The sequence below is a fragment of the Pseudomonas sp. NPDC098740 genome, assembly GCF_044760065.1.
GTDB lineage: Bacteria > Pseudomonadota > Gammaproteobacteria > Pseudomonadales > Pseudomonadaceae > Aquipseudomonas > Aquipseudomonas rossensis.
Genome location: NZ_JBIWAM010000011.1, coordinates 115,344 through 197,468, shown reverse-complemented (window position 1 = coordinate 197,468; position 82,125 = coordinate 115,344). Strand labels below are relative to the sequence as shown.

The 82,125-nt window shown below is 60.3% G+C and carries 77 protein-coding genes and 1 pseudogene (1 of these 78 cut by a window edge); 48 read left to right on the top strand and 30 right to left on the bottom strand.

Annotated elements, in window-relative coordinates; translation table 11 throughout:
• Positions 1 to 279: 279 nt before the first annotated feature.
• Entirely contained in the window at positions 280 to 1,773 is a 1,494-nt protein-coding gene (locus ACIQU2_RS16130) for a CoA-acylating methylmalonate-semialdehyde dehydrogenase (protein ID WP_095127264.1), read from the bottom strand.
• A 64-nt stretch (positions 1,774 to 1,837) separates the two neighbouring features.
• Positions 1,838 to 3,187, bottom strand: coding sequence for an aspartate aminotransferase family protein (locus ACIQU2_RS16125; protein WP_403142463.1), 1,350 nt, complete (start codon positions 3,185 to 3,187; stop codon positions 1,838 to 1,840).
• A 124-nt stretch (positions 3,188 to 3,311) separates the two neighbouring features.
• Here ACIQU2_RS16125 and ACIQU2_RS16120 point away from each other — a divergent pair, with 124 nt between their 5' ends.
• The 3 genes from ACIQU2_RS16120 (at position 3,312) to ACIQU2_RS16110 (ending at position 5,557) form a co-directional block, all read left to right on the top strand.
• Positions 3,312 to 4,232 (top strand): LysR family transcriptional regulator, encoded by a 921-nt coding sequence (locus ACIQU2_RS16120; protein ID WP_046044702.1) that lies wholly within the window; start codon positions 3,312 to 3,314, stop codon positions 4,230 to 4,232.
• 85 nt (positions 4,233 to 4,317) lie between these two features.
• Positions 4,318 to 4,968, top strand: coding sequence for a TetR/AcrR family transcriptional regulator (locus tag ACIQU2_RS16115; protein ID WP_046044703.1), 651 nt, complete (start codon positions 4,318 to 4,320; stop codon positions 4,966 to 4,968).
• Between the two features lie 7 nt (positions 4,969 to 4,975).
• Positions 4,976 to 5,557, top strand: coding sequence for an IMPACT family protein (locus tag ACIQU2_RS16110; protein ID WP_403142460.1), 582 nt, complete (start codon positions 4,976 to 4,978; stop codon positions 5,555 to 5,557).
• A gap of 324 nt (positions 5,558 to 5,881) precedes the next feature.
• Here the strand turns inward: ACIQU2_RS16110 and ACIQU2_RS16105 are convergent, their stop codons facing one another.
• Complete coding sequence (locus tag ACIQU2_RS16105) at positions 5,882 to 6,058, bottom strand: hypothetical protein (protein ID WP_347805420.1); 177 nt, start codon at positions 6,056 to 6,058, stop codon at positions 5,882 to 5,884.
• Positions 6,059 to 6,088: 30 nt separating this feature from the next.
• On the opposite strand from ACIQU2_RS16105, the gene ACIQU2_RS16100 reads away from it, so the two are divergent.
• The 3 genes from ACIQU2_RS16100 to ACIQU2_RS16090 are packed head-to-tail and all read left to right on the top strand — an operon-like array spanning position 6,089 to position 9,695.
• Entirely contained in the window at positions 6,089 to 7,648 is a 1,560-nt protein-coding gene (locus ACIQU2_RS16100; RefSeq protein ID WP_403142458.1) for an ABC transporter ATP-binding protein, read from the top strand.
• Positions 7,649 to 7,659: 11 nt separating this feature from the next.
• Complete coding sequence (locus ACIQU2_RS16095; RefSeq protein WP_403142457.1) at positions 7,660 to 8,769, top strand: ABC transporter permease; 1,110 nt, start codon at positions 7,660 to 7,662, stop codon at positions 8,767 to 8,769.
• Positions 8,769 to 9,695 carry an ABC transporter permease gene (locus ACIQU2_RS16090; protein WP_403142454.1) on the top strand — a complete coding sequence of 309 codons (927 nt, stop codon included), beginning with the start codon at positions 8,769 to 8,771 and terminating at the stop codon, positions 9,693 to 9,695. Before ACIQU2_RS16095 ends, ACIQU2_RS16090 begins: the two co-directional genes overlap by 1 nt.
• Before the next feature lie 84 nt (positions 9,696 to 9,779).
• Here ACIQU2_RS16090 and ACIQU2_RS16085 read toward each other — a convergent pair whose 3' ends face one another.
• Entirely contained in the window at positions 9,780 to 10,202 is a 423-nt protein-coding gene (locus tag ACIQU2_RS16085) for a hypothetical protein (RefSeq protein ID WP_403142452.1), read from the bottom strand.
• Between the two features lie 82 nt (positions 10,203 to 10,284).
• On the opposite strand from ACIQU2_RS16085, the gene ACIQU2_RS16080 reads away from it, so the two are divergent.
• The 3 genes from ACIQU2_RS16080 to ACIQU2_RS16070 all read left to right on the top strand — a co-directional run bounded on the left by ACIQU2_RS16080 (position 10,285) and on the right by ACIQU2_RS16070 (position 12,961).
• Positions 10,285 to 10,635, top strand: a complete 351-nt coding sequence (locus tag ACIQU2_RS16080) for a MerR family transcriptional regulator (RefSeq protein ID WP_347805431.1) — start codon at positions 10,285 to 10,287, stop codon at positions 10,633 to 10,635.
• Between the two features lie 25 nt (positions 10,636 to 10,660).
• The gene (locus ACIQU2_RS16075; protein ID WP_403142450.1) at positions 10,661 to 11,347 is read left to right on the top strand and encodes an SDR family oxidoreductase; all 687 of its coding nucleotides are present in this window, start codon (positions 10,661 to 10,663) and stop codon (positions 11,345 to 11,347) included.
• Between the two features lie 255 nt (positions 11,348 to 11,602).
• The gene (locus ACIQU2_RS16070; RefSeq protein WP_140683265.1) at positions 11,603 to 12,961 is read left to right on the top strand and encodes an 8-oxoguanine deaminase; all 1,359 of its coding nucleotides are present in this window, start codon (positions 11,603 to 11,605) and stop codon (positions 12,959 to 12,961) included.
• Positions 12,962 to 13,113: 152 nt separating this feature from the next.
• Here the strand turns inward: ACIQU2_RS16070 and ACIQU2_RS16065 are convergent, their stop codons facing one another.
• Positions 13,114 to 14,202, bottom strand: coding sequence for a calcium:proton antiporter (locus tag ACIQU2_RS16065; protein ID WP_403142447.1), 1,089 nt, complete (start codon positions 14,200 to 14,202; stop codon positions 13,114 to 13,116).
• Positions 14,203 to 14,499: 297 nt separating this feature from the next.
• On the opposite strand from ACIQU2_RS16065, the gene ACIQU2_RS16060 reads away from it, so the two are divergent.
• From ACIQU2_RS16060 to ACIQU2_RS16050, 3 genes are all read left to right on the top strand, one after another.
• Positions 14,500 to 15,582 carry a BMP family ABC transporter substrate-binding protein gene (locus tag ACIQU2_RS16060; protein ID WP_403142444.1) on the top strand — a complete coding sequence of 361 codons (1,083 nt, stop codon included), beginning with the start codon at positions 14,500 to 14,502 and terminating at the stop codon, positions 15,580 to 15,582.
• Between the two features lie 143 nt (positions 15,583 to 15,725).
• Positions 15,726 to 16,691 (top strand): 2-oxoglutarate and iron-dependent oxygenase domain-containing protein, encoded by a 966-nt coding sequence (locus tag ACIQU2_RS16055; protein WP_403142442.1) that lies wholly within the window; start codon positions 15,726 to 15,728, stop codon positions 16,689 to 16,691.
• Positions 16,692 to 16,773: 82 nt separating this feature from the next.
• Positions 16,774 to 17,727 (top strand): adenosine deaminase, encoded by a 954-nt coding sequence (locus tag ACIQU2_RS16050; protein WP_111449145.1) that lies wholly within the window; start codon positions 16,774 to 16,776, stop codon positions 17,725 to 17,727.
• Between the two features lie 117 nt (positions 17,728 to 17,844).
• Here ACIQU2_RS16050 and ACIQU2_RS16045 read toward each other — a convergent pair whose 3' ends face one another.
• The 3 genes from ACIQU2_RS16045 to ACIQU2_RS16035 all read right to left on the bottom strand — a co-directional run bounded on the left by ACIQU2_RS16045 (position 17,845) and on the right by ACIQU2_RS16035 (position 21,336).
• Complete coding sequence (locus ACIQU2_RS16045; protein WP_403142438.1) at positions 17,845 to 19,227, bottom strand: MFS transporter; 1,383 nt, start codon at positions 19,225 to 19,227, stop codon at positions 17,845 to 17,847.
• 127 nt (positions 19,228 to 19,354) lie between these two features.
• Positions 19,355 to 20,089: an ArsR/SmtB family transcription factor gene (locus ACIQU2_RS16040; protein ID WP_403142435.1), complete on the bottom strand. Its 735-nt coding sequence runs from the start codon at positions 20,087 to 20,089 to the stop codon at positions 19,355 to 19,357.
• Positions 20,090 to 20,406: 317 nt separating this feature from the next.
• On the bottom strand, positions 20,407 to 21,336 hold the full coding sequence (locus ACIQU2_RS16035; RefSeq protein ID WP_403142433.1) for a LysR family transcriptional regulator: 930 nt from the start codon (positions 21,334 to 21,336) through the stop codon (positions 20,407 to 20,409).
• A 119-nt stretch (positions 21,337 to 21,455) separates the two neighbouring features.
• Here ACIQU2_RS16035 and ACIQU2_RS16030 point away from each other — a divergent pair, with 119 nt between their 5' ends.
• The 3 genes from ACIQU2_RS16030 (at position 21,456) to ACIQU2_RS16020 (ending at position 23,104) form a co-directional block, all read left to right on the top strand.
• Positions 21,456 to 21,749, top strand: coding sequence for a putative quinol monooxygenase (locus tag ACIQU2_RS16030; RefSeq protein ID WP_095127279.1), 294 nt, complete (start codon positions 21,456 to 21,458; stop codon positions 21,747 to 21,749).
• A gap of 34 nt (positions 21,750 to 21,783) precedes the next feature.
• The gene (locus tag ACIQU2_RS16025; protein ID WP_403142429.1) at positions 21,784 to 22,797 is read left to right on the top strand and encodes a zinc-binding alcohol dehydrogenase family protein; all 1,014 of its coding nucleotides are present in this window, start codon (positions 21,784 to 21,786) and stop codon (positions 22,795 to 22,797) included.
• 136 nt (positions 22,798 to 22,933) lie between these two features.
• The gene (locus ACIQU2_RS16020) at positions 22,934 to 23,104 is read left to right on the top strand and encodes a hypothetical protein (RefSeq protein ID WP_176471512.1); all 171 of its coding nucleotides are present in this window, start codon (positions 22,934 to 22,936) and stop codon (positions 23,102 to 23,104) included.
• Between the two features lie 7 nt (positions 23,105 to 23,111).
• Here the strand turns inward: ACIQU2_RS16020 and ACIQU2_RS16015 are convergent, their stop codons facing one another.
• Together ACIQU2_RS16015 and ACIQU2_RS16010 are read right to left on the bottom strand one after the other, a co-directional pair.
• Positions 23,112 to 24,308: a multidrug effflux MFS transporter gene (locus ACIQU2_RS16015; RefSeq protein WP_403142425.1), complete on the bottom strand. Its 1,197-nt coding sequence runs from the start codon at positions 24,306 to 24,308 to the stop codon at positions 23,112 to 23,114.
• Between the two features lie 94 nt (positions 24,309 to 24,402).
• Positions 24,403 to 24,600: a heavy-metal-associated domain-containing protein gene (locus tag ACIQU2_RS16010; RefSeq protein WP_403142423.1), complete on the bottom strand. Its 198-nt coding sequence runs from the start codon at positions 24,598 to 24,600 to the stop codon at positions 24,403 to 24,405.
• Between the two features lie 147 nt (positions 24,601 to 24,747).
• Between ACIQU2_RS16010 and ACIQU2_RS16005 the strand changes: the two genes are divergently transcribed.
• The 3 genes from ACIQU2_RS16005 (at position 24,748) to cueR (ending at position 28,027) form a co-directional block, all read left to right on the top strand.
• On the top strand, positions 24,748 to 25,131 hold the full coding sequence (locus ACIQU2_RS16005) for a hypothetical protein (RefSeq protein WP_403142420.1): 384 nt from the start codon (positions 24,748 to 24,750) through the stop codon (positions 25,129 to 25,131).
• Between the two features lie 92 nt (positions 25,132 to 25,223).
• A complete protein-coding gene (locus ACIQU2_RS16000; RefSeq protein ID WP_403142417.1) occupies positions 25,224 to 27,617 on the top strand; it encodes a heavy metal translocating P-type ATPase in 2,394 nt (797 codons plus the stop codon).
• Positions 27,614 to 28,027, top strand: coding sequence for a Cu(I)-responsive transcriptional regulator (cueR, locus tag ACIQU2_RS15995; RefSeq protein ID WP_008156539.1), 414 nt, complete (start codon positions 27,614 to 27,616; stop codon positions 28,025 to 28,027). Before ACIQU2_RS16000 ends, cueR begins: the two co-directional genes overlap by 4 nt.
• Here the strand turns inward: cueR and ACIQU2_RS15990 are convergent.
• Together ACIQU2_RS15990 and ACIQU2_RS15985 are read right to left on the bottom strand one after the other, a co-directional pair.
• Positions 27,981 to 29,198, bottom strand: a complete 1,218-nt coding sequence (locus ACIQU2_RS15990; protein WP_403142409.1) for an MFS transporter — start codon at positions 29,196 to 29,198, stop codon at positions 27,981 to 27,983. The two genes, cueR and ACIQU2_RS15990, sit on opposite strands and share 47 nt — an antisense overlap.
• A gap of 156 nt (positions 29,199 to 29,354) precedes the next feature.
• Entirely contained in the window at positions 29,355 to 30,248 is an 894-nt protein-coding gene (locus tag ACIQU2_RS15985; RefSeq protein WP_129438758.1) for a PA4780 family RIO1-like protein kinase, read from the bottom strand.
• Positions 30,249 to 30,650: 402 nt separating this feature from the next.
• Here ACIQU2_RS15985 and ACIQU2_RS15980 point away from each other — a divergent pair.
• Positions 30,651 to 31,739, top strand: a pseudogene (locus tag ACIQU2_RS15980) (cache domain-containing protein); the annotation flags it as partial.
• Positions 31,740 to 31,829: 90 nt separating this feature from the next.
• A complete protein-coding gene (locus ACIQU2_RS15975; RefSeq protein WP_403142472.1) occupies positions 31,830 to 32,597 on the top strand; it encodes a methyl-accepting chemotaxis protein in 768 nt (255 codons plus the stop codon).
• 90 nt (positions 32,598 to 32,687) lie between these two features.
• Here the strand turns inward: ACIQU2_RS15975 and ACIQU2_RS15970 are convergent, their stop codons facing one another.
• Positions 32,688 to 33,479, bottom strand: coding sequence for an AraC family transcriptional regulator (locus ACIQU2_RS15970; protein WP_403142405.1), 792 nt, complete (start codon positions 33,477 to 33,479; stop codon positions 32,688 to 32,690).
• Positions 33,480 to 33,563: 84 nt separating this feature from the next.
• Here ACIQU2_RS15970 and ACIQU2_RS15965 point away from each other — a divergent pair, with 84 nt between their 5' ends.
• A complete protein-coding gene (locus ACIQU2_RS15965; RefSeq protein WP_403142402.1) occupies positions 33,564 to 34,592 on the top strand; it encodes a bile acid:sodium symporter family protein in 1,029 nt (342 codons plus the stop codon).
• Here ACIQU2_RS15965 and ACIQU2_RS15960 read toward each other — a convergent pair.
• The gene (locus ACIQU2_RS15960; protein ID WP_403142399.1) at positions 34,579 to 35,856 is read right to left on the bottom strand and encodes an acetyl-CoA C-acetyltransferase; all 1,278 of its coding nucleotides are present in this window, start codon (positions 35,854 to 35,856) and stop codon (positions 34,579 to 34,581) included. The genes ACIQU2_RS15965 and ACIQU2_RS15960 overlap by 14 nt on opposite strands.
• Before the next feature lie 217 nt (positions 35,857 to 36,073).
• On the opposite strand from ACIQU2_RS15960, the gene ACIQU2_RS15955 reads away from it, so the two are divergent.
• Both ACIQU2_RS15955 and ACIQU2_RS15950 read left to right on the top strand, forming a co-directional pair.
• On the top strand, positions 36,074 to 37,426 hold the full coding sequence (locus ACIQU2_RS15955) for a 3-oxoacyl-ACP reductase (protein WP_403142396.1): 1,353 nt from the start codon (positions 36,074 to 36,076) through the stop codon (positions 37,424 to 37,426).
• Positions 37,427 to 37,428: 2 nt separating this feature from the next.
• Positions 37,429 to 38,283, top strand: coding sequence for a MaoC/PaaZ C-terminal domain-containing protein (locus ACIQU2_RS15950; RefSeq protein WP_403142393.1), 855 nt, complete (start codon positions 37,429 to 37,431; stop codon positions 38,281 to 38,283).
• Positions 38,284 to 38,402: 119 nt separating this feature from the next.
• On the opposite strand, the gene ACIQU2_RS15945 is transcribed toward ACIQU2_RS15950, so the two are convergent.
• Both ACIQU2_RS15945 and ACIQU2_RS15940 read right to left on the bottom strand, forming a co-directional pair.
• Complete coding sequence (locus tag ACIQU2_RS15945) at positions 38,403 to 38,813, bottom strand: response regulator (RefSeq protein ID WP_403142391.1); 411 nt, start codon at positions 38,811 to 38,813, stop codon at positions 38,403 to 38,405.
• A 68-nt stretch (positions 38,814 to 38,881) separates the two neighbouring features.
• Entirely contained in the window at positions 38,882 to 39,088 is a 207-nt protein-coding gene (locus ACIQU2_RS15940; protein ID WP_403142389.1) for a Flp family type IVb pilin, read from the bottom strand.
• Between the two features lie 324 nt (positions 39,089 to 39,412).
• Here ACIQU2_RS15940 and cpaB point away from each other — a divergent pair, with 324 nt between their 5' ends.
• Genes cpaB through ACIQU2_RS15900 form a run of 8 tightly spaced genes read left to right on the top strand, consistent with a single transcriptional unit; the run spans position 39,413 to position 46,915 of the window.
• On the top strand, positions 39,413 to 40,360 hold the full coding sequence (gene cpaB / locus ACIQU2_RS15935; RefSeq protein WP_403142386.1) for a Flp pilus assembly protein CpaB: 948 nt from the start codon (positions 39,413 to 39,415) through the stop codon (positions 40,358 to 40,360).
• A 21-nt stretch (positions 40,361 to 40,381) separates the two neighbouring features.
• Complete coding sequence (locus ACIQU2_RS15930; RefSeq protein ID WP_403142383.1) at positions 40,382 to 41,653, top strand: type II and III secretion system protein family protein; 1,272 nt, start codon at positions 40,382 to 40,384, stop codon at positions 41,651 to 41,653.
• On the top strand, positions 41,650 to 42,846 hold the full coding sequence (locus tag ACIQU2_RS15925; protein WP_403142381.1) for a CpaE family protein: 1,197 nt from the start codon (positions 41,650 to 41,652) through the stop codon (positions 42,844 to 42,846). The genes ACIQU2_RS15930 and ACIQU2_RS15925 overlap by 4 nt, the downstream gene beginning before the upstream one ends.
• Positions 42,843 to 44,123 (top strand): CpaF family protein, encoded by a 1,281-nt coding sequence (locus ACIQU2_RS15920; RefSeq protein ID WP_347802885.1) that lies wholly within the window; start codon positions 42,843 to 42,845, stop codon positions 44,121 to 44,123. The genes ACIQU2_RS15925 and ACIQU2_RS15920 overlap by 4 nt, the downstream gene beginning before the upstream one ends.
• A 10-nt stretch (positions 44,124 to 44,133) precedes the next feature.
• Complete coding sequence (locus ACIQU2_RS15915) at positions 44,134 to 45,018, top strand: type II secretion system F family protein (RefSeq protein WP_403142469.1); 885 nt, start codon at positions 44,134 to 44,136, stop codon at positions 45,016 to 45,018.
• Entirely contained in the window at positions 45,015 to 45,905 is an 891-nt protein-coding gene (locus tag ACIQU2_RS15910; protein WP_403142379.1) for a type II secretion system F family protein, read from the top strand. Before ACIQU2_RS15915 ends, ACIQU2_RS15910 begins: the two co-directional genes overlap by 4 nt.
• A gap of 10 nt (positions 45,906 to 45,915) precedes the next feature.
• On the top strand, positions 45,916 to 46,626 hold the full coding sequence (locus ACIQU2_RS15905) for a hypothetical protein (protein ID WP_403142376.1): 711 nt from the start codon (positions 45,916 to 45,918) through the stop codon (positions 46,624 to 46,626).
• A 13-nt stretch (positions 46,627 to 46,639) separates the two neighbouring features.
• Positions 46,640 to 46,915, top strand: a complete 276-nt coding sequence (locus tag ACIQU2_RS15900) for a DUF3613 domain-containing protein (protein ID WP_403142373.1) — start codon at positions 46,640 to 46,642, stop codon at positions 46,913 to 46,915.
• A gap of 328 nt (positions 46,916 to 47,243) precedes the next feature.
• Here ACIQU2_RS15900 and ACIQU2_RS15895 read toward each other — a convergent pair whose 3' ends face one another.
• Together ACIQU2_RS15895 and ACIQU2_RS15890 are read right to left on the bottom strand one after the other, a co-directional pair.
• Positions 47,244 to 48,026: a response regulator transcription factor gene (locus tag ACIQU2_RS15895; protein WP_403142371.1), complete on the bottom strand. Its 783-nt coding sequence runs from the start codon at positions 48,024 to 48,026 to the stop codon at positions 47,244 to 47,246.
• Between the two features lie 111 nt (positions 48,027 to 48,137).
• Positions 48,138 to 48,608, bottom strand: coding sequence for a prepilin peptidase (locus ACIQU2_RS15890; protein WP_403142368.1), 471 nt, complete (start codon positions 48,606 to 48,608; stop codon positions 48,138 to 48,140).
• A 75-nt stretch (positions 48,609 to 48,683) separates the two neighbouring features.
• Between ACIQU2_RS15890 and ACIQU2_RS15885 the strand changes: the two genes are divergently transcribed.
• Entirely contained in the window at positions 48,684 to 49,124 is a 441-nt protein-coding gene (locus tag ACIQU2_RS15885; protein ID WP_347802879.1) for a TadE/TadG family type IV pilus assembly protein, read from the top strand.
• The gene (locus ACIQU2_RS15880) at positions 49,121 to 51,874 is read left to right on the top strand and encodes an ATP-binding protein (RefSeq protein WP_403142365.1); all 2,754 of its coding nucleotides are present in this window, start codon (positions 49,121 to 49,123) and stop codon (positions 51,872 to 51,874) included. The genes ACIQU2_RS15885 and ACIQU2_RS15880 overlap by 4 nt, the downstream gene beginning before the upstream one ends.
• On the opposite strand, the gene ACIQU2_RS15875 is transcribed toward ACIQU2_RS15880, so the two are convergent.
• The 5 genes from ACIQU2_RS15875 to ACIQU2_RS15855 form a co-directional block, all read right to left on the bottom strand.
• Positions 51,844 to 53,826, bottom strand: a complete 1,983-nt coding sequence (locus ACIQU2_RS15875; RefSeq protein ID WP_403142362.1) for a pilus assembly protein TadG-related protein — start codon at positions 53,824 to 53,826, stop codon at positions 51,844 to 51,846. The two genes, ACIQU2_RS15880 and ACIQU2_RS15875, sit on opposite strands and share 31 nt — an antisense overlap.
• A gap of 113 nt (positions 53,827 to 53,939) precedes the next feature.
• Complete coding sequence (locus ACIQU2_RS15870) at positions 53,940 to 54,500, bottom strand: DUF4136 domain-containing protein (RefSeq protein ID WP_403142360.1); 561 nt, start codon at positions 54,498 to 54,500, stop codon at positions 53,940 to 53,942.
• A gap of 54 nt (positions 54,501 to 54,554) precedes the next feature.
• Positions 54,555 to 55,169: a DUF4136 domain-containing protein gene (locus ACIQU2_RS15865; RefSeq protein ID WP_347802875.1), complete on the bottom strand. Its 615-nt coding sequence runs from the start codon at positions 55,167 to 55,169 to the stop codon at positions 54,555 to 54,557.
• A 12-nt stretch (positions 55,170 to 55,181) separates the two neighbouring features.
• The gene (locus tag ACIQU2_RS15860) at positions 55,182 to 55,931 is read right to left on the bottom strand and encodes a methyltransferase (protein ID WP_403142358.1); all 750 of its coding nucleotides are present in this window, start codon (positions 55,929 to 55,931) and stop codon (positions 55,182 to 55,184) included.
• The gene (locus ACIQU2_RS15855; RefSeq protein WP_403142355.1) at positions 55,931 to 56,233 is read right to left on the bottom strand and encodes a MazG-like family protein; all 303 of its coding nucleotides are present in this window, start codon (positions 56,231 to 56,233) and stop codon (positions 55,931 to 55,933) included. Before ACIQU2_RS15855 ends, ACIQU2_RS15860 begins: the two co-directional genes overlap by 1 nt.
• Before the next feature lie 195 nt (positions 56,234 to 56,428).
• On the opposite strand from ACIQU2_RS15855, the gene ACIQU2_RS15850 reads away from it, so the two are divergent.
• Both ACIQU2_RS15850 and ACIQU2_RS15845 read left to right on the top strand, forming a co-directional pair.
• A complete protein-coding gene (locus ACIQU2_RS15850; protein WP_347802872.1) occupies positions 56,429 to 56,722 on the top strand; it encodes a hypothetical protein in 294 nt (97 codons plus the stop codon).
• 160 nt (positions 56,723 to 56,882) lie between these two features.
• Positions 56,883 to 58,232 (top strand): MATE family efflux transporter, encoded by a 1,350-nt coding sequence (locus ACIQU2_RS15845; protein WP_403142351.1) that lies wholly within the window; start codon positions 56,883 to 56,885, stop codon positions 58,230 to 58,232.
• Here the strand turns inward: ACIQU2_RS15845 and ACIQU2_RS15840 are convergent.
• The 7 genes from ACIQU2_RS15840 to ACIQU2_RS15810 all read right to left on the bottom strand — a co-directional run bounded on the left by ACIQU2_RS15840 (position 58,226) and on the right by ACIQU2_RS15810 (position 65,853).
• Positions 58,226 to 59,101 (bottom strand): alpha/beta hydrolase, encoded by an 876-nt coding sequence (locus tag ACIQU2_RS15840; protein WP_403142350.1) that lies wholly within the window; start codon positions 59,099 to 59,101, stop codon positions 58,226 to 58,228. The genes ACIQU2_RS15845 and ACIQU2_RS15840 overlap by 7 nt on opposite strands.
• An 18-nt stretch (positions 59,102 to 59,119) precedes the next feature.
• A complete protein-coding gene (locus ACIQU2_RS15835) occupies positions 59,120 to 59,902 on the bottom strand; it encodes a DUF4123 domain-containing protein (RefSeq protein ID WP_403142347.1) in 783 nt (260 codons plus the stop codon).
• On the bottom strand, positions 59,899 to 61,227 hold the full coding sequence (locus ACIQU2_RS15830; protein WP_403142344.1) for a contractile injection system protein, VgrG/Pvc8 family: 1,329 nt from the start codon (positions 61,225 to 61,227) through the stop codon (positions 59,899 to 59,901). Before ACIQU2_RS15830 ends, ACIQU2_RS15835 begins: the two co-directional genes overlap by 4 nt.
• Before the next feature lie 233 nt (positions 61,228 to 61,460).
• Positions 61,461 to 63,374, bottom strand: coding sequence for an arginine decarboxylase (gene speA / locus ACIQU2_RS15825; RefSeq protein ID WP_283182796.1), 1,914 nt, complete (start codon positions 63,372 to 63,374; stop codon positions 61,461 to 61,463).
• 214 nt (positions 63,375 to 63,588) lie between these two features.
• The gene (locus ACIQU2_RS15820; RefSeq protein WP_007907444.1) at positions 63,589 to 63,960 is read right to left on the bottom strand and encodes a translation initiation factor Sui1; all 372 of its coding nucleotides are present in this window, start codon (positions 63,958 to 63,960) and stop codon (positions 63,589 to 63,591) included.
• Positions 63,961 to 64,224: 264 nt separating this feature from the next.
• On the bottom strand, positions 64,225 to 64,782 hold the full coding sequence (locus ACIQU2_RS15815) for an NUDIX hydrolase (protein ID WP_403142340.1): 558 nt from the start codon (positions 64,780 to 64,782) through the stop codon (positions 64,225 to 64,227).
• A gap of 3 nt (positions 64,783 to 64,785) precedes the next feature.
• Entirely contained in the window at positions 64,786 to 65,853 is a 1,068-nt protein-coding gene (locus ACIQU2_RS15810; protein ID WP_347802866.1) for a DUF2333 family protein, read from the bottom strand.
• A gap of 392 nt (positions 65,854 to 66,245) precedes the next feature.
• On the opposite strand from ACIQU2_RS15810, the gene gcbA reads away from it, so the two are divergent.
• From gcbA to ACIQU2_RS15745, 13 genes are all read left to right on the top strand, one after another.
• Positions 66,246 to 67,916, top strand: coding sequence for a diguanylate cyclase GcbA (gcbA, locus tag ACIQU2_RS15805; RefSeq protein ID WP_403142336.1), 1,671 nt, complete (start codon positions 66,246 to 66,248; stop codon positions 67,914 to 67,916).
• A gap of 52 nt (positions 67,917 to 67,968) precedes the next feature.
• Positions 67,969 to 69,915, top strand: a complete 1,947-nt coding sequence (locus ACIQU2_RS15800) for a methyl-accepting chemotaxis protein (protein ID WP_403142333.1) — start codon at positions 67,969 to 67,971, stop codon at positions 69,913 to 69,915.
• Between the two features lie 163 nt (positions 69,916 to 70,078).
• On the top strand, positions 70,079 to 71,821 hold the full coding sequence (locus ACIQU2_RS15795) for a protein-disulfide reductase DsbD (protein ID WP_403142331.1): 1,743 nt from the start codon (positions 70,079 to 70,081) through the stop codon (positions 71,819 to 71,821).
• A gap of 131 nt (positions 71,822 to 71,952) precedes the next feature.
• Positions 71,953 to 72,405, top strand: a complete 453-nt coding sequence (gene aroQ, locus ACIQU2_RS15790) for a type II 3-dehydroquinate dehydratase (RefSeq protein WP_017336343.1) — start codon at positions 71,953 to 71,955, stop codon at positions 72,403 to 72,405.
• Between the two features lie 48 nt (positions 72,406 to 72,453).
• Positions 72,454 to 72,915, top strand: a complete 462-nt coding sequence (gene accB / locus ACIQU2_RS15785; protein ID WP_347802862.1) for an acetyl-CoA carboxylase biotin carboxyl carrier protein — start codon at positions 72,454 to 72,456, stop codon at positions 72,913 to 72,915.
• Between the two features lie 17 nt (positions 72,916 to 72,932).
• Positions 72,933 to 74,291, top strand: a complete 1,359-nt coding sequence (gene accC / locus ACIQU2_RS15780; protein WP_347802861.1) for an acetyl-CoA carboxylase biotin carboxylase subunit — start codon at positions 72,933 to 72,935, stop codon at positions 74,289 to 74,291.
• 301 nt (positions 74,292 to 74,592) lie between these two features.
• The gene (prmA, locus tag ACIQU2_RS15775) at positions 74,593 to 75,471 is read left to right on the top strand and encodes a 50S ribosomal protein L11 methyltransferase (RefSeq protein ID WP_403142328.1); all 879 of its coding nucleotides are present in this window, start codon (positions 74,593 to 74,595) and stop codon (positions 75,469 to 75,471) included.
• A 30-nt stretch (positions 75,472 to 75,501) separates the two neighbouring features.
• Positions 75,502 to 76,710, top strand: a complete 1,209-nt coding sequence (locus tag ACIQU2_RS15770) for a DUF3426 domain-containing protein (RefSeq protein WP_403142325.1) — start codon at positions 75,502 to 75,504, stop codon at positions 76,708 to 76,710.
• A 185-nt stretch (positions 76,711 to 76,895) separates the two neighbouring features.
• Positions 76,896 to 77,906: a tRNA dihydrouridine synthase DusB gene (gene dusB / locus ACIQU2_RS15765; RefSeq protein WP_008153758.1), complete on the top strand. Its 1,011-nt coding sequence runs from the start codon at positions 76,896 to 76,898 to the stop codon at positions 77,904 to 77,906.
• A complete protein-coding gene (gene fis / locus ACIQU2_RS15760; RefSeq protein WP_007907419.1) occupies positions 77,903 to 78,223 on the top strand; it encodes a DNA-binding transcriptional regulator Fis in 321 nt (106 codons plus the stop codon). Before dusB ends, fis begins: the two co-directional genes overlap by 4 nt.
• Before the next feature lie 81 nt (positions 78,224 to 78,304).
• Positions 78,305 to 79,912, top strand: a complete 1,608-nt coding sequence (gene purH / locus ACIQU2_RS15755) for a bifunctional phosphoribosylaminoimidazolecarboxamide formyltransferase/IMP cyclohydrolase (protein WP_403142322.1) — start codon at positions 78,305 to 78,307, stop codon at positions 79,910 to 79,912.
• Between the two features lie 153 nt (positions 79,913 to 80,065).
• Positions 80,066 to 81,361: a phosphoribosylamine--glycine ligase gene (gene purD, locus ACIQU2_RS15750; protein ID WP_201183679.1), complete on the top strand. Its 1,296-nt coding sequence runs from the start codon at positions 80,066 to 80,068 to the stop codon at positions 81,359 to 81,361.
• A 99-nt stretch (positions 81,362 to 81,460) separates the two neighbouring features.
• A protein-coding gene (locus tag ACIQU2_RS15745; protein WP_347802856.1) for a response regulator crosses the window boundary here: on the top strand, positions 81,461 to 82,125 show its beginning. 2,110 nt of this gene lie beyond the right edge of the window; only the first 665 of its 2,775 coding nucleotides appear in the window; its start codon is at positions 81,461 to 81,463; its stop codon lies beyond the right edge, outside the window.

Here is an 82,125-nt window from a genome sequence, read left to right as displayed (position 1 = left end):
CCGCTTTCGACCGAGAAGATCGAATCGTTAAAAGAGCCAAACAACACCACTCTTTCAACTCCTTCTGGGCTTCGATGACCTGAAGCAACTCGCTGCCGAAAACTGCGTAACTCATTGTTTACTAAGGAGTTTTCCGTTTCGACTGCGCCGGAAGTGGGGCGAATTATAGACTTCCAGAATCTGCCGTCAACACCTATTTTCACAATTCTGTCATATAGGTGAAAAAAGCCCCTGAAACGCAAAGGCCGGCCCCAAGGGGCCGGCCTTCTTCCCTTCTACTTACAAGCTAGGGAATGCGAACTGCGAAGCTTCATGGCTCGCCCGTTGTGGCCAGCGCTGGGTAATGGCCTTGCGACGGGTGTAGAAACGCACGCCATCCGGACCATACGCATGCAAGTCGCCGAACAGCGAGCGCTTCCAGCCGCCAAAGCTGTGATAAGCCACCGGTACCGGCAGCGGTACGTTGACGCCGACCATACCGACTTCGATCTCGTCGCAGAACAACCGCGCCGCTTCCCCATCACGGGTAAAGATGCAGGTGCCGTTGCCATACTCGTGATCGTTGATCAGCTGCATCGCCTCTTCCAGGCTGTTAACCCGGACAACACACAGCACCGGCCCGAAGATCTCTTCTTTATAGATGCGCATTTCTGGCGTGACGTTGTCGAACAGGCAGCCACCCAGGAAGAACCCTTCCTCATGACCGGCGACGCTCAGACCACGACCATCCACCACCAAGGTCGCACCAGAAGAAACACCGTCTTCTATATAGCCACTGACTTTGTCGCGAGCCTGACCGGAAACCAGCGGCCCCATGTCCAGACCGCATGAAGTACCGGCACCGATTTTCAGCGCCTTGATTTGCGGTACCAACTTGGCCACCAGCGCATCCGCCACCTGGTCACCGACGCACACAGCCACCGAGATCGCCATGCAACGCTCACCGCAAGAACCATAAGCCGCGCCCATCAATGCGCTGACCGCGTTATCCAGATCCGCATCCGGCATCAACACCGCATGGTTCTTCGCGCCACCCAGTGCCTGAACGCGTTTGCCGCGCTTGGTGCCTTCGGCGTAAATGTATTCGGCAATCGGCGTCGAACCAACGAAGCTTAACGCTTTGACTTCCGGCGCTTCGATCAGCGCGTCCACCGCAGCCTTGTCGCCGTGCACCACACTCAGGACACCTTTAGGCAGACCGGCTTCCAACAGCAATTGAGCAATCAACAGCGTGGAGCTTGGATCACGCTCGGACGGTTTTAGGATGAAGCAGTTACCGCAGACGATTGCCAGCGGATACATCCAAAGCGGCACCATGGCCGGGAAGTTGAACGGCGTAATACCGGCCACCACGCCCAAAGGCTGGAAGTCCGACCAGGCATCAATGTTCGGGCCGACGTTACGACTGTATTCGCCCTTGAGGATTTCCGGTGCTGCGCAAGCGAACTCGACGTTCTCGATTCCGCGTTTCAGTTCACCGGCAGCATCTTCCAGGGTCTTGCCGTGCTCTTCGCTGATCAGTTGAGCGATACGCGCTTCGTTCTGCTCCAGCAATTGCTTGAAGCGGAACATCACCTGCGCACGCTTGGCCGGCGGAGTGTTACGCCAGGCCGGGAACGCAGCCTTGGCCGAGTCGATGGCTTTTTGAATGGTTTCGCGGCTGGCCAATGGCAGCTTGTGGATTGCCTGACCGGTGGACGGGTTGAACACGTCAGCTGTGCGACCGTCTTCGGTCACCAGTTCGCCATTGATCAAATGCGGGATAAGGCTCATGCGGGGCTCCAGAAAAGTTGTCCACAGGCGCCCGTCAAAGGGCGCCTCTATATAGAAGGGAAAATCAGTCGATCTTGTTCAGCACTTCGCCGACCGCATCGAACAGACGATCAAGGTCTTGCGGCTTGCTGTTGAAGGTTGGGCCGAACTGCAGGGTGTCGCCGCCGAAGCGCACGTAGAACCCGGCTTTCCACAGCGCCATGCCGGCTTCGAACGGACGCACGATGGCGTCGCCGTCACGGGGCGCGATCTGGATCGCGCCGGCCAGGCCGTAGTTACGAATATCGATGATGTTTTTCGAGCCCTTCAGACCGTGCAGCGCATTTTCGAAATGCGGTGCGACTTCAGCCACGCTCTGCACCAGGTTTTCCTTTTGCAGCAGCTCGAGTGCTGCCAGGCCAGCAGCGCAAGCCACCGGGTGCGCGGAATAGGTGTAGCCGTGCGGGAATTCCACCGCGTACTCAGGCGTCGCCTGGTTCATGAAAGTCTGGTAGATCTCGGAGCTGGCAATCACCGCGCCCATCGGAATCGCGCCGTTAGTGACTTGTTTGGCGATGCACATCAGGTCCGGGGTCACGCCGAAGCTGTCGGCGCCGAACATCGAACCGGTACGGCCGAAACCGGTGATCACTTCGTCGAACACCAGCAATATGTTGTGCTGATCGCAGATCTCGCGCAGACGCTTGAGGTAACCCTGTGGCGGAACCAGGACGCCAGCGGAACCGGCCATTGGCTCGACAAACACTGCCGCGATGTTCGAAGCGTCATGCAATTCGATCAATTTGAGCAGTTCATCCGCCAGGGCGATACCGCCCTCTTTCGGCATGCCACGGGAATAGGCATTGCTCGCCAGCAAGGTGTGCGGCAGGTGATCGACGTCCATCATCGCCTGACCGAACATTTTGCGGTTGCCGTTCACGCCACCGAGGCTGGTGCCAGCGATGTTCACGCCGTGATAACCACGGGCACGGCCGATCATCTTGGTCTTGGTCGCCTGACCTTTCAGACGCCAGTAAGCACGAACCATCTTCACCGCCGTGTCAGCGCACTCGGAGCCCGAGTCAGTGAAGAACACGTGATTCAGATTGCCCGGGGTCAGGTCGGTGATTTTCTCAGCCAGCTGGAACGACAGCGGATGGCCATACTGGAAACCTGGCGAGTAATCGAGGGTGCCTAATTGTTTGGCGACCGCTTCCTGAATTTCCTTGCGGGTATGCCCGGCGCCGCAGGTCCACAAACCAGAGAGCGAGTCGTAAACCTTGCGGCCCTTGTCATCTATCAGCCAACTGCCTTCAGCCGCCACGATCAGTCGCGGATCGCGCTGGAAATTACGGTTGGCGGTGTAAGGCATCCAGTGAGCATCGAGCTTGAGCTGGCTGGCCAGGGAAGTCGGGTTGTTTTCAGGCAAGTTCATGGGCAAAACCTCGCAGGGCAATAAGCGGCATAGAGATCAAAAGCGTTCTTGCAGCTAAATTGCCACGGGGATAAAGTCGGTGAAATCCAACTCTTCTAACGTTCAGTCAGGTCACCACTAAACTATGAGCAGCCGCCGCCCCGATCCGCTGGCGCAAGTCAGTGACTTTGATATCCGCCTGCTTCGGATCTTTCGCAGTGTGGTGGAGTGCGGCGGCTTCTCGGCAGCGGAGTCGGTGCTGGGAATCGGGCGCTCGGCCATCAGCCAGCAAATGAGCGATCTGGAACAGCGCCTGGGTTTGCGCTTGTGCCAACGCGGTCGCGCCGGGTTTTCCCTGACCGAAGAAGGTCGCGAGGTCTATCAATCGGCGTTGCAGCTATTGAGCGCGCTGGAAAGTTTTCGCACTGAGGTCAACGGTCTGCACCAACACTTGCGCGGCGAATTGACCATCGGCCTGACCGACAACCTGGTCACCCTGCCCCACATGCGCATCACCCACGCCTTGGCGCAATTGAAGGAACGCGGGCCGGACGTGCAGATCCAGATCCGCATGATCGCGCCCAATGAAGTCGAACAAGGCGTGCTCGACGGTCGTTTGCATGTCGGCGTGGTGCCGCAGGCCAGCGCGCTGTCGGGGCTGGAATATCAGCCGCTCTATAGCGAACGCTCGCTACTGTATTGCGCGGTCGGTCATCCGTTGTTTTATGTCGACGATAAACAACTGGATGACGAGCGCCTCAATAGCCAGGACGCCATCGCGCCGACTTTTCGTTTGCCCGCGGAAATCCAGGCCCACTACCAGGCGCTCAATTGCACCGCCAGTGCCTCGGACCGTGAAGGCATGGCGTTCCTGATCCTGACCGGACGCTACATCGGCTATCTGCCGGACCACTACGCCAGCCTCTGGGTACAGCAAGGCCGATTGCGTGCGCTGAAACCAAAGGTGCGTTTTTATGACCTGAGCCTCGCATCAGTCACCCGCAAGGGCCGTCGCCCGCATTTGGTGCTGGAAAGTTTTCTGGAGAGTCTGGCTGCGACACGGTAGGTTTTATCGCGTCAGGACTTGTCTGATGCCTGTGGGTGCGCTATCAACGCACTGGTTGCACCCACCCACTTGTTCGGAAGTGCCTATGACCTTTGAAGTCCCCGCTCACGGCGGCAAACCTGCCAGCCGCATTCGTCAGAAGAACGAAGAGACCATCATCAAAGCCGCCGAAGACGAGTTCGCCCGTCACGGGTTCAAAGGCACCAGCATGAACACCATCGCCCTGAATGCCGGCTTGCCCAAGGCGAACCTGCATTATTACTTCACCAACAAACTCGGTTTGTACGTGGCGGTGTTGAGCAACATCCTCCAGTTGTGGGACAGCACCTTCAACACCCTGACCGCTGAAGATGATCCGGCCGAAGCGCTGACGCGTTACATCCGCGCCAAGATGGAATTCTCCCGTCGCCAGCCGCAGGCTTCGCGGATTTTCGCGATGGAAGTGATCAGCGGTGGCGAGTGCCTGACCGAATATTTCAATCAGGACTATCGCGCCTGGTTCCAGGGCCGGGCGGGCGTGTTCCAAGCCTGGATCGACGCCGGAAAAATGGACCCGGTCGACCCGGTGAACCTGATCTTCCTGTTGTGGGGCAGCACTCAGCATTACGCGGATTTCGCCACGCAGATCTGCCGTGTCAGCGGACGCACCAAGTTGACCAAGCAAGACATGGAAGACGCCGGCAACAACCTGATCCGCATCATTCTCAAAGGCTGCGGCCTGACGCCAACGATATAAGACACTTATGCCTTTTACCCTCAGCGGTTTTTGCGAGTACCGCGAAGAGATTCGCAAAAGCCGCTTCATCACTTTCGCCGCGCCGATCAGCAGCCCTGCTGAAGCCCAGGCGTTCATCGAACAGCACAGCGATTTGAATGCCTCGCACAATTGCTGGGCCTGGAAGCTTGGCGACCAATATCGCAGCGCTGACGATGGCGAGCCCGGCGGCACCGCTGGCCGGCCGATTCTGGCGGCAATCGACGCGCAGGATTGCGATCAGGTCGCGGTGCTGGTGATTCGTTGGTATGGCGGCATTCAACTCGGCACCGGCGGCCTCGCCCGGGCGTATGGCGGCGGCGCCTACAAGTGCCTGCAAGCCGCGGTGAAGGTTGAGTTGATCAGTCGGGTGCCGGTGAGTTGTGCCTGTGCTTTTGGTGAGTTGCCACTGGTGAAGCTTCGGGTGGCGGAACTGGGTGGATTGGTTGTGGAAGAAACGTTCACGGCCAACGGCGTAGAGCTGCAATTGGCGATCAGCGAAAGCCAGATCGATACCCTGCAAACGCAGCTGGCGGATTTGAGCCGCGGGCGCATTTTGTTGCAGCACTAATCGCACCAATAACGTTCGCAGCCCTTTCGTCGAACCGGTGCATTTGCCCACATCTACTGTGCACCCGGCTGTGGATAACCTGAGCACACCCGGCTGTAACCCTTCTGTCATGCGGCTTTGCGGGCTTTGCTCACTTTTCGTCCAATCCGCCATCAAAAAAGCTAAATCCACGTAAAAACAATCAGTTAGAGCGGTTTATCACCTTTAGAAGAAATCCACGCAGTGCTTATGCCCGAGCTTCGGGCTTGCGCACAAATACTGTGGAGCAATCTGTGGATAACCCGTTCATGGCTGTCGCCGCCCCATGTCCGGTATGGCTTGCCGTCAGTTGCTCGTTTTTTGACCAAACACCCTGAGCAAAACCGGAGCCTGATCAACGGCGTTGCCCTCAAGTGGTGCCTGGTTCGGGATCGACATAGGGCGAGTCGCCGCCTTCAAAGCCTTCACCTGTAACGCTTTTGATTTTTCCTGACTCAATGGCCAGGAAATTGCTTTATCCACAGGCATCCCTTCAATCGACCCGAGCCTGTCATGCCCAACCCCGCGCCGATCTCCGATCCAACACCTCGTCTGCAACTGCGCAGAATCAGCAAGCGCTACCCCGGTTGCCTGGCCAACGACGCCATCGACTTGAGCATAGCGCCTGGCGAAATCCATGCCCTGCTTGGCGAAAACGGCGCGGGCAAAAGTACGCTGATGAAGATCATCTACGGCGTGACCCACGCGGACTCGGGAGAGATGATCTGGCAAGGGCAACCCGTGACAATGCGCAACCCGGCTCAGGCCCGGGGGCTGGGAATCGGCATGGTATTTCAGCATTTCTCGCTGTTCGAGACGCTGAGTGTGGCGCAGAACATCGCCTTGGCGATGGGTGCGGCGGCTGGTACACCGAAACAGCTTGAGCCAAAGATTCGTGAAGTCTCCCGGCGCTACGGGATGGCGCTGGAGCCGGAGCGACTTGTCCACAGCCTGTCGATCGGCGAACGCCAGCGGGTGGAAATCATTCGTTGCCTGATGCAGGACATCCGCCTGCTGATTCTCGATGAGCCGACCTCGGTGCTGACTCCGCAGGAGGCCGACGATTTGTTCGTCAGCTTGCGTCGACTCTCCGCCGAGGGCTGCAGCATTCTGTTTATCAGCCACAAACTCGGTGAGGTTCGCGCGTTGTGCCATAGCGCCACGGTGTTGCGCGGCGGTCGGGTGGCCGGGCATTGCGTGCCGGCCGAGTGTTCGGATCGGCAACTGGCGCAGTTGATGGTTGGCGAAGCCGCTGCGCTGATTACAGATTATCCGAAAGTCACTGGCGCTAATGCATTCCTGAACGTGACGGGATTGTCCTGGCACAACCCGGACCCGTTCGGCTGTTCGCTGAATGACATTGACCTGCAAGTGCGCAGCGGCGAAATCGTCGGCATCGCCGGGGTCGCGGGCAATGGTCAGGATGAGTTGCTGGCCCTGCTCAGTGGCGAAGAACCTCTAAGCCTCAACGACGGCGCAACGATCAGTTTCGGCGGGCAACCGGTGGCGCACTTGCGGCCGGATGCACGGCGCAAACTGGGCCTGGCCTTCGTCCCCGCTGAACGTCTGGGCCATGGCGCGGTGCCGGACCTGAGCCTGGCGGACAACGCCCTGCTCACTGCCTTTCAACAAGGGCTGGTCAGCAATGGCCTGATCCAGCGCGGCAAGGTCGAAGTCCTGGCCGAAGAAATCATCCGCCGCTTCGGGGTCAAGACGCCCGACACCCAGACACCGGCCCGCAGCCTGTCTGGCGGCAACTTGCAGAAATTCATCCTCGGCCGCGAGATCCTCCAGCAACCGAAACTGCTGGTGGCCGCGCACCCGACCTGGGGCGTGGACGTCGGCGCTGCCGCGACCATTCACCGGGCGCTGATTGCCTTGCGCGACGCTGGCGCGGCGATCCTGGTGATCTCCGAAGACCTCGACGAACTGTTCCAGATCAGTGACCGCCTCGGCGCTTTGTGCAGCGGTCGATTGTCACCGCTCAAGTCCACGGTCGACACGCGCCTGATCGATGTCGGCGGCTGGATGGCCGGCCAGTTCGACGCTCCTCAATCACGTGCAACGGTTTAACGGAGTTTCACATGCTGCTTTCTCTCGAACCCCGTGGCCAGCAATCGCGCCTGATGCTGTGGTGCTCGTCATTGCTGGCGGCTGTCCTGACGTTGGGCTGTGGCTCGCTACTGTTTATCGCGCTGGGCCATGATCCGCTGCTCACGCTGCACACCTTGCTGATCGCACCGGTCAGCGACTTGTATGGCGTCTCCGAACTATTGGTCAAGGCGCTGCCGATTTTGCTCTGCGCGTTGGGGCTGGCGGTGGCGTATCAAGCACGCATCTGGAACATCGGCGCCGAAGGTCAGTTGCTGCTTGGCGCGCTGGCCGGCAGTGCATTGGCGGTGAACATCATCGACCTGCAAAGTCGCTGGGCGCTGGTGCTGATTCTGTTCGTCGGCACCTTGGCCGGCGCGGCATGGGCCGGGCTGACGGCGTGGTTGCGCACGCGTTTCAACGCCAACGAAATCCTCACCAGCATCATGCTCAATTACATCGCCCTGAACCTGTTGCTGTTCTGCGTGCATGGGCCGTTGAAGGATCCGGCGGGGTTCAACTTTCCCGAGTCAGCGATGTTCGGTGATGCCAGCCGTTTGCCGCTGATGATGATGGAGGATGGTCGGGTCCACGTGGGCGTGTATTTCGCCTTGCTCGCGTTGGTAGCGGTGTGGGTGTTGCTGCAGAAAAGCTTTATCGGGTTCCAGATCAAAGTCCTCGGGCTGGACAAGCGCGCAGCGGGTTTCGTCGGCTTTCGCGAGAAGCGGCTGATCTGGCTGGCGCTGTTGATCAGCGGAGGATTGGCGGGACTGGCCGGGGTGTGTGAAGTCACCGGGCCGATCGGCCAATTGGTACCGCAAGTCTCGCCCGGTTACGGCTATGCCGCGATCACCGTGGCGTTTCTCGGGCGACTCAATCCCATCGGTATTCTGTTTTCCAGCCTGCTGATGGCGCTGCTGTACATCGGCGGCGAGAGCGCGCAGATGAGCATGAATCTGCCCCAGGCAATCACCCAATTGTTCCAGGGAATGATGCTGTTTTTCCTGCTGGCCAGTGACGTGCTGATTCTCTACCGACCGCGCTTGAACCTGCGCTGGTCCCGTCGTGCACAAGCCACCGCCGTACACGCAGGAGCGCTGTGATGGATATCGATCTGCTGAGCAATATTTTCTACGCCATGGTCCGTTGCGGTACGCCGCTGCTGTTGGTGGCACTCGGTGAATTGATCTGCGAGAAGAGCGGCGTTCTGAACCTCGGCCAGGAAGGAATGATGCTGTTTGGTGCGGTGATCGGTTTTATCGTCGCGCTGAACAGCGGCAACCTGTGGCTCGGCGTATTGCTGGCAATGCTTGCCGGGATGCTGTTGTCGTCGTTGTTTGCGTTGGTGGCGTTGGTGTTCAACGCCAATCAGGTGGCCACCGGGTTGGCGCTGACGATCTTCGGTGTGGGCCTGTCGACCTTTGTCGGCGCGGCGTGGGTCGGTAAACCGCTGGCGGGTTTCGAGCCGGTGGCGATTCCTTATTTGAGTGAAATCCCACTGATCGGGCGGATGCTGTTTGCGCAGGATCTGCTGGTGTACCTGTCGTTCACGCTGTTTGCGCTGGTGGCCTGGGTGATTGTGAAAAGTCGCGTCGGGCTGATCATTCAGGCGGTCGGCGAAAACCCGGATGCGGCCAGTGCCATGGGCTTGCCGGTGTTGGGCGTGCGCACGCTGGCGGTGCTGTTTGGTGGGGCGATGGCGGGATTGGCCGGGGCTTATTTGTCCCTGGCTTACACGCCAATGTGGGCGGAGAACATGAGCGCCGGGCGCGGCTGGATCGCCCTGGCACTGGTGGTGTTTGCCAGTTGGCGGGTGTGGCGATTGCTGCTGGGGGCGTATCTGTTCGGACTCGCCAGCATCCTGCATTTGGTGGCGCAGGGGTTGGGGCTGGCGATTCCGTCGAGTCTGCTGGCGATGCTGCCGTATGTCGCGACCATTGTGGTGTTGGTGCTGCTGTCGCGGGATGCGCTGCGTACGCGGTTGTATGCGCCGGTGTCGTTGGGAAAACCGTGGCAGGCCGGGCATTAAAGGTCGACCGGGCCGGCCTCTTCGCGGGCAAGCCCGCTCCCACAGGGTGTTGTGTCGAACGAAAAATCTTCAGTTCAACGCGATCTACTGTGGGAGCGGGCTTGCCCGCGATGGGGCCCTCACAGGCAATATTTGAACAACGCCCCACGCCAATTCAAAGAACAAGAAAATCACCAACAGCGAACTGGCGCCATGGAGCAAGGCATACAACTGCCAAGCCGAAAATAGAAACCGCCCCACCGCGTCATACCGCCCAAACACCTGCTGCGGATCACGGATCCGCAGTACCGCCCACACGCAGACAATCGACCCCAACAGATTGGCCATCAGCATGTGCATCGGCTCAAACGGCGGCAGCTCGCCAGGCAAGTTGAACGCCTGACTCACACTCAACAAAACCCCATGCAACGCCGCAAAACTCCACGGCGTTACAAACGCCACCATGACGATCAAGTCATACCAGGCGCTACCCTTCACCAACCGGCGATATTGCGTTGAAGTCCACATCCGTCTTGCTCCATCAATTCAGGGAGCAACAAGGCTAAAGCCTGGAGTATGCTCCAGGGTCAAGCCCTCTCGAGATGTCATGATGCGCATCGGTGAATTAGCCCAGGCCAGCGCCGTCAGCCGCGACACGCTGCGTTTCTACGAGCAACGCGGATTGATTGCGGCACAACGCAGCGCCAACGGTTATCGCGACTATCCGGCGGACATGGTGCAATTGGTGCAGTACATCAAGACCGCTCAGCGATTGGGCTTTACCCTCGGCGAGATCGGCAACAGCGTCGCCGCGATATGGCAGTCGCCCGATCCGGACAGCGCCGTCACGCAATTGCTGCAAGACAAACTCAATCTGATCGAAACCCGAATCGACGAACTCGGCGCGCTGCGTCAGGAGTTGCAGCAACGGCTCGGTCAACGTTGTCCATTGAATCCCTGACCCTCACTTATCAAGGAAGCCACTCATGTCTACGGCAAAAACCGCACTCATCATCGGCGCCTCCCGGGGCTTGGGCCTCGGTCTGGTGAAAACCCTGCTGGCCGACGGCTGGCAGGTCACCGCCACCGTGCGCAACCCGCAGAACGCTGAAGCCTTGCAGGCCTTGGGCAAGGTGCGGATCGAAAAACTCGACATGGATGATCAGCAAGCAGTCATCGCCCTGAGCCAACAGCTTAAGGGTGAAGTGTTCGACCTATTGTTCGTGAATGCCGGGGTCAAAGGTCCGGAAGTTCAAACGCCGGGCGGCGCGACCCTGGCCGAGGTCGGCCAACTGTTCTTCACCAATGCGGTGGCGCCGATCAATCTGGCTCAACGCTTTGTCGGGCAGATTCGTCCGGATACCGGCGTGCTGGCGTTCATGAGTTCGGTGCTGGGCAGCGTGACCATGCCGGATGCGCCGGAGCTGGCGTTGTACAAGGCCAGCAAAGCGGCGCTGAACTCGATGACCAACAGCTTCGTCACTCAGTTGGGCGAGCAGAAACTCACCGTGCTGTCGCTGCATCCGGGTTGGGTGAAGACCGACATGGGCGGTGAAGGTGCCGACATTGATGTGGAAACCAGCACGCGTGGGTTGGTTGATCAGGTGAATGCATATACCGGCAATGGCGGGCATCACTTTGTGAATTACAAGGGTGAAACCATTCCCTGGTAAACTCCATCGTCCCGTGTGGGAGCGAGCTTGCTCGCGATAGCGGACTGACATTCAACATCAATATTGACTGACATGACCTCATCGCGAGCAAGCTCGCTCCCACAGGGATTTGTGTTGCCCTGTCGGGCCGGGCTTGCCCGCGATGCTTTTTTAATTGAAACTCCGCACCTCGCCCCCGCGGCGACCCTGGATCAGCAGACAGGGTAATCACTGAGCTGGCTAACCTGAACCCCACTTTCAGAGGAGCCGGCCAACATGCCTGCGACCCGTACCTGGTTAAAAAATCCCCTCGCGATCTTCACTGCCAATGGCCTCGATGCCCGTGGCGGCCTGGTGCTGCAAGACGGTTTGATCGTCGAAGTGCTCGCCGCTGGCCAGCAACCTTCCGCGCCCTGTGGACAAGTCTTCGATGCGCGCGAGCATGTGATCCTGCCGGGACTGATCAACACCCATCACCACTTCTATCAAACCCTGACCCGCGCCTGGGCACCGGTGGTCAATCAGCCGTTGTTCCCGTGGCTGAAAACCCTCTACCCGGTCTGGGCCCGCCTCACCCCTGAAAAACTCGCCCTCGCCAGCAAAGTCGCGTTGGCCGAGTTGCTGCTGTCCGGCTGCACCACCGCGGCCGATCACCATTACCTGTTTCCGCAAGGCCTGGAGAATGCAATCGACGTGCAGGTCGAGAGCGTCCGCGAACTGGGCATGCGCGCCATGTTGACGCGCGGTTCCATGAGCCTCGGCGAGAAGGACGGCGGCCTGCCGCCGCAGCAGACCGTGCAGGAAGGCGAAGTCATCCTCGCCGACAGCCAGCGCTTGATCGCCGAGTACCATGAGCGTGGCGACGGCGCGCAAATCCAGATCGCCCTCGCGCCGTGCTCGCCGTTCTCGGTGACCCCGGAAATCATGTCGGCCAGCGCCGAACTGGCCAACAAACTCGACGTGCGCCTGCACACCCATCTGGCCGAAACCCTCGACGAAGAAGACTTCTGTCTGCAACGCTTCGGGTTGCGCACTGTGGATTACCTCGACAGCGTCGGCTGGCTCGGCCCGCGCACCTGGCTGGCTCACGGCATCCACTTCAACCCGGACGAAATCGCTCGCCTCGGCGCCGCCGGCACCGGTATTTGCCATTGCCCGAGTTCGAACATGCGCCTGGCGTCCGGCATTTGCCCGACACTGGACCTGACCGCTGCCGGCGCGTTGCTGGGCTTGGGCGTGGATGGTTCGGCGTCCAACGATGCGTCGAACATGATGCTGGAAACCCGTCAGGCGCTGTACATTCAGCGGCTGCGTTATGGCGCCGAGAAGATCACCCCGGAACTGGTTCTGGGGTGGGCGACCAAGGGTTCGGCGAGTTTGCTCGGGCGTACCGATATCGGCGAACTGGCGGTGGGCAAGCAGGCGGATCTGGCCCTGTTCAAGCTCGATGAGCTGCGGTTCTCCGGCAGTCATGATCCGGTGTCGGCGTTGCTGCTGTGCGGCGCTGATCGGGCGGATCGGGTGATGGTCGGCGGCAAATGGCGGGTGATTGATGGGCAGGTTGAAGGGCTGGATTTGAAGGGGTTGATTGCCGATCACAGCCAGGCGGCTCGGCAGTTGATTGCCGGTACCTGATACAACACAAATCAAAACTGTGGGAGCGAGCTTGGTCCGGGCGGCGTTCCGACGATGGCGGAGTGTCAGTTGGCATTAATGGTGCCTGACACACCGCTATCGTCGGAACGCCGCCCGGACCAAGCTCGCTCCCACAGGGGGTTGTCGTTGTCCTAGAGACCGAGCAGCGACAACATGATGAATGTCGCAAACAGCACAAAGTGGGTCATGCCTTCGATGGCATTGGTTTCGCCATCGTTGAGGTTGATTGCGCTGACGATCAGGGTGAGGAAGACCATCACTGTCTGCACCGGGGTCATCGCCATCTGGAACGGCTGGCCGGTGTAGAGCGCCATCGCTTCCATCACCGGCACCGTCAGGATGACCGTCGACAGCGACGCGCCCATGGCGATGTTGACCACCGACTGCATGCGGTTGGCCAGTGCCGCCCGCAACGCGGTCAGAATCTCCGGCGCCGCCGAGATTGCCGCCACCAGGATCGCCGTGATCACCGGCGGTGCGCCCGTCCCTTCCAGGCCCAGGTCGAGGGTCTTGGACATCACTTCGGCCAATGCGCCGATCACCACCACGCCGAACACCAATGTCCCAATACTCAGCCCCAGATTGATGGGCTCAGGTACTTCCTCCGGGACTTTTTTTCGACGTTTTTCCGGGTAGCTGTAGCTGAAGAAATAACTGTGCGGCCCGACCTGCATGCGCAGGAACAAGGTGTAGAGCACGACCATCGCACCAATGGTGAACGCCGAATAGAGTTTCCAGCTGGCCTCGGGAATGAACTCCGGCACCACCATGGAAACGCCCATGGCGGTGAGGATCATCGCGCTGTAACTGCGCGCCGAGTCATCGTTGTAGGACTGTTCTCCATGCTTGAGCCCGCCCATCAACGCGGCCAGGCCGAGGATGCCGTTGATGTCGAGCATCACCGCCGAATAAATCGTGTCGCGTACCAGGGTCGGCGAGGCTTCGTTGCTCATCATGATCGCCAGGATCACCACTTCCACCAGCACGGCGGCCAGGGTCAGGATCATCGTGCCGTAAGGGTCGCCGACTTTTTCGGCCAGCAGTTCGGCGTGATGGGCGACGCGCATGGAGGCAACGACGATGAATGCGATCAGCACCAGGCCGGCGGTCAACGCGATGGGCTGGCCGCTGTGCAGCATCCAGTGTTCCAGCGGATAGGCGACGGCGGCGGCAATCACGGCCAGCAGCAGAAATTTTTCTTGCTTGAGGAGTGTGAGCATTGCGGGCCTTTTTGCCGTGTGAAGCGAAACCAGGGTGATGAGCTACTGACTGTGGGGCGGCGCTAACGTTTCGTTACACCTTAGCGCACCAGTGGATAGCGTGAACTGGGCCCTATGCACTGGGTTGGTTCCAGTGGTGAGTTGAAGATCAAAAGATCGCAGCCTGCGGCAGCTCCTACAGGGGAATGCGAAACCATGTAGGAGCTGCCGCAGGCTGCGATCTTTTGATTTGTTGTCTTGTTGGTCAGCAATTTGCATTGGCCTTGCCAACCTCACAACAACATGGAGTTCGAATTCATGCACAAACGTCCGTTGAAGAAGCTGCTTTACGCCGTTGCGGCGGCCATCGGTCTGAGCGCAAGCCTGACTGCCAGTGCCACCGATCCGCTGAAAGTCGGCTTCGTCTACATCGGCCCGATTGGCGACCACGGCTGGACGTATCAGCATGAACAGGGGCGCAAGGCGCTGGCGGAAAAATTCGGCGACCAGATCACCACCAACTATGTGGAAAACGTCGCTGAAGGCGCCGACGCGGAGCGGGTGATCCGCAACATGGCCAAGGACAAGTACGACCTGATCTTCACCACGTCCTTCGGCTACATGAACCCGACCCTGAAAGTCGCCAAGCAATTTCCCAAGGTGACCTTCGAACACGCCACCGGCTACAAGCAGGACAAGAACCTCGGTACCTACCTGGCGCGCACGTATGAAGGGCGCTACGTCGGTGGTTTCCTCGCGGCGAAGATGACCAGGACCAAGAAGATCGGCTACGTCGCGTCCTTCCCGATCCCGGAAGTGATCCGCGACATCAACGCCATTCAACTGGCCCTGAACACGTACAACCCCGGCACCGAGATCAAAGTGGTGTGGGTCAATTCCTGGTTCGATCCGGGCAAAGAGGCCGATGCCGCCAACGCGTTGATCGATCAGGGCGTGGATGTGGTATTCCAGCACACCGACAGCCCGGCGCCGATCCAGGCGGCTGAACGTCGCGGCGTGTATGCGGTGGGCTACGCTTCGGACATGGCGCACTTCGGGCCGAAAGCGGTGCTGACGTCCATCGTCAATGACTGGGGGCCGCACTACATTCAGGCGACCCAAAGCGTGCTCGACCACACGTGGAAATCGCAGGATTACTGGGGTGGTTTGAAGGTAGGGACGGTTGAGTTGCCGATCAGCGATCTGGTGCCAGCGCCGGTGAAAGCCGAGGCAGAGCAGATCATTGCCGACATCAAAAGCGGTGCTTTCCACCCGTTCACCGGACCGATCAAGGATCAGGCAGGCGTCGAGAAGATTGCGGCGGGCGCGACGGCGAGCAATGCGGAGCTGGCATCGATGAACTACTACGTTGAAGGCATGAAGGCCGACATTCCGAAGTAATAGCTTAGAGCCAATACAAAACCCTGTGGGAGCGAGCTTGCTCGCGATGAGGTCATCACATCCGACATCTCTGTTGAATGTCAGTCCGCTATCGCGAGCAAGCTCGCTCCCACATTTGATTTTCAGCGTTCTCAGGACTGCGCATGAACCAACTCCCGATCATCGACATCAGCCCGCTCTACAGCGAAGACACATACGCCTGGCAAACCGTCGCCAGCCAAATTGACCACGCCTGCCGAGAGTGGGGCTTCTTCTACATCAAGGGTCACCCGATCAGCGCCGCACGCATTAACGCCGTGCTCGACAACGCCCAACGTTTCTTCGCCCTGTCCGCCGCCGAAAAGCTCAGGATCGACATCACCCAAACCCGTCACCACCGCGGTTACGGCGCCATCGCCACCGAACAACTCGACCCGAGCAAACCCAGCGACCTGAAAGAAACCTTCGACATGGGTCTGCACCTGCCGGCCGATCACCCAGAGGTGCTGGCGGAAAAACCGTTGCGCGGCCCCAACCGTCATCCGTCGATGCCCGGCTGGGAATCGCTGATGGAGCAGCACTACGTCGACATGCAGGCCTTGGCACAAACCCTGTTACGGGCCATGACCCTGGCGCTGGGCATCGAGCGCGACTTTTTCGACACCCGCTTCGTTGAGCCGGTCAGCGTGCTGCGGATGATTCATTACCCACCGCGCCACACTGCCAGCTCCGAAGAGCAACAAGGCGCCGGCGCCCATACCGATTACGGCTGCATCACCCTGCTCTATCAGGATGCTGCCGGCGGCCTGCAAGTGCGAAACGTAAAAGGCGAATGGATCGACGCGCCGCCGATCGACGGCACGTTCGTGGTCAATCTCGGCGACATGATGGCGCGCTGGAGCAACGACCGTTACCTGTCGACGCCGCACCGGGTGATCAGCCCGTTGGGCGTGGACCGTTACTCGATGCCGTTCTTCGCCGAGCCGCACCCCGACACGATCATCGAATGCCTGCCCGGCTGTCAGGATGAACGGCACCCGGCAAAGTATCCGGCCACCACCTGCGCCGAATTCCTGCTCTCGCGCTTCGCTGACACCTACGCCTATCGACGGGAACAGGAAGCAGTGTGATGAACCGGCTGGTCAGGTTTTGCTAATTGTTTCCACGGGCATCTGTAGAATGCTCGCCATCTGCACCTGATGAGAAAAGAATATGTACGACTGGCTGAACGCCCTGCCCAAGGCAGAACTGCACCTGCACCTTGAGGGTTCGCTAGAGCCTGAGTTGCTGTTCGCCCTTGCCGAACGCAACAAGATCGCCCTGCCGTGGAGCGACGTAGAAACCCTGCGCAAGGCCTACGCCTTCAATAACCTGCAAGAGTTTCTCGACCTGTATTACCAGGGCGCCGACGTGTTGCGCACCTCTCAGGATTTCTACGACCTGACCTGGGCTTACCTGTTGCGCTGCAAGGCGCAGAACGTGATTCACACCGAACCGTTCTTCGACCCACAGACCCACACCGACCGCGGCGTGCCGTTCGAAGTGGTCCTCAATGGCATCGCCGCCGCACTAAAAGATGGCGAGCAGCAACTGGGCATCACCAGCGGTTTGATCCTGAGCTTCCTGCGCCACTTGAGCGAAGAAGAAGCCCAGAAAACCCTCGACCAGGCGCTGCCGTTCCGTGATGCGTTTGTGGCTGTCGGTCTGGACAGTTCGGAAATGGGTCACCCGCCAAGCAAGTTCCAGCGCGTGTTTGATCGCGCTCGTCACGAAGGCTTCCTGACCGTCGCCCACGCCGGAGAAGAAGGCCCGCCCGAGTACATCTGGGAAGCCCTCGACTTGCTGAAAGTCCAGCGCATCGACCATGGCGTGCGCGCCATCGAAGACGAGCGTTTGATGCAGCGGATCATCGACGAGCAAATCCCGCTGACCGTGTGCCCGTTGTCGAACACCAAGCTCTGCGTGTTCGATCACATGTCTCAGCACAACATTCTCGACATGCTCGAGCGTGGCGTGAAAGTGACCGTGAACTCGGATGACCCGGCGTACTTCGGCGGTTATGTCACCGAGAACTTCCACGCGTTGTACACCCATTTGGGCATGACTCAGGATCAGGCCAAGCGTCTGGCGCAGAACAGCCTGGATGCCAGATTGGTCAAACCTTAAGACCGCTGAAGATCTAATGTGGGAGCGAGCTTGCTCGCGATGAGGCCATCACATTCAACATCGATGTTGAATGTCAGTCCGCTATCGCGAGCAAGCTCGCTCCCACAGGGGCCGTGATTAATTGACGATCGTGGCTTCGCTCAACTCCTCCAACGTTTTGCCCCGGGTCTCCATCCCGAACACCCACACCACCCCCGCCGCAATCGCAAAACACATCGCCCCCAGCGCAAACACCCCACCCTGCCCGGTCATCGGGAACACCAGCCCGGTCACCATTGGCCCGAGCAACGAACCCACGCGGCCAATCGCCGAAGCGAAACCCGAGCCAGTGGCCCGCGCCGATGTCGGGTACAACTCCGGCGTGTAGGTGTAAAGCACCGCCCACATGCCGAACAGGAAAAACTGCATCAGCAGCCCCGACGCAATCAACAGGCTGACGTTGCCGCCAAACACCGCGCTCTGACCATAAAGAAACGCCATCACCCCGCCGCCGAGCAACGTCACCACGCACACCGGTTTACGTCCCCAACGCTCCACCAGCCAGGCGGCCATCAGGAAACCGGGAATCCCGCCGAGGGAAATCAGCACCGTGTAATACACCGACTGAGTCACGGCAAAACCCGACTGCTGCAGCAAGGCACTGAGCCAGGACGTCAGGCCATAGAACCCCAGCAAGGCAAAGAACCAGACGCTCCAGATCATCATCGTGCGCTGGCGGTAAAGCGGCGACCAGATTTGCCGCAAGGCGGAAAAGAAATGGCCCGGCGTACTCGCGACGCTTGGCAGGCGGATCGGCTCAGGCAGCTCCGAACGTCCCAGAGATGTCCGGACCCGATCTTCGATGCGCAGCAAGACCTTGTCCGCCATGTCATGATGCCCGGCCTGTTCCAGCCAGCGCGGTGATTCGGGAATGAAAAAGCGAATCGCCAGGACAAACACCGCCGGCACCGCCAACACCAGGAAGATGTCCCGCCAGCCAATCACCGGCAGCAGGAAGTACGACAGCACGCCAGCGGCGACGAACCCCAGCGGCCAGAAACCATCCATCAGCGCAATGTAACGCCCGCGCCGTTTGGCAGGAATCAGCTCCGAGAGCATCGATTGAGCGATGGGAAACTCCATGCCCATGCCGATCCCCAACAGGATTCGAAACAACGTCAGCGTTTCGATGTTCTGCGCCGTGGAGCACAGGTAGCTGGCGATCCCCCACAACACGATGCTCCACTGAAACACCGGTTTGCGCCCGAAGCGGTCGGCCAACATGCCGGACAGTGACGCCCCCACAACCATGCCGAAAAAGCTCGAACTGGCCAGCAACCCGGCCTGCGCCGTGCTCAGGCCAAACTCGGTTTTGATTGAGCCGAGCAGGAAGGTCATCATCGCCAGGTCCATGGAGTCGAAGAAAAACGCCAGGGCAATGATGATGAAAATGATCCGGTGATAACCGCTGATGGGCAGCCGTTCCAGTCGTTCTGCCGCGCTGAAGCCTCGTCTTTCCATGCCACATTCCCCCAATCCGAAAGTCCCCGGACGAGTGTGCGCGATAGCCGCTGGGGGTTACTGCTGGATGCGACCTGTTCGCAGCTCTGAACGACGCCCGAAGCTTCGGACGTCGATCTCGATGCGTCTAGAACGCCATTTCCAGCTCGGTTTCCTTGGCGAACCGATGGATTTCACGTTGCCCCGCGGCGGTGATCTGCAAGGCTCGCGAATCGTTGGGCAGGCTCAGCCAACCTGACTGCATGAACAATTGCAGCAACGCCGCCCCCAGTGATCCGCCCATGTGTGGGCGTCTTTCGCTCCAGTCCGGACAAGCGCAAGCGACTCGGCTGTTGCGATGAGCCAGCGCCTGGATGAACACACCCCGTGTCGCCAATTGCGTGGCGCCCTTGTGAGTGATCATTACCCGCTGATCGAACTGTTCGATCCAGCCTGCATCCAGCAGACGCTGGTAAAGATCGGCGGCAAGGGTGCCGCCCAAATGGTCGTCGCAAAGCCTGGCGCGCAAGAGTGACGAAGGTGCCGCCTGAGGTTTGGCGATGGGTGTCGTGCGCTTGAAAACGTCCGGGATTTCCCGAGGCGTGCTGGCCAGGGTGGCGCTGGCCAGTGCCTCTATCGCGGCCCCCACTTCGGGTGCGGCAAGACGAAAGAACCGCTTGCGGCCGCGGATTTCGACTTTCAACAGACCTCCGGCGGACAAACGCCCCAGATGTGCACTGGCCGAAGACGGTGACAGGCCGGCCAACAAGGCCAGCTCTTCGGTTTGTCGCGCCGAGCCGTCCATCAAGGCCCACATCATTGCGCTGCGCTTTGGGTCAGCCAGCAACGTGGCGATCTGGCTGATGCAAGGTGCATGTTCCATGTATTCACTCCCTGTTGAATCGTTTCGTCTACTGCTCAGAGACATCTTGACCAGTAATGTGTCGTCGGCCAAGGCGTGGAAACCGCCATAAACCGGGCAAAGCCAGCCAATCGCACGGACTATTGCTTCGCAGGTTTCGCAAAGCCGCGGCGATTGACCATGGGGCCTGGCTGACTCGGACGTGGACTCGCCATTGCGAGATCGACGGTGCGTACATGAGGCGAGCGCTAGTATATGCGGGTTAACCGCCGGTTCCTGCCCTTGGGAAACCATTGGTGGTGATAGTTCCTGAGTGAAATTTCGCTATTTGCCTGCGACTAATGATCGGGGCCCGATAACGTCGGAAATTGGCTACTCAACCGGGCGCATCGGCTGGCGAGCATTTCCCGCAAAAGGTTCACCGGCTTACTCAATTGTGCGCGATGGGCGCACAGCAAATTCAGCGGTGCGCGCTCACAGAGCAGTTCCGGCATGAGCACTTTCAATCGACCGGCCAGCACATCGGTCGCGACATCGAGCCAGGACTTGTAGGCGATCCCGGCACCTGCCACGGCCCACAGTCGCACGACATCGGCATCATCGCTGAAACGATCGCCGCTGACGGTCAGGCTGACCTCGCGTTTACCGTCGTGGAAACTCCAATGATCGTGGACCCGGCTACCGAGCATGAACAGCAGGCAGTTGTGCGGAGCCAGTTGCTCCAGTTGCCGAGGCTCGCCATGCTGGGCCAGGTAACTCGGGGCGGCACAGAGCACGCGGCGGTTCTGCGGAGCAATGGGCAGCGCCACCAGGCTTGAGTCTTCCGGCTCGCCGTAACGCAGGGCGATGTCCACCGGTTGGCGGAACAGGTCGGCGATGCGGTCGCCCAGCAGCAAACGCACCGTGAGTTTCGGATGCTCATGCTGAAACTCGTCCAGCCAGGGCAGCAGCAGATTGCGGCCAAAGTCCGAAGGCGCCGAGAGCTGCAAAATCCCGCTGACCTGATCCTGACCGCTGGCCAATAAACGCCGTCCCTCATCGAGATTGCTCAAGGCAGCCCGAGCGTATTCGAGAAACCCCTCGCCTTCAGCGGTCAACCGCAGGCTGCGGGTAGAGCGGGCGAGCAACCGGGCGCCAAGCTGCTGCTCGATGCGCTTCAACGCCGCACTGGCCACCGCGGCCGACATGTCCATCCCCCGCGCCGCCGCTGACAGACTGCCCAGGTCCGCCGCCCGGACAAACAACTGCAAGTCATCGAAACGCAGCATTGTTCAGCCTCGATTATCAAAAAAATATTGAAAGAGACTGCTCTTTTAGCGGGTTTTATCTTGCAGAGAAATAGCCAATCATCCGTCCCATCGAATTCATCCCGTTCCCGGAGCCGAACATGTCCCAGCCTTTTACCGCCATCGCCACCCTCATCGCCAAAGCCGGCCAGCAGGACGCCCTCGAACAGCACCTGCGTGCGCTGCTGGAACCGACCCGCGCCGAGGCCGGTTGCGGTCAATACGACTTGCACCAGGACCTCGCCAATCCTCACGCTTTCTACATGATCGAAAAATGGAGCAGTGACGAAGCCCTGCAAGCCCATGACGCCAGCGCGCATGTCCAGAACTTCCGAGCCAAGGCTGGCGACTTTCTCGAACACTTCGACCTCAAGCGCCTGCGCTCCATCGTCTGATGACCTCCTTCCTTATTACTTTTCAGGAGCTCCAATGAAAGCCATTGCCTACTACGCCTCCTTGCCAATCATCGACTTAAACGCTCTGCAAGACATCGAACTGCCAGACCCGGTTGCCGGCCCGCGTGACCTGTTGGTGGAAGTCAAAGCCATCTCGGTCAACCCGGTGGACACCAAAGTCCGCCAGAACGTCCAGCCTGAAGCGGGCACGCCGAAAGTGCTGGGCTGGGACGTGGCCGGCGTGGTCAAGGCCGTCGGCAGTGAAGTCACGCTGTTCAAGGCCGGCGACAACGTGTTCTACGCCGGCTCCATCGCCCGCGCGGGCGGCAACAGCGAACTGCACGTGGTAGACGAGCGGATCGTCGGCCATATGCCGAAGACCCTCGGTTTCGCCGACGCCGCCGCGCTGCCGCTGACCGCTATCACCGCATGGGAATTACTCTTCGAGCGCCTGCAAGTGCGTGAAGGCAGAACCGATGAAGGCCAGAGCCTGTTGATCGTCGGTGCTGCTGGCGGTGTGGGGTCGATTCTTACGCAACTGGCCAGTCAGCTCACCGGGCTGAAAGTGATCGGCACGGCTTCCCGCCCGCAAACCCAGAGCTGGGTTCGTGAGCTGGGTGCCGACCTGGTGATCGATCACAGCCAGCCGTTGAGCGAAGAACTCAAACGCGCGGGTGTCGATCAGGTGACTCACGTCGCCAGCCTGACCCAGACCGATCACCACCTGGATCAGTTAGTCGAGGCTTTGGCGCCGCAAGGCAAACTGGCCCTGATCGATGATCCAAAGGCGCTGGACGTGACCAAGCTCAAGCGCAAGAGCCTGTCGCTGCACTGGGAGTTCATGTACACCCGCTCGCTGTTCGAAACCGCAGACATGATCGAGCAGCACAAATTGCTTAACCGCGTGGCTGAACTGATCGACGCCGGGACGCTGAAAACTACGGTGGGTGAACACTTCGGCACCATCAACGCGGCCAACCTGCGTCGCGCCCACGAACTTCTGGAGAGCGGCAAATCCAGGGGCAAGATTGTGCTTGAAGGATTCTGAAACACATTGACAGACGTGTCGTCCGGTAAAGGACGACACCGCCAGTCAGAGAGTTGACCGTTGTCATAATTGCGATCGTATTCGGGTCTACAATCGAAACCTCTGCGATGCAATCTTTTACATAAGGAGGTCAGCAATGAAGATCCTGATAAAAGAAGTGGCTAAATCCCAGTGGCAGGTCCGCCTGGACCAACATGCTGTGACGTTCCGTAGCGAAGCCGAAGCCCGCGCCTTCACCCGAACCCTTGAAGCGCGCCTGCACGCCCCTCATCAATTTCCCGACCAGCAGCAACGCGCGGCTGGCTGAGTCAACCTCAGACCTGGGCTTGCGCCAGCGCCCGGGCATTTTGCAAGCGCCGGGTGAACATCGCCACGCTCACCACCAGTATTCCGCACAGGCTGATGACCATGGCCATCGGCATGGCGCTGCCATCGTGTAAAACACCCACCAATGCTGCTGCCCCGGCGGCGACGCTGAATTGCAGGCAACCGAGCATCGCCGACGCACTACCCGCCCGCGCGCCCTGCCCGTTCATCGCGCAGGCCGAGGCGTTGGGGAGGATGCAACCCAGGCTGGCGATGCAGACAAACAGCGGAATCAGCAACGGCCATAGCTGCGCGGTGTGCAACGAACTGACGGCCAGCAGCGCCAGACCGGCGCCGACGTAGATCCATACGGTGCGCGCCAGCAGAAACGCCGGGCCGCGCTTGGCCAGCAATCGTGCATTGAGCTGCGCCACCAGGATGAAACCCGCCGCGTTGGTGCCGAACAGCCAGCCGAAATGCTCGGGCGGCACGCCATAAAGTTTGATGAAGACGAACGGTGAACCGGCGATGTAGGCAAACATCCCGGCGATGGCGATGCCACCGGTCAAGGCGTGGCCGAGGAACACCGGATCCGACAACAGTCGACCGTACTGATTCAACGCGCCGGACAACGGTTGACGCGGCACATGGGCCGGCAGACTTTCCGGCAGCCCGAGCGCCACGGCAAACCCTGCCAGCGCACTGAAACCGGTCAACACGAGAAAGATCGACTGCCAGCCGGTGGTGTTGACCAACAGCCCACCCAGCATCGGCGCAAGAATCGGCGCCAGGCCCATCACCAGCATCAGCTGCGAAAAGACCTTCGCCGAACCCACTGCATCGCATTTATCGCTGACAATCGCCCGCGCGATCACCATCCCCGCGCACCCGCCCAACGCCTGAACGAAACGTGCGCCGATCAGCCATTCGAGGTTCGGCGCATAGGCACAGGCCAGAGAGGCCGCGGTGAATAAGCCGACGCCGGTCAGCAAGGGAATGCGTCGACCAAAACGATCCGCCACCGGGCCATAAGCCAGTTGACCGATGGACAAGCCAAGGAAATACGCCGCCAGGGTCAGCTGAACGTGTTTTTCATCGGTGCCGAAGGCGAGCGCCATCGCCGGGAAAGCCGGCAGATAGAAATCGATCGCCAGCGGACCGAAGGCGCTCAAGGCGCCAAGAATCAAAATGCTACGGAAATTCATCAGGCATCCAGTTGGACAGGGGTCGGCAGCCCCACAGTCTAGCCGCGCATGGACGCCTTGAACATTCCGTTAGGTCGCTAACTATCAAAAAGCTTCAGGCGACTTTCGCCTCGTAACCTTCTTCGGTGATCACCGCGATCACCTGATCCGCCGACAAAGCGCTCTCGACGCCGACTTCTTTCGCAGCCAGATCGATACGCACGCTGGCCGCAGGATCCTTGGCTTGCAGCGCATGGGTGATGGCTTTGACGCAGTGACCACAGGACATGCCTTGAACGTTGAACACTTGCATGGGATGACTCCTTGAGTGAGGTTGCGTGCAGTCTCGAGCTTGCCATCATGGCAAGGTCAAGTTCTGAAATGAGCTGCCGGGCTGGCAATCAGCGCCGCGCTCGGCCAAGCTGCGTCCATCAATGACTCGACATCAGGAGATTCAGCCATGCGCTGGTCAGCTCTCAGCCTGTTTGGCTTTCTCAGCCTATTTGCCGCGACACCTTCAGTTCAAGCCGCCGGGTTGGACTACGGCGTGCTGATCATTTCCCGCGAGCGCCTGGAAGTTGCGACCTCCTGCGAGATCGGCGTGTACATTCACGATCAGCTGTCGGCGCGGTTGTTCCAGGAACAAAGCACCTCGTTCAATCTGCCGCCGGGCAATGTGTCCCTGCGCCTGAAGCTGCTGCCGGGCCAGGCGCCGGGTTGCAACCCGGGCATGCTCGCACCGGGTTCGCAGAACATCACGCTCAAGGCCGGTGACGTGTTGAAGTTCCGGATTGCGATGACGCAGGAAGGGATGTACCTGAAACCCACTGCCCTCGACTATTGAGTCGTCTGTAAAAAAGATCTGAGACATGGCGCTTGACCTTGCCCGCATGGCAAGGTTGATCCTGTAGGCATCTTCTACAGGGAGCGTGACCGATGTCCGAATCCACCACTTTCGATCTGCCGATTGCCGGCATGACTTGCGCCAGTTGCGCCGGACGTGTCGAGCGTGCCTTGAGCAAAGTCATCGGCGCCTCTGCCGTCAGCGTCAACCTGGCCACCGAACAGGCCCGGGTTCAAGCGCCCAGCGACAGCCTGCCGGCCTTGATGGACGCGGTGCAGCAGGCTGGTTACAGCGTGCCGCAGCAGAGTCTGGAATTGAGCATCGACGGCATGACCTGCGCCTCTTGCGTCGGCCGGGTCGAACGAGCGCTGGCCAAGGTGCCGGGGGTCAAAAGTGTCAGCGTCAACCTGGCCAATGAACGCGCCCACCTTGAACTGCTCGGTCAGATCGATGCGCAAACCCTGATCGACGCAGTGACCAAGGCGGGCTATAACGCCAGCGTCTGGGAAGTCGAACACCCGCAAACCGATAATCAACAACAACGCCTGCACCGCGAGCGTTGGGCCTTGATCATGGCGATCGTCCTCGCCTCGCCGCTGGTGCTGCCAATGCTGCTGCAACCGTTCGGTGTGCACTGGATGCTCCCGGCCTGGGTGCAATTCGCGTTGGCCACGCCGGTGCAATTCATCTTCGGTGCGCGCTTTTACGTCGCTGCCTGGAAAGCCGTGCGCGCTGGTGCCGGCAACATGGATTTGCTGGTCGCGTTGGGCACCAGCGCCGGTTATGGCTTGAGTCTCTATGAATGGGCCACCGCCTCCGGGCGCATGCCGCACCTGTATTTCGAAGCCTCGGCGGTGGTGATTGCCTTGGTGCTGCTGGGCAAATACCTGGAAAGCCGCGCCAAACGCCAGACCGCCAGTGCCATTCGCGCCCTCGAAGCCTTGCGCCCGGAGCGGGCGATTCAGGTGATCGACGGCCGCGAGCAAGATGTCGCCATCAGCGCATTGCGTCTGAATGATCTCGTCATGGTCAAACCCGGCGAACGCTTCCCGGTGGACGGTGAAGTGGTCGAAGGCCAGAGCCACGCCGACGAAGCGCTGATCAGCGGCGAAAGCCTGCCGGTGCCCAAACAACCCGGCGACAAGGTCACCGGCGGCGCGATCAATGGCGAAGGCCGGTTGCTCGTTCGCACCCTGGCCTTGGGCGCGGAAACCGTGCTCGCCCGCATCATCCGCCTGGTCGAAGACGCTCAAGCCGCGAAAGCGCCGATCCAGAAACTGGTGGATAAAGTCAGTCAGGTGTTCGTGCCAACGGTCCTGCTGATTGCGCTGGCAACCTTGATCGGTTGGTGGTTGTACGGCGCGCCGATGGAAACGGCGCTGATCAATGCCGTGGCGGTATTGGTGATCGCTTGCCCGTGCGCCCTGGGGTTGGCCACGCCGACAGCGATCATGGCCGGCACCGGCGTGGCGGCGCGCCACGGGATTCTGATCAAGGACGCCGAAGCGTTGGAGCGTGCCCATGAAGTCAGTGCGGTGGTCTTCGACAAGACTGGCACGCTGACTTCGGGTACTCCGCGCATCGCTCATTTGAGCGCAATCCACAATGACGAGGCGGCCCTGCTGCAAATGGCCGGCGCCCTGCAACGCGGCAGCGAACACCCACTGGCCAAGGCGGTTCTGGACGCTTGCGCCGAACGCGGTTTGACGGTGGCCGATGTCACCGACAGCCAATCCCTGACCGGCCGTGGCATCGCGGGCACTCTCGACGGTCGTCGATTGGCGTTGGGCAATCGGCGTCTGTTGGAAGAAAGCGGCTTGAGCGCCGGTGAATGGGCGGACTCCGCCACCGCGTGGGAAACCGAAGGCCGGACCCTGTCCTGGCTGATCGAGCAAAGCTCCGAGCCGCGAGTATTGGGCCTCTTCGCTTTCGGCGACACCCTCAAACCCGGCGCGCTGCAAGCCGTGCAACAACTCAACGCACGCAACATCAGCAGCCATCTGCTGACCGGCGACAATCGCGGCAGTGCCAAAGTGGTTGCCGAAGCGCTGGGCATCAAGGATGTCCACGCCGAAGTGCTGCCGGCGGACAAAGCCGCCACCGTCGCGGAACTGAAAAAAACCGGCGTGGTAGCGATGGTCGGCGACGGCATCAACGACGCACCCGCCTTGGCCGCCGCAGACATCGGTATCGCCATGGGCGGTGGCACCGACGTTGCGATGCACGCGGCCGGGATCACCCTGATGCGCGGCGACCCGCGGCTGGTACCGGCGGCGCTGGAGATCAGCCGCAAGACTTATGCGAAGATTCGTCAGAACCTGTTCTGGGCCTTCGTCTACAACCTGATCGGTATTCCGCTGGCAGCGTTCGGTGTCCTCAACCCGGTGCTGGCCGGTGCGGCCATGGCGTTGTCGAGCGTCAGCGTGGTAAGCAATGCGCTACTGTTGAAAACCTGGAAACCCAAGGATCTGGAGGACAACCGATGAACATCGGCCAAGCGGCCCGCCAAAGCGGCCTGAGCGCAAAGATGATTCGTTATTACGAATCCATCGGCTTGCTCAAGGCCGCCCATCGTACCGACAGCGGCTATCGGGTTTACGGCGACGACGACCTGCATACCCTAGCGTTCATCAAGCGTTCCCGGGACTTGGGGTTCTCACTGGAAGAGGTCGGCAAACTGCTGACCCTTTGGCAGGACCGCCAAAGAGCCAGCGCCGACGTGAAGGCCCTGGCCCGTCAGCACATCGACGAGCTGAACCAGAAAATCCGCGAACTCGGCCAACTGCGCGACACCCTGCAGGACCTGGTCGAACACTGCCACGGTGATCACCGTCCCGACTGCCCGATCCTCAAGAACCTGGAGTCGGGCTGCTGCGCACAACCCGCTCGCCCCTGATTGCCAGCCCCTTCACCACCAACAAGGTGGTGAGGGGAATCCCGTGAAACAACAGCACCACGGCACCCGGCGTCCACCACGAATAGAACGGCGCGGCGATCAGCATGCCAACGCCGAACCCGGTCATTTGCAATAGCGTCAGGAAGCTGAAAATCGGCAGGCGCAGGCTGTCCGGCTCACGCTGTAGGCGCGACATCAGGCCGACTTCCGAGAAACCGTCGCCCAATCCCGCCGGCAGCGAAAACAACAGCAGCCCGTAAAGGGTCTGCTGCTGAAACATCAGGATGAAACCGCAGGACATCAGCAACACACCAAAGAAAAATCGCCGCTCCAGGTTCACGTTGTCCGATCCTTTCAGCCGGCTGGCGATGCGCGCGCCGATGAGTTTTCCGCTGGCCCAGACCGCCAGCATCGAACCCAGCGTGGTGCTGGCCGACTCGGGCGTCAGCAGTTTTGAAATGATCGGAAAACCCACGTTGTGCGCGGCACTGCCAAGGGTGTCAGCCATCGCCACGGCGAGCATCGCCGCCACCACCGGTGTACTGCGCAGGCCCTGGAGCAGGGCCGACCATTCACCACGTTCGTGGATGGGTTCGGCACTGGGCGCAGGTTGTGAAAAACGCAGCGGCAAGATGAACAGTGCGGCCAACAAATAAGTGACCACGTTCAATGCAAACACTGTTTCAAAGCCGAATGCCGCCACTAACAGCCCCGACACCAGACTTCCGCCGACCATGGCTGCCGACGACGCCGAGGTGATCCAGGCGTTGGTCTTGAGCAAATGCTCAGCCTCGATCAAGTGCGGCAACTGACTGTTGAGGCCAATGGCGAACATTGAGTTGCCGAATCCCAGACCGAAAGCGATCACCGGTAACAGCAGCATCTGCTGGGCGACAGGTAGCACAAGCAGCAGGCCCAGCAGCCCGGCGCGCAACAGGTCGAAGGCAATCAGCGGCAGGCGTCCGGCCCAACGGCGATAAAACGTCGTGCCGATGAGGCTGGCGAATATCCCGCCCGCCACACGGCTGGCGAGAAAGACCCCAACGCTCATGGCGCTGTTGCTGAGCAGGTAGACGTAGGTGGCCAGGGCGACCATGTTGAGGAAGGCGCCAAAGTCCGAGACCAGACGGGCGGTGATGATCAGTTGGGCGTTGCGGGTGGAGGTGTTCACATTCAGTCCTTGAGTGTGGGTGTCGCGATTTATCGAACTACGGATATCTATGTGGGAGCGAGCAAGCTCGCTCCCACATTTGATCTCCAGTGTTTGGAGATGCGGTGACAAGCATCTACAAAAAACCCGGCCGAAGCCGGGTTTTTCGTTAACCGATCACTGCATCCAGGGCGGAGGCGGCTCTTCGGTTTTGCCCGGTGGCGCATCATCTGCCGCGCGCACCGCTTGCTTGCGCTCTTCATCAAGGCGTGCCGCCTCGATCTCGCGCATGATCCCGCCAACATCGGCCAACTCTTCCGGCTCATCGAACTCGCCGGTCAAGATGCTGGCCGGGTGCAAGGTGCCGGCTTCGAACAGGGCCCACATCTCCTTGGCGTACTTGGTCTTTTTCAACTCCGGCGCAAACCGCCCGAAGTAGGACGCCATGTTGCCAACATCCCGTTCCAGCATGCTGAACGCGTGGTTGTTGCCCGCCGCGTCGACCGCTTGCGGCAGGTCGATGATCACTGGGCCGGTCGGGGTCAGCAGTACGTTGAACTCCGACAGGTCACCGTGCACCAGACCGGTACACAACATCAGCACGATTTGCGAAATCAGGAACGCGTGATACTCGCGCGCCTGATCCGGTTCCAGCACCACGTCGTTCAGACGCGGCGCGGCATCACCGTACTCGTCAGCCACCAGTTCCATCAGCAGCACGCCTTCAAGGAAGTCGTAAGGCTGAGGAACCCGCACGCCAGCACCGGCCAGACGGAACAACGCCGCCACTTCGGCATTCTGCCAGGCGTCTTCGGTTTCTTTCTTGCCGAACTTGGAGCCCTTGGCCATCGCTCGAGCCTGACGGCTGTTGCGCACCTTGCGGCCTTCCTGATACTCGGCCGCCTGACGGAAACTGCGTTTATTCGCCTCCTTGTAGACCTTCGCGCAACGTAACTCGTTGCCGCAGCGCACCACATAAACAGCTGCTTCTTTACCACTCATGAGTGGGCGCAGCACCTCGTCGACCAGACCGTCCTCGATCAGGGGTTCAATGCGTTTTGGAGTCTTCATCAGCTTTTATTGGGGGTCCTTTATTACCAAACACGCGAAAGTCATTCGTTATACGGCAATCCACTCATTCGGGGGAGGGGTTGCCGACCTATGAACGTTCCTGTGACCGTCAACAAGCACACAATGTGCCGGATTAATCGGTCAACAACCGCCGGTCGTGATCGGCCGCAACAGATCATAGCTGACCCTGCGTCACTTGTTGCTGAAGGGCTAAGCGGGTATTTGCGACAGAAGCTGACATCTCGATTCATACCCTTCGTAGGATTTTTCTCAACAGGCCTCAATTTCCGCCTCGGCCAGCCGAAGTCATCAGAGACAAATTGATTTGTCCGACAATCGTTCTGCCAATAATCCGCGAGTCATCTGCACTGCGTGGGCCTACAAGAAAAATCTGGAGCGCGGATGAACATCAAACAGAAGTTGACCTGGGCGTTTGCAATCATCGCCTGCTTGCCGGTGGTGCTGGTCGCTACCCTGGTTGTGCTGAACTTGCGCAGTGATGCCAAGGACAGTTTCGTCGACGGCAGTGGCCGCGAAATTCGTCAGGTCAGCAACGCCATGCAACTGTTCTTTGACGGCATCAGCCAGAACGTGGATTACCTGGCGACCCAACCGTTGATCAAGAATTCCGACGACAGCCTCAAGACTTATATGAGCGCCAACGCCGAGAGCATTCCTCAAGGCGAGATGGACAAGAAGGTCTTCGGCCTCCTTCAGGACCTGGGTAACAGTCACCCGTCCTACGCCTATGCCATCCTCGGCACCGCGGCGGGCGGTTATGTATCCTGGCCGGACGATGCGAAGCTGAGCAATTACGACCCGCGCCAGCGCCCCTGGTACAAGGCTGCCCAGGCCAAACCGGGCAAACCGTTCCGCACTGAGGCCTATTACTGGGCCCAGGACGACGCAACGTACGTCAGTACCGTGCGCACCATCGACAACAAATTGGGCACCCATGGCGGCGTGGTCAGCATCGACGTGACGCTCAAGCAGCTCACCGAAATCGTCAAACAGATCAAGCTCGGTGAAACCGGCTACCTGATGCTGCTGGAAAACTCCGGCACCGTGCTGGTCGATCCGAAACAACCGGAACACAACTTTAAAGCGCTGAGCAGCCTCGGCGATGGCTACGCGCAACTGGCCAAGGCCGGCAAAGGTCTGGTGGAAGTCGAGCTGAACGGCGAGCGCTACATGGCCAACGTCTGGCCGTCGGAGCAACTGGGCTGGACCTTTATCGGCCTGATCAAGCAGACCGACGTGATGAGTTCGGCCACTCAGCTGACCTGGCTGATCGCGATCATCGCCGCCGTGCTGGCCGTGTTCTTCGCCATCGTCGGCGCCAGTTTCGCCAGCGTCATCGTGCGGCCGATCCGCAGCGTGGCCAGCGGTCTGGAAGGCATCGCCCAAGGTGAAGGCGACCTGACCAAGAACCTGCAAATCCGTGGCAGCGACGAAACCGCGCAACTGGCCAACTGGTTCAACCAGTTTTTGGCGGCAATTCGCAACCTGATTCAGAGCATTGGCGGCGCCGCGACCAAGATCCTCGCCACCTCCAAGAGTTCGACCCAGGTCTCCAGCGACATGGCCGAAGCCGCCGGGCGTCAGCGTGAGGCGGTGGACATGGTCTCCACGGCGTTCCACGAAATGGTCGCCACCGCCAACGAAGTCGCGCGCTCTTGCAGCCAGGCGGCGGAATCGGCCGACAGCGGCCAGCGTCAGGCGCGTGAAGGTCAGCAACAGATTGATGCGGCCGTGACCAGCGTTGATCGCTTGAGCCAGGAAATCGAACAGTCGGCCCAGTCGATGCAACAGCTTGAGCGCGATAGCAACGACATTCAGTCAATCCTCGGGACCATTCGCTCGATTGCCGAACAGACCAACCTGCTGGCGCTGAACGCGGCCATTGAAGCGGCGCGGGCCGGTGAACAGGGTCGAGGGTTTGCGGTGGTGGCCGATGAAGTTCGGGCGCTGGCCAAACGCACGGCGGATTCCACGGCGGAAATCGACGGTTTGCTGGGCAACCTCGCCAAACGTACCAGTCAGGTGACACAGCAAATGCATGCGAGCCTTGAAGTGTCCCAGCAATCGGTGACGCGGATCGGTGAAGCACGCAGCAGCTTCGGGCTGATTCGGGAATCGGTGGACGTGATTCGCGACATGAACACCCAGATCGCTACCGCGGCGGAAGAACAGCATCAGGTGGCTGAAGACATCAATCGGCACATCAACCAGATTCATGGTGATGCGCAGTTGGTGGCGGAACTGGCGAACTCGGCGCGGCTGGATTCGCAGAGTCTGGCGGGGTTGTCGAATGAGCTGGATGGGTTGGTTCGGCGCTTTAGAACCTAAAGATCAAAAGATCGCAGCCTTCGGCAGCTCCTACAGGGGATCGGCGTACATCCTGTAGGAGCTGCCGCAGGCTGCGATCTTTTAGCGTCGTCACTGCTTGAACAATTCTCCCGGGGTAAACCCGAAAAGGCTTTTGAACGCCGCAATAAACGCCGAAGTCGAGTCATACCCACAAGACAGCGCGGCGTTGGTCACGCTGTCCCCCTCCTCCAGCAAACTCAACGACGACAGCAACCGCATCCGTTGTCGCCACCCTCGAAAGCTCAACCCGGTTTCACGCTGAAAGAGCCGCATCAAGGTCTTCTCCGACGTCCCCAACCGCTCCGCCCACTCCTGCAACGTCACATTCCGCTCAGGGCTTTCGATCAGCTCGTTGCACAACCCGAGCAACCGTTCATGGCGCGGTAACGGTAGCGAGAAGCCAACTTCCGGCAGATGCGCCAACTGATCCAGCAGTACACTCACCAGCCGCGATGCCTGGCTGTCGCCCTGTGGATATTCAACCGGCAGCAAACAAAAACTCTTGATCAACTCCCGGGCCAACGGCGTCACTTCCAGCACCCGGCAACGCCCGTCCGCCCATTCACAATCCTCGCGGCGCACATAGAGGCTGCGCATCTCGGCGCGCATTGAAGTCACCACCTGGTGTTCAAGATCCGCCGGAATCCAGATGCCCCACTGCGGCGGCGCAAAAAAACTGCCTTCGGCGGTGTGCACGCCGAGAACGCCGCTGATCGCGTAGGAAAACTGCACCCAATCGTGTCGATGCGGCGGCGTCCATGAACCGGCGTTGAGACTTTCCGCACGGGCATACAGCGGACGCGGCAACGCCCTCAGCGTCGGAATCGTCCGCTCGAGGGAAAGTTGTCCGTTAGTCGGCATTGATTGGCCTTATGTCGCAAGACGGCTGATGACGCCGACGTTAGGCTAAGTCACCAATTCTTACAAATGTATTCGGTGCCTGTTATGCATGCCTTCAAACACCTCAAACGCGTGGTCACCGACTGGTTCTTGTGTGGCATGTTGATCGCCACGCTGCTGGCGTATTTCTTCCCGACCTTTGGTGCCACCGGCGGCGGAATGCATGCTGAATACGTGATCAACATCGGCGTGTTCCTGGTGTTCTTCCTGCACGGGGTCAACCTGTCCAGCGAGCAGATCACTCACGGTCTGAAAAACTGGAAGCTGCACGTGATGGTCCAGGGTTTCACCTTCGCGGTGTTTCCGCTGATCTGGCTGCTCAGTGACAAGCTGCTGGGTTCGCACATTCCGTCACTGCTGATGCTGGGTTTCCTGTACCTCTGCGCCCTGCCCTCGACCATCTCCTCGTCCGTGGCCCTGACCGGCAGCGCAGGCGGCAACGTACCGGCGGCGATTCTCAACGCGAGCTTGTCCAGCGTGCTGGGGATTTTCCTGACACCGTTGCTGGTGAGTTTCGTGGTTGGCAGCGGCGCGGGCGGTATCGATCTGGGCTCAACCCTGCTCGACCTCTGCGCCATGTTGCTGTTGCCACTGGTGCTCGGCCAATTGCTGCGGCCGTTCCTGGGCAAGTTCTTCGCCCGCCACAAGCGCTACACCAACATCGTCGACAAGCTGGTGATTCTGTTGCTGGTCTACGCGGCGTTCTGCAATTCGATGGTCTCGGGGATGTGGCAAAAGCAGGGCAACAGCGTGATCCTAACGGCACTGATCGGCAGTGCGATCCTGCTGGCGATCATCCTGTGGATGACCACCCGCACCGCTCGCGTATTGAAATTCAGCCCGGCCGATGAAATCGCCGCGGTATTTTGCGCCAGCAAGAAATCCCTGGCCGCCGGTGCGCCAATGGCGGCGCTGATCTTTGGCGCCAACCCAGGGCTCGGGCTGATCCTGCTGCCGATCATGATCTACCACCCGTTGCAGTTGATCGTCTGCTCGGTAATGGCCGAGAGTTATGCCAACCGCAACCGGCAACTGGCCGCACAGCAAAGCGCCGCGATCCTCAGCGCTCAATAATCGCCGTAACCCCCTGGCCACCGGCGGCGCAGATCGAGATCAACCCTCGCCCCTGCCCCGCCGCATCCAGCAACTTCGCCAGGCTCGCGACGATGCGTGCGCCGGTCGCGGCAAACGGGTGCCCCGCCGCCAGTGAACTGCCTTTGACGTTGAGGCGGCTGCGGTCGATCGAGCCCAGTGGCGCATCGAGACCGAGGCGGGTTTTGCAATATTGCGGATCCTCCCACGCCTTCAGCGTGCAGAGCACCTGCGCGGCGAAGGCTTCGTGGATTTCGTAGTAATCGAAGTCCTGCAAGGTCAGGCCGTTGCGCGCCAGCAAACGCGGCACCGCATACACCGGCGCCATCAACAGCCCTTCCGCACCGTTGACGAAGTCCACCGCTGCCGTCTCGCCGTCACGCCAATAGGCAAGGATCGGCAGGCCGCGCTCCTTGGCCCATTCTTCACTGCCCAGCAGCACCAGCGACGCGCCATCGGTGAGCGGCGTCGAGTTGCCCGCCGTCAGGGTGCCCTTGGCGCTTTTCTCGAACACCGGTTTGAGTGAGGCGAGTTTTTCCAGGGTCAGGTCCGGGCGCAGGTTGTTGTCGCGGGTCAGGCCGAGGAACGGCGTCATCAAATCGTTGTGCCAGCCTCCGGTGTAGGACGCGGCCATTTTCTGGTGACTTTCCAACGCCAGTTGGTCCTGTTCGTCACGCGGAATGTTCCAGGTCTGGGCCATCATCTCGCAGTGCTCGCCCATCGACAGGCCAGTGCGTGGCTCGCCGTTACGTGGCAGATCCGGGATCAGGTGACGGGGGCGCAGTTGCAGGAACGTTTTCAGTTTCTCGGCCGTGGTTTTGGCGTGGTTGGCCTGCAGGAGGATTTTGCGCAGGCCTTCGTTGACGCCGATCGGCGCGTCGGAGGTGGTGTCGACGCCGCCAGCGATGCCGCATTCGATCTGGCCCAGCGCGATTTTATTCGCCACCAGCAACGTCGCTTCCAGACCAGTGCCGCACGCCTGCTGAATGTCGTAGGCCGGGGTGGTTGGCGACAGCCGCGAGCCGAGCACACATTCGCGGGTCAGGCTCATATCCCGGGAGTGCTTGAGCACCGCCCCCGCCACCACTTCGCCCATGCGCAAACCGTGCAGGTTGTAGCGTTCGATCAGGCCTTCGAGCGCGGCGGTGAGCATCGCCTGGTTACTGGCGGTGTCGTACGGCCCGTTGGAACGGGCGAAGGGGATACGGTTACCACCAATAATCGCAACGCGGCGCAACTGAGTCATGAAAAGCTCCTGATGAAATATCCAATTGTGAACACCGCCCCCTGTAGGAGCTGCCGAAGGCTGCGATCTTTTGACTCTGTTTTTTGGGATCAAGATCAAAAGATCGCAGCCTTCGGCAGCTCCTACAATGATCAAGCGTAGGCCTTATCTCGTGGATCGAACGACTAAACGCCATTCGTGGTCCACACTTTGAACCCCAGCTGCTGGAGCGCGTTCCATGTCTGACCGCTATATCGACTTCGCTAATTCGTCCATTGGCCATCGTTTGGTCGGGGCCCTGGGTCTGCCGTCGCCGGTTCGGCTGGAGCGCTGGCAAGCAGGCCGGCTGCGGCCTGTCGAAGGGGCGCTGTTGATCGGCGGTGGCCCGTTGACGGAAAAAGTCAGTGCCTTCGCCAACCGCCTGACCGACGCGATTTACAGCTACGGCACCGAGCCTTCGCTGGCCACCGCATGGATTCCCGGCCACGGCCCCAAACTCAAAGCCGTGGTGTTTGACGCCAGTGACTTGGTGCAGACCGATCAACTCAAACAGCTGCGCGCGTTCTTCCAGCCACTGATCAAAAACCTCGATCACAGCGCGCACCTGGTGATTCTGGGGCGCGCGCCGGAGACCTTGAGCGATCCGTTCGCCGCCAGCGCCCAGCGAGCATTGGAAGGTTTCAGCCGTTCGCTGGCCAAAGAGCTGCGCAGCGGCGGCACCTTGCAGCTGATTTATGTCGGCGAAGGGGCAGAGGATCAACTGGAAGGCCCGCTGAGGTTTTTCCTCTCGCCAAAAAGTGCGTTCGTTTCCGGGCAAGTGATTCGCTTGAACGCCTGCGACACGCAGGTGACGGACTGGACTCGTCCACTGGCCGGCCGCAGGGCACTGGTCACGGGTGCTGCACGCGGCATCGGCGCCTCCATCGCCGAAACCCTGGCCCGTGACGGGGCCGACGTGATCCTGCTCGACGTAGCACCGGCCAAGACTGATCTCGAAGCCCTCGCCGCACGCCTCGGCGGGCGCAGCATCACCCTGGACATTTGCGCCGAAGACGCCGCCGCGCAGTTGGTCGAGCAACTGCCCGACGGCATCGACATCGTGGTCCACAACGCCGGCATCACCCGGGATAAAACCCTGGCCAACATGACCCCGGAATTCTGGGACGCGGTGTTGGCGGTCAACCTCAATGCGCCGCAAGTGCTGACCAAGGCGCTGCTCGACAGCGGCACCCTGCACGACAACGGCCGGGTGATCCTGCTGGCGTCCATCAGCGGCATCGCCGGCAATCGCGGGCAAACCAATTACGCAGCGAGCAAGGCCGGGCTGATCGGTCTGGCCCAAGCCTGGGCGCCGCTGCTGAATGAGCGCGGCATCAGCATCAATGCGGTAGCACCCGGTTTCATCGAAACCCAGATGACCGCGCATCTTCCGTTCGGCGTACGTGAGGCCGGGCGGCGCATGAGTTCGCTGGGCCAGGGTGGCCTGCCGCAAGACGTCGCCGAAGCGGTGGCGTGGCTGGCTCAACCGGGCACCGGCGCGTTTACCGGGCAAGCCCTGCGAGTGTGCGGACAAAGTGTTTTGGGGGCTTAGGCATGATCATCGATTGGCACATACTCAACCGCGAACCAAGCCTGTCGGGACTGTACGTGCGGGCCGCGACGCGACGCAAAATCACCGGCACCACCCTGCCCGATTCGGGTTTGCGCTGCTGGATCAATGTCGATCCGAAGCGCCTGGCGGACTATCGCAAGGTCTGCGGTTTTGCCGAAAACGGTTTGTTGCCGCCAACCTATCCACACATCCTCGCGTTCGCCTTGCAGATGCAATTGCTGACGGCCAAGGAGTTTCCATTTCCGCTGCTGGGGTTGATTCACCTGCGCAACCGCATTCGCATCTTTCGCCCAATGGGCGGCGTGAATCGCGTGCGGGTCAGCGTTCAAGTGCAAAACCTTCAGCCACATGAAAAGGGCGCGACGTTCGACCTTGTGACCACGCTCGACGATCAGTTGGGGGCGTTGTGGGAAGCTGAAAGCCAGATGTTGTGCCGAGGGGTCAAACTCGAAGGCGAACCTGTCGAAGAAGTATTGGCATCGTCGCTGGAAATGTCGGAAGTGGCCCGTTGGAAAGCGCCATCGGACATTGGGCGGCAGTACGCCAAAGTGTCCGGCGACTACAACCCGATTCACCTGAGTGCCGTCAGCGCCAAACTCTTCGGTTTCCCGACGGCCATCGCCCATGGGTTGTGGAACAAGGCGCGTACCCTGGCGGCGCTTGCCGATCATCTGCCGGCGGCGAATGTCGAGATTGCGGTGCAATTCCGCAAACCGGTGCGATTGCCCAGTGAGGTGACATTGCTGGCCAGTGCGGCGGGGTCCAGTGGGGATTTAAGGTTGGTGGGTGCAGGGGATTTGGAGCATATGGCGGGGCATTGGCGGCCGGTTGCCTGACCCGAACGGTCCCACGCTCTGCGTTCGGCTCTTGGGACGCGGAGCGTCCCTGGCTGCATTCCGACGCAGAGCGTGGGAACGATCAATTCACTGCCAGCTCGCGCAGGGATTCGCCGTCATCACTGACTAACTTCCATGCGAGGCTGCGGAAACAAATTATTCAAAGTTTCCAACAACCGCACGTGATAAATCGGCTTGCGAAACAGGTCGAGCACCTGCAACCGCAACATGTCACTGACATCCTCCATGTCCGCATGCCCCGACGTCACAATCACCGGCAAATGCTGGCGGGACGTATGCTCGCGCAACCGCTTGATCAACGACATGCCACTCTCCTCCGGCATCCGCAAATCAGTAATCACCAACGCAATATCAGGATGGCGCGTCAGATGTTGCAACGCGAGTTTGACCGAGGTGGCGGTAAAGCAATTGAAACCCTCGCCCTCCAGCAATTCCTCCAATTCCAGTAACGCATCCTCCTCATCATCGACCAGAAGAAGCTGTTGGCGTGGAAGTGAGGGAGCGTTCATGGGCAACACCTGCAATGGACTAAGCGTTGACATTAGAACCGCCATGACAAGTTAACAAGCTGCTGGCATCAAGTAGGCGCCAGCACCGCCGTGATACTTTCAAAAATCCCCGTAATCGCATCAGAAATAGGTGTCATGAACGCCACCAGTGCAACCGCCGCCATACCCGCGACGATCGCGTACTCGATACCCGAAGCACCCTCGGTATCTTTGGCCAGGCCTTTGTAAAAAGCGATTTCGGATTTGATCTTCTGAGCAATCTTGGAAAAGGACATGGCAGTTCTCCTGAAAGGCGACGGGTGTTGCACTGTCGCAACATGGTTCCCCTTTGCCAGCATCAGCATTGTCGGCATTCCCCATACCCACAACTGTAAGAACGAATTATCACTAAAGTATTAGTCGCTTCGTTGACGCCAAAAAAGTCACGTTTTCGCCCTGGCGACTTACTTTCGTTAGTTATTTTCAGACCAGTAATGGCGTTTCGCTCTAGCTGAGCTACCTTCAAATAGCGAAATAGTTCCATGTTCATAGCTGCCTGATTGCGAAGTTGTCTCGGTGGATGCGACGAGGTCTCAAGCAGCAGGAAAGGGAGAGCCGTCATGAACAGTCGTATCACTCTGGGCCTGGCCGGTTTGTTTCTGGTGGGCGCCATTATTGCCGGTTACTGGGGCCTCACGCTGAGCCGCCAACCCGTTTCCGAGCCTGCCGTGCAACCCGCGATCGTCACGCCTGCACCCATCGCCCAGACGCCTGCCCCCGTGGACGACCCCTCCCGCCAACCGGTGGTGGTGCTGCTGCATGATGTGCCACCGTTCGTGCCGATCAGCGCCGCCGACGTGACCCTGGAAAAACTCCGTACCGTCCCGGCCGGCAGCCTGAGCCGCCTCGATCAAGCGATTGGCCGAACGCCCTGGCGCGCCCTCAGTGCCGGCACCTGGCTCAACGATGAAAGTTTCGAATCCGGCGGCAGACTGGCGCGGATGATTCGTCCCGATGAACGCGCCCTCGCCGTCGCAGTGGATGAAGTGATCAATGCCGGTGGGCAACTGACACCGGGAGACTATGTCGATGTGCTGCTGTTTCTGCGCATGGACAACAACAACCTTCAGCCGTCGGCGCAACTGGTGGTGCCGGCCTTGCGGGTGCTCGGGGTGGGCGAACAGATGGGGTTGACCAACGACGGCCAACCCGCAAGCCCCGCTCGCAACATCGAAGAAAAACTCCGGCAGGAACAATTGCGCACCAGCGCCCGCAGCGTCTTGCTTGCCGTCCCCGAACAACTACTGAGTCGGTTGATGCTCGCAGCCCAGGCCGGTGTGTTGCGCCTGGCCGTACGCAGCGCCGATGAAAAACGTCTGGCTCGTTACTGGGCCGGCGAAAGCGATTCATCGGCCAACCTTGCCAGTGCCAACCGTGAGTTGATCCAGTTCAGCCAACTGGCCATGACGCCCCCACCCAAACCTGTCGCTACCCACGGCGGCACCGCACCGCGCAAGACGAGCGTGGAAGTCATCCGCGGCAACGAAATCACCCAACAAACCCCCTGAATCGAGCAAGGACGCATCTAAATGCGCAGTCGTTCCATGCCCCTGTTTCAAGGCCTGCTCTGGGTCTCTTTACTGAGCGGCGTGCCGCTTGGCGTAACGTTCGCGGCCGCCGGCAATTGCGCCGCGCTGGGTTCGTTGCCTGCGGTGCTGGAAGTCAGTGAAGGGCTGCAACAGGAGGTGCAATCGCCGGTAGCAATCACTCGGGTGGCGTTGGGTGACCCCAAAATCGCCGACGTGCGAGTCAACGGCAATCAAGCGTTTTTGCTAACCGGGATGGCCCCCGGCGCTACCAGCCTGATGGTCTGGACCGCCTGCGCCAGTGCTCCGCGCCAAAGCATGGTGTTCGTTCAGGGCAAGGCCACCGCGGCGATGACCACTGCTACTCGGTTACCTTCTGATGACCCACTGCTACCGTCGCAAGTACAGACCGACATTCGTTTCGTCGAAGTCAGCCGGACCAAACTGAAAGAGGCCGGTACGTCGATTTTCGGCAAGGGCTCGAACAACTTCCTCTTCGGCGCCCCCGGTACGGTGCCCAACACGGCCGTGACGCCGGGCGTGGTGCCGCTGTTCAACCTTGATCCACGGATCGCGGTGCCCAGCATTCCGCTGCTCAACGACAGTTTCAACATTGTCTGGGGCGGTGGCAGCAGCAAATTCCTCGGCATCGTCAACGCCCTGGAAGGCAGCGGCTTCGCCTACACCTTGGCACGACCGAGCCTGGTGGCCCTCAGCGGGCAGAGCGCGAGCTTCCTGGCCGGTGGTGAAATTCCAATCCCGGTGCCCAGCGCCAACAGCGACAGCTACTCCATCGAATACAAGGAATTCGGCATCCGCCTGACGCTCACGCCGACCGTGGTCAGTCACGACCGCATCACCCTCAAAGTGGCGCCGGAGGTCAGCGAACTCGACTACAACAATGGCGTGACCATTGGCGGCACCACCGTCCCGGCGTTCACCATTCGCCGCACCGATACCAGCGTCTCGCTGGCCGATGGCGAGAGTTTCGTCATCAGCGGTTTGATCAGCACTCACAACAGTTCGCAAGTCAGCAAGTTTCCAGGCCTGGGCGATATCCCGATTCTCGGAGCGTTTTTTCGCAACTCATCGGTCAACCGCGAAGAGCGTGAGCTGCTGATGATCGTCACGCCGCACCTGGTCCAACCGTTGGCTGCCAACGCACAACTGCCGTCGTTGCCGGGTGAAAAGCTGCGCAACTATGACCCGAACTGGTATCGCCTGTACTTCCTCGAAAACGGCAACTTCGATAAACGCAGCGGATTATCGCAATGAGCCAGAGCCAGAACCTGAGCCAGACCTTCCTCGCGATCACGCGCAACAGCACCGACCTTGAGTGGCTGCAAGGCGCCCTCGCCCCGTTGGGCCAAGTGGTCAGCGCCGGCGGTGGCAGCCTCGACGAATTGCTGGCGCTGGTGGACGTGACCTTCGCCAGCGTGGTGTTCGTCGGCCTGGACCGTGAACACGTGGTGGCCCAAAGCGCACTGATCGAAGGTGCCCTGGAAGCCAAACCAATGCTGGCGATCGTCGCGCTGGGCGATGGCATGGACAACCAACTCGTGCTCAATGCCATGCGCGCCGGTGCACGGGACTTCGTGGCCTATGGCTCCCGCTCCAGTGAAGTCGCGGGGTTGGTGCGACGGCTGAGCAAACGCCTGCCGCCCGTGGCTTCGAACACCCAACTGGGTAGCCTGACGGTGCTCTACGGCGTGCAAATCAACGCCGACGGCGCGCTGCTCGCCACGCACATGGCGCAAGTGGTGCAGAAGAGCGGACAGCAAACGCTGTTGCTGGACCTGGGCCTGCCGCGCGGTGACAGCCTGGCCTTGCTCGGGCTGGAGAGTTCGTTCCACTTCGGCGATGCACTCCGGCACTTGCGGCGCCTCGACGCGACGCTGATCGACAGCGCGTTCACCAACTGCGCCGCCGGGTTGCGGATCCTCGCCTACGCCAACCACGATGAGCCGCTTGAACACACCAGCACCGCCGAGTTGTACATGCTGCTCAGCGCCCTGCGCCAACACTTCCAGCACATCGTGGTGAACCTGACTGGCCAGCCGGACAGCGAAGCGCTACGCACCTTCGTCACCCATTGCGACAAGTTGCTGTGGTACACCGATCAGAACGTACTCGACTGCCGTCGCAACCTGGCGGTACTCAACCTGTGGCGTGAAAAAGGCATGAAGCTCGATCACGCCAAACTGCTGGTGGACCGCTACCTGCGCAATGTCGCACCGGACTCCGACACCCTGAGCAAAAGCTTCGGCATGGAGATCATCGCGACCCTCGTCTACAGCCCGGAAGTGCGGCTTAACGCAAAGAACCAAGGTGTGACGCTGTTTGAACTGGCCCCCCGCGAAGCCCTGACTCAAAGCCTGCGCGCCCTCGGCGATCGGTTGGCCAAGCGCTCCGAGGGCCTGGCCAAGCCCAAGTCTGGCTGGTTCAACCGGTTGAGGGGTGCGCAATGAGCGGTGAAAAACTCTTCGGTGCCCCTGTGCGCACCACCAGCGGTAACACCGACCACGAAGGTCTGAAACTGGTGCTGCACCGCTACATCATCGACGCCATCGAGGAGTCCGGCAAAAACCTGCTGGAGGGTTCACGGCAGGTGCTCTCGCAGTTCGTCATCGACAAGGTTGCCGAGTACATCGCCCGACTGCACCTGGCGATTTCCCGCTATGAAATGGAGCGCCTGGCCGAAGAAATTGTCGACGAACTCACCGGTTTCGGCCCCTTGGAAGTGCTGCTGCGGGACCCGGCGGTGACGGAGATTCTGGTGAACGGCCCGCACCGGGTGTTCATTGAGCGCGACGGCGTACTGCATCAAAGCGACCTGCGCTTCATCGATGCGCATCACGTCGAACGGGTCATGCAACGGATCCTCGCGCCCCTCGGTCGACGGCTCGATGAGTCGTCGCCAATGGTCGACGCACGACTGCCCGACGGTAGCCGGGTCAACGCGATCATTCCACCGATTGCGCTCGATGGTCCCTGCCTGTCGATACGTAAGTTTCGCAAGGACATGCTCAAAAGCTCGGACTTGATGGCGATGCAAACCATCGACCAGGCGATCTTCGACTTTCTTCAGGAGGCCGTGGGCAAGCGCTGCAACATCCTGATCAGCGGCGGCACCGGCACCGGCAAGACCACGCTGTTGAACATTCTCAGCCAGTTGATCAACCCTCACGAGCGACTCGTCACCATCGAAGACGTCGCCGAACTGCACCTGGGCCACCCTCACGTGGTGCGTCTGGAAACCCGACCGCCGAATGCCGAAGGCCACGGCGAAGTGAAGTCCAGTGACCTGATTCGCAACGCCCTGCGGATGCGCCCGGACCGAATCATCCTCGGCGAGATTCGTGGCGTCGAAGTGGTGGACGTACTCACCGCAATGAACACCGGCCACGACGGCTCCATGAGTACCGTGCACGCCAACAACGCCCAGGATGCACTGTTGCGCCTGGAGACACTGGTGGGCCTGACCGGCCGCACCATCGCCGAACGGACCTTGCGGCAAATGATCTGCGCCGCACTGGATGTAGTGATCCAGCTGACGCGCATGCCCGACGGCCGCCGCTGCGTCAGCGAAGTGGTGGAGGTGATCGGCTTGCGTGATGACGTGTATGTCACCAACACGTTGTTCCGGCTCGACCGGCGCAGCGGTTTCGGATTCATGCGCGAGGCGGTCAACCCCGCCGGCGACAAACTGCGCCGTGAGTTGGCGCTCTCTCCCTCTGCGTACTGAAGGCCACGGCATGCTCAAACCGGTGCTGCTCATCCTCGTTTGCCTGGTCTTGCTCGGACTGTCGATCCGCCTGTTTTATCGCGGTTTGCGCCAGACCGGCACCGAGCGGGTACTGGGACGCCTGACCCAGGGGCAACCGCAGCCGGTGCTGGCGAAAACCTCCTGGGCGGGTCTGGATCGGGCCTTTCTGCGGGCCGGCCTTGGGCGTCCCTCAGAGCATCTGGGGGTATGCCTGCTGCTCTGGGCCTTTGGCATCTTGCTCGGATTTGCTACCGGTGGCTGGGTCGGCTTGCTGGGTCTGTTACTGCTACCGCCGCTGATTCTGCGTCTGTATGTCAATTGGCGTTATCAGCGCCGACTCCAGCGCATGATCGAACAACTGCCACAAATGCTCGATCACACCGTGCGCAGTCTGAAGTCCGGGCGCACCCTGGCCGATGCGGTGCTAGGCGCCATCGACGCCGCTGAAGACCCACTAAAAAATGCCATGGGGCGGGTTCAGCGCAACGTGCAGCTGGGGGTCAGCCTGCCGGATGCCGCGGCTGACCTTGCCGAGCTGTATGAGAAAGACGAACTTCGCCTGTTCGCGCTCGGTTTGAAGGTCAATCACCGCTATGGCGGCAATGCCAGCGAATTGCTGGACAACCTGATCAAGATGATCCGGGAGCGCGAGCAGGCTGCGCGCCAGCTCAGGGCCATGACCGGTGAAACCCGGGTGACCGCGTGGGTCCTGGGCTGTTTGCCGATTGGTCTGGCCGGCTATTTCCTCGCGACCAACCCTCATTACTTGCTCGCCATGTGGCACGACGATTCGGGGCAAATCATGCTCGCGTCCGCGTTCGGCTTGCAGGTGGTCGGCAGCCTGGCGCTCTGGCATATGTTGCGCAGCGTATGAAAGTGCCTTTGCTGATCTGCGCATTGCTGTTTCTGGGGGCAACGTTGTTGCTGCTCAGCGGTTTGCTGGAACACCGTCGACGGGTTCGCCAGGTGGCGCAACGACTCGACGGCAAACTGGCAAGCGACAACCGGGTAAATCAGTGGCTACAGCTGCTGGGCAGCAGCCGGATCGGTCAGCGCTCGGTCAACCTGGATAACGAAACCCAGGCATTGCTTAACCGTCTCGGCTGGCGCAGCGCCCGGCGACGTTCACTGTTCGCGGCGTTCCAGATAGGCGCTCCGGTGCTGGCGCTGGCCCTGAGTTTGCTAATCCAGAGCGTGTTCTTCCCTCAGGCAGACAACCACTGGATGGCCCCGGTATTCGCCACCGGCATAGGCTATCTGCTGCCCAAAAGGTTGCTGGCCGCTGCCGCGCAGCGTCGGCAAAAACAACTGGCGAGCGAGATTTCCACCTTCATTCCGCTGCTGCGCATCCTGTTCGAATCGGGCATGGCGGTGGAGCAGTCGCTGCGCGTGTTGAGCAATGAAGGCAAACAATTATTGCCGGCCCTGACCCATGAATTGCGCCTGGTATTGGCCCGGGTCGATTCCGGTCTGGAACTGGGCGAAGAACTGAACAAAGCCACCCGATTGCTGGCCGTCGACGAGTTCACCGACACCTGCGTCATCCTTCAGCAGTTGATCCATCAGGGGGGCGGTGCGATGAAATCCCTGCTGACCCTCAAGCAATTGCTCGATGACCGGCGCCTGACGCGCTTGCAGGAATACATCTCCAAGATGTCCGCCAAAATGTCCGTCGTGATGATGTTGTTTCTCTTCCCGGCGTTATTGATCGTACTGGCCGGCCCGGGTTTCACCGCCCTGTCCCATGCCTTTGGTTCTTAGAGGGATCGTTATGAAAGCAATAATTGCCGGTTTGACTCTGCTGTTATTAGGCGGTTGCGCGAGCAACGGTGCGACGCCCTGGAGCGCCCTGACCAACACGGCCAGTTGCGGCAAGCTGACCTCCGAGGAACAGCTATCTCTGAACCTCGCCGATGACATGGCCAATGACGGCAAACTGCACGCCAGCCTCGCCAACCTGCAAAGCCTGCCCGACAACCTGGCCGACGTGCGCCTGCGCAAGGCCAAGGTCTATCGACTGCTGGGCCGCAGCGAAGCCGAGCCGTTGTACCGCAGCCTGCTCGGCAGTTGCCTGGCCGCCGAAGCCGAACACGGCCTGGGCCAACTCGCCGCCGCCAAGGGCGACAACGGCCTGGCGCAAGCCCACTTGCAACGGGCCGCACGGCTGGCGCCGACCGACGAGAAAATCCGCAACGACCTCGGCGTGGTGTACCTCAACCAATTACGCGTCGAGGATGCGCGTTTTGAGTTTCTGACGGCCATGGAACTCAAGCAAAGCGATCAACTGGCAGCATTGAATCTGGTAACACTGCTGATCTACCAGGACGACTGGAGCCGTGCGGCCGAACTCGTCAGCCGTCTCGGCCTGAGCCCCGCCCAAGTCACCGAAGCCCAAGCCCGCGCGCAAAGACTCAAGACACCGAGCAAGTCCGGCCCGACCGCCGTAAACCAGGTCGCCGTCGCCACACCGGCGCTTCAATAAGGAGAGGCTTTTGATGAAACCGACCATCCTCTGCTGCCTCGGCCTGCTGGCCCTGCCCCTCGCCGCTCACGCCATCGACCCCGGCCCCGCTTCGGCCCAACAACAGGAAACCGAAGGCTGGCTGCAACTGCAAAGAAGCAACAAAGCGGCGTCCCAGAAGCCGCAAACCTCAACCGCGACCGAGCGCGAGCTGAGCATGCAGCGTTGGTTGAAAAGCTATCGGCATGAGATCCCGGAGTACTTTGATCAGTATGAGAGCGGGCAGGTGGACGGTGGGACGGGGGGGTAGTCTCGATCGGGGAGTTGGACGCTTGGGGCTAGCGTTTTGGGGCTGATTTTTTTGGGCCGGCATTCCGGGTAATGCCAGTCAGTTAAGCAATTCCAGCCGCGACAATCTTTGTAGCAGCTGCCGAGCCCGCGAGGCTGCGTTCGGCTGCGTAGCAGTCGTGAGTCCGGCTGACGCGGTATGCCTGACGTACCAAATGACTGATTTTACGACTGCTACGCAGCCGAACGCAGCCTCGCGGGCTCGGCAGCTGCTACAGATCGCGTTACGGCTTAACACATTCCAGGAGCTTATAAAAAAGTGAATCTCGGTCGTTACCGCCAACAAAAACCTAATGCGCAGTCACCCCCTGACGCAATCCAGAATGACTGGGTAGCAAAGCCAGCGCCAACTGCGTCCGATTATGCATATGCGTCAACCGCAAAACCTGCGACACATAAAGCTTCACCGTGTTCTCGGTAATCCCCAACTCACAGGCAATCTGATAATTGGTCTGCCCCTTCCCCACCAATCGCGCCACCTCCAACTGCCTTGGCGACAGCTGACTGAAAATCGCCGGAACCTCAACCCGATCCACAGCGATGACATCCTCATCAGTGGAAATCGATAACCGCTGCCTACGCCGAACCTTATCCAGATCCTGATACAGATCATCGATCGACTCGGCAAGATACTGCAGCTTCTGATCCAAATGCCCTAGCTGCACACTCTTCTGCCGGTCCTGCAAAACCACTGCCTGACGCGCAATCCCTTCGAGCAACTCACCCGGATTAATCGGCTTCTGGTAGTAATCGGCAAACCCGGCCCGCAAAGCCTTGATCACATCCTGCTTGTCCGCACGCCCAGTGAGCATGATTGCTTCAAACACACGGTGCTTGCCGGATAACCGTTGCAGCTCCTGGACCAGTTGAATCCCGTCCAGACCGGGCATGTGCAAATCGCAAAGCACTAGGCCAATCGCTTCGTCTTCATTGAAACGCTCGACGGCCTGTTTGCCAGTCTCGCAAGAAACGCAACGGTAACCGCTGCCTTCGAGAAGCTCACAAAGCTCTGCAGCAATCAACGGCTGGTCGTCGACCACAAGGATTTTTACTGCCGAAAAAAGCTTGTTCACGTGCGCCTCCCTGCCAGGTCAAAGTTGACCGCTCCTCTACAAACAGCAACAGACTGTACAACTGCTGAATTGAAAGTAGACGTACTTTCCGACTCTGTATAGAACAGGCGACTAGTGCAACCAGGCGAGTGTGAGCATCAGGCCCACCAATACGAAGGGTGCAAAGGGCTGTTTCTTTGACATTCCAGGCCCCAGATATCGAAGATGATTTCTAAGCCCTTGGCCCATATGAAGCCAGACTCTTGGCGCCAGCAGCAGCCACAGCACACTGGCCAATCCGGCACCGATGAACACGCCGAGCAGGTGCATGCCGTCCGTCGCCAGACCCAGGCCAGTCATCAGTTTCACATCGCCTGCGCCCAAGCGTCTCAGCGCATAACCGGGCAAGGTAAAGGCCAGCGCCAGCAAAAAAGCCCAGCCGCCCTGCACCGCCTCGGCCCCCAGCCAGGTAGTGCCCGTCCACAGGAGATACGCCAGCGCCAACACCACTGCGCCAAGGGTCAGGCCATTGGCGATGTGTCGTTCTCGAGCATCCTGTGCTGCGCATAGCGTCAGCCAGATCAGTAATACAAAGCTCTGCATCCGGTAAAAAACGTCCGTTTTGGCTGAATGATTCTATGCTGATATCACGTGGTGAATATCAGGGTAGACGCAGTCATGAAAATAGGCCTCCCCCGTAAGCAAAAAGGCGCTGTAGCGATTGAATTCGCTTTGGTGTTTCTCATCTTTTTCGCCGTGTTCTATGGAATCGTCACTTACAGCTTGCCGCTGTTGCTGATGCAATCGTTCACCCAGTCGACCGCCGAAGCGGTGCGCCGAAGCGTGGCGCTGGATCCGAGCACCCCCGGATACGACACTGCGGTAAAAACCGTTGCCACGACAGAACTGAGCCGACAGCTGGCCTGGATTCCTGCCGCACTGAATTTCAATGTCGCCACCGACGCCAGCGCCACCTACGTGGGCGGGGTGTTGAAGGTCAGCATCAACTACCCCACCAGCAAACTGCAGCAGGTCATCCCGTTTCTGACCTTGCCGGGAATTGGCCAAGTGCCGAATCTGCCAGCAAACCTCACCGCCAGTTCGAGCCTGCAATTTTGAGTTCCGCAGACAAACTCTTCGGGCGCCTGCTCAACCGCCATCCGCCTCAGCCAGTGGACACGCCAGACACCCTGAGCGTGCAAAGTGTCGGTTTGCAGATGCATCTGGATGCCGAAGGTCGAGTGATTCACCTGACCGGCCCGCTGCGGCATGTGCTGGCCCAGCAGACGCCCCGTGCGCAAGCACCGCACCTGCTCGATTTCCTCATGCCTCACAGCTGCCTCGCCGTTGAAGGCTCACCCGTCGACTGGCAGGGACAGAGTCTGGACCTGGACTTTTACAGCCTCAACGGACAACCCCTGCACTTGCGTGGCTGGGTCCAGCCATTGGCCGATGCCTGGCTGTTGCAGTTGCTGGACATCGGCGACTTGTTGCTCGAACGTCGACAATCACGCAGCCGCGAGCAATGCCAAATACTCGCAGCGCAGATCGGCGAACAGTTGCGCCGGTGCAACCTGACGCGCCTGCCCGAGGTGTTGGTGGAACAGCTGCAAGGCCTGGCCCAGCGTTTCCACATGCCATGCATTGCGGTGGCGTTACTCGATGAACAGGAAGAAGGCTGGCAGATACACCAGCATTACACGGCCTCCGATGCGCCCCTCCTGTGGCAAAACGCTCAGCGCCTGGGCACGGGGCTCGACAGTCTGAACGGCTCTGCGCCGCAATGCCTGACACCCGCTGAACATCCCCGTTTGCAAGGCATCTTCGGTAATGCCGAAGGGTTCGCAGTGCCCTATCACGATGCTCAGGGTGTGGTCGCCTGGTTGCTGTGTGGCCTTTATCCGGTGCAGCAACATGCACCCGACCTGAATGATCGCGACTGGTTACAACTGACCGCCGCGCTGGCCGGCCCGTTGCTTGAGCGCTTGCGCGAGCACCGGCACCATCTGCAACTGGAACGGCTGGAGTCGCTGCAAGCCTTGCTCGGCACCGGATGGTGGGAGGTGTTCAGCGACAGTCGCGAGGTGCAATTGGCGCCGTCGTTAGCCAGTAACCTGAACCTTACGATCGATCGTTTGCCGCTGCACGACTGGCTTGATCGGGTGCACCCCGCCGACCGGGAAGAGCTGAGCAGTCGTCTGCAAGCCTTGCAAGACGACGGCGTTCCACTGCTGCTGTGCGTGCGTTTGGCACAAACGCCGAACTGGTATCGCCTGCAGGGCCAGGTTCTGGGCATCGGTAAAAGCCGGCGGTTGGTGGGCTTCATGCTCGACATCAGCGACATCAAAAACCAGGAGCAAAACGCCGCGGCGGCCCATGCTCGATTGGACAATCTGATCGCCAGCTCACCGGCGGTGATCTACGTGCAACGCTATGTCGAAGGTGCGCTGCAACCGACGTTTTTCAGTGACAGCCTACTGCCGCTGCTCGGCTGGACACTGGCTGATTGCGCGACGGGGACCTTGGTTGAAAGGGTGCACCCGGAGGACCGCGATCGGTACTTCGAACGCACCCGACATTTGCTGCGTGAAGGTTCGGTGCGCGCCCGTTATCGGCTGCGCGACAGTCGCGGCGATTACCACTGGCTACTCGATGAAGCCAAGCTACTGCGCGACGACCTTGGTTTGCCGGTGGAAGCCGTCGGTCTGTGGCTGGACGTCACCGAAGCAACCCTGGCCGCCGAACAGGTGAAGCAGAGTGAAGAACGTTACCGGATCCTGGTGGAAGACTCTCCGGCGATGATCTGCCGCTACCGCCCGGACCTGACCCTGACCTTCGGCAACCGCCCGTTGGCGACTTACCTGGAATGCCAGCCCGAACAACTGCCCGGGGTGAATCTGGGCAGCTGGATGTCGCAGGAACAGCGCGAAGCGTTTCTCCAGCGGCTCAGCCGACTCAGCCCGGAATTCCCGGTCAGCACCGCGGAAATCAACCTGCAACTGCCGGGACGGGAACATGCCTGGTGGGTGTGGTCGGATCGCGGGGTGTTCGATGAACACGGCCATTTGCTGGAGATTCAGGCCGTGGGTCGCGACAACACCGAGGTCCGCCGCGCCCAGCAGCAGCTCACCCAAAGTGCAAAAATGGCCACCCTCGGTGAAATGGCCACAGGGCTGGCCCATGAAATCAATCAGCCGTTGAATGTGATGCGCATGGCCATCGTCAACGTGCTCAAGCGTCTGAGCAACGGCGATGCGCCAATCGACTACCTGACCGACAAGCTCAACCGCATCGATGCACAGGTCCAGCGCGCCGCGCGGGTGGTGGATCACATGCGGGTGTTTGGCCGCCGCTCGGAGATCGAGCAACATCCGTTTAATCCGGCGCAAGCCATCGAAGGCACGCTGTCGCTGTTGGCCGAAGGGATGCGCGGCAAAGGGGTCGATCTGCGGGTCAGCGAGACCGGGTTTGACGTGCAAGTGCGCGGTTACGTCGATCAGCTCGAACAGGTGTTGATCAATCTGATGGTCAACGCTCGGGATGCGTTGCTTGGCAAACGCGAGGCCGACCGCGAGTTCAAACCGTGGATCTCGGTGTACGCCGAACGTGATGTGGATTCGGTGCGGCTGTGGGTCGAGGACAACGGCGGCGGTATTGATCCCAGGCTACTGGAGCGGATTTTCGAGCCGTTCTTCACCACCAAACCCGTGGGTATCGGCACCGGGCTCGGGTTGTCGGTGAGTTACGGCATCGTCGAGAACATGGGCGGAAAACTGAGCGTTAGAAACTCGGTCGAGGGCGCACGGTTTTGTATCGAACTGCCGATTGCCGCCGACGATCAGATTGCCAGCGTCGCTCGTCCTGAGTGACAACTGAGGTTGGCGCCGACATCGACCTTGTTCAGATCGATCCCCAGGCTGAGCAGCAGCGTATTGATCAAGGTGTCGAGTAACGGGCTGAGCACGCTGTTGATCGCGTTGACCAGCAATGTCGTGACAGTGCTGAGGATCGCCCCCAGACCACCGACCAGACTGCCCGTCGGGCCGTACATGTCGACCTTGATATTGGTCGCCGTGTCGGTAAGGCTGCTGACGATATTGCTGGTGGAATAGGAATAGTAGAACGGTGGCTGGTTGATCTCCGGCAGGCTGGTGGCCGGCGGTGCGGAATAGACGTGCGGCATGTTGGCGCTCTGCGCCACGGTCGTGTCGGCCATGATACTGATGCCGCCGCCGACGCCCGGAATCCGCGGGTCGCAGGAGATGGGCAGGAACAGAATCCTCAGACAGGTTTTCACCCCGATATCGATCACCTTCAACGGCTGCACCACTACCGCCGGTGGCGTGGTGTTGCTGCCGAAAGCGGTGGCTGGATCGATCTTGCCGATCTTCAGATTTACCAGCGAAGTGCTGGTGTTGGTGGTCAGGGTTTTGTTGGTGGTACTGACGCAACTGTAGGCAGTGACATAGCTGTTGGCGCTGGCAACGTCCAGCGCCACGTCGATACGTATCGGTGGCGGCAGCACGATGATGTCGGGAGTCTGGCAGGGCACGAGCAAGGCACAGGTCAGTGAATTGAGCACTCCCACCAGGTTGAGATTGAGCAAGGCGTTGAGTGTGTTGGTCAGCGGGCCTGCCAGATCAGCCGCCGCATTGACCAGCGCCACGATGGAATCGAGCACCGGCAAGTCGATCGACAGCAATGTCCTGATCTGGGCAGTTCGCACATAGATGCGGTTGGGCCCCAGTGGAGCCAGCGCGGCGTTTTTCGGATTGCCAATGGCTGACAGCTGCGGAGGCTCCAGCACCTGCACCCGGGCGGTGATTTGCGCCAGGCCCGCCAGATTGATCGGCAACGTCGCCACCAGGCCGTTTTTCTTGTTGGCCAGTTGCACGACTGCTTCGATCAGGTCGAACACTTTCAGGTTGGTCGCCAGCGCCGTCACGGTGCTGCCAGCCTCGACGTGCAGCACGTTGCCGAGTACGACGGTGGTTGCGCCTGCCGCGACCTTCAGCGCTTGAAGGCTCGCAATGGTTGCGGTCGCACCGAGTGTGCCGCCCGGGTCCAGCACATTGACGGCGGTCTGGATCAGCTGGCTGACGGCAATCGTATTGCCCAATACCTGGTCATACCCGGCAGCGCTGAGGTTAAGGTCGACCTTCAATCGGTCAAGGTAACCGAGCAGGCTGATGTTGGTGTTCACCAGTCCATTCCAGCCCGCCGCGTTGATGTTCAGGTTGCCCCCGAGCAAACCACCGAACAGCGCATTGAGCGTGGCCGATTTGCTGGTGTCGACGCTCAACGTCGTGCTGCGCAGGGTCAGCGAAGCCTGCGGTGGCGGTAATGCGGCCACAGCGGTGGCCGTCAGGTTAATGGTCGCTCCACGTGGGGCGCCACCGAACAGGGCGCCGACACCGCCGGCGAAACTCTGCTGGACCGAATGGCTGGCGATCACCCGAATGGCTTCGCTCTTGCTTGGGTCGGCGCCAAATACCCGAAGGTTATTGGCATCCAGGGTCAAGGCGCCGCAAGCGACCAGCAGATTGCGATTGGGGTCAGGAAGGGTGAAGTCGTTGCGGTTTGCGCTGGCGGTGGCATAGACGGTGGCGGTGTTGCCCGCGGCGCAATCACCCCCTCGGGTGGACGCTTCAAGTGCGGCCATGTCCGCTACGCGCTGCAGGTCACGTTTTTCCAGGTACAAACGACCGCTGTCGACCACGACCAGCAAGAACACCAGGGCCATGCCCAATGTCAGCGCCGCCATCAAACCGATCGCCCCCCGTTGCCGGGACGGGCTGCGAAACTGCAAACGGGGAGACATTGCGCACTCCTTTGCCGGTGCACAGCCGAAGGCTACCTCCATGGGTGAACAGCAGTGTAGTTGGCGCTTTCCCGGGCTGCTCGCAGATCACAAGCAAAAGATCGTCCAGCTGTTTATTTGGGTGGGTAGTTGGCGAGAATTCGCCCGACCGTTTCGCGTATCGCCGTGCTGCGATCCGACGGGTTCGTTGTGCGGCTGAGTATCTGCTCGTCACTGCCGCGCCACACCAGTTTGCCGTCCTTGCCATCAAGCAGGTCGATCTGGATGATCGCCACTTTGTAGCTGACGTTACGGGTTTCGTTGTACATCGGCCCGCCCCAGTAGCCGTTCCATGGATTACCCCAAGCGCCGCCGCCGCCGTAGTTGGTGGTTACTTGTTGCTGGCGCTGTTCGACGATCAGATAGGTCTGCACGCTCAAATCGCCCTTTTGGCCACCCGCAGCCGGACGCAGGCCACGCTGATCCAGCTGATCGGTCACTGATTGGCGGATTCGTTGTTCAGTCAGGTCGCTCTTGATCCGTGGATCATCGGGCCGATATTGCAGGGCGGGTTCTTTCCAGCTCCAGCTGCGATAGGCGGCGAAGTCGCGGCTGGCATCGAAGTCATGATTGACCTGGTTGGCGCAGGCACTGAGCAGCACGGCCACAGCCAGTAAAGCGAGACGGCGGAACATGATATTTCTCCGGTTGAAGACATGAACCTGCGCAAAGCTTCTTAACGACAGAAGCTAACTAGGAGGATACGCCGACATCGCCTTTTCTACAGCCTCCCGTATCGCATCGGCACGCTCGCTCTGACTGCCGCGATTGCTGGTTTCGGCGCTGGCACTCCATACCGGTTGACCGCTCTGAGCGTCAAACAAATCAACCCGCACCACCACGACCTGTTCCTGATAAGTCCGAACGATCGGCACGGTGTTGTACATGCCGTAACCGCTGCCGTAGCGGTTGTAACCGCCATAACCGCCGCCGTAATAACCATAGTCGTCCCGAACCTGACGCAGGCGGGTTTCCAGGTGCAGCTCGGCGCTGACAAACAGGTCGGCCGGGCGATTGTCGTGCAGCGGGCGCAAGCCACGTTGATCGAGCGCATTGCTGACGGCTTCGGCGACCTGCGCCGAATCCGCCCAGGCGCTGCCCTGCGGCAACTGCCCGTTGAGCCAGGCCCAGCTGCGGTAACGCCCGTAGTCGCGCGGCGGGGCCGGGTAGGCGCTGCGGTCAAAGGTGTTGGCCGCCTGAGGCGGCGCGGGTGGCAAGGGGTTGGATGACGCCACATAAGGGTTGCTGCCCTGACAGGCCGCCAACCCGAGACAGATCACCAATAACCCCGAACGACTGTTCATTTCGCGCTCCGATCAGACCGGCCGACAGATCCAGTGCAAGTAGCGCCCAAGCCCGGCAAAGCTTGGGTGACGACGGTGAGCCAGTTCCATTTCCAGCAAATCCACCAGTTCGGCGCGGGCCTGGAATTCCACCGGCATGTAATCGTGAAAAACCCGCACCCCGCTCTGTGTTTCGACCTGCCACAGGCCTTCAAGTTGCGCCGCCAGTTCGCGCGGATCAAGCGGCTGCTGCGGGGTCAGGCTCTGTTTCTCGCCGGCCATGTCGTTCTTGCGCATCTTGCGGAAGTGGCCTTTGAGCAGGTTGCGATAGATCAACGCATCGCGGTTGTAGAAGGCCAGGGACAACCAGCCATCCTGCTTGGTCAACTGATGCAGCACCGGCAGGATCGCGTGGGGTTCGGCCAGCCATTCCAGCACGGCGTGGCACAGCACCAGGTCGTAGGGCTCGGTGAGTTGGCCGAGCAGATCCTGCCACGGCGCCTGAATGAACGTCGCTGTTTGCCCGGCGTCGGCAAAGCGCTGACGGGCGCCCTCGAGCATCGGCTCGGCGGGCTCGGCCAGCGTGACCTCATGACCACGCTCGGCCAGCCACAACGACATGTGGCCCAGACCAGCACCGATATCCAGTACGCGCAACGGTCGGTCCGGCAGGGTTTCGGCCAGGTCGGCCTGAAGCACCGCCAGACGGATCGCGCCTTTGGCACCGCCGTAGATTTTTTCGGCGAAGCGGGTCGCCAGTTGATCGAAATGACGGTCGCTCATCAGCTGAACCTCCGTTCGCTGTCCGCGAGTTTGCTGCGCACCACTTCATTCATGTCCAACCCCAACTCGCTGCACAGCAGCAGTAGATAGAGCACGATGTCACCGATTTCCTGCCCGGCATGGGCAAGTGTGTCCGCCGGCAACTGGCCCGACTGGTCTTCGGTCAGCCACTGGAAAATCTCCACCAGCTCGGACATTTCCACGCTCGCGGCCATGGCCAGGTTTTTCGGGCTGTGAAATTGCCGCCAGTCATTGCGGTCACGGATGACGTGCAGGCGTTCGGTCAGTTCAACAAGGTTCATCGGGCTCTCCTGAAGACGTATAGCTTCGGGGGGATGACGGGGGAAGGCAAGCGTCTCGGTGTGACGCGGATCTTTACACCATAATCAAAAGATCGCAGCCTGCGGCAGCTCCTACGGGAACTCGGCACCCTGCTCGATAGCCCAAGGCTCAAGTCCGGCAACCACGCCACCACTTTCATCAAGGACGCTCAAGACATGCAGGTAGAAAGTTTTTTCGAATGGCTCGGCCAGGCACTCGGTTCGGTTATCCGCTTCATCGTTGACGGCCTCAGTGGCTTGTTCAATCTGCTGAGCCACGCCGGCAGCAACTTTGTCGAAGGGCTGTCCCGTACGCTGGGCATGGACGCGTCGATCATCAGCATCATTGCGCTGATTTTGGGGTTGATGCTGTTGTGGTCGGCGATTCGGGCGTTCATGAATGCGTCGATCATCATGGGGATAATCTGGTTGATGCTGGGGTTGTGGTTGTTGAGCTGGATAATCCACTAACACCACTGCCCTCTGTGGGAGTGAGCCTGCTCGCGAAAGCGGTCGCCCCATCGATAGTGATGTCGCCTGACACGCCGCCTTCGCGAGCAGGCTCGCTCCCACATTGGATCGCGGTCATTTCAAATGTGTCGCTACAATGCCGCTCCCCCAAGGAGCCTGCATGTCCAACCTGATCGCCGACTGGCGCGACCGCCCTACCCATCGTCGAGTGTGGGCGCTCGCCGCGCCGATGATTCTCTCGAACATTTCCGTACCGCTGGTGGCGCTGGTCGACAGTACCGTCATCGGCCACTTGCCCCACGCCCATCAGTTGGGCGCCGTCGCGGTCGGGGCCAGCCTGTATACCTTTCTCGCCTGGGCCATGGGTTTTCTGCGCATGGGCACCACCGGGTTCGCCGCACAGGCCGCCGGGCGTGGGGACGGCGCGGCATTGCGGCAGATCTTGCTGCAGGGTCTGTTGCTGGCAATGGGCCTGGCCATTGTCCTGGGAACACTGGGCGTGCCGTTGAGTGGGGTCGCGCTGCATTTCATGCAGCCGTCGGCGGAGCTGGATCAGCTGACCCGCGAGTTTTTCCACACACGCCTGTTCGGTCTGCCGGCAGCGCTGGCCAGTTATGCGCTGGTCGGCTGGTTCCTCGGCACTCAGAACGCCCGGGCGCCGCTGGCCATTCTGCTGAGCACCAACCTGGTGAACATCGCGCTGAACCTGTGGTTCGTTCTCGGACTGGAATGGGGTGTGGTCGGCGCGGCCCGAGCATCGGTGATCGCCGAATGGACCGGCGCGCTGATCGGTCTGCTGATGACCCGCAACGCCCTGCGCGCCTATCCCGGCCACATCGCCTGGGCCGCGCTGGCGCTGTGGCAGAGCTGGCGGCCGCTATTGGCGGTCAACCGCGACATTTTCATCCGCAGCCTGGCGCTGCAATCGGTGTTTTTCCTGATCACCGTGCAAGGCGCGCGACTGGGTGATGCCACCGTCGCCGCCAACGCGCTGCTGCTCAACGGTTTGCTGCTGACCGCCCATGCGCTGGACGGCCTGGCCCACGCGGTGGAAGCCCTTTGTGGGCATGCCATTGGTGCTCGTGATCGAGAGGCCCTACGCCGCTCATTGGTGGTGGCCTGCGGTTGGTCGTTGCTGGCGAGCCTGGGCTTTGCCGTGCTGTTCCTGTTCGCCGGGCATCTGTTTATCGAGATGCAGACCGACATTCAGAGCGTGCGCGACACGGCGTTCATTTACCTGCCCTACCTCGCCGCGCTCCCGCTGATTGCGGTCGGGAGTTACCTGCTCGACGGGTTGTTTATCGGCGCCACCCGTGCCCGGGAAATGCGCAACGGCATGCTGCTGACGGTGATTTTGTTGCTGCCGCTCGCTTGGGCGCTGCAAGGTTTGGGCAACCATGGACTGTGGATAACCTTTCTATTGTTCATGTTGCTGCGCAGCCTGACTCTGGGCGCGTTTGCCTGGTACCTGCATAAAAACGACGGCTGGTTCGCAGGCAAAGCTCACTGAGTCGGTGTGGTTTTAACGAAGGCCGTGACCACATCCAGCACCGGAGCCAAACCGCGCATCGGCCGGGACAGCGTCGCCACCAGCGTGGCGTGGCTGGTGCGCGAGAAATACAGGTCCTGCACCGGCACGCCCGACTCGCGCAGTTTGCGCGCCAGACCACCGGTGTTGCGGGCCGGGTTGACCAGCTCATCGTCGCTCGCCGCGATCAACAAGGCCGGCGGCGCGCCACGACTGACATGATTGATCGGCTGCGACCGGGGTGGTGAATCCGGCCAGAAAAACACCGGGCGCACCTGCGGATTCTTGATCGGCAGAAAATCATAAGGCCCGGCCAGGCCGATCCAGCCGCTTAGGTTGTGCGGCGACAGGCCCACCCCCCCCAGTAACCCGGGGTCCAGCGCCAGCATCGCGACGTTGTAAGCCCCTGAACTGTGGCCCATCAGGTACAACCGCTGCGGGTTCCCGGAATATTGACCAATGTGTTCATGGGTCCAGGCCACGGCCCGGGCGCCATCTTCAAGGAACAGCGGATAACGCACCTGCGGATACAACCGATAGTCCGCCAGCACCGCCACAATTCCCCGGGACGCCAAGGCCTCGCCGACAAAAGCGTAATCGCTGCGTGAACCGCTGTTCCAGCTGCCGCCGTAGAAAAACACCACCACTGGGGCGTTTTTCATGGGCGGGCGCGGCACATACACATCGAGTTTTTGCCGCGGATCAGGGCCATAGGCAATGCCCTCGGTCTTGTCGCAGGTTGTGTCGGGGGTCAGCGCATTGAGCAACTTCAGCGGCGAGCACGCCGTCATCACGGCCAGCAAAGCACCGCCGATTATCAGGCTGAACAAGCGCCGCGTGGTGCTCGCCATCGATGTCGAACCTCGTATTCAGGGTTGATCGTTCTGCCACAGGTTGCGCAGGCTATCGAGACGCTCCTGCTGGGTGAGTCCCGGCAATGCGTGCCCAGGCAAAGCGCCGGGGTACTGCAAGCGTAGCCATAACCAGTCATCGAGTACCGGGCGCTCGGTAAAATCCAGCGCCAGCCCTTCCTGCACGTGGGACCACAGCGTGTTGTAGTCAGTCCCGGTGGATCGGCTCCAGTGCCAGGCATGTTGCTCCAGCAGGCAGGTTTGCAGTTTTTCCTGCTGACGAGGACTGAGGTTTTCTTCAACCGCCAAAGGGCTGACGGCAAGCCCCGGATTGACCAGCTGCTGCCAGCCCTGACTGCCGATCGCGCGGTCGGCCCACGTCCCGCCGAACCAGCGCAAATGGCTGACAGGACCCAGCCAGCGACTCAGCTCCTGCGCATCGCAGGCATCGAACAAGTAACTGGCCGTTTGCGGGTTGTAGTAACTCAACAAGGCTCGGTGATGCAGACCGAACGTGACCGTGAGCATGCGGCGTAAATGCTCCAGCAACTGCGACGATGACACCTCGCTGGCCAACAGCAAGCCACGCCACAGGGGCACTTCGCTGTCGCACAACCCGGTCAGCGCAGGGCAAGTCCGAAGGTCGATCAGGGCCGGGCCGTGTTCACGTAACGCATGCCACTCAGTGCCTTCGAACAACCAGAACCACCGGGCATGCGCAAACTGCTGTTGCAGCATCACCCCCGCCTGTGGCGCACCCGGTATATCCAGCAATAGCCATTGCGGGGTCTCGGCGATCATGCCGCACCGCTCTGGCCAAACCGCATCGCCGCCCGGCAGGTGCAGAGGGCCTGCGTGCAATGGCTGAAACTGCCACCACCGGGCAGCAGACATAGCAGCATCAATGGTTCGCTCGATTGCAGAAGCCCCAGCAAGCCCCCAACATCATCTGCCGCGGACGTCTGCGGCGGGCTGTCCTCCTCAGCGTCTTCAACGGACGCAGGGGTGTGAAGAAACCCGGTAATCAGCGGCTGATCCGGATCCCCCTCGATAAAGCTCACCACCACCTCGGCCCCCTCACTCAACTGCGTGACTGCCGCGTCGCCCAGTTCAGCGGCCAACGGCAGCCAACAGTGGCTGGGCGCCGCACCCTCGCCCTGATAGAGCCAGTCAAATTGCACGGCCACCGGCCTGGACGGATCGGGGCGCGACTCATCGATGTCGACCACCCAGGCCCGTTGCAGGCTGTGCATTCTGGGTTTCACTGCAGAATGAGGTGACACAAATGGCACCTCCCCGTGAATCGCGCGGATCTGGTTGCTGTAGGACGCCGTTAAATCCTGGCTGCCCTGATGCTCGATATGGGTCAGCAGCCAGAGATGGTTCCAGTCGGCGATCGGATGGCCGGACAGCCGCATCAGTTGACCGCTGCGCAGCGTCGTCAGGTCCGTGCGACCTTCTGCAGTCTGCGCGGTTCGTTGCCCAGCGCACCCCAGAAGCTTGAACTGACGCACGGCCGATTGCTCGCTCTCGACCTGGAAGACCGCGCGCTCGCCGAAACGAAAGTGCCCCTGACCATCACCGAAAACCACGCAATGTCCGAGAGCGCAGTGTTCGAAATGGTAGTGAAGCCGTTCCTGAGCACACAGACGCTGGATAAATTGCAGGTCTGATTCCCGGTACTGCGTACAGAAATCACGAGGCGGGTAATCGCCACTCAGCTCCAAGCGCCGATTCTTGCCGGCAATACCGTGTTCCTTGAGCACCTGACTGAGGATTTGCGGCACCGAGCGCGCGCTGAAAATTCGCTGGCTCAAGCGCAGGGAAAGGCACGCCAGCTTCGGACCCAGACGTACGCGACAGAGCCTGACAGCCAAGTCATGGTCACGCTGGACGAGTTCATGCAATTGTCCGTGGAAGCCGTTTCCCGCAGGCCCGACATGCAAAAAGGCCGGACGGTACAGCAGGCTTGCAAGGTCGAGTGTCGGGTCATCGATCAGCAGATCCACGTCGAACACAAAAGGCTCGCTGATGGCTTCTCTACCGGTAAAGGCCAAGACCTCAAAGGGGTCGGGCAGACCCTCTACATCCAGACGAAATGACGGCTCGTTGACTGGATCGAACATCGGCGATTCTCTACAGGAGGGGCGGTCGGGGATTCTCTCCGAGAGAGTTGGCCGAGTAGAGTGCCGAAGTACAACTTAGGAAATGACCTACGCGAAAAGAAGACCACATCGCTTGGATGGCCAAGAATGTAAGTCATTTCGCTTGAAATCAGAGAGGCATCTCACCAAGTCATGTGAAATTTCCGCTACGTGCGGAACATTTTCAGACAACCTGATGAGAGCGGTGCCTTACCTCAAGAAGACAGGTAAGAGGAACGGGTCAGCCCCAGACGCAGAGCGTCGAGGAACTGGGTACGCTCGGCGGCGGTGATGCGGGCACTGGCGCATTTGTCGCGGTAGTGGGTCATCAACTCTTCCGGCGACAAGTGCACGTAACGCAGCATGTCTTCGATAGTGTCGTGGGTTTCGATACCCGCGTGGTACACGCTGCCGTCAGCGTTCTGATAGATGTTCACCGAGTCGGTGTCACCGAACAGGTTGTGCATGTCGCCGAGAATTTCCTGGTAGGCGCCGACCAGGAAGATACCCAGCAGGTAGTCTTCACCGTCGTTCAAACCGTGAACCGGCAGGCTGGTTTCGATGCTCTGCTCGTCGACGTATTGCTTGATCTTGCCGTCGGAGTCGCAAGTCAGATCTTGCAGCACCGCACGGCGCAGCGGCTCTTCGTCGAGACGGTGCAGCGGCAGGATCGGCAGGACCTGGCCGATGGCCCAAGTGTCCGGCAGGCTCTGGAATACCGAGAAATTGCAGATGTACTTGTCGGCCAGCTTGTCGTTGAGTTCGTCGAGCACCTGACGGTGCGAACGCTGACGAGCCTTCAACGAGTTGTGCAGGCGACGGCACACCGCGAAGTAGCATTGCTCGGCCAGGGCTTTCTCGGCCAGGGTCAACTTGCCATCGGCGTACTGGGTCGCGATGTCGCTCATGTAGTGCGTGGCGCGCCAGTAGGTTTCGGTGACCATCTCGATGTCGGTCGGGCCCAGCAGGTCAACCAGCCACTGCACGGTTTCCGGCAGTTCTTCCTTGTTGTCGATCTGCGGCACGTCGTCGTTGTGTTTCTCGACGTCGGTCACTTGCACCACCAGCATGGCGTGGTGAGCAGTCAGGGAACGGCCGCTTTCGGAGAAGATGTTCGGGTGCGGCAGGTTCTGCGCGTCGCAGAATTCCTTGAGCATCCCGACTACAACACCGGCGTAATCGTCCATGTCGTAGTTGATCGAGCTGGCGTTACGCGAGTGCGTACCGTCGTAGTCCACGCCCAAACCGCCACCGACGTCGATGTGATCCACCGGCAGGCCGAGGTTGCGCAGTTCGCCGTAGTAACGAATCGCTTCCTTGAAGCCGTGCTGGTAGTCCGCCAGGTTGGCGATCTGCGAGCCCATGTGGAAGTGCAACAGGCGAATGCCCTGATCCAGGCCAGCCGCGCGGAAACGCTCGACCACCGACAGCAGTTGCGCCGCCGACAGACCGAACTTGGATTTCTCGCCACCGGTGTCGGCCCACTTGCTCGACGCCAGGGACGACAGACGCACGCGCAGACCTACCTGTGGCTTAACCTTCAACGAGGCCGCTTCTTCGATCACCAGCTCAACTTCGGATTCTTTCTCGATCACGATGAACACGTTGTGGCCGAGCTTTTGACCCATCAGCGCCAGGCGAATGAACTCGCGGTCCTTGTAACCGTTGCAGACGATGGTGCCGCCCTTCGGCGCCAGGGCCAGCACGGCCAGCAGCTCAGGCTTGGAGCCGGCTTCAAGACCAATGGACACGTCTTGGGTCGCAATGATGTTCTCGATCACCGCTTCTTGCTGGTTAACCTTGATCGGGTACAGCGCGGTGTACTTGCTCTGGTATTCCAGACGCTCGATGTTGGCGTCGAAGGCGCCAGTCAGCTGTCGCACGCGGTCTTGCAGAATGTCAGGGAAACGCACCAGCAACGGCAAGGACAGGCCGCTTTTGCGCAGCTGGTCAACTTGCTCGAACAGGTCGATAGGCGAACTGGTCGGACCGTTCGGACGAACTTCGACGCGACCGGCGTCATTGATCGCGAAGTACCCGGCCCCCCAATGACGAATCCCGTAAACACTGCGGCTGTCCGCAACTGTCCATTGGCTGCCATCGTCTTTGCGTGTGCGTCGTACGGACATTGAAGTCCCCTATAAAGAAGTCATAGAGCGTCGCCTGGGTTCAGGCCGGCGCAGTCTAAAGAATGAAAATGACGGTTCGTCAACGAGGGGATAGACCTCGCTGACCGCAGTGAGTTTAGAAACCGGTCAGAACAGGCTCTGTGAAAACCATGTAGACGACGCCAGACCTGCTGTCAGGACTGGATCAAGCCGAGGGTGGTTTTCACAGAGGCTGCTAGCCGCCGGACTTCTTCGCTTTGAAACCGTGTTTGATCAGCTCGGCCAAGAGTAGCTCGACATGATCGCCCTGGATTTCAATGATTCCGTCTTTCAACGCACCACCGGTCCCGCAACGTTTCTTCAACGTGGTCGCCAGGTCCTTGAGTGCGTCTTCGGCCAACGGCACGCCGGTGATGGTAGTCACCGTCTTGCCGCCACGCCCCTTGCTTTCGCGACGCACGCGAGCAATGCCGTCGCCGGCCGGGATAACGGTCTGTTTGCAGATGCAGGCATCCACCGGTTGACTGCAATCCGGGCAATGACGACCTGCGTCGGTGGAAAATACCAGGCCACCAAGGGCGGCGAAGGATGCGGCTTTTTTGGCCACCGGCAATCCTCTTGGGAGGACAAAGACTGGTCGCGGCAACTTCGGCAAGTGCCATCGACCGCGAAGCCCCACTCAGGCAGGGGCAGCGCTACTGAAACGGAAAACCCTGTGTAGGAGCTGACGAGTGCAACGAGGCTGCGATCTTTTGATCTTGGTTCAACGGCAAAGTCAAAAGATCGCAGCCTCGTTGCACTCGTCAGCTCCAACAAGGTCGCGCAGTGTAACGGCAAAAACGCCGATTGCTAAGAGCCAATCGGCGCCAATTTATGCCTCTTTTGCGACGTCATTCGCCCGAGAACAAAGATACCGCTTCAACGCGGCCAGAGAGTCCGGGCAATAAGGCTTTTGCTGGATTTCCAGCAGGACTTGATCAACGGGAATAAAGCGCGCTTCAAGGACTTCTTCGGGTTGCAGGATCAATGGACCGTCCCACACCGCCGAAAACGCCGAACACCAGAGCCGATTACCGGTGTCTTCGAAGAAAAAGTGATCATGGGCGGTCAGTTCCACGCCGCTCACGCCCAGCTCTTCTTCCAGCTCGCGGGCAGCCGATTCGGCGTAGGTTTCGGTCGCTAGCACCATGCCCCCCGCCGCCACGTCCCAGAAACCTGGATAAATGGCTTTGCTCAGCGTGCGTCGATGCACGCAGAGTTCACCGACGGAATTGAACAGCATGATGTAAGTGCCACGCCCGATCAGCCCACGTTCACGCAGGTCGGAGCGGACCAGGGCGCCGAGCAGGTTGTCCTGCTCGTCAACCCAGGCGATCTGTTCGGCATCCGAGGCCGCGCGGTGCGCGACCTCTCTGGCGCTATCGACCATGACTCAGCCCTGATTGAGCAATTGACGCAAATCGATCACTGCGGCGTTGGCCCGGGAGATGTAGTTGGCCATGACCAGCGAGTGGTTGGCCAGCACCCCGAAACCGCTGCCATTAAGGATCATCGGACTCCAGACCGGTTCCTGCGAGGCTTCCAGCTCACGAATGATCTGACGCACACTGACCGTGGCGTTCTTCTTGGCCAGCACATCGGCGAAGTCGACTTCGATGGCGCGCAGCAGATGGGACAAGGCCCAGGCCTGACCGCGGGCTTCGTAGAACACATTGTCGATCTGCATCCACGGGGTTTCGACGATTTCTTCGTCGACCTGCGGCACCTGACCCGGGGCGACGACTTCGGTTTTCAGCGCAGTGTTGAGTTTGACCCGGCCAACGCTGGCCGACAGACGTTGCGACAGTGAACCCAGACGAGTACCCACATCGCCCAGCCAGTTGTTCAGGTTGTCGGCGCGGGCGTAGAACAGCGCGTTTTTCTGCGACGGATCGGACAGGCGCGCCTGATAACGGCTCAGGGATTTCATGCCTTCCTGGTACTCGGACTCACTGGATGGCAGCACCCAGCTTTTGTTGTCGAAGTTGAAACGCGGCTCGGCCTTGGCCAGATCGGAGTCTTCGGCAGATTGCGATTGCGAGCGGGCAAAGTCTTTACGCAAGGCACGCGTCAAGTCGCGGACCTGGACCAGTACGCCATATTCCCAGCTCGGCGTGTTATCCATCCACAGCCCCGGCGGGAAACGGTCGTTGGAAATATAGCCACCCGGTTTGGTCAGCAAAGTACCGGCGACGGTCTTGAGGGTTTCGACCGTGGTGTAGCCGATGACCATTTGCTTGCCTTCTTTCTCGGCGGCCATCTGCGCATTCTGCTGAACCGGGAACAGCGCAGGTTCCTGGCTCCAGTACCAGCCCAGCGCAATAGCCACCAGCAAGTAAAGGCCAATCAGAGTGGCCAGTGCCCGGCTGAACAACAAGCCACCCAAGTAACTACGGGTGGCCGATTTCGGTTCAGCGGCACGTTCAGGGGCGCTGCCCGCGCGGTTCTTCCAGTCCAGCATGGCGATATCCTTTCAATCACTTGAGTTCATCGGTTCGACCACAACCCTACGCCATCGTGCCTCGTTTTCCGCGCATTAATCTGGTCGAGGCGCCACTATAAATGAAGCACACACCTTTGTAGCAGCTAGCGTAGCCTGCGTTCGGCTGCGCAGCAGTCGTAAAACCTGAGTGCGAGGGCCTTCTGAAAAACCGCACCGCCTGATTTCACGACTGCTGCGCAGCCGAACGCAGGCTACGCCAGCTGTTACACGAGCGTATCCGACCAGCCAGTCAGAAACTGAATGATGCTGCTTTGCAGATTATTGACACACAACACTAATGCGATGGAAAAGAGGTGCTAGCATAGAGCCACCAGTCGATCTCAGCATGCACCCTAACTAGTAGTCAGGATATGACCGAGCCAGAAGACCCCAGCCGTGAGCGCCTCAAGCACCACTTTGCCCAGCGGGTAATTCATCAGGCACGTCAAATTCTTGAGATATGGCAGCGCCTGCAACGCAGCGAGTGGTCCACCACCGACTTATCGGAACTGAGCGAGGCCAACCTGCGCCTGCTGCGTTTCGCCGAGCGCTTCGAGCAACCTGAACACACCCAGCTGGCGCGCTACATCGGTCAGTCGCTGGAGGCTGTCGACGCCAATCGCGGACGCCTGAGCAGCGGGCTGATCACTGACCTCAATCGTTTGATGCAGCGCCTGTCACGCACCGGCTTGCGCCACGGCGATCAGTTGGACCAGACCTTTCTGCCGCCGCTGCGCAAGCCGATCTACGTGATGCTGCAGGATTACGACCGCGCCGAGCGTCTGGCCAAGCAGCTGGAATTTTTCGGGCTCAGCGCTCAAGCCCTCGACAGCGTTGCGGCGTTCCGCTCTTCGATGATCGAGCGCTTGCCTGCGGCGATCGTCATGGACGTGGACTTCAGTGGCGCCGGCATCGGCCTGAAACTGGCTGCCGAAGCCCAGGAAGGCCTCGATCATCAATTGCCGCTGTTGTTCTTCAGCCTGCACGAAACCGACACCCCGACCCGCCTCGCCGCCGTGCGTGCCGGTGGCCAGGAATTCCTGACTGGCACCCTCGAAGCCTCGAACCTGCTGGAGAAAATCGAAGTCCTGACCTGCGTCGCCCAGTACGAACCTTATAAAGTGCTGATCATCGACGATTCCCGCGCCCAGGCCTTGCACACCGAGCGCCTGCTCAATAGCGCCGGGATCGTCACGCGGACCTTGATCGAGCCGATCCAGGCCATGGCCGAACTCGCGGATTTCCAGCCAGACCTGATCATCCTCGACATGTACATGCCGGCCTGTACCGGTACTGAGCTGGCCAAAGTGATCCGCCACAACGACCGTTACGTCAGCGTGCCGATCATTTACCTGTCGGCCGAAGACGATCTGGACAAACAGCTCGACGCCATGAGCGAGGGCGGCGACGACTTCCTGACCAAACCGATCAAGCCCCGGCACCTGATCACCACCGTGCGCAACCGCGCAGCGCGAGCACGCAATCTGAAAGCGCGGATGGTCCGCGACAGCCTCACCGGGCTGTACAACCACACGCACATTCTGCAATTGCTCGAAGACTGCAGCTTCCGCGCCCGCCGCGAAAACAAGCCGCTGAGCTTTGCGATGCTTGACATCGACCACTTCAAACGGGTCAACGATAGCCACGGCCACCCCATGGGCGATCGGGTGATCAAGAGCCTGGCGCTGTTTCTCAAGCAACGCTTGCGCAAGACCGATTTCATCGGCCGTTACGGCGGTGAAGAGTTCGCGATCGTCATGCCGGACACCGATCTCGAATCGGCCCATAAAGTGCTCGACGAAATCCGTCGACGTTTTGCCGAGATTCACTACCCGGCTCAGCCGCAGGACCTCTGGTGCACGTTCAGCGCCGGCGTGGTGGAACTGTGTGAAAACTCCGACAGCCTGATGATGGCAAGCCAGGCAGACGAAGCGCTGTACCGCGCAAAAGACGCCGGACGCAACCGCGTGCAAGCTGCGCGGACGTCAAAGCAAAGTGCCACTTTTTCATCGGAATCGACCGATTCGGTCATAACCCTGTAACACAAACGCAATAAATTCAGGCGCTTACCATTCTGCCGCTGGTAGACCCGCGATGCGCCTGAAGCTGCTGACCAATCTCAACACCCTCCTTTTAGTCGCCGTGTGCGTGGCCCTTGGCGCCACACTGTGGTGGTCGCAAAAGGCCCTGGAGCGCCCCTATCTTTTGATGGAGCGTTACTTGGGCTTGTCCCAGCAATTTCAAAATGAAGTCGCGCGCAACATCGACGACTACCTCGCCAGCGGCGATGCCCTGCGCCTGAGCAGCGCCAGCCAGGCTATCGACGGTGTGCAAAAGGAACTCGGCGAGTTGCCGCCGGCCTTGGCCGACACCTTGCGCCCGAGCCTGTCGAACCTCGAAGAATTCAGCAAAACCGACCTGCTGGCCGCCGGCAAACTCGCGGGCGATCCGCAAGCGCTGCTGCTTCAGGCCGAACGCGAACTCGGCGCCAGCCTCGATCAGCTCAGCCAGTACGCCAGCGCTAACGCGGCGTATCTGACGCCGTTGCTCGCCGCCTCCCAGCACTTGGGCAAATTGTCTCTGGCCCGAGACAAACTGGTCAGCAGCGGCCGCAGCGAATTGGCCGCCGATGTCGAGCGTGAAGTCAGCAACATCCGCACCCAGGCTGAGCTGCTGGACGCCTTGCCGCTGCTGGGCGTGACGAGCAAAAGTGAATCGAACACGGATGATTTCGCGGCGATGATGGGCCTGGAGAACACTGAAAAAGCCGTTGCCGAGGATGCTGGCGTCGGCCTCAAGCGTGAACTGAACAGCCTCCTCACTCGCTACCCGGCCGAACTGGCGCGCACACGCGAGCAGATCCAGAAACGCACCGACCTCAGCGCCGCCACTCACCTGAAAATCGCCGCCGTGCAGCAGGCCATCGCCGGACTGGAACCGGTGGTTCGCGCCCAGCACGGGCAGATCCAGGGCGAAGTGCGGCTGATGCAAGGCGTGATGATTGGCCTGATTCTGCTGATTGCTTTGCTGATCGACACCTTGCAACGGAAACTGGCCCGGACGCTGACCAACCTCGCCCCGGCCCTTTCGACCTGGGCCGAGGGCGACTTCAGCCGGGACATTCAACTGGGTAAAACCAATCGCGAACTGCATGACATTCAAGCTTCGCTCAATCGCTTGCGCGCCTATCTGGTCGACCTGGTCGGAACCATTCGCCTCAACGCCGAACAGGTCGCCGGCAGTAGCCGAACGCTGGCCGAGTTGAGTAATGACCTGCACAGCGGCGCCGAACATCAGGCCGGCGACACGGCGCTGATCCGTGATTCTCTTGGCGAACTGGAAGCGACCATTCAACAGGTTGCCGGCGATGCCAGCCAGGCGGCCAACGCCAGCCGCCATGCCGGGCTGGCGGTGGAGCACGGCCAGAAAGTCATCGGCTTGAGCCTCACCGGGCTGCACGCGCTGGTCGGCGAAGTGCAAGGCAACGCGCAAATGATCGAACACCTGGCCGAGGAGTCGGCAACCATTGGCGGCGTGCTGACAGTGATCCGCTCGATTGCCGACCAGACCAACCTGCTGGCTCTGAACGCCGCGATCGAAGCGGCTCGTGCCGGGGAAATGGGCCGTGGATTTGCGGTGGTGGCCGAAGAAGTTCGCTCACTGGCGCAACGCACCGCTGGCGCCACGGCAGAAATCCAGACCCTGATCGCCGGTTTGCAAACCGCGGCGCGACAATCGGTGGAAGGCATGCGCGTCCAGGTCGAACACGCCGAAGCCACTGCCAATCAGGCCCAGGCCGCCGACGGTGCGCTGGATAAAATCGTCGGCGCGATCCAGACCATTTCCGACACCGCCGTACGCATCGCTGATGTCACCGCTCAGCAGAGTGGCGCCGTCAGCGAAATCCGCGATCACAGTGAGCGGATTCACCAATTGGGTGGGGATAACTTGCTGCGCATTGGTGAAGGGCGCGTACAAGGGGAGAATTTGTTGGTGTTGGGTGGGCGCTTGCATACCGCCGTCCAGGCCTTCCGCGTCTGAAAGATCGCCGTCGCGAGCAGGCTCGCTCCCACTGGGGTACGCATCCCATTGTGGGAGCGAGCCTGCTCGCGAAGGCGTCATTACAATCACCGCAAGACTCCCCGCCCTGCACACCCGACCGCTGTCCGCTATCATGCCTTCACTTTCGATACGCGAGATTGTCATGCGCCGTTTGCTCTGCCTGTTGTTTTTAGTGCTCGCCCTGCCGGCCACCGCCGCCGCCGGTTTGCTGGACAGTCGGCCCAGCTCGACGTTGGGCTCGATCAACAACAGCGCCGACTTTCTGCCGGTGCGTGAAGCCTTTCAGCTGAGCCTGGTAGAAAGCACACCGCAATCGATCAAGCTGCGTTTCGTCGCCACCGAGGGCTACTACCTCTACCGGCACCGCTTTCAGTTTCGCGCCGACCCGGCCGATGCAGGCCTGGGCGCCGCGCAACTGCCCAAGGGCGAACAGAAGCACGATGAGTATTTCGGTGATGTCGAGGTCTATCACGGCATTCTCGAAGTCGAACTGCCACGCACCGATCAACGCGCCTTCACCCTGGTGGTTACGTATCAGGGTTGCGCCGACAAAGGCCTGTGCTATCCACCAGAAACAGAGCGCCTGAGTATTGATGGCCGCACAGGCGCGCCCCCGACCTGGAGCTGGCGCGAACTGGCGCTGTTCTTCCTCGCAGGCCTGGGCCTGACGTTCACACCGTGCGTGCTGCCGATGCTGCCGATTCTGTCCGGCGTGGTGTTGCGTGGTCAGGCGGGGGGGTTACGCGGCTTCAATCTATCTTTGGCCTACGTGCTGCCAATGGCCGCCTGCTTCGCCCTGCTCGGCGCGTTGATGGGGATGTTCGGCGCACAACTCAACCTTCAGGCGCGGCTGCAATCGGCGTGGGTGCTGGTGCCGTTTGCGATGTTTTTTGCGCTGTTTGCCTTGGCGATGTTTGGCGTCTTCGAACTCAAGCTGCCTCACGCTATCAGCAGTCGGCTGGATCGGATCGCCGGTCGCACCAAAGGCGGTTCGTTGTGGGGCGCCGCCGTGCTCGGCGTGGTTTCCAGCCTGTTGGTGTCGCCCTGCGTCTCGGCTCCGCTGGCCGGCGCGCTGCTGTACATCAGCGCCAGTGGCGATGCATTGGGCGGCGGTCTGAAATTGTTCATGCTCGGCCTTGGCATGGGTGCACCGCTGTTGCTGGTCGCCACTGGTGGCGCCGCCTGGCTGCCGAAAAGCGGACCCTGGCTGATCTATGTAAAAAACGCGATTGGCGTTTTGTTGCTGGGGCTGGCAATCGGTCTGCTCAGTCGAGTACTGCCGGGCCAGATCACGTTGCTGCTGATCGGCTTGCTGGCCGGTGGCGTCGGGTTGTTCATGGGCGCGCTGGAGTTCGTCTACAAACCGCCGAGAAAACGCCTGGTCCAATTGCTTGGGATGTTCCTGCTGTTTTATGCGCTGGCGTGTTGGTACGGAGCGTTCAGCGGCCAGACCGACCCGCTCAAGCCGATTGGCCAGCCGCGCACGGTTGCCGGCAATGAGCAACCGCAAAACACCAGCGCCTGGCAAACCGTCAGCACCCCGGCAGACCTGGACCGCGTCCTCGCCGAAGCCAAATCATCGGGCACCCCGCTGCTGCTCGACTGGTACGCCGACTGGTGCATCAGCTGCAAAGTCATCGAGCATAAAGTGCTCAACGACGCCAGGGTCGTCGAACGCCTCAAAGGCTATCGACTGATCCGCTTCGACATCACCGCCAGCAACGCCGAGCAACGCGCCTTGCTTGACCGCTACAAATTGTTTGGCCCGCCAGCGCTGATGTTATTCGGCAAGGACGGCGTCGAACACACCGATGTGCGAGTGATCGGCGAGATCAACGCCACCGACTTCGCCGAACGTGTTGCGAAAGCAAATGACCGGATTTAATAACCCGGTCACATATTTCGCGCAAACATCGGCCATCGTGCTGGCTATTGCATAGAACTGGACAGTCACAAAGGCTTTGCGGCATAGTCGCCGGGTTCTGACAATTGCACACAGATAACAAGGAACAGCAGATGGCGACCCTATTGGTTCTGCACGGCCCCAACCTGAACATGCTCGGCACCCGTGAACCGGGCACCTACGGCGCTACGACACTGGCGCAGATCAACCAGGACCTGGAACGCCGTGCCCGTGAAGCCGGCCACCATTTGCTGCACCTGCAAAGCAACGCCGAGTACGAATTGATCGACCGCATCCACGCTGCCCGCAGCGAAGGTGTGGACTTCATTCTGATCAACCCAGCAGCTTTTACGCACACAAGTGTCGCATTACGTGACGCGCTGCTGGCGGTGAGCATCCCATTCATCGAAGTGCATTTGTCTAACGTGCACAAACGCGAACCTTTCCGCCATCACTCTTACTTCTCCGACGTAGCGGTGGGAGTGATCTGCGGCCTTGGCGCCAGCGGTTATCGACTGGCCCTGGAGGCCGCACTAGAGCAGCTTGAAAGACAGGCAACGGCTTGAACAACAAGCGTTAAACGCCCCTGACCGACCCTTGGGAGTTGATGATTCATGGATATCCGTAAAGTTAAGAAACTGATCGAACTGCTGGAAGAGTCCGGCATCGACGAGCTCGAGATCAAGGAAGGCGAAGAGTCCGTACGCATCAGCCGTCACAGCAAGACCCCGGCTCAGCAGTACTATGCACCGGCTCCAATGCATGCGCCGGCGCCGGCGCCTGTCGCTGCCGCCCCGGTTGCCGCTGCGGCACCTGCGGCTCCCGCTGCGCCAGTTCTGAACGGCACCGTTGCCCGTTCGCCTATGGTCGGCACCTTCTATCGCAAATCTTCGCCATCCTCGCCGTCCTTCGTTGAAGTCGGCCAGACCGTGAAGAAAGGCGACACCCTGTGCATCGTCGAAGCCATGAAGATGATGAACCACATCGAAGCTGAAACCAGCGGTGTGATCGAATCTATCCTCGTCGAAGACGGCCAGCCGGTTGAGTATGACCAACCGCTGTACACCATCGTTTGAACCGCGGAGAGACTTTGATGACTGCGAAGTTGGAAAAAGTTCTGATCGCCAACCGCGGTGAGATTGCCCTGCGGATTCTGCGTGCCTGCAAAGAGATGGACATCAAGACTGTCGCCGTTTACTCCAAGGCCGACAAAGAGCTGATGCACCTGGGTCTGGCAGACGAATCCGTCTGCATCGGCCCGGCCTCGGCCGCGCACTCTTACCTGCACATCCCGGCAATCATCGCCGCGGCCGAAGTGACCGGCGCTACCGCCATTCACCCAGGCTACGGCTTCCTTGCGGAAAACGCTGATTTCGCTGAACAGGTCGAGAACTCCGGCTTCGCGTTCATTGGCCCGAAAGCCGACACCATTCGCCTGATGGGCGACAAGGTATCGGCCAAGCACGCCATGATCGCTGCGGGCGTTCCAACCGTTCCGGGTTCCGACGGCCCGTTGCCTGAAGACGAAGAAACCGCTCTGCGCATCGGTCGCGAAGTCGGTTACCCGGTGATCATCAAAGCCGCTGGCGGCGGCGGTGGTCGCGGCATGCGCGTTGTGCATAAAGAAGAAGACCTGATCTCCTCGGCGAAACTGACCCGCTCCGAAGCTGGCGCGGCGTTCGGCAACCCGATGGTCTATCTGGAAAAATTCCTGACCAACCCACGTCACGTGGAAGTTCAGGTACTTTCCGACGGCCAGGGCCACGCCATCCATCTGGGCGACCGCGATTGCTCGCTGCAACGTCGTCACCAGAAAGTTCTCGAAGAAGCGCCGGCACCGGGCATCGACGAGAAGGCACGGGCTGAAGTCCTCGCACGCTGCGTCAAGGCTTGCATCGACATCAATTACCGTGGCGCGGGTACTTTCGAGTTCCTGTACGAGAACGGCGCGTTCTATTTCATCGAAATGAACACCCGCGTTCAGGTTGAGCACCCGGTTTCGGAAATGGTCACCGGCATCGACATCGTCAAGGAGATGCTCAGCATCGCCGCTGGCAACAAGCTGTCGTACACCCAGGAAGACGTGGTTATCCGCGGTCATGCACTGGAATGCCGAATCAACGCCGAAGACCCGAAAACCTTCATGCCGAGCCCAGGCACGGTCAAGCACTTCCACGCACCAGGCGGCAACGGCGTTCGCGTCGATTCGCACCTGTACAGTGGCTATGCCGTTCCGCCGAACTACGATTCGTTGATCGGCAAGCTGATCACCTACGGCGCAACCCGTGACGAAGCCCTGGCGCGCATGCGCAATGCGCTGGACGAAATCGTTGTCGACGGGATCAAGACCAACATCCCGCTGCACCGCGATCTGGTCCGCGATGAAGGCTTCTGCAAAGGTGGAATCAACATCCACTACCTGGAACACAAGCTGGCTGGCGAAAAGCACTAAGCTTCGACCCAATCAACAAAGCCGCCTTCGGGCGGCTTTGTTGTTTCTGGACATTTCATCAAGCAGCACACATCCCCTGTGGGAGCGAGCTTGCTCGCGATGGCGGTGTGTCAGCCGACGTCTTTGCTGAATGTGCCGCCATCATCGCGAGCAAGCTCGCTCCCACAGGGTTCGGTGTGAATCAGGAGCCGTGCAGTGGATGCAGGCCAAGCCACTCCCACAAACCCTCCGCGCTCGCGTAAACTTGCGCGCTTCTCGCAGCCCGCTAGGCTGCAATTAATATTTTTCAAAGGTGCCCGCCATGCCTTGGCTGCAAGTCCGTCTCGCCATCAGCCCAGAACAAGCCGAAACCTACGAAGACGCGTTCCTTGAAGTGGGCGCCGTATCGGTGACCTTCATGGACGCCGAAGATCAGCCGATCTTCGAGCCGGAACTCAACACCACGCCGCTGTGGTCGCACACGCACCTGCTGGCCCTGTTCGAAGGTGGCACCGAAGCCGTCACCGTGCTGGCCCACCTTGCGTTGCTGACCGGCAGCCCGCTACCCGAGCATCACAGCGAAGTCATCGAAGACCAGGACTGGGAACGCAGCTGGATGGACGGTTTCCAGCCGATGCGTTTCGGTCAGCGCCTGTGGATCGTTCCAAGCTGGCACACCGCGCCAGAGCCTGACGCCGTGAATCTGCTGCTGGATCCGGGCCTGGCATTCGGCACCGGCACTCACCCGACTACCGCGCTGTGCCTGGAATGGCTCGACGGCCAGGACCTGAAGGACTGCAACGTATTGGACTTCGGCTGCGGCTCGGGGATTCTGGCGATTGCCGCCCTGCTGCTGGGCGCCAAGGAAGCCGTGGGTACCGATATCGACGTGCAAGCCCTGGAAGCCTCTCGCGATAACGCCGGTCGCAACAATATCGCTGAAGAGCTCTTCCCGCTGTATCTGCCGCAAGATCTGCCGCAAGTTCAGGCCGACGTGCTGGTGGCCAACATTCTTGCCGGCCCGCTGGTTTCCCTGGCACCGCAATTGTCCAGCCTGGTCAAATCCGGTGGTCGTCTGGCGCTGTCGGGCATCCTCGCCGAGCAAGGAGAAGAAGTCGCCAAGGCCTACGCCCAGGACTTCGATCTGGACCCGATCGCCAATCGCGATGGCTGGGTGCGCATCACTGGCCGTCGGCGCTAGAATGAGCGCCTGCATAAACCGGATCGCCGCATGACCGACAGCTTCGTCACCCAGTGCCCGCATTGCCAAACCAGCTTCCGCGTCAGCCATGCTCAATTGAGCGTGGCCCGCGGAGTGGTTCGTTGCGGCTCGTGCTTGCAGGTGTTCAACGCCGCCAAGCAGCTGCTTGAACAACGGGCCGGCAAAGACGCGATCACGCCGGCTGCCCCGGCCATCGTCGAACCACCGGAGCCGCGAGCCATCAGCCAAAAGCAATGGACCGCGGCCGAGCTGGATCTGGACAGTCTGGACCTGGACGAAGAGCTCGCCCGCCTCGAACAACGGGAGATCCAGCCGACCACGGAATTCGGCCGACAGCGCGAAGACAACCTGAGTGCCAGCCGGGATACCGTCGAGCACGCAGAAGCGCCGTGGCCCGACAGCCTGTTCAGCGAATCGGCTGCCGATCGTGCGCAGACCACCGAAGCCGACTTGCCAGAGCTGGAACTCGATCCGAGCAAATACTCACGCACCGAACCTTCGCTGTCCCTGGAACCGGTGGAACTGGACGACGAGTCTCTGCCGCCACAGCTGCGCCTGCACGACCCACTCGACGCACCGATGCATCACGAACGCCTGTCGGCGACCGATGATATCGACGACGATCTGCCCTCGATCGAACCTGTGCGCAAAAAGCGTGAGCCGGCTGTCCGCGCTGAAGCCCTGCAAGACCTGACCGATGACCCATTGCAACTGGACTGGCAAAAACGCCGCTCACCCTGGGGTCGCCGATTTTTCTGGCTGCTGTTGATCCTGCTCGGCGCCGCCGCGCTCGCCGGCCAGTACATCGCCTACCATTTCGAGGAGCTGGCGCGTCAGGACCAGTACCGTCCGTGGTTCCAGCAACTGTGCCCGCAAATCGGCTGCACCGTGCCATCCAAAGTCGACATCGCCAAAATCAAAAGCAGCAACCTGGTGGTCCGCAGCCACCCGGACTTCAGCGGTGCACTGGTGGTCGATGCAATCATCTACAACCGCGCGCCCTTCTCCCAGCCGTTCCCACTGCTGGAGTTGCGTTTTGCCGACCTCAACGGCCACCTGATCGCCAGCCGTCGCTTCAAACCCGGCGAGTACCTCAACGGCGATCTCGAAGGGATGGCGGAGATGCCTCCGCAAACGCCGATCCACATTGCACTGGATATCCTCGATCCAGGCGCCAAAGCGGTGAATTACAGCCTGAGCTTTCATTCGCCCGAGTGAAACGGTTCAGTGTTACGGGTTTGACGGCATATTTCTGACTTTGACCGCTCATACCAAACCGCTGGCGATAACAGAATAACTGTTCAGATTTTGTTCAATTCAGCCTTTATCCAGTCATCGAGAGCGGGTATCATGCCAACCCTTTTTCGAACTCTCATGATCCGACCCCACAACAGGGAAGTCCTATGTCGGCGGTACGCATCGGTCCTTACACATTGCACAACGGCTTGATTCTCGCCCCGATGGCGGGGGTCACAGACCAACCCTTTCGTCAGCTGTGCAAGCGACTGGGCGCAGGACTTGTAGTCTCGGAAATGGTCACCAGCGACATGAGCTTGTGGAACACCCGCAAATCACGGATGCGCATGATCCACGAAGGTGATCCCGAGCCCCGCTCGGTACAGATCGCCGGTGGTGATGCACAGATGCTGGCGGATGCGGCCCGGGCCAACGTCGAACTGGGCGCACAGATTATTGATATCAACATGGGCTGTCCGGCGAAAAAAGTCTGCAACAAGGCCGCCGGGTCCGCACTGTTGAAAGATGAAGCACTGGTGACCGAGATCCTGCAGGCCGTAGTGGCTGCGGTTGATGTGCCGGTGACCCTGAAGATCCGCACCGGCTGGGACCGGGACAACAAGAACGGCCTGACCGTGGCGAAGATCGCCGAGCAGGCAGGCATTACGGCGTTGGCGGTCCATGGCCGCACCCGTGCCGATCTGTACACCGGCGAAGCCGAGTACGACACCATTGCCGCAATCAAGCAGGCCGTGTCGATTCCGGTCTTTGCCAACGGCGATATCGATTCGCCAGAGAAGGCCCGGTACGTGCTCGATGCTACCGGTGCCGATGGCCTGCTGGTAGGCCGGGCCGCCCAGGGGCGGCCATGGATTTTTCGTGAGATCGATCATTTTCTGCGTACCGGCGAGAAACTCCCGGCACTGGAACTGATCGAGGTGGAACGCATTCTGCTAGAGCATCTGGCTGCGCTGCACGTCTTCTATGGAGACGTCATGGGCGTACGCATTGCTCGAAAGCATGTGGGCTGGTATCTCGCAACCTTGCCGGGCGCCAGGGAGTTTCGCGCCCACTTCAATCGTTTGGAAGATACGGAAGCACAATGCGCCAACGTTCAGGGCTTCTTCGCCGAACGTTACAAGAGCCTGACAGGGGACGGAGACGAGGTGGCCGCATGACGATGATGACCGAGACTTTAGTGAGTGGAACAACACCCGTGAGCGACAACGTGAATTTGAAACAGCACCTCAATACGCCTAGCGAAGAAGGTCAGACCCTTCGCGGGAGTGTCGAGAAGGCGCTGCACAATTATTTCGCCCACCTTGAGGGCGCTGCCGTCACGGATGTGTACAACCTGGTGCTCTCCGAAGTCGAGGCTCCCCTGCTCGAGTGCGTGATGAACTACGTCAAGGGCAACCAGACCAAGGCCAGCGAGCTGCTCGGACTGAACCGAGGCACGCTGCGCAAGAAGCTCAAGCAGTACGATTTGCTGTAAGCATTCAATCAAACCAGAAAGGCGCCCGCGTAAAAACGGTCGCCTTTTTTGCTGACTCCTTTGCTTTTGATGGAAATTGAGATGACCGACCAGACTACCCGCCTGCCGATCCGCCGCGCCTTGATCAGCGTTTCCGACAAGACCGGGATCCTCGAATTCGCCAAAGAGCTTGAAGCCCTGGGCGTCGAGATCCTCTCCACCGGTGGAACGTTCAAGCTGCTGCGCGACAACGGTGTTGCCGCAGTGGAAGTCGCGGATTACACCGGTTTCGCAGAAATGATGGACGGCCGGGTAAAAACCCTGCACCCGAAAATCCACGGCGGGATCCTCGGTCGTCGCGGTATCGACGACGCCATCATGAACGAGCACGGCATCAAGCCGATCGATCTGGTCGCGGTCAACCTGTACCCGTTCGAAGCCACCATCAACAAGCCAGGCTGCGACCTGCCGACCGCAATCGAGAACATCGATATCGGCGGCCCGACCATGGTCCGTTCGGCTGCAAAAAACCACAAAGACGTGGCCATCGTGGTGAATGCCAGCGACTACGCCAACGTCCTTGAAAGCCTCAAGGCCGGCGGCCTGACCTACGCTCAGCGTTTCGACCTGATGCTCAAGGCCTTCGAACACACCGCAGCCTATGACGGCATGATCGCCAACTACATGGGCACCGTGAACCAGGCGGCGGACACCCTCAGCACCGAAGGTCGCAGCGAGTTCCCGCGCACTTTCAACAGCCAGTTCGTCAAGGCTCAGGAAATGCGCTACGGCGAGAACCCGCACCAGAGCGCGGCGTTCTACGTTGAAACCAAGCCTGCCGAAGTTGGCATCGCCACTGCGACCCAACTGCAAGGCAAAGAGCTGTCGTACAACAACGTGGCCGACACCGACGCCGCGCTGGAATGCGTGAAGAGCTTCGTCAAACCGGCCTGCGTAATCGTCAAGCACGCCAACCCGTGCGGCGTGGCCGTCAGCCCGGACGCTGAAGGCGGTATCCGTCAGGCCTACGAACTGGCTTACGCCACCGACACCGAATCGGCGTTCGGCGGCATCATCGCCTTCAACCGTGAGCTGGATGCTGAGACCGCCAAGGCCATCGTCGAGCGTCAGTTCGTCGAAGTGATCATCGCCCCGTCCGTCAGCGAAGAAGCTCGCGCAATCGTGGCTGCCAAAGCCAACGTGCGCCTGCTGGCCTGCGGCGAGTGGTCGGCTGATCGCGCTGCTGCGTGGGACTACAAACGCGTCAACGGTGGCCTGCTGGTACAGAGCCGCGACATCGGCATGATCGGTGCCGACGACCTGAAAGTCGTGACCAAACGCGCCCCGACCGAGCAAGAGATTCACGACCTGATCTTCGCCTGGAAAGTAGCCAAATACGTTAAGTCCAACGCCATCGTCTACGCCAAGAACCGTCAGACCATCGGTGTCGGCGCCGGCCAGATGAGCCGCGTGAACTCCGCGCGCATTGCTGCGATCAAGGCTGAACACGCTGGTTTGCAGGTGGCAGGCTCGGTGATGGCCTCCGACGCGTTCTTCCCATTCCGCGACGGCCTGGACAACGCGGCCAAGGTCGGCATCACCGCGGTGATCCAGCCAGGCGGCTCGATGCGTGATAACGAAGTGATTGCTGCAGCCGACGAGGCTGGCATCGCGATGGTCTTTACTGGCATGCGCCACTTCCGTCACTGATACACCGCGCCCCTGTAGGAGCTGTCGAGTGCAACGAGGCTGCGATCTTTTGATCTGGTTTTCTAAAGCAAAATCAAAAGATCGCAGCCTCGTTGCACTCGACAGCTCCTACAAGGGATTGCAGCGCCTTTACAGATTTTTGAGGTTTTTGAAATGAATGTTTTGATCATTGGCAGCGGTGGCCGTGAACACGCCCTGGCCTGGAAAGTGGCTCAGGATCCGCGCGTGCAGAAGGTTTTCGTTGCCCCGGGCAACGCCGGCACCGCCATTGAAGCCAAGTGCGAGAACGTCGCTATCGACGTGCTGGCACTCGAACAGCTTGCAGACTTCGCCGAGAAGAATGTTTCCCTGACCATCGTCGGCCCGGAAGTGCCACTGGTCGCCGGCGTCGTCGATCTGTTCCGCTCCCGTGGCCTGGACTGCTTCGGTCCGACCGCTGGCGCTGCTCAGCTGGAAGGCTCGAAAGCCTTCACCAAGGATTTCCTGGCGCGCCACAAGATCCCGACGGCCGACTACCAGAACTTCACCGAGATCGAGCCAGCCCTGGCTTATCTGCGTGAAAAAGGCGCACCGATCGTGATCAAGGCCGATGGCCTGGCCGCCGGTAAAGGCGTGATCGTTGCCATGACGTTGACCGAAGCCGAAGACGCCGTACGCGACATGCTGGCGGGTAACGCCTTCGGCGATGCCGGTTCGCGCGTGGTGATCGAAGAGTTCCTGGACGGCGAAGAAGCCAGTTTCATCGTCATGGTCGACGGCAAGAACGTATTGCCGATGGCCACCAGCCAGGACCACAAACGCGTCGGCGACGGCGATACCGGTCCGAACACAGGCGGCATGGGTGCCTACTCCCCTGCCCCGGTCGTGACCGCTGACGTGCACAAGCGCGTCATGGACTTGGTGATCTGGCCGACCGTGCGGGGCATGGCCGAGGAAGGCAACGTTTACACGGGTTTCCTGTACGCCGGTCTGATGATCGACAAGGCTGGTAACCCAAAAGTCATCGAATTCAACTGCCGTTTCGGCGACCCTGAGACCCAACCGGTGATGCTGCGTTTGCAGTCGAGCCTGGTGTTACTGGTCGAAGCGGCGCTGGCGCAAGCCCTGGACAAGGTCGAAGCACAATGGGATCCGCGTCCGAGCGTCGGCATCGTGCTGGCGGCTGGCGGCTATCCTGGTGACTACGCTAAAGGCGTTGCCATCAACGGTCTCGATGCAGCTGCAGCACTGGAAGGCAAAGTCTTCCACGCCGGTACTGCACTCAAGGACGGTCAAGTGGTGACGGCCGGTGGTCGGGTACTCTGCGCCACGGCAATGGGTGCCAGCGTCGATGCCGCTCAACAGCAGGCTTACAAGCTGGCGGCCAAAATTGACTGGGAAGGCTGTTTCTATCGCAAGGACATTGGCTACCGTGCCATTGCCCGCGAGCGTGGCGAAAATCAGGAATAAGAACGCCATTGGGCCAGGCAAGGGCTTCGGGCCCTTGCCGGACTATTCCGGCGCCGCGCATAGTTATATTCTGGCATCAACCTACGAAGGGATTTCGCCGTGCGCTGGCTCAGGATTGCCATAGGATTCACCGTCACTCTGCTGACCTTGCTCTGCATGCTCCCGGCCCAGGCCGCGCAAGGCAGTGGCTGGGCGGTATTGCTCGACGAACAGGGCGACCTGCAACTCAGCGACATCCGATCCGCTCGCTACACCAATCAATTCAGCCCCATTGAACTCGACCGCCTCACCGCCGCCGAGCCCGATGGCGCGTTATGGCTGCGTTTCAGACTCGCGCCCGGCAAGCATGAACAGTTGCTGCGGGTGTTCGCTCCCGACCTGTCGCACCTCAATCTGTATGTGCTGGACGGCGACACGCTGATCGAGCAACTGAACACCGGCACCGGCCAGCCCCAGGCTGAACGGCCACTGCCCAGCAGCGATTTCATGTTGCCGCTGCCGCAAAACGAAAAACCTCTCGATGTTTACCTGCGACTGGTCTCCGACCATCAGTTGAGGCCTTACATCACCCTGCAGTCGGCGGTCATGACCGCGGCCAATCAGAATCAGACCCTGATCTACGGACTGTTGTTCGGCTGTATCGCAATGCTGATCCTGCACAACCTCATTCGTTATGCCTACACCCGTTCACGCAGCAGTCTCTGGCTGGCGGGCTGCGAAGGGCTGTTGATGCTCAGCCTGGTCCTGCTGCTGAACATGGCCGG

Excerpts from the sequence above, each read along its gene's own strand:
- ACIQU2_RS16130 (WP_095127264.1), bottom strand. The coding sequence starts at position 1,773 with ATGAGCCTTATCCCGCATTTGATCAATGGCGAACTGGTGACCGAAGAC.
- ACIQU2_RS16125 (WP_403142463.1), bottom strand. The coding sequence starts at position 3,187 with ATGAACTTGCCTGAAAACAACCCGACTTCCCTGGCCAGCCAGCTCAAG.
- ACIQU2_RS16120 (WP_046044702.1), top strand. The coding sequence starts at position 3,312 with ATGAGCAGCCGCCGCCCCGATCCGCTGGCGCAAGTCAGTGACTTTGAT.
- ACIQU2_RS16115 (WP_046044703.1), top strand. The coding sequence starts at position 4,318 with ATGACCTTTGAAGTCCCCGCTCACGGCGGCAAACCTGCCAGCCGCATT.
- ACIQU2_RS16110 (WP_403142460.1), top strand. The coding sequence starts at position 4,976 with ATGCCTTTTACCCTCAGCGGTTTTTGCGAGTACCGCGAAGAGATTCGC.
- ACIQU2_RS16100 (WP_403142458.1), top strand. The coding sequence starts at position 6,089 with ATGCCCAACCCCGCGCCGATCTCCGATCCAACACCTCGTCTGCAACTG.
- ACIQU2_RS16095 (WP_403142457.1), top strand. The coding sequence starts at position 7,660 with ATGCTGCTTTCTCTCGAACCCCGTGGCCAGCAATCGCGCCTGATGCTG.
- ACIQU2_RS16090 (WP_403142454.1), top strand. The coding sequence starts at position 8,769 with ATGGATATCGATCTGCTGAGCAATATTTTCTACGCCATGGTCCGTTGC.
- ACIQU2_RS16085 (WP_403142452.1), bottom strand. The coding sequence starts at position 10,202 with ATGTGGACTTCAACGCAATATCGCCGGTTGGTGAAGGGTAGCGCCTGG.
- ACIQU2_RS16080 (WP_347805431.1), top strand. The coding sequence starts at position 10,285 with ATGCGCATCGGTGAATTAGCCCAGGCCAGCGCCGTCAGCCGCGACACG.
- ACIQU2_RS16075 (WP_403142450.1), top strand. The coding sequence starts at position 10,661 with ATGTCTACGGCAAAAACCGCACTCATCATCGGCGCCTCCCGGGGCTTG.
- ACIQU2_RS16070 (WP_140683265.1), top strand. The coding sequence starts at position 11,603 with ATGCCTGCGACCCGTACCTGGTTAAAAAATCCCCTCGCGATCTTCACT.
- ACIQU2_RS16065 (WP_403142447.1), bottom strand. The coding sequence starts at position 14,202 with ATGCTCACACTCCTCAAGCAAGAAAAATTTCTGCTGCTGGCCGTGATT.
- ACIQU2_RS16060 (WP_403142444.1), top strand. The coding sequence starts at position 14,500 with ATGCACAAACGTCCGTTGAAGAAGCTGCTTTACGCCGTTGCGGCGGCC.
- ACIQU2_RS16055 (WP_403142442.1), top strand. The coding sequence starts at position 15,726 with ATGAACCAACTCCCGATCATCGACATCAGCCCGCTCTACAGCGAAGAC.
- ACIQU2_RS16050 (WP_111449145.1), top strand. The coding sequence starts at position 16,774 with ATGTACGACTGGCTGAACGCCCTGCCCAAGGCAGAACTGCACCTGCAC.
- ACIQU2_RS16045 (WP_403142438.1), bottom strand. The coding sequence starts at position 19,227 with ATGGAAAGACGAGGCTTCAGCGCGGCAGAACGACTGGAACGGCTGCCC.
- ACIQU2_RS16040 (WP_403142435.1), bottom strand. The coding sequence starts at position 20,089 with ATGGAACATGCACCTTGCATCAGCCAGATCGCCACGTTGCTGGCTGAC.
- ACIQU2_RS16035 (WP_403142433.1), bottom strand. The coding sequence starts at position 21,336 with ATGCTGCGTTTCGATGACTTGCAGTTGTTTGTCCGGGCGGCGGACCTG.
- ACIQU2_RS16030 (WP_095127279.1), top strand. The coding sequence starts at position 21,456 with ATGTCCCAGCCTTTTACCGCCATCGCCACCCTCATCGCCAAAGCCGGC.
- ACIQU2_RS16025 (WP_403142429.1), top strand. The coding sequence starts at position 21,784 with ATGAAAGCCATTGCCTACTACGCCTCCTTGCCAATCATCGACTTAAAC.
- ACIQU2_RS16020 (WP_176471512.1), top strand. The coding sequence starts at position 22,934 with ATGAAGATCCTGATAAAAGAAGTGGCTAAATCCCAGTGGCAGGTCCGC.
- ACIQU2_RS16015 (WP_403142425.1), bottom strand. The coding sequence starts at position 24,308 with ATGAATTTCCGTAGCATTTTGATTCTTGGCGCCTTGAGCGCCTTCGGT.
- ACIQU2_RS16010 (WP_403142423.1), bottom strand. The coding sequence starts at position 24,600 with ATGCAAGTGTTCAACGTTCAAGGCATGTCCTGTGGTCACTGCGTCAAA.
- ACIQU2_RS16005 (WP_403142420.1), top strand. The coding sequence starts at position 24,748 with ATGCGCTGGTCAGCTCTCAGCCTGTTTGGCTTTCTCAGCCTATTTGCC.
- ACIQU2_RS16000 (WP_403142417.1), top strand. The coding sequence starts at position 25,224 with ATGTCCGAATCCACCACTTTCGATCTGCCGATTGCCGGCATGACTTGC.
- cueR (WP_008156539.1), top strand. The coding sequence starts at position 27,614 with ATGAACATCGGCCAAGCGGCCCGCCAAAGCGGCCTGAGCGCAAAGATG.
- ACIQU2_RS15985 (WP_129438758.1), bottom strand. The coding sequence starts at position 30,248 with ATGAAGACTCCAAAACGCATTGAACCCCTGATCGAGGACGGTCTGGTC.
- ACIQU2_RS15975 (WP_403142472.1), top strand. The coding sequence starts at position 31,830 with ATGGCCGAAGCCGCCGGGCGTCAGCGTGAGGCGGTGGACATGGTCTCC.
- ACIQU2_RS15970 (WP_403142405.1), bottom strand. The coding sequence starts at position 33,479 with ATGCCGACTAACGGACAACTTTCCCTCGAGCGGACGATTCCGACGCTG.
- ACIQU2_RS15965 (WP_403142402.1), top strand. The coding sequence starts at position 33,564 with ATGCATGCCTTCAAACACCTCAAACGCGTGGTCACCGACTGGTTCTTG.
- ACIQU2_RS15960 (WP_403142399.1), bottom strand. The coding sequence starts at position 35,856 with ATGACTCAGTTGCGCCGCGTTGCGATTATTGGTGGTAACCGTATCCCC.
- ACIQU2_RS15955 (WP_403142396.1), top strand. The coding sequence starts at position 36,074 with ATGTCTGACCGCTATATCGACTTCGCTAATTCGTCCATTGGCCATCGT.
- ACIQU2_RS15950 (WP_403142393.1), top strand. The coding sequence starts at position 37,429 with ATGATCATCGATTGGCACATACTCAACCGCGAACCAAGCCTGTCGGGA.
- ACIQU2_RS15945 (WP_403142391.1), bottom strand. The coding sequence starts at position 38,813 with ATGAACGCTCCCTCACTTCCACGCCAACAGCTTCTTCTGGTCGATGAT.
- ACIQU2_RS15940 (WP_403142389.1), bottom strand. The coding sequence starts at position 39,088 with ATGTCCTTTTCCAAGATTGCTCAGAAGATCAAATCCGAAATCGCTTTT.
- cpaB (WP_403142386.1), top strand. The coding sequence starts at position 39,413 with ATGAACAGTCGTATCACTCTGGGCCTGGCCGGTTTGTTTCTGGTGGGC.
- ACIQU2_RS15930 (WP_403142383.1), top strand. The coding sequence starts at position 40,382 with ATGCGCAGTCGTTCCATGCCCCTGTTTCAAGGCCTGCTCTGGGTCTCT.
- ACIQU2_RS15925 (WP_403142381.1), top strand. The coding sequence starts at position 41,650 with ATGAGCCAGAGCCAGAACCTGAGCCAGACCTTCCTCGCGATCACGCGC.
- ACIQU2_RS15920 (WP_347802885.1), top strand. The coding sequence starts at position 42,843 with ATGAGCGGTGAAAAACTCTTCGGTGCCCCTGTGCGCACCACCAGCGGT.
- ACIQU2_RS15915 (WP_403142469.1), top strand. The coding sequence starts at position 44,134 with ATGCTCAAACCGGTGCTGCTCATCCTCGTTTGCCTGGTCTTGCTCGGA.
- ACIQU2_RS15910 (WP_403142379.1), top strand. The coding sequence starts at position 45,015 with ATGAAAGTGCCTTTGCTGATCTGCGCATTGCTGTTTCTGGGGGCAACG.
- ACIQU2_RS15905 (WP_403142376.1), top strand. The coding sequence starts at position 45,916 with ATGAAAGCAATAATTGCCGGTTTGACTCTGCTGTTATTAGGCGGTTGC.
- ACIQU2_RS15900 (WP_403142373.1), top strand. The coding sequence starts at position 46,640 with ATGAAACCGACCATCCTCTGCTGCCTCGGCCTGCTGGCCCTGCCCCTC.
- ACIQU2_RS15890 (WP_403142368.1), bottom strand. The coding sequence starts at position 48,608 with ATGCAGAGCTTTGTATTACTGATCTGGCTGACGCTATGCGCAGCACAG.
- ACIQU2_RS15885 (WP_347802879.1), top strand. The coding sequence starts at position 48,684 with ATGAAAATAGGCCTCCCCCGTAAGCAAAAAGGCGCTGTAGCGATTGAA.
- ACIQU2_RS15875 (WP_403142362.1), bottom strand. The coding sequence starts at position 53,826 with ATGTCTCCCCGTTTGCAGTTTCGCAGCCCGTCCCGGCAACGGGGGGCG.
- ACIQU2_RS15870 (WP_403142360.1), bottom strand. The coding sequence starts at position 54,500 with ATGTTCCGCCGTCTCGCTTTACTGGCTGTGGCCGTGCTGCTCAGTGCC.
- ACIQU2_RS15865 (WP_347802875.1), bottom strand. The coding sequence starts at position 55,169 with ATGAACAGTCGTTCGGGGTTATTGGTGATCTGTCTCGGGTTGGCGGCC.
- ACIQU2_RS15860 (WP_403142358.1), bottom strand. The coding sequence starts at position 55,931 with ATGAGCGACCGTCATTTCGATCAACTGGCGACCCGCTTCGCCGAAAAA.
- ACIQU2_RS15855 (WP_403142355.1), bottom strand. The coding sequence starts at position 56,233 with ATGAACCTTGTTGAACTGACCGAACGCCTGCACGTCATCCGTGACCGC.
- ACIQU2_RS15850 (WP_347802872.1), top strand. The coding sequence starts at position 56,429 with ATGCAGGTAGAAAGTTTTTTCGAATGGCTCGGCCAGGCACTCGGTTCG.
- ACIQU2_RS15845 (WP_403142351.1), top strand. The coding sequence starts at position 56,883 with ATGTCCAACCTGATCGCCGACTGGCGCGACCGCCCTACCCATCGTCGA.
- ACIQU2_RS15840 (WP_403142350.1), bottom strand. The coding sequence starts at position 59,101 with ATGGCGAGCACCACGCGGCGCTTGTTCAGCCTGATAATCGGCGGTGCT.
- ACIQU2_RS15835 (WP_403142347.1), bottom strand. The coding sequence starts at position 59,902 with ATGATCGCCGAGACCCCGCAATGGCTATTGCTGGATATACCGGGTGCG.
- ACIQU2_RS15830 (WP_403142344.1), bottom strand. The coding sequence starts at position 61,227 with ATGTTCGATCCAGTCAACGAGCCGTCATTTCGTCTGGATGTAGAGGGT.
- speA (WP_283182796.1), bottom strand. The coding sequence starts at position 63,374 with ATGTCCGTACGACGCACACGCAAAGACGATGGCAGCCAATGGACAGTT.
- ACIQU2_RS15815 (WP_403142340.1), bottom strand. The coding sequence starts at position 64,782 with ATGGTCGATAGCGCCAGAGAGGTCGCGCACCGCGCGGCCTCGGATGCC.
- ACIQU2_RS15810 (WP_347802866.1), bottom strand. The coding sequence starts at position 65,853 with ATGCTGGACTGGAAGAACCGCGCGGGCAGCGCCCCTGAACGTGCCGCT.
- gcbA (WP_403142336.1), top strand. The coding sequence starts at position 66,246 with ATGACCGAGCCAGAAGACCCCAGCCGTGAGCGCCTCAAGCACCACTTT.
- ACIQU2_RS15800 (WP_403142333.1), top strand. The coding sequence starts at position 67,969 with ATGCGCCTGAAGCTGCTGACCAATCTCAACACCCTCCTTTTAGTCGCC.
- ACIQU2_RS15795 (WP_403142331.1), top strand. The coding sequence starts at position 70,079 with ATGCGCCGTTTGCTCTGCCTGTTGTTTTTAGTGCTCGCCCTGCCGGCC.
- aroQ (WP_017336343.1), top strand. The coding sequence starts at position 71,953 with ATGGCGACCCTATTGGTTCTGCACGGCCCCAACCTGAACATGCTCGGC.
- accB (WP_347802862.1), top strand. The coding sequence starts at position 72,454 with ATGGATATCCGTAAAGTTAAGAAACTGATCGAACTGCTGGAAGAGTCC.
- accC (WP_347802861.1), top strand. The coding sequence starts at position 72,933 with ATGACTGCGAAGTTGGAAAAAGTTCTGATCGCCAACCGCGGTGAGATT.
- prmA (WP_403142328.1), top strand. The coding sequence starts at position 74,593 with ATGCCTTGGCTGCAAGTCCGTCTCGCCATCAGCCCAGAACAAGCCGAA.
- ACIQU2_RS15770 (WP_403142325.1), top strand. The coding sequence starts at position 75,502 with ATGACCGACAGCTTCGTCACCCAGTGCCCGCATTGCCAAACCAGCTTC.
- dusB (WP_008153758.1), top strand. The coding sequence starts at position 76,896 with ATGTCGGCGGTACGCATCGGTCCTTACACATTGCACAACGGCTTGATT.
- fis (WP_007907419.1), top strand. The coding sequence starts at position 77,903 with ATGACGATGATGACCGAGACTTTAGTGAGTGGAACAACACCCGTGAGC.
- purH (WP_403142322.1), top strand. The coding sequence starts at position 78,305 with ATGACCGACCAGACTACCCGCCTGCCGATCCGCCGCGCCTTGATCAGC.
- purD (WP_201183679.1), top strand. The coding sequence starts at position 80,066 with ATGAATGTTTTGATCATTGGCAGCGGTGGCCGTGAACACGCCCTGGCC.